We start from the raw sequence: 112,214 nt of genomic DNA on the forward strand, positions 1-112,214 counted from the left end.
CACCTGGACCTTGCCTTCGAGGATCCAGCTCACGCTGCACATGGCCGAAGCCGGAAAGTGGTTGAGCCGCTGGTTCGCGGGCAACGGCAGGCGACCGGTCGTGTCGCGGATGACGAACGCGCGCACGCAGGACGCGAGCGGCGTCGGCGGCGCGACGACGCGCGCGGTGGCGGCGAGAGTTTGATCGGCAGGCGGCATGGTGACGCCGGCATGGTAGCGCGCCGCCGGTGCCGGAATCGTTCAAGACGGGCCGAACGGGCCGAGGCACAGTGCTGTCACGGCTGCAAGGCGCAGCCGCAAGAAGAAGGGGAAATCATGGACAGATGGATTGGCAGATGGCTGGTCGGAGTGGGATTGATCCACATGCCGGTAGCCCTCATCGTTCACCGCGCCGCATGGCAGGACATTGCCGGTGCGGGATTTTTCAACGTCGTGCGCGGCCACGTGGACCGGGGCCAGGCCGCGTGGTTCATGATCGCCGGGCTGCTGCTCCTGTTGCTGGGCGCCGTGATCGACGCGCTGGAGAAGGCCCAGGCGCAGCTGCCGCTGGGCCTGGGCATCGCGATGTTGCTCACCGCCTGCTGTGTCCTGGTGCTGATGCCGAAGTCCGGCACCTGGCTGCTGCTGCCGCCGGCCTTCGCACTGATCGCGCGGGGTCTGCAGCCGCAGCCGTGGTGAGCAGCCCGGCCGCTCAGGAGCGCGCCGGATCGGGATAGATGAAGCTCTTCAGCCCGTACAGGCCGGTGCGCTCGAACGGGCGCCACGCGCCCTCGGGCTGGGCGAGCCGATCGGCCACCGCCCACCAAGCACTCGGGTTCAGGCCCAGCCCGATGTGGCTGGCAACCACCTCGATGTTCTCCGTCTCGTCGTGGTCGGGCTGCTGGATGCTGCCTTGCCAGGCCACGATACCGTCGCTGCGCGAGTAGATGCTGGTGGTGGGGACCGGTGGCGCCACCGGCAGGTTGAACTGCTCATGCTCGCGATCGATGCTGCGTCCGCTGGTGAGTTCGTACACGCGCCAAGCGTTGGTCGATTTGGGCGGGCCGGCAAACGGCGAGCCCAGCGTGATCACGCCTCGCACCAGGTCCGGCAATTCCTTGGCCAGCTCGCGTGCGTAGACGCCGCCGAGGCTCCAGCCGATCAGGCTGACCTTGCGCCCGCTGGCGTCGCACGCGTCGCGCAGATCGCGCTTGGCTTTTTCCAGCACACCGGCCCGCGGACCGAAGTTGAAGCCCTGGCTCCAGCCGGCCGTCTTGTAGCCCAGGGTGCCCAGGTAGCCGCGCAACGGAACGGTGGTTGCGTCGCTGGCCGACAGGCCCGGAAACACCAGAACGGTGTGCCCGTCGCTGGCCGGCGCTCGCGAAAGGGCGGGCCACGCGGGCAGCAAGGCACCGAACTCAAACGGGGCTCGACATTCGAGCGCTAGCAGCGCCAGGCTCGGAGGGGGAAGGTCGTGGTTGGGTCTCGGTCTGGAAGTTGCCATAAGCATGCGTTGAACTGCTTTCCTTGTTGTGCGAGCCGTCCTTGCCTCTGAACTCATGGCGGCCCGGATGCACCCTAGCAGTGTTTGCGCACGGCATCGCCGAGCAGTGCGTGCGATGGCAGCTCTTTAGAGTCGCTCACCCAGAAACGGCGTCGCGCACGCGACGTTTGCGCGCCGTCGCGCGGGTTTCCACGGTTGCGGCCGGCTTCTTGCGCGGCTCGGCGACCTTGATGGTCTTGGTCGTCTTGATGGCGGCAGGCTCGGGCTCCTGCGTCACGAACAGCGTCTTCGCTTCCTCGAAGGCTGCTTCGATCATGTCGGCCAGCGCCTGCACGTGCGGCACGGCCTTCTTGTCGGCGATGACGCCGAAGTCGACACTCCCGGCGTACGTCTGGATCGTGATGTTGAGCGCGAGGCCATGCATCACGATCGACAACGGATGGAACGTCCGCATGCGCGCGCCGGCCAGATACAGCGGCACCTGCGGCCCCGGCACGTTGCTGATGGCGACGTTGGCGATGGTGGGCAGCTTGTCGGCGATGCCGCTCTTGCCGTACGTCTTGAACAGCGCCTTGGCGGCGCCGCCCATCACCCACGGCGACAGCAGGGAAGGGTAGTCCGTCGGCAGCACGGACTTGAGGTTGACGAGCGCCTGCTTGACCTTGGCCGTCGAGGCCATGATGGCGTTCATGCGCTTCATCGGGTGGGCCAGGTGCGTGCCCAGGTCCACCACGGTGATGGATGCCTGGTTGTTCAGCTCCTTGTTGCTTTCTTCCCGCAGGCTGACGGGCATCGCGGCGACCAATGGCTTCTTGGGCACCGTCGCGTACTTCTCGAGGTAGTTGCGCAGAGCCGTGGAGCAGATCCACAGCACCATGTCGTTGAAGCTGCCACCGACCGCCTTGGCCATGGCCTTGGATTCGGCGAGCGGCACACTGGCTGTGGCGAACACACGGTGGCGCGTGATGCCGACGTTGAACACGGTCTTGGGCGCGAGGCTGATGGGGGACTTGGGGCGTAGGCTTGTGATGCCCTTGTCGCCGCCGGTGATGGACTGCCGGGCCACCGCCCCGCCCAATGACGTGGCTGCGCTGGGCAGCGAGCGGGCGAGCTTCGCGTACTGCGCGAGCGAATTGGAAAACACAGCGCCGATCATTTCGCCGATTTTCAAGTCGCCCTGCTTGCGGCCTTTGCGCGACGGGTCCGCCGGCGCGACCTCGCGCGGCGTGGCGCTCAGGTCCAGCACCGCGTTGGCCAACACGGTGCCACCCTTGCCATCGAGCGCCGCGTGGTGGATTTTGGAATAGAAGCCCACCAGCTTGCCTTCGACCCCCATGCCGGCAGGTGTCTTGATGTTGTCGAACACGTAGAACTCCCACAGCGGGTGTTCCCGGTCGATCAACTGCCCATGCAGCTTGGCCGCCATGCCCTCGGCCTGTTTCACGGTGAGCTGCCCACCCGCCACCTTGCGGATGTGGAAGTCCAGGTCGACCTGGTCGGCTTCGACCCAGATCGGGTGGCCCAGGTCGAAGGGCATGAAAGCGAGCCGGCGGCTGAAGATGGGCGCGAGGTGCAGGCGCTTCGCGATGTGCGCCTTGACGGCCTGGTGGAAGCTTCCCTTGAAGCCCTTGGGCAGCTCGTAGAGGTTGAGCGACCCCACGTGCATCGGCGTTTCGGGCGTTTCCAGGTACAGGAAGGTGGCATCCAGGCCGCTCAGGGATTTCATTGTGCTTGTCTCCTGCCGCCAGTTTAGCCCTGGCGGAATGGCGTTCTACGCTCCAGGTGCTCAAGGTAATTCCCTATGCCCTGGCCTTCGCGTTCCAGGAAGCGCTCCACCGCGTCGGCAAACGCGGGATGCGCAAGCCAGTGCGCGCTGGTTGTTTTCACCGGCAGCAGCGCGCGGGCCATCTTGTGTTCGCCCTGCGCGCCGCCTTCGAAGCGGTCGAAGCCGTGCTCGATGCACCACTGCAGCGGCTGGTAGTAGCAAGCCTCGAAGTGCAGGCAGTCGACGCGTTCCAGTGCGCCCCAGTAGCGGCCGTAGGCGATCTTTTCTCCGTGCGCTTCGCCGATGGCGATAAGGCTGGAGGCAATCGGATCGCCCCCACGCTCGGCGACGAACATCAGCCAGCTGGAAGGCATGTCCTGCGCCATCCGGCGGAAGAAATCGCGGCTGAGGTAGGGCGCGTTCCCGTGTTCGTAGTAGGTGCGTTCATAGCAGCGGTAGAAGAAGTCCCAATCGGCCGTGCAGATACCGGTGCCGAGCGACCAGCGGAACGTGACGCCGGCCTCGGCCACTTTGCGCCGCTCCTGGCGGATCTTCTTGCGCTTTTCTTGCGCAAGGCTCGCGAGAAAGCCGTCGAAATCGCGCCAGGACTGGTTCATCCAATGGAACTGGACGGTGTGGCGCAACATCATCCCCGCGTGTTCGCAGGCAACGACGTCTTCGTCCGCAAGAAAGAGCAGGTGCAATGACGAAAGCCCCTGTGCGCGGCACCACGCCAGCGCGGCTTCCAACAAGGCCCGACGCGCCGCGGCGTCATGCGCCAGCAGGCGCGCGCCAGGCACGGGCGTGAACGGTGGGGCGACAAGCGCTTTGGGGTAGTACGCCAAGCCGTGCTGCTCGTAGGCGTTGGCCCAGGCCCAGTCGAACACGTACTCGCCGTAGGAGTGATCCTTGAGGTACAGGGCGCAGGCGGCCTGAAGTTCACCACCGCGCCAAAGCGTGACGAAGCTGGGCGTCCAGCCGGTCTTGGGCGACGCGCTCTTGCTGCGTTCCATGGCGGCCAGGTACGCGTGGCGCATGAATGGGCTGGGCGCGCTTTGCCGGCCCAGCAACGTGTCCCATTGCGCCGGATCCACCTCGAGCACTGAACCCAGCACCCGGGTGACATAATCGTTCGAGCTATTTTTCACGTCGCCATGGCTCTCAAACTCTGTATTGCACAGCTCAACTTCATCGTGGCCGACACGGCCGGCAACGCCCAGAAAATCATCGACGCGGCGCGCACCGCGTACGCGCAGGGTGCACGCCTCGTGCTCACGCCCGAGCTGTCGATCTGCGGCTATGCGGCCGAGGACCTCTTCCTGCGCCCGGCCTTCATCGCTGCTTGCGATGATGCCGTGAAAACGGTGGCCCGCGAACTGGCCGGGTTAAAAGGGCTGCACGTCGTCGTGGGCCACCCGATGGGCGGCGACATCCGCAGCAAATCGGTGGCGGTGCAGCGGCGCTTCAACGCCGCGAGCGTCCTCTGCGAAGGCCGCGTGCTCGAGACGTATGCCAAGCGCGAGCTGCCCAACTACCAGGTGTTCGACGAGCGGCGCTATTTCACGCCGGGGCAGGGCACCTGCGTGTTGCGGGTCGAAGGCGTGAATGTGGGTCTGCTGATCTGCGAAGACGCCTGGTTCGACGAGCCCGGCCAGCTGGCCAAGGAAGCCGGCGCCGAGGTGCTCGCCGTCATCAACGCGTCGCCCTTTCACGTGGGCAAGGGCGGCGAGCGCGTGGCGCGGATGGCCGAGCGGGCCCAGGCGCTGGGCGTGCCGGTTATCTACGCCCATTTGGTGGGCGGCCAGGACGAAGTGGTGTTCGACGGCGCATCGTTTGCCGTGAATGCCGCGGGCGAACTGTGCGGGCGTGCGCCGGGTTTCCAGGAGGATCTGTTCTACATCGAGGCGAACCGGGTCAACGGCGGTGTGAAACTCAGCGCCAACATGACGCACGAGCGCACGCCGGAAGCCGACCTGTGGGACGCGCTGGTGCTGGGCGTGCGCGACTACATCGGCAAGAATGGGTTCCCCGGCGTGCTGCTCGGCCTGTCCGGCGGCATCGACTCGGCGCTCGTGCTGGCCGTGGCCGTCGACGCGCTGGGCCGCGACAAGGTTCGCGCGGTGATGATGCCGTCGCCCTACACGGCCGACATCTCGTGGATCGACGCGCGCGACATGGCCCACCGCCTGGGCGTGCGTTACGACGAGATCTCGATTTCGCCTGAGTTCGAAGCGTTCAAGGCCTCGCTCGCGAACGAGTTCAAGGGGCTGCCCGAAGACACGACCGAGGAAAACATCCAGGCGCGCATCCGCGGCGTGTTCCTGATGGCCTTGTCCAACAAGTTCGGCAGTATCGTCCTGACCACGGGCAACAAGAGCGAGATGGCCACCGGCTATTGCACGCTGTACGGCGACATGGCCGGCGGCTTCGCGGTGATCAAGGACTTGCTCAAGACCACGGTGTTCAGGCTGGCACGGTGGCGCAACATCCACGATCCGTACGGCGCCGGCATCAGCCCGATCCCCGAGCGAATCATCACCCGGCCGCCCAGCGCCGAATTGCGGCCCGACCAGACCGACCAGGACAGCCTGCCGCCCTACGAAGTGCTGGACGCCATCCTGGGGCGCTACATGGAGAACGACCAGGGCGTGGAAGAGATCATCGCCGCCGGCTTCGACCGCGCCGTGGTGGAGCGTGTCGCCCGCCTGATCCGCATCAACGAATACAAGCGCCGGCAGGCGCCGGTGGGGATTCGGGTGACCCATCGTAGCTTCGGCAAGGATTGGCGCTATCCTATAACCGGTAAATTCCGCGCTTAACCCTTTCCACCGGATTCCCAAGGCACGCCATGAAACAGATCACCGCCGTCGTCAAACCCTTCAAGCTCGAGGAAGTGCGTGAGGCGCTCGCCGATTGCGGCGTGACGGGCCTCACGGTGACCGAGGTCAAGGGGTTCGGCCGCCAGAAGGGCCATACCGAGCTGTATCGAGGCGCGGAGTACGTCGTCGACTTCCTGCCCAAGGTCAAGGTCGAAGTGGTGGTGAAGGACGACGACGTGGAGCGCTGCGTCGACGCTATCGTCAAGGCAGCGCGCACCGGCAAGATCGGCGACGGCAAGATTTTCATCACCACGGTGGAGCGCGTCGTGCGCATCCGCACCGGCGAAACGGACGAATCGGCGGTTTAAGTTAGTGTAGGGCGGGTGCCCTTCGCGTTGGTGCGTTCGGAGACCTCGCGGCAACGCCGTGCATGGCCGGGCCGCGGCGCGATGGCTACGGCGTCCGGCATCGCTTGCTCATCGCAAGCTCCTGCCGGAGTCCCCGCGCTGAACGGTCTTGCGGCCCGCGCGGCACAACTCGCCTCCGCTTCGCTGCGACTCAAACAAGTGCCGCGAGCATGAGACGGTCGCGTCGCAAGCGACGCTGGGCCGCAAGACCGTCCACCGCGGGCGCCTGAGCTTTATTCGCGCCGCAGCCCGGCCATGCACGGCGTTGCAGTGAGACGGTGGCGTGCCGGCGGTGGCGCGCCAATGTTGGGGCGAACAGGTGAAGCGTTGGCCGTCCACCGGCGGCGTGCCTCGATGGTTTGCGAAGCTGTGCGTGGGCGGGCTGCGGCGCGAATAAAGCCCAGGCGCTTGCGGCGGGTGACTCCGCGACCCAGCACGGCTCAAGCCGTGCGACCGTTTCATGCTCGCGGCACCTGTTTGAGCCCGGAGCGAAGCGCAGGCGAGTTGTGCCGCGCGGGTCGCGGGGTCACCCGGCGCAAGGAATTCGGCAGGAGGTGCGAAGCACTGAAGCCGAACGCCGTAGCCATCGCGCCGCAGCCCGCCCGCGCACAGCTTTGCTGCGAGGTCTCAGATCCCCACGTAGATGAGAGGCATCCATGAACTTGCGGCGAAAGGGACTAGGCCGGTTCGTCGCCCAGCGTGAAGTAGAAACTGGCGCCTTCGCCCGGCCGCGAGTGGGCCCAGATGCGGCCCGAGTGCCGCGAGATGATGCGCCGCACGTTGGCGAGCCCGATCCCCGAGCCCGGGAATTCCGTCTGGGGATGCAGGCGCTGGAAAGCACCGAACAGGTTTTGGGCATAGGCCATCTCGAACCCGACACCGTTGTCCCGCACGCAGAACACTGTTTCCCCCTCGGGCCCTTCGATGGCCTCGACGGCGATCTCGGTGCGTGCCGCCAGGGCCGTGAACTTCCAGGCATTCGACAGGAGATTGTCCAGCACCAGTTGCAGCAGCCGGGGATCGCCATGCGCAGCCATCCCTTCCTGGACGCAGAAATCCGTTTCCCGCGCGGCCGGGTGTTCACAACAGGTTTGCAGGGCCGTGCGGGCCATGGCGGACAAGTCGACGCGCTCCCAGCGAAGCTCGGCGCGCGAGAGCTGGGCCAGCGAGAGCAGGGCGTCGATCATTTCCGAGGTGCGGCTTGCCCCCTCGCGCATCCGGTTGAGGTAGTGCCGGGCCTTGTCGCTGGCCCCGGCGGGCATTTCCTTCTCCAGCGCATAGCCGAAGCCGCCGATCGCGGCGAGCGGCGCGCGCAGATCGTGGGCCACGGAATACGAGAAGGCCTGCAGTTCCTGGTTGGCCATTTCGAGCTGCGCGGTGCGCTGCCGCACGCGCAGCTCCAGCTCCGCGTTGAGCCGCAAGATTTCATCCTGCGCGGCGCGGCGTTCGCCCACGTCGCGAAAGTAGACGGTGAGGCCGCCCTGGCGCGACGGATAGGCGCGTATCTCCAACCAGGTGTCCAGCGGCGGATAGAACTCCTGCAGTTCGACCGTGCGGCCTTCCTGCAGCGCGAGGCTGTACGCCGCTTCGAACGACGTGCCGCGCCCTTGCGGGAATTCCTCCCACATGTTGGTTCCGAGCAATTCGGCCCGGCTGCGGCGCAGCACGCGCTCGGCTTCGTGGTTGACGTAGGTGAAGCGCCAGTCGGCGTCCACGGTCACCAGGGCGTCCGTGATGCTCTCCAGCGTGGTGGTCAGCCGCTCGGCGAGCTGGTGGATCTCGGCCTCGGCAATCTTGCGGTCGGTGGTGTCCTGGAACGCGCCTTGCACCCGGGCGATGGCGCCCGACGCGTCGCGGACCGCTTCGCCGATCGAGCGCACGCTCAAGCGGCGGCCGCGGACATCGACGATTTCCAGTTCCATGTCAAACGGCGTGCCGCGGCCGACGCACTCGTCGAACGCCGCCACGACGCCTTCGCGGTATTCCGCCGCGCAGAACGCCATGCCTTCCTCGACCGATGGCGAATAGCCGGGCGGCATGCCCACGATCACCGCGAGTTCATCGGACCAGGTGACGGTACGCGTGGGCAGGTCGACTTCCCAGGCCCCGATCCGTCCCAGCCGGCTCGCCATGGACAGCAGTGCCTGTTTGTGCTGCAGTTTTTCCAGCGATGCCCGTTGCTGGGTGATGTCGCGGGTCACATACAGCACGCTTTCCACGCTGCCGTCTTCGGCGCGCAGGGGCGCCGCGTGCGTGTCCATCCACAGCGTCTTGCCCTGGAGGCCGGTCGCGCGCACCTGCAGCCGGCCCGTGCCGCCGGCGGCGACGCGCCGGTGCAACTGGAGCCAGGCGTCCCGGTCGTCGGGGTGGATGAGGTCCGACACCATGCGGCCGGTCACCGCGCCGGCCGCAGGGGCCTCGATCATGTCCAGCCCGGCGCGGTTGATGTCGAGCAGGGTGCCATCCGTCGCGACCGACTTGACGCACTCGGGTTCGTTGTCGATGACCGCGCGCAGGCGGGCCTCGCTCGCGCGCAGCGCGTTTTCCACGCGGCGCCGTTGCGCGTCTTTCTCCCGCGACGCCATCGCAAACGAGAAGTTCTCGGCCAGCGAAGCAAGCAGGGTGATCTCGTCCTCGTCGAAGTACATCGGCTCGCCCGCGTAGACGAAGAACACGGCGACCGCCTGGCCGTCGAGCTTGAGCGGAAAGGCCGCGCAACTGCGGAATCCGCGCGCCAGCGCCTCCTTCCAGAACGCGAAGAACTCGTGGTCGGCCTGGATGTCGTTGCAAACGGACGGCGCCCCCGTGCGGAACGCCTTTCCGCCCGGCCCGAGGCCTTCGCGGTAAAGCGGATCGGTGCTGATGCGGATCGCATCGACGTAGCCGTCGTCGGCGCCCCAGCGCGCTACCGGCATCAGACGGGCCCGCGCCGGTTCGTCACGGCCGACCCAAGCCATGAGGAAGCCGCCACGCTCGACCGCGATGCGGCAGGCCTCTTCGTAGAGCTGGCGCTCGTCGGGCACGCGGACGATGGCCTCGTTGATGCCGCTGGACACGGCATAGAGGCGGTTCAGGCGCTTGATTTTTTCCGCGGGCGACATGATGTTTCCACCCTGGGGCCCCGCGTGCGCCCTCAGATCTGCGAAAGGCTGGTCTGCCGCGGCGCCATGCTGGCCGCTTCCACCAGGCTTTGCAGCAGTTCGGGTAGGTCCGCGCCGACGCGCACCAGATCCATCTGCCAGTCGGTCATGAAGCCATGCTTCACGCCCGACTGCAGGAAGGCGAGCAGCGCGTCGTAATAGCCATGGAGGTTGAGAAGGCCGACCGGCTTGTCGTGGTAGCCGAGCTGGCGCCACGTCCAGACCTCGAAAAATTCCTCGAAGGTGCCGATGCCGCCGGGCAGCGCCAGGAAGGCGTCGGCACGCTCGGCCATCAGGCGCTTGCGTTCATGCATGTTGTCGACCACGTGCAGTTCTGTGCAGTCGAGCTTGGCCCACTCTTTTTCCACCAGCGCATGCGGGATCACACCCACCACGCGCCCGCCGGCTGCGAGGGCTGCGTTGGCCATGACGCCCATCAGGCCGTTGTTGCCGCCGCCATAGACCAGCTGGCCGCCTTGCTCGCCGATCCAGCGGCCCACTGCCTGCGCGGCAAGCGAAAACTCCGGGGAGTTGCCCGTTCGCGCGCCGCAATAGACGCACAGCGAAAACGCCGGCAGGGTCATGAGAAGAACCTCTGGTGCAATGCCGCAACCCAGATGCCCGCGCACAGCACCAGACTGAGCAGCACGGCCGCGCTGCCCATGTCCTTGGCGCGCTTGGAGAGGTCGTGCCATTCGGGGCCGATGCGGTCGATCGCCGTCTCGATGGCCGTATTGAGCAGTTCCACCATCATCACGATGAGGACCGAGCCGGCCAGGAGCGCAATCTCCACCCAGCCGCGGCCGATCCAGAAGGCCAGGGGCAGCAGGAGGATGGACGCCAGCGCTTCCTGCCGGAAGGCGGTTTCGCCCCAGCCTGCGCGCAAACCGGCCAGCGAATAGCCGGCGGCATGCCACACCCGGTTCAGGCCGGTGCGGAACTTTTGCTGATTGGCGGGAGCGAGGGCTTCGGGAGGCGACGACATGGCCGCATTGTCACCCAATGGGATGACAAAACTCTAGCGGCTCAAGGGCGCCGAGTGAACGAGGCGGGTGCCCGCCAGGGCGTCGTGCCAGAACTGCCGCTGGGGATGGAACCGGCTGAGCACGGCCCAAACAGCGACCCAGCCGAGCACCAGCACGGCGATTTCCGGGGCGCGCAGTTTGAGCGGAGCCAGCACGACGAGCGGCGGCAGGAACCAGAGCCAGCAGCACAGGTAGCGCAACAGCGCGCGCAGTTGGCTGATGGGGTGGCCAGCCTTGTCGACCACCCGGATGTTCCAGGTTTTCATCGCCAGGGTTTGGCCACGGGCCCAGAACCAGGCGAAGTAGATTCCGAAAATCACGAACAGGAAAGCCTGCAGCAGCGGACGCCGCGCATCCATGGATTCGCGCATCTGCCCGAGCGTGCTGAACAGCCAGCCGGCGACGAACACCACGGCGAACAGCAGGATGCCTTCGTAGGTCCAGCAGGCCATGCGCCGCCGCAGGCTGGGAGCGGTGAGGTCCAGGACGAGGCCCTTCAGTTGACTTGGCCGCCCTGGGCCGGCTGCGGCAGCAGGGTGTTCTGGTCCACCTGGTGGGCGCCGGCGGCGATGCGGGGCGGCTTGACCACCTGCTTGGGCTGCGGCACCGTGGCGAGCTGTTGCGCCGGCACCGGCTTGACGGCGGCCGCCGTGGCCGGCGGTTTGGCGGCGCCTGCGGCGAGCTTGCGCTTCTCTTCGGGCGAGAGGGCCTGGTAGGCCTCCCACTTCGCTTTCTTGTCGTCGGGCGAAAGGTTCTGCGTTTCGCCGAAGTTCAGGCGGGCCTGGGTCCGCTGGGCCGGACTGAGCGCGGCCCACTCGGTCATCCGGCTGTGCAGCTTGGCCTGCTCGGCCCCCGACATCTTGGGATAGTTCTGGGAAAGGGCCAGCCACTTGCGCTTCTGCGCCTCGTTCACACCGTCCCATGCCGGCGCGAGCGGGGCCAGCGCCTGGCGCTGGGGCTCGGTCAGCTCGGTCCAAAGCGGTTTGGTGGCCGGCTTGGCGGCGGCCTTGATTGCCGAGGCGGCAGGCTTGGGCGCGACCGCTCGCTTGACCGGCGCACTGGCTGCTTGTGACGCGGGTTGAACGGGGGCGGGCGCAGGGGGCGGTGGCACTTGTGCCAAGGCGGCGACGGCAACCGCGCCCACGCTCAGGCAGGCCAGGGCGATGCGCCAGGACCTTTGCCGGGGCAAAGCGACGGAATCGGCCATCGCGGCCTTAATCCCTGCCGGATTTGAGGAACTGCACGAAGCCCGGATCGGCGTAGGCCGCGGGAGGCAGGTCGTCGGTGAGCAGCGCGGCGTCGACTTCGGCCACCTCGCTCGCACGGTTGTCATTCTGGATGGTATGGATCAGCACAAGCCCGGCAACCAGCGCCACCAGCGGCAGCGCGGAGGCGATGCGACCCCACAGGCCGATGCCCTGGTCGCCGAACGACAGGCTGGCGGCGCCGCCAGAAACCGACACGGCGCCGGCGAACACGGCCTCGGGCTTCCGCCGGGCCACGGCCTGCACGCGCGCGGCGCGCAGCCTTTCGGTAACGTCATAGGGGAGCTCGGCTGCTCCGGCAGCCAGGCGCGCGGCAACCTGCCGGCCGAAACGGTCCTGCAGTTGCTGGGTGAGTGGCGAATTCGTCATAGTTGTATTCCCTTTGCCTTCAGTGCCTTGCTGAGGGCCTGGACTGCGCGAGAGCAGTGTGTCTTGACACTGCCTTCCGAGCAGCCCATGGCCGCGGCGGTCTCTGCCACGTCCATGTCCTCCCAATAACGCATCAGGAAGGCTTCACGTTGACGGGCGGGTAACTCCTGGATTTCCGATTCGATTTGCCGCAAGGTTTGTGCCCGCCGCGTGGAATCTTCCGCACTTTCAGCCTGTTGTGAGCCTTCGGCAAAGGAATAAGTTTCAAGAAGATCGAAATCGCCGTCTTCCGACGCGGATTCGAAGTCGCTCATGTTCGAGAACAGGGCGTTTCGGGTCTTCTGGCGGCGAAACCAGTCGAGCGTGCAGTTCGACAGGATTCGCTGGAACAGCATCGGCAACTCGTTGGGAGGCTTGTCGCCATAGTGCTCGGCCAGCTTCATCATGCTGTCCTGCACGATGTCCAGCGCGGCCTCCTCGTCCCGCACGTGGTAGATCGAGCGCTTGAAGGCCCGTTTTTCCACGCTCTTGAGGAAGTCGGAAAGTTCTCGTTCGGTTGCCAAGGAGTGGGAGCCTGGTCGGCCGCGGGTCTCGTTTTTTTGGTATGTCCGGGACGCTTTGCGTACCGTTAGCCAGAAATTATGGCATTGCGATCCAGGTTTCTCGCGAGGGCGGCGTGTTGCAGTGCGATAATGCACACGCAAGTCAAAAGGCAAACGAGCCCTGATCCGGCGTTGCGATAAGCGCGTCCATGGTCTGTGGTTCTAAGTTCCGTACCGGCCTCACAAGGGCGCGCGAGGAGCACCCAAGGTTTTTCGTCAGAGAAAATCGCAAAGGTTGATCATGGAAATGTCCAAGGCGGAACTCAGTTCCGCGGCTGCCGCTACGGCCAGCCAAACTCTCGAACTCCGCGGCGCGGAAATCCTCGTCAAGACCCTGCAAGCCGAGAACGTCAAGTACGTCTGGGGCTATCCGGGCGGCGCGGTGTTGCACATTTACGACGCGTTCTACAAGCAGGACACCATCCAGCACGTTCTGGTGCGCCACGAACAGGCGGCCGTGCACGCTGCAGACGGCTATGCGCGCGCCACCGGTGACGTCGGCGTCGCGCTGGTCACGTCCGGTCCGGGCGTCACCAATGCCGTTACCGGCATCGCGACGGCCTACATGGACAGCATCCCGATGGTGATCATCACCGGCCAGGTGCCCAGCCATGCCATCGGCCTGGACGCCTTCCAGGAATGCGACACCGTGGGCATCACGCGCCCCATCGTCAAGCACAACTTCCTCGTCAAGGACGTGAAGACGCTGGCCGACGTCATGAAGAAGGCCTTCCACATCGCCCGCAGCGGGCGCCCCGGCCCGGTGGTGGTGGACATCCCGAAGGACATCTCCTTCAACAAGACCGCGTACACCGGCTATCCGACCAGCGTCGAGATGCGCTCGTACAACCCGGTGCGCAAAGGCCATGGCGGGCAGATCCGCAAGGCGCTGCAACTGCTGTTGGCTGCCAAGCGCCCGTACATCTACACCGGCGGCGGCGTGATCCTGGGCAACGCAACGGCCGAGCTGCGCCAGCTCGTGGACATGCTCGGCTACCCGGTCACCAACACGCTGATGGGCCTGGGCGCCTACCCGGCCAGCGACCGCAAATTCCTGGGCATGCTGGGCATGCACGGCACCATCGAAGCCAACAACGCGATGCAGAACTGCGACGTGCTGCTGGCCGTGGGCGCGCGCTTCGACGACCGCGTGATCGGCAACCCCAAGCACTTCGCGCAGAACGAACGCAAGATCGTCCACATCGACATCGACCCGTCCAGCATCTCCAAGCGCGTCAAGGTCGACATCCCGATCGTCGGCGACGTCAAGGATGTGCTCAGCGAGCTGATCGCGATGATCAAGGAGTCCAACACCAAGCCGGACGGCGACGCCCTCGGCGCCTGGTGGGACACGATCGAAGGCTGGCGCAAGAAGGACTGCCTGCGCTACGACCGCAAGAACACCGAAGTGATCAAGCCGCAGTACGTGGTCGAGACCTTGTGGAACATGACCAAGGACGCCGACGCGTACGTGACGTCGGATGTGGGCCAGCACCAGATGTGGGCCGCGCAGTACTACCGGTTCGACCAGCCGCGCCGCTGGATCAACTCCGGCGGCCTGGGCACCATGGGCGTGGGCATCCCCTACGCCATGGGCATCAAGCTGGCCAAGCCGCAAAGCGAGGTGTATTGCATCACCGGCGAAGGCTCGGTGCAGATGTGCATTCAGGAGCTTTCGACCTGCCTGCAGTACAACACGCCGATCAAGATCGTCTCCCTGAACAACCGCTACCTGGGCATGGTGCGCCAGTGGCAGGAACTCGATTACGAGGGCCGCTACAGCCACAGCTACATGGACGCGCTGCCCAACTTCGTGAAGCTCGCCGAGGCTTATGGCCACGTCGGGATGCTGATCGAGCACCCGAAGGACGTCGAGCCGGCCCTGCGCGAAGCGCGCAAGCTCAAGGACCGCACCGTGTTCATGGATTTTCGCACCGACCCGACGGAGAACGTGTTCCCCATGGTTCAGGCCGGCAAGGGCATCACCGAGATGCTGCTGGGCTCCGAAGATCTCTAAACCCGCATCCCAACCGTAAAGCGGCGAATCTATCGCTTGCCGAGCCCACCGGTTACCGCCGGTGGGGGAGGGCAGCGAAATGAGGAGCCGGAGGACAACATGAAACACATCATCGCAGTTCTGCTGGAGAACGAGCCCGGCGCTCTCTCCCGTGTCGTGGGCCTGTTCTCTGCCCGCGGCTACAACATCGAATCGCTCACCGTGGCGCCGACCGAAGACGCGACGCTGTCGCGCATGACGATCCAGACCAGCGGGTCGGATGACGTCATCGAGCAGATCACCAAGCACCTGAACCGGCTCATCGAAGTCGTGAAGGTGGTCGACCTCACCGAGGGCGCCTACACCGAGCGCGAGCTCATGATGGTGAAGGTGCGCGCCGTCGGCAAGGAGCGCGAGGAGATGAAGCGCATGGCCGACATTTTCCGCGGCCGCATCATCGACGTGACCGAGAAGAGCTACACCATCGAACTCACCGGCGACCAGGGCAAGAACGACGCCTTCCTGGAAGCCATCGACCGCAGCGCGATCCTGGAGACCGTGCGTACGGGTTCCAGCGGCATCGGCCGAGGCGAACGCATCTTGCGCGTCTGAACACACTTAACCAATTTCAACGGAGAGAAAGACCATGAAGGTTTATTACGACAAGGACTGTGACCTGAGCCTGATCAAGGGCAAGACCGTCGCGATCATCGGCTACGGCTCACAAGGCCACGCGCACGCGCAGAACCTGAACGACAGCGGCGTCAAGGTCATCGTCGGCCTGCGCAAGGGCGGCGCCTCCTGGCCCAAGGTCGAAAAGGCCGGCCTCAAGGTTGCTGAAGTCGCCGACGCGGTGAAGTCCGCCGACGTGGTCATGATCCTGCTGCCCGACGAGCAGATCGCCACCGTGTACAAGAACGACGTCGAGCCGAACATCAAGCAGGGTGCGTCCCTCGTGTTCGCCCACGGCTTCAACGTGCACTACGGCTTCGTCACGCCTCGCGCTGACCTCGACGTGTGGATGGTCGCCCCGAAGGCCCCCGGCCACACCGTGCGTGGCACCTACGCCCAGGGCGGCGGCGTGCCCCACCTGGTGGCGGTGCACCAGGACAAGTCGGGCAAGGCCCGCGACCTGGCGCTGTCGTACTCGATGGCCAATGGCGGCGGCAAGGCCGGCATCATCGAGACCAACTTCCGCGAAGAGACGGAGACCGACCTGTTCGGCGAGCAGGCCGTGCTGTGCGGCGGCACCGTCGAGCTGATCAAGGCCGGCTTCGAGACGCTGGTGGAAGCCGGCTACGCGCCCGAGATGGCGTACTTCGAGTGCCTGCACGAGCTCAAGCTGATCGTCGACATGATCTATGAAGGCGGCATCGCCAACATGAACTACTCGATCTCGAACAACGCGGAATACGGCGAGTACGTCACCGGCCCGCGCATCGTGACGGACGAGACCAAGAAGGTCATGAAGCAGGTCCTGAAGGACATCCAGTCGGGCGAATACGCCAAGAGCTTCATCCTGGAAAACCGCGCCGGCGCGCCGACGCTGATCTCCAAGCGCCGCATCATGGCCGAGCACCAGATTGAGACCGTGGGCGAGCAGCTGCGCGCGATGATGCCCTGGATCAAGAAGAACAAGCTGGTCGACCAGACCAGGAACTGAGCCCACCCCCGAAGCGGCCTTCGGCCGCCTCCCCCTCAAGGGGGCGCCGCGAGCGGCCCGGCAAAGCCGGTTCCGCCGCGGCCCCGCAGTTACACTCCTGCGGATGCACCATGGCAACGAAAACCACGACCTGACGCCCACCGAAGGGCTGGTGGTCCGCAAGCGCCGCAAGGGCATCTACATCCTGCCCAATCTGTTCACGCTGGCGGCGCTCTTCGGCGGCTTCTACGCGATCGTGATGGCCATGAACAACCGCTTCGACCTGGCGGCGGTGGGAATCTTCTGCGCCATGGTTCTCGACAGCCTGGATGGGCGGGTGGCGCGCATGACCAACACCCAGAGCGCATTCGGCGAGCAGATGGATTCGCTGTCCGATATGGTGTCCTTCGGCGCCGCCCCTGCATTGGTCGCGTACGAGTGGGCGCTGAGAGGCCTGGGACGCTGGGGTTGGTTCGCGGCATTCGTCTATTGCGCCTGCGCCGCGCTGCGGCTTGCACGTTTCAACGTCAACACCGCCGTGGTCGACAAGCGCTACTTCCAGGGCCTGCCGTCGCCGGCCGCGGCGGCGATCGTCGCGGGGTTCATCTGGCTTTTGAATGACATGGAGGTCAAGGGCTCGCAGGTTGAGTGGGTGATGTTCGTCGTCGCGCTCTATGCCGGGCTGACGATGGTCACCAACGTGCCGTTCTACAGCTTCAAGGACGTGCAGATGAAAAAGAGCGTGCCCTTCGTGGTGATCGTCGCCATTGCGCTGGGCATCGCCGTGATCAATGTGCACCCGCCCATCGTGTTGTTCGCGCTGTTCGTTGTCTATGGCCTGTCAGGCTACGTGCTCTATGGCTGGCGCAAGTTCAAGGGGCAGCAAACCAGCGTGATCAGCACTTCCACCGATGAGCCTGAGGAGAGCGGTCTCCATCGGTGATGAGGGGCATCGCGCGCCGCAAGGCCCACGCGCTAAAACTTGTGCTACATTGAATACATGAACCGAATTTCGCTGGCCCTACTGCTAATCCCCTCCGGGCGGAGACGGTAGCGCACGCGCAAAACCTCACTCGACGGCCCGTTTGCACCTGCAGCGGGCCGTTTTTCTTTGGGGCTGCCGGTTTTCTTGAACAGTTGGGGGCGGAGCTGAAGATCTGACCCGCAAATTTTCAAAACTCACGAGAGATGACCATGTTGAAGAATCCTGCCAGCAAATACCGAGCCTTCCCGGCGGTGCGCTTGACCGACCGCACGTGGCCCGATGCCGTGCTCACCCGGCCGCCTGTGTGGTGCAGCGTGGACCTGCGCGACGGCAACCAGGCGCTGATCGAGCCGATGGACATCCCGCGCAAGCTGCGCATGTTCGAGACGCTGGTGGAAATCGGCTTCAAGGAGATCGAGGTCGGCTTTCCTTCGGCGTCGCAGACCGAGTTCGACTTCATCCGCAAGCTGATCGACGACGGCCTCATTCCGGACGACGTGACGATCCAGGTGCTGACGCAGGCCCGCGAGCCGCTGATCCGCCGCACTTTCGAATCGCTGCAGGGCGCCAAGCGCGTCATCGTGCACCTGTACAACGCCACCGCGCCCGTGATGCGCAAGGTGGTTCTGGGATTGGACGAGGGAGGCATCGTCGAACTGGCCACAAGCCAGGCAAGACTCTTTGTGGAATTGGCTGCACAACAGCCGGCGACGCATTGGACCTTCCAGTATTCCCCTGAAATGTTTTCGGGCACCGAGCTCGCGTTCTCCAAGCGCGTGGTCGATGCGGTGACCGAGGTCTGGCAACCGACGCCCGAGCGAAAGTGCATCGTCAACCTGCCGTCGACGGTGGAGCATTCCACGCCGAACATCTTTGCCGACATGATCGAGTGGATGCACCGCAACCTGGCGCGGCGCGACGCCATCGTGCTGTCCGTCCACCCGCACAACGACCGCGGCACAGGCACCGCCGCCGGCGAATTCGCCGTGATGGCCGGTGCCGACCGCCTTGAAGGCTGCCTGTTCGGCAATGGCGAGCGCACCGGCAACCTCGACCTGGTGAACGTCGCGCTGAACCTCTATTCGCAAGGCGTGGACCCGGGCCTGGACTTCTCCGACATCGACGAGATCCGCCGCACTGCCGAGCACTGCACCCAACTGCCCGTCCACCCGCGCCACCCCTATGCGGGGGACCTGGTCTACACCTCGTTCTCGGGCTCGCACCAGGACGCGATCAAGAAGGCCTTCGCCGCGCGCAATGACGGCGACATCTGGGACATGCCTTACCTGCCACTCGACCCCAAAGACCTGGGCCGCAGCTACGAGGCCGTGATTCGCGTCAACAGCCAATCGGGCAAGGGCGGCATTTCATACCTTCTCGAAAGCGAATTCGGCCTGGAGTTGCCGCGCCGCCTGCAGATCGAGTTCAGCCAGGTCGTGCAGACCGTGATGGACGCCTCCGGCAAGGAGCTGACGGCGCAAGACCTCTTCGAGCTGTTCGAGCGCGAGTACGGTATTCGCAGCATCCCGTCGCCGCAGCACCAGGTACTGGAAGAGGCCAAGGGCATGGCCGGCAACCGGGTCCGGCTCGCGGCCGAGGTGGAAGTGTCGGGCAAGAAGGTCAGCATCCAGGGCGCCGGCAACGGCCCGATCGACGCTTTCGTGGAGGCGCTGGCTGCGGCTTGCGGCGAAACCATCCGCGTCCTCGACTACCATGAGCATGCGATCGGCTCGGGCGCCAATGCCCAGGCCGTGGCCTACCTCGAACTGCGCGTCGGCGACCGCACGCTGTTCGGCGTGGGCATGGATTCGAATATCGTGTCGGCTTCGCTCAAGGCCATCGTTTCGGGCTTGCAGCGGGCCCACTCCGAACACAAGAAGGAAATCTCGTGGCAGACAAACTGATCATTTTCGACACCACCTTGCGCGATGGCGAGCAATCGCCCGGCGCCTCCATGACCAAGGACGAGAAGCTGCGCATCGCGCGCCAGCTCGAGCGTCTGAAGGTGGACGTGATCGAGGCTGGCTTCGCCGCCAGTTCCAACGGTGACTTCGAAGCCGTGCAACTGATTGCCAATTCCATCCGGGAGTCGACCATCTGCTCGCTCTCGCGTGCCAACGACCGGGACATCTCTCGCGCCGCCGAAGCCCTCAAAGGCGCCGAGCGGGCCCGCATCCACACCTTCATCGCGACGTCGCCGCTGCACATGGAGAAAAAGCTGCGGATGACGCCCGACCAGGTGCTGGAACAGGCGAAGCAGTCGGTGCGATTCGCGCGCAACCTGTGCGGCGACATCGAGTTCTCGCCGGAGGATGGCTACCGCAGCGAGATGGACTTCTTGTGCAAGGTGCTGGAGGCCGTGATCGCCGAGGGCGCCACCACCATCAACGTGCCGGACACGGTGGGTTACGCGGTGCCGGAGCTGTACGGCCAGTTCATCAAGACCCTGCGTGAGCGCGTGCCGAACTCGGACAAGGCCATCTGGTCGGTGCATTGCCACAACGACCTGGGCATGGCGGTGGCCAACTCCCTGGCGGGCGTGAAGCTGGGCGGGGCACGCCAGGTCGAATGCACGATCAATGGCCTGGGCGAGCGTGCCGGCAACTGCTCGCTGGAAGAGATCGTGATGGCCGTGAAGACCCGCAAGGACTATTTCGGGCTGGAGTTGGGCATCGATGCCAAGCACATCGTCGCGGCGAGCCGCATGGTGAGCCAGACCACCGGCTTCGTGGTCCAGCCCAACAAGGCGGTGGTCGGCGCCAATGCCTTCGCGCACGCCAGCGGCATCCACCAGGACGGCGTGCTCAAGGCGCGAGACACCTACGAGATCATGCGGGCCGAGGACGTGGGCTGGAGCGCCAACAAGATCGTGCTGGGCAAGCTGTCGGGCCGCAATGCCTTCAAGGCGCGCCTGCAGGAGCTGGGCGTGCAGTTGGAGAGCGAGGCCGACGTCAACACGGCATTCAACCGCTTCAAGGAACTGGCCGACCGCAAGAGCGAGATCTTCGATGAGGACATCCTGGCCCTGGTCAGCGACGAAAGCGTGACCCACGAGCAGGAGCAATACCACTTCATTTCCCTCAAGCAGCACAGCGAAACCGGCGAGCGGCCCCACGCGTCCATCGTCTTTACGGTCGAAGGCAAGGAAGTGCGGGGCGAGTCGGACGGCAACGGCCCGGTGGACGCGTCCCTCAAGGCCATCGAAAGCCACGTGAAGAGCGGAGCCGAAATGGTGCTGTATTCGGTCAACGCCATCAGTGGGTCGACCGAAAGCCAGGGGGAGGTGACCGTGCGGCTCCAGAACTCGGGGCGGGTCGTCAACGGCGTGGGCGCCGACCCGGACATCGTGGTGGCGTCGGCGAAGGCTTATCTGAGCGCCCTGAACAAGTTACAGAGTAAAGCTGATCGGGTGGCCGCACAGGGCTGAGCCGTTTCCCTATAATTAGTGCAAGGAATTAGGAAAGTTACATAAGTCATTGATCTTGCGTAACTTTTTCTTCCGCCGTAAACTTCGAATCTGGTTGTAGCGTTTAAAGGGTCACTGATGCACGGCAAAGTCTTGTTGGCGATGAAAAAGACCACCCTGAACCGCATTTTTCATTCCGTGGCCCTGGCCGCCCTGGTCATCGGGCTGGCCCCCGTCGCCGCCGACGCCGCGCCGCGCAAGGGCACCACAGCCGCCAAGAAAAGCCAGACTGCCGGCAAGCGTGTCATGCGCTCCTTCGCCGCCGGCAAACGTGCTTCCGTGATCCGCGTCGCCCAGGTGCCGGCCCGCCCCTCTTACGGCCAGATCGCCGGCCTGCACTCGGTGCAAGACCAGCTCGACCTGAAGTCCAGCGTGGCCCTGGTGATCGACCAGGAAACCCGCGAAGTGCTGTTTTCCAAGAACGATTCGGCCGTGCTGCCGATCGCCTCGCTGACCAAGCTCATGACCGGCCTCCTGGTCAGCGAAGCCAAGCTGCCGATGGACGAGATGATCACCATCACGCAGGACGATGTCGACACCGAAAAGGGCAGCCGTTCGCGCCTGAAGGTCGGCTCCATGCTGACCCGCGGCGAATTGCTGCACCTCGCGCTGATGTCCAGCGAAAACCGCGCCGCTCACGCGCTCGGCCGCACCTACCCGGGCGGGATGGACGCTTTCGTGTCGCTGATGAATGCCAAGGCCAAGATGCTCGGCATGAAGGACACGCGCTACGTCGAACCTACCGGCCTGTCGAGCAAGAACCAGTCGAGCGCGCATGATCTGGCCACGCTGGTCGGCTCCGCCTACAACGATCCGGTCCTGCGCGAGTTTTCCACGTCGCCCGGCCACCAGGTGGCTGTCGGCAACCGCACTTTGCAGTTCAACAACACCAACCGCCTGGTGAAGAACGCCGGCTGGGACATTGGCCTGCAGAAGACCGGATACATCTCCGAAGCGGGCCAGTGCCTGGTGATGCAGGCCAAGATCTCCGGCCGCAAACTCATCATGGTGTTCCTGGACTCGGCCGGCAAGCTCAGCCGCCTGGGCGACGCCGAGCGCGTGCGCAAGTGGGTTGAGTCGAACCCCGTGACGGCGCCTGCGGGCAGCACGGTTGTTCGGCAGGTCAACGGGTAACCGCGTAACCGCTAAGCAACCGCTTCGCTCCAGACAAAACAAGGCCCCGTTGGGGCCTTGTCCTTTTTGGGTTTGGGTTATGCCGCGCGAAGCGTCGGCGTCTTATGCCCCAGCGCCGACGAAATCTCATTGGCCGTGGTCTGCAACTTGGTCAGCCAGCCTTCGTCCAGGCGATCGGCGGGGGCGGAGATCGACAGTCCCGCGATCAGCTTGCTCTGGTCGTCGTAGATGCCGGCGGCCATGCAGCGCACGCCCAGCTCCAGTTCCTCGTTGTCGCGGGCGATGCCGTACTGGCGGGCTTTCGCCAGTTCCCGCTCCAGCAATGGCAACTGCGTGATGCTGTTCTTCGTGTGTCCCGCCAGCCCGGTGCGGGTTGCATAGGCGCGAACGCGCTGCGGGTCGTCGGCGGCCAGGAAAAGCTTGCCGGTGGAAGTGAGGTGCAGCGGGGCGCGGCCGCCGATGGCACGCACCACCTGCATGCCTGAGCGTTCGCTGTAGGCGCGCTCGATGTACACGATCTCGTCGCCCTGGCGCATGCTGAGGTTGACGGGTTGCTGGATCAGCTTGTGCAGTTCGCGCATGGGCACCAGCGCTGCGTCACGCACATTCAGCCGGCCCTTGACCAGGTTGCCCAGTTCCAGGAGGCGCATGCCGAGCCGGTAGCTGCCGGCTTCCGGCCGATCAACGAATCGGCCGGTGGCCAGGTCATTGAGGATGCGGTGCGTCGTGGAAGGATGCAGGCCGGTCTTCTCGCTGATTTCCTTGAGCGAGACGGCATCCTCGCGCGAGGCCAGCACGTCGATCAGGGCGAACATGCGTTCGATCACCTGGATCGTCGGAGTGGCGGGCGCGCCAGTGTCGTTTTTTCTCATGGCACCTTACGGAATGGATTCACAGGATTTTATCATGTGAAATTTGCCCGGTGGGCAAAGAGGCAAGAGAGCGGACTTCTAGATGCCGTCCGCCGGAGGCGCGACCCACTGCCCATCGACCAGAACTTCGTGCGGCGTGAAGCGCGCCTTGTAGTTCATCTTGGGGCTTTGCCCGATCCAATAGCCCAGGTAGACGTGGGGCAGGCGCAGCCGCTTCGCCTGGTCGATCTGCCAGAGCACGCTGTAGGTGCCGTAACTGGCCGCCCCGTCGGGCTCGTAGAACGTGTACACGGCCGAGATGCCGTCATTGAGCACGTCCAGGATGGCCACCATGCGCAGCACGCCGGGCGAGCCGTTGGGGAGGGTCTCTCGGAACTCCACCAGTCGCGAATTGACGCGGCTTTGCAAGAGAAACTGCGTGTACTGGTCGATGCTGTCGTGGTCCATGCCGCCGCCCGCGTGGCGGCCAGTCTGATAGCGCAGGTACAGATGGTAGTGTTCGGGCACGAAGCACAGCTTGAGTACGCGCGCCTGCAAGTTGCCGTGCCTGGTCCAGGCGCGGCGTTGGCTGCGATCGGGCTGGAACGGGTCGGCCAGTACGCGCAGCGGAACACAGGCGCGGCAACCGTCGCAGTACGGCCGGTACGTGAACATGCCGCTGCGGCGGAAGCCGTTGGTGACCAGGTCGGAATACGCGTCGTTGTGGATCAGGTGGCTGGGCGTGGCCACTTGCGAGCGGGCCTGCCTGCCCGGCAGGTAGCTGCACGGGTACGGGGCCGTCGCATAGAACTGCAGGGTCTGTAGCGGAAGATCCTTGAGATGTGTCACGCTGGCGGCTTCGGCGGCAGGAGTCCGTTCCAGTATACGGGGTCGAACCGCCAGGGCGGTGCGGGTTTTTTTGCGTTCTGTGCGACTTGCGCCACAAATTCGGCCCTGGCGATCTCGCGCGCGCCGAGCGACGCCAGGTGCTGGGTGTTCTGCTGGCAATCGATCACGCCGATGCGATGGTGCCGGCAAAAGGCCACCAGCCCGGCCAGCGCGATCTTGGACGCATCCGGCACGCGCGTGAACATCGACTCCCCGAACACGGCCTGGCCGATACAGACGCAGTAGAGCCCGCCCACGAGCCGCCCGCCGACCCAGGCCTCGACGCTGTGCGCGTAGCCCGCGCGATGGAAAGCTTCGTACGCCTTGACCATCTGCGGCAGGATCCACGTGCCCGACTGGCCCTCCCGCGGAGACTGCGAACAGGCGCGGATCACGTCGTCGAAAGCGGAATCGACGCGCACCTCGCAACGCGGATCGGCCACGAACCGTGCGAGCGTCTTGCGCAGCGACCGGTGCAGCTTGAATTCATCGGTGAAGAGCACCATGCGCGGGTCGGTGCTCCACCACAGGATGGGTTGGCCCTCGCTGAACCAGGGAAAGATTCCGGCCGAGTACGCGCGGTGCAGGCTGTCGATGTCCAGCGCGCCGCCGGCCGCCAGCAGGCCCGGGGCAGGCTGGGCGGCATCCCACGCCCGCGCGGCATCGGGAAAAGAATCACCGGGGTCGAGCCAGGGCAGGTTCATGGCGCCGGGCAAATACTCTTGAGATCGCTGGTCACGCTGCTATTGTGGATGGAGAGTTCGTTCCTGTTGGAGGTCTCCATGATTCGTTACGCACTGGCTGCGGTGATCTGCGTCTTGGGACTCGCGGGGCTCGCGGGATGTGCGAGTGCGCCGGTCGCGCCGGCCCCACTGCCCTGGCAGGACCAGGCTTTCGAATACAGCCCGGCGCTGGTGACCGTCGGGAAGAACGAACTGTTCCGGGCCGACCCGGAACTCACGGCCCTCCTGGCCAGTCCCCGGGTCCAGGAGATGACCACACCGCAGCGGCTCAAGCACCTGCTGGCGCTGATCTTCGGCGAAGACCGGCAGCGCTTCGGCTACGCCGCCGGGCATTCGACCACCGCCGCGGAAACCTGGCGCAACGGGCGCGGTGACTGCCTGTCGCTCACCGTCATGACCTATTCGGCAGCGCGCGTGCTGGGCATGGCCGTGCAGACCCAGGAGGTGCGGGCACCGGCCGTGTTCGACCGGCGCGGCCAGCTCGACGTGGTGAATCAGCACGTCAACGTGATGTTCCTGCGAGCCCACCGCGACCTGAGGGACGCGGAGGCCCGCGACGTGGTGGTCGATTTCGACCCGGACTTCGCTTCGCGCCGTCCGGGTAGCCCGCTGACGGAAGACGGCCTGCTGGCGCGCTACTACAACAACGTCGCGGCTGAGCACCTCGGCAAGGGGCGGCGAGCCTTGGCCTATGCGCACTTCAAGGCCGCGATCGAGGCCGACCCCAGCTATGCGGCCCCTTACGGCAACCTGGCCGTGCTGTACCGCGACGCGGGCCTCTTGGCGCAAGCTGAGGAGTTGTTGCACCGCGCGATCGCGTTGGCGGACACCGCGGACGTCCCGCTTCATACCTTGCATCAACTGCTGATGGAACAGGGCCGCACTGCCGAGGCGCAGCGTTTTGCGCGCCGAATCGAAGCCGGGCGCGCGCGCGATCCCTATCACTGGATCGGCATGGGCCTGCGGCACCTGAACGACGGCGAGATCCGCCAGGCGATCGGCGCGCTGGAGACGGCGAAAGAACTGACCAGTGGCTTCGACGAAATCCACCGCTATCTGGCGCTGGCCTATGCCCGCAACGGCGAACCCACCAAAGCGCGGGACGAGCTGGCGCGGGTGGCTTCGATGACGGGCGACGCGCGGCTCGTGAGCAAACTCAAGCGCAAGCTCCGGGACATGCCCCAGTGACGACGGAACAATCATGTCTCGGGACGGGACTCGTGCCAGGTCACAGCCAGGCCCGCCGCCGTCTCATCGCCTCTTCTCCAACGGCATGAAGCGTATTGCGAACATGCCGAAGGCGCGCAAGCACGCGCTCACCGTTCGCCAGAGCGTTGAATCGGAGTGAGGAGTTCCCGCAGCCGAGGTCGGCAACCAGATCGACGGTTGCGCGGCGGCCGTCCCAGATCTGGGCCATGAACCCGCCGTTCGGTGAGCACGATTCGATCGCATCGATGCCATCCGTGGCGAATAGCTGCTCGGTCAGCCTGTCGACCAGCAGCGCTCCCGGTGAAAATTTCCCGTAGCCTGAGTCGAACGCGGTTTTCCAGGTGTAGGCCATGGCACCGCCGTAGAGCAGAACCTGGGCAGCGATGGCGCGACCGTTGACCTTGAGCAGGGCGACCGAGGCGCTGCGTTCGGCGGCAAGTGCAGCGATCAGCTGGCGCGCGAAGGCTGCATCGGCAACGTTGCACAGCAGTGCCGTTCCGCGAGCGCCCTTCCAGCTCGCTGCTTCCATGGCGAGGTAGACCTCGAAAGCATCCCGCGCCGCGGACTCGGAGCGATCATTCACGACCTCGACCTGGCCCAAAGTGCAAAGGCGATGCCAGTTGTGGCGCAGCTTCTTGCGCGTCGATCCGGACCTCTTCACACCGAATTCCCGTGTGACGAACGCCCGCTGGCGTTCACCCAGTTCCACGATCCGCGCGTTGCGTGCGACCAATGACTTCACGATGGCTGCGTACGAATCCGAAGACGCATCGAGGCAACGAAGGCGCAGTAGCTTGGGCAGATGCGGGTTCTGATCGATCGCATCGAGAAACGCCGCGGCGGCGTCATCCATGAAATCCGGATCGATCACAGGGTTCGAGAGGAAGGCGTAGTTGTAGGGCGGAGTCGCCAGGAACGCCGGCCCCAGTGGAGCGACGCGGACATCCTGAAGTGCCCAAAGTCCGACGAGGCGAGGCGCCTGCGCATCCCGCAGCCAGGCCAGCAGCACGTGCATGTTCGCGAAGTGTGTGGAACAAACAACCCTGAGCGCGATTGGATCCATGAACACGTTGCCGGCAGACCGCCCGCTGAGCGCGGCCCACTGCCCCGCCAGGTCCAATTCAGGTGTGCCGAAGTTGACGTCGATGCGATGCATGAGTCACCCGCGGTGGCGCGCCGATGCATTCCGCAGCGTGACGGCGATGCGACCCATCGCGCGGCGAGCCGATGACAGTCCCTCCATGTACACATGATGGATGCGCTCGTTTTGTTTCAGGCGAAGACGCAAAGCGATCGCGAACACCACGGCACGAATGGCAACGCGCGCCATCAGTCCACTGGGCAAGCCGACGACTTCGTGCAGCGGTTCGAAGCTGTCGGCCAACTCGACCTTGTATCGCTCGTTGCCGCCTAGGAACTCGACCCGCCGCACGCCCTCCGACGAGGCGTCTGCGATGGCTTGCAGCAGCGTGACCTGCCCCGGCGAAAATCGCGCCAGCTCGGGATCGAACGCGAGGCGATGAACGTACATGGTCTTGCCCATGACGAACCAATAGTGGAACGCGACCGGTCGCCCGTCGAGGCGAAGCGTCAGTATCCGGGCCGCGCCCTGCGCGGCCAGTGCGCGTGCGGCGTCGCGGTGGAAATTGTGCCGCTCGGCCAAGCCGAAGGTCGAGCCGTCGGGGCGGCCTTGCCAGCGCAGCGCGTGGATTTCGAACGCGTGCTCCAGTTCGGCCGCAACCTCGTCGGGCGTGCGCGCCGTCGTCCAGCCGACGACGCCGAGCGTCGCCAGCTGCCGCAACCGGCGGCGATGGAGATTGCGCTTCTTGGACGAGATGCGGGCGTCGTAGACCGCGGCCCAGCCGTTGGGCATCCGCAGCACCGGCGCGTCGACCCGCGGCAGGACCGTGAGATCACCTTGCGCCGCAAGCCGCGACAGCACGCCCCCACTCGGTGCCCCGAACACGTCCAGGTAGTCGAACGGCAGCCGTGAAACACGGTCCAGCAGTGCGCGGGCTATTGACCCATCATCGTCGCGCTCGACCAGGAAGTCGCCCAGCGCGCTCTCATGGCCGCCCAGCAGACGGCAGACCCGCAGGCCGCGGTGCCTGCGGATGAACATCGGCGCCACACCGACCATCGTGGACCCCCTTGTGGCGGTCACCACCGCCAGCGTGGCCCCTGCACCAAAGTGCCGCCACCATGCTGTTACCCATTCATGCAGCAGGAACGGGCTGGGACGCTTGGCCGCAAGCACAAGGCGGTTCCAGTTGGGTCCCAGAGCACCGAGGCCATCGGCGTCGGAGACGACGGCCAGCGTCAGGTCATCGTGCGTTCCGGCGGCCGCTGTTGCGCTTTTTTGTGGTTCTGCGCGGGTCGCACCCAGCCGGGGTCGGTGTGCCAGTGTTTTCCTGGCTGTACCGGCCGCCAGCCGGACGAGAAAGCGCGCCCATCGATTGGCGCGCCAGGGCAGGCCTTCATCGGTCGAAATCGAGCGGAGACTGAACGCCGCCTTGAAGGAACGGTGGTCGCAGGCGATCTTGACCGGATCGGAATAGAAGGACGCGAGCTTCCGGGTGCCCATGCCTTCCGACGCCATCCAGAGGGGGACGTGGACGTTGCACAGCCGCTCCACATCGGTCAGAACCTTGTCGGCGCCGGTGCCGGCGGCAGGGCAGGAAGTGGCGAATGCGTCGCCGACCAGCACGATGCCGGGCTGAAGAAACCCTTGCGTGACATAAAGGTCCGCGGGCCGAATCTTGACTGGGCCGGCAACTTGCGCGCGGCCAATGCATTTCCCCAGCCGCGGCATGACCGAGAGCAACGCCGGCAGGGGCTGTTCGCGCATGTCTCGCAGCCACGGATCGCCGATGTCCCGATAGACCATGAGATTGCCGTGCATGGCCGGACCGATCGGGAACAGGGTGAGGTACGCGAGGCGGTCCGCAGCACGTTCCGGGTAATAGGTGAGAGCGCGGAAGTCAAAGCTTGCCCGTCCCACTGGCGTCAAGTCGAATGCGAGCGTGATGGAATGGCACTTGCTGACGTCTACGCGCGTCATTCCGAGCGTCTGACGCAAGCCGCTGTTGAGGCCGTTCGCGATGATGACCAGCCGCGCGGAAATTGAATCGCCGCTCGCAAGGGTCACCAGTTGAAGGTCGGGACTGTTCGCGATCGCCTGGACTTTCCCGCAGATGAATGTCGTGCCTTTCGGGATGGTGGCACGTACCGTGTTGACCAGGGTGTCGTAGAGGATGCCGTGCTGGTCGCCGGGGCGTTTCTCGACAACGCGGCCGAAGCGCGCAACCCAGCATTCGCCGTCGAATGTCGCGGCCGGCAGAACCAGCTCGGCGAGGCCTGTCCGCCGCAAGATTGCGACCTGTCCCGCGTCAAGCTTCTCACAGCGAAGATCGGGTGGGTAGACCGCGTGCGGATCGACCAGGACGACATCGAATCCGGCCCGCCCCAGCATTGCCGTGGCCGTCGAGCCAGCAAGCCCGCCGCCGACGACCACGATGTCGGTGTTGCGCATGGCTTGCCCTAATGGCGAATTCCCGCCCCGGCACCCAAGGCGCCTGGACGTTTGCCGCGCCGATACAGCATCCGGGCAAAGGTTGCGGGAAGGTCGACGATGCCGGGAAGCGGGTCTGTCCAGCTGAGGCACGCAAATCTGCGAACGCGAGCCCATGTCGCTGCATAGCCGAGGATCGCCCTCGGGCGAAGCCGGCCGGATTGCGCGGCCGCGACCAGGTCGCGGGCCACGAAAATCCAGGCCACGCCTTCGCGTACATCCGCCTTCGGAACCGGCCGGTTGGACGCCACGCAGGAGATGGCCGCCCCAAAGTCGATGCCTGCCGCCCCGGCAAGCCCAAGCCAGTTCCAGGGCCGTGGGTTCACGTCCAGCAGCTTCAGGATGCCGTCGCGCGGGTCGTGCTTGAACTCCGCTTCGACAAGCCCGTGATGACGGATCGACCGCAGGAAGGTTTCGGCCGCGGCGGCAGCTTCCGGGAGATGGGCGGTCACCACGTACGTCGACGTGCTGCCGAATTCGACGGGGTACTGACGCAGGCGGCGGGCCGTGAGACTCACGACCGGCTCCCCGGAGTCCCACAGCCCCGCATAGGACTGCTGATGCTCCCCGTCGCCTGGAATCATCTGCTGCGCGATCACGTGTTCGGCACCAACGAGTTCACAGGCGGTCTTGTAGCGTTCCTTGAAGCCGTCGCGGTCGTCCACCCGCCAGCCCCTGTCCGCAGTGAGGCGGTTCTCGCGCAAGCGCATGCTGGGCTTCAGCACGAGGGGAAACTGCAGCTCCTTGAGGTTCGGGTCGTCAAACGAAGCGTGTGCGTAGACGCGCGGCACGCCCAGCCCGAGGTCCTTCGCGCGCTGGTACGCGAGCGCCTTGTCGCACGCCCAGCGCAGATGCTCCCAATCCGAAGTCATCACGACGAAGAGGGAGGAGAGACGCTCATGAGCCTGCGACACCAGTCGGACCTCAGGGTCGGCTGAGGGGATGAGAATGCTGCCGGCCAGAGCGTTCGCGCGTGCAATGCCTTCGAGCTCATCGATTGCCTGCGGGTGGTTGGCGCCGCCCCAATGGATGACCTTCTGCACAGCGCTGGAGAAAGATGCGCATCGGGTCTCGTCCGCGACCAGCCAAACCTGAAAGCCTGCGCGTTTGAGGGACCGCGCCAATGCCAACGTTCCATAAGCGCCGCCCAGCAATACGACTCGGCGTGCATCGACTGAGGTCCTGCGGTCCATGCGCCTATTTCAGCGCAGCGACGCGTGCGGCGCATGGGATAGGCGCACCACATCGCATAGCTGGAATGTCCTCTCATTGAGGCACGGCAGTCCGGCCACCGAGCTGCGACATGGGGGCGAACCTCATCCGTTACGTAACCTTTTGTGGCCCGCCATGCGCACGCGCGAACATTGCTGCTGAGGTACCTGTCACGGCTGTCGTGACTCAACAATAGTGAGCGTGGGTTTATGGATGCGTGTACAGCACCCCCCGTGCACTATTTAACGACGTAGCGTAACTCGACAGTAACGCGCCTTACTTGTGCGTGTGGATGAGCTATCCAATCCCGGTCACATTCGGGCCACTGCTGAGGTGGACGCAAATTCTTGTGGCATCGATGGCAGGGCAACCGATGGCTACCCACCGGACTCGCTGGGGTAGCTCCCCTCTCCACCACCTTTCAATCTACACTCAAATGCATAGAAGTACCTTGCTGATCTCTCTTCCCATCATTTGCGCGGCCGCTCTGAGCGGCTGCGGCGGCGGCGGCTCAGAGGAGTCGGTGGACGCCACGGCCGTCGCTGTCGAAACCGAGAGCGTCACAGCCGGCGTGCCGAGCAGCCCATCGGATGCAGAGAGTCCGATGAAAAGAAGAGTGGTCTGGCCAGCACCAGCACCAGCACCAGCACCAGCACCAGCACCAGCACCAGCACCAGCACCAGCACCAGCACCGGCACCGGCACCCGCACCCGCACCCGCCCCGGCGCCCGCGCCAGCAACCGTACCGGTCTATACGGACGGCACGGCACGCGTCAATGCGCTGCTCGCGGCCAGCCTGAATGCGACGATCCCTTCCGGCGTCTACATGATCAGCGGGGAGCTGGCCGTGCGCAACGGGCAGGTCATCGCGCCGGCAGCCGGTGCACAGGTCACCTTCAAGGCAGCCACGGCCTACACCGGCCGCTTCATCACCTCGGTGGACAAAAGCTTTACCGTGCGGGGGATCACCTTTGACGGCAACTATGCCAACCGGTTCAGCCTCGAGGGCAACGATGTCGCGAACTTGATGAACATTTCCGGCGGTACCAACGTCACGCTGGAGAACAACACGTTCCAGTACGCCCCGGCCCAGGCCATCTGGACCTACCGCAGCCCGTCGATTCAGATCCGCGGCAACACCTTCCTGGAGGCTTGGCAGCCCATCCGCATGGATGCGAACAACCTGACCGCCGGCGTGATCGAGAACAACACGTTCAAGAACACCACGGCGTACAAGTCGATCCAGCACATCACTGCCGTCAACGCGACGAACCTTGTCGTGCGCGGCAACACGATGGAGGGTGCCGGTGTCTTGCCCGCCTCGAGTCACGGCTACGAGGGTACATGGGGCAACGCCATCTACATCTTCAACAGCACGGGCTACGTGGTGGAGAACAACACGGTGGGGAGGAACTACTGGTCCTCCCTCGTGGTGGGCCAGAACAGCACCAACGTCACTGTTCGGAACAACTCGTTCACCGGGGGAACGTTGGGCAACGGGGGCCTGCAATCGGCCTGGATCGAGCAGGTTGGCGCCAACACGATCAACTTCACTGGCAACACGCTCATGGGCGGTCTGTCCGTGGGCGATACCGGTGGCGATTACCTGACTATCACCAACAACATCATCACGGTGCCGCCAGGTGGAACCGGAATCGACTGCAACTACGCCTTCAAGCACGGCACGATCAGCGGCAACACCATCAAGGCGTTGAACGCGACCAAGCCTGACATGGGCATCTACCTGTGGCAAAAGGACGACCCGAGCACGAACATCCAGCTGTTGAACAACGCCATCAGTGGCTTCAACAAGGGGGTCGCCGTGAACAACCTCGGAGGCGCTGGCACGGTGTACGGCATTCACCTCAGCGGCAATACCTTCGCCAGCAACAACGCCAACGTCTGGGTGCCCAGCACGATCAAGCTGAACACGCCGCTCGGCCAGTGATGTAACAGGACGCGGCGCTGCCTGGACCTTCCAGGTAGTGCCGCGCCAGGACAATTTGCCTATCCAGTTCGGTGCAGCACTCCCATGCGGGTGCTCGGGAGCCACGTCAATATGGACGGCGTGGACATTTGCGAGACTCGCATGCAACTCCCCCGACAGGCAGGCCTGGACAGGATCAGTTTCCCTTCAGGGGCTGGCGGCAGGGTGGGCACGTTCATGCTCAGCTTCGACTGCGAAGGCAAGTGGGGCCTGACCGACTGCCTCACCGAGCGCCACCAGCAGCTCTACACGACGTCCAACCTCGAAGCGATCTACTGGCGGCTCACGTCGCTTCTGCGGAAGTACGGCATCGATGCCACGTTCGCATTCACTGCGGCGTTTTCCCTGACCGCTGAGCGTTTCGACCGGCTGCGGCCGGAAATGGAGGAACTCAGGACTCGAGCGCAACCGTGGATCGGTCGTGCACTGGCCGCCATAGAAAAAGACAAGGGGCAAGGCTGGTTCGGGCCGTACTGTTTCGACATGGTGCGTGAGCCAGGTTGCCACGAGATCGCTTCTCATGGCTTTTCGCATCTGCCGTGGCGAGCTTCCTATGCCACCCGGGCCGCGCTGGATGCCGAGCTGGCCATGTGCCGCAGGGTCCCGGCCTTCAGCGACGGCTCCGTCAGCACATTCGTGTTCCCCCGCAACCAGGTTGCTCACCAGGACCTGCTGGCGGAACATGGATTTACCGCATACCGCGAAAAGCGAACCTTCAGCAGTCGGGCGGCCAATTTAGCCAGTGAGTTCAACCTGCTGTCGCCGAGCGAAGACTTCAACTGGAACGAAAACTGGAACGACAAGATTCCGATCGCGCTCCCAGCTGGCCGCTTCCTGAACTGGAGGCATGGGCTCAGGCGAAGCGTTCCGGCGGCCGTTACCGTTCGTCGCTGGCAAAACATGCTCCGGGACGCGGCGAGTGGCGGCGGCATCGTTCACGCGTGGACACACCCCGAAAACTTCGTCGACGGGCATGACATGTTCCAGATGCTCGAGGAGATTCTCCGTTTCGTCGCCGACGAGCGCGAGGCGGGGCGCCTGCACGTGCTGACGAACACGCAGTTCGTGGCGAGGACCGAACGGTTGCCGTCGCTGCAGCCTGTCTCCTTCAGCCCATCACCCGACCCATGCGTGGCCCATGCCTCGCATACCGAAGCACCTGCGCCTGTGACATCTGCGCCTGCGACACGTGCGCCCGTGAGCGCCGTCGCGCAATCAGCGCACTGGGAAGTCTCGGAGGTAGCGCTCAGCCAGACCATTTTCGCGGCGATGCAGGTCTATATCCCCTGGCTTGCGGCGTCGAAGGCGCCTCTGGCCGACCTCGCGACGCTCGCCCTGGCGCAATCGATCGTCTGGCCGCTCGCGATGATCGCGCAATTGCAGTTGCGCACCATCTATGTGGTCCAGGGCGAGAGGTCTCTGCTCCCGCTCTTCGTGCAGCTGCGGCTGGCCGGATGCGTGTTCCTCGTCGCTTGCGCAGCGATCGCCACCGGCATGCTCCACTCCGGTCCTCTTCTGCTCTCTCTGGCCGTGGCGCTGGCGCTCATCAAGTGCGTGGAAAACGTGGCAGACATCATGCACGGCGAACTGCAGCGAGCGATGGAGGTGAGCCGCGGTGCGCGATCCCAGACCTATCGGTGCGCGATCTTCATCAGCGTATACACCGTCGGCATGGTGTCCGGCGGGCAACTCTTGCTCTCGCTCGTCGCCGCCGCAGCGGCAATGGCCGCTTGGGTTGTGGTGGTCGACATGCGGCCCCGCAGGTTCTGGCGCGATCTCCTGACCCAGGGCGGCAATCTGGATCAGGTAGGCCCGACGCTCAAGGCCGGTCTTTCCCTCTCGACGGCCCTGGCGTTCTCGTCGCTTTCCGTGATGGTCGGGCGTTGGGCTGCCGTGCGGGCGGGTGACACGGAGGTGCTGGCGGCAACCGCCCTGGCCGGGACCATGGCAAGTATCGTCGCCGTCGTGCTGGTCGCGACGCAGCAGTATTCTTTCACGCCGGCGCGGGCGCAACTCGACGCCGGGGGCATGCCGGCCTTCCGGGCCTGGTGCAGGGCCGTCACGTGGCGGCTGCACGTGGCGTTCGCAGGCCTCACGCTGGCCTGGGTTGCTGCCGCTGTTCTGGTGTATTACTTCGGTCTGCCTGTGCCTGGCCATCACCTCGGCATCGGACTGCAACATACCGTTGTCGTGCTCGCAGGGTGTTTCCTGGCGGGGGGATGGCTGAGCGTGCTCTGCTTCGCGGACATATTGCTGCAGTACCTGATGCGGCGCCATGGAACCATCCTCTTCATTGCCATGATGCAGGTGGCTGCGGCCGCTGCGGCGAGCATGCTGCTGTACCCGTTGATGGGATGGATCGCCATCGGTATCGCCGAGCTTGTTCGCGGGCTCACGTTCATCGTCGCCGTCAGATACACCTCCCGGCTGCTGGAAGCCGATGGCGGAGCCAGCACCTAGCGGCGCGGACAGGCACTGGAGCTCAGATGCGCGTCGTTCTCGTCATCACCAAGGGTGAACTCGGAGGGGCCCAGACGCATGTCGCCGAACTTTGCGGGGCGCTTCGCCATCGCTGCGACTTCCTCGTGCTGATCGGCGGAGGCGGGCGGTCGCCCCTGGGTGATGCGCTGACCTCGATGAACATACGCGTCGAATCCATTCCGGGGCTCAGCAATGCGGTCTCGGTGCGTTCGCTGCTCGCCAGCGTGCACCAGATCGCGGACCATGCCAAGTCCTGGCGTGCCGACGTGATCCACGTCCACAGTGCCGTGGCAGCGGCCGTCGGCCGCATGGCCGGCTGGCTTGCAGCCATTCCTGTCGTCTACACGGTGCACGGTTTCGCGTTCAAGCCGCAGGTCCCACGGGTTCGCCGGCTTTGTGCTTTTACTGGAGAACGGGTCCTGGCACCCTTCAGCAGCCATGTCATCTGCGTCTCGCACGCCGAACGGGAGCTCGCAATGAAGCTGGGGATGCCAGAGGCGCGGGTCAGCGTGATCTCCAACGGTGTTTCCGACAGCGCCCTGCGTGCACAGCCGTCGAGCTTGCCGGCAACGCTGATCATGGTCGCCCGTATGGCCGCTCCGAAGCGACACGATCTGCTGTTGCAGGCCCTGAGTGTCCTGCAGGCACGCGGCATGGCCCCGCCCCAGACAGTGCTGGCCGGTGGTGGGCCGCTGCTGGCGAAATGGCGCGAAGCAGCCACGGCGTTCGGCCTGTCCTGCGTGAGCTTCTGCGGTGATATCTCCGATGTCGATGCCAGGCTCGCTCAATGCCAGGTGTTCGTCCTGCTGTCCGATCACGAGGGCCAACCGATTTCGGTGATCGAAGCCATGCGAGCCGGCCTGCCCATCGTCGCCAGTGACCTTCCGGGAATTCGCGCCCAGATCACGCCCGGGGTAGAGGGCCTCCTCACCAGCCATGAGCCTGAAGCGATCGCGGACGCCGTGGAGCGGATGGTCTCCGATCCGCTTCTGAGGGCGCGCCTGGGAGCCGCGGCACGGCGCAGGTTCGAAAGCGAGTTCAGTGCCGCCTGCATGGCAGAGCAGGTCGAACAGGTCTATGGCCGATCGGCGAGGAAGGCAAGTCTGCTGCTTCAGGGATGATGTTTGGCGAATCTCACGGGCGCGCGCGGGACCGGTGCGCGGCGCGGGCTATCGGGACTCGAGCGGCGGTTGAACGAAAACACACAGACAGCAAGGATGATCCAGAAGTGGCGCCAGTGCAGCGTGTCGACGACGGCTGCGTTCACCAGCGCGCCCGCCAGAAGCGCGAATGCGCATATGAAGGCTGGGTGCAACCGGCGTCCGCCCATGCATTCCTGCAGTGCGTGTGCAGCCAGCAGAAGCAGGAAGACCGAGAAAAGAGTCAGAGCGACGGGGCCGTTCTCGGCCCAGATGCGCACGTAGGTATTGTGCGGATCCCACCCCGCGAGATAGTGGACTACCTCTCCCGGTCCGACACCGGCGGGGTAGCGCAAGCCCAATTCGATGGCCTCTTGCGCATTTGCAAAGCGATAGGTGTCGTACTCCTGAAGCTGCATGCGGCTGCTGTAGAGGTCGAACGCATCCTGGTCATGGTCGATCAGCAGACCCGCGGCAGGGATTGCCACGGCTGCAGCGAGCAGTGCCGCGCACGCGAGCATTGCCTTTTGCCGTACGCTGGAGAAAGCCCCGTACATGGCCAGGACGATGGCCAGGTTGGCCCACGCCGCGCGAGAGGCGGTGGCGATGACCCCCGCCGCGCAAATGACGGCGAACAGGACGAACAGGACGGTTTTCGCGCCGCGTCGACGTCCGGCTGCTTCAAGAAAGATCACTATCGCCGGGATGAGGTACGGCCCGAAGACGTTCGGATCCTTGAAGAAGATCCTCGGCCTGCCTTCCGATTGCAGCATGTCCGCCATCGGGGCGATTGCAGGGTGCAGCATGATGATTGCGAGTGCAGCGCAGACCAGTGCGGCGCCGGCATAGCCCGCAAGGAAGGCGGAAAACCTGACATCTCCTTGCCCGTGGAGCTGGCCCAGGTGGAGGGCGATCATGATCAGCATCGTGGTCACTCCGGCATAGAAAGCCGAGCTGGCCGGGCTGCGCGCTTGCAGAGCGACAGGAACGAACTGCAGGATCAAGAACAGGCCCAACAGCACCAGCATCGTGGCTGTCATCGGGCCCGCCAGCCGCCACCATGGGTCTCTCATGTTCCTGGCGGCATGGACGAGCACGAGGAACAGCGCCAGAACCTCGAACGGGGCCGGCTCGATGAACGTAATGCACGAGCTTGCGCCCAGCAGGAGATACATCAAACGCATCATCCGCGGAACGGGCTTGCCGCCGCGCAGAGGCATCGCAGGCCTCGGACGAGAGGGCCGCGCCGGCCGTGCGCTGGCCTGAGGGCGATGGGGTGTCGGCGACATTGGCGACATGGTCGTTTCAGGTTGCGGCCAAGGCCGTGCCCGAGATTGCGACGGGAACGGCAACCAGCGGAACTTCGCAAGGCGAGTATAGACACGCGAATAGCCCAGAGCGGCGAGCGCAAGGCCCGTCACCAGCATGGGAGTGTCTTGGGGAAAGACGGCGGCCCACGCAGCTGTCGTGCCTGTGTACAGCCATGCGACGGGACTGGTCATCGAGTTCTGCAGGCGTTGCGGCCAGCCGGGCAGCCGGATTCTCACCAGCCTGCGGTAGACGAGCATGTGCATGTGCACCCGGTCGGGCTGGCCTGGGCTCGAGCCGGCCCGTCGGCTTTTCCGATAGAACGAGAAGGCCACTTCGAGTACCGGGTAGGCACAGGCGAGCAGCGGACTCCACGGGGAAACCTGTGGGTTTCGCACTGCGAGCATGACCGCGGCCCAACCGACGAGGAAGCCGAGCAGGTAGGCGCCGCCGTCCCCCAGGAATATCCTGCCCGAAGGCCAGTTCACGGCGAGGAAGCCCAGCACGGACGCGGCGATCAGATAGCACGCCCACGCGAGTTGGGTGTCACCGACCTGTGCCGCGATGAGACCCAACGCCGTCAGGATGATGACGACGACGCCGGCGGCCAGGCCGTTGAAGCCGTCAATGATGTTGATGGCGTTGGCCAGGCCGCCGACGCAGAATGCGGTGAACATCACCGCGAAGGGCGTGAATGCGAGCAGCGTGTCCAGCGCCGCGATGCCGGTGCGTTGCAACATCGCACCGGTGAGCAGGCAGGCCAGCACGCCACTGGAGAGGGTCGCCAGCAGGCGCTCCAGCACACCGACCTTCTTCGTCAGGTCTTCCATGAGTCCCACCGCGAAGGCGGGAATCGCCGATATGAGCATGAGTGCCAGCAGCGACGCCGTCGAACGCGGTGTGATCGCCGCGACAATCACCATTGCAACCAGGATGGCCGACCCACCGATGCGCGGTGTCGGTGCGGTGTGGTACTTCTGCAGGCCGATGGTGCTGTCCAGCGTCATCGATCCGTGCCAGCGCTGCGTGTTGACGAGCACCAGGCTCACGCACAGGCTCGAAGCGAAGCCGACAGCCGCCGCAAGTCCGAGAGTGGAAGGCATCGCGCGCTTTCCGGGTCATGGAGGGTCGGTCGGAGGGTGCGGTCAGTGCGCACTGAGGTATTCGGAACTGCCGTAGCTGTAGATGGCGTTGCGCCGCTTGGAGCCATCCACTCCCGTGTAGATCACCCCGTCCACTTCAATGCCGCGCTGTGAAAGGCGCTTTTCGGACTCGTGCAGTTCGCGCAGGCTGGTGACTTCCGCGCGGGCGATCAGGAACACGGCGCCTGCCCACTGGGCCAGGATCGCGGCCTCCGAGGTGGCCAGTACCGGGGGGGTGTCGAGAACGACATAGTCATAGGCCGCCGAAGCTTCGGCCAACAGGAGTTCGGCGGTACGGGTGGTCACCAGGTCCGCCGGAGTCGGCGTTGGGCTGCCTGCCGCAATGAAGTCGACGTTCGGAACCACGTTCCGGTGCACCGCATTGCCCAGACGCTTCAGGCCCATGAGCATGTCGCTCAGACCGGGAGCGGCCGGTACGCCGAAGGCGTCGTGCAAATGCCCCTTGCGCATGTCCGCATCGATGATCAGCACCCTGCGCCCGGAGGCGGCGAGCACCGCGGCCAGGTTCATGCTGGTGAACGACTTGCCGATCCCATGAGTCGGGCCGGTGATCAGCACGATGTTGGAGCGTGCGGTGGGCATCTTGCGCTGCAGTGCCGTGCGCATGCTGCGCAAGCTTTCCACGGCTGGATCCTGGGGCGCGTGAAGGGCCAGGACGCGCGCACCCCCGCGCGCGCCTTTTGCCGGGCGCGCGAGCAGCTTCTGGGCCTTGCTGAAAGGCACGGTGGTGAGCACGCTCATGGCCGAATGGCTCTCGATCCAGTCGGGCTCCTGCACGCCGCGGCGAACACTCTTGCGCAGCAGCGCGAACAGCACGCCGAGGACCATGCCGCCCGTTGTGCCGGCCGCAAGCAGCGCCGCAGGCATCGGGCCGGCCGGCTCCTGCGGCGGCCATGCGGGGTCGACGACGCGTATGTTGGCAACTTTCCCGTCCTTGGCCAGCTGGATCTGTTGCGCGCTGTTGAGCAAGCTCACGTACAGGTCGGACTTGACCTTCAGTTCGCGCGACATGCCCAGCGTTTCCTGCTCTTTTGGGGGCAGCACCCTGATGCGCCGGTTGACGCTTCCCAGCTCCGCGGTGGCTGCGGTGATCTGGGCGTCCAGCGCTTGCATCCTGGGATGTTCATTCCCCAGGGCGTTGGCGGCCAGTTCGCGGCGCCTGGTCTGGAGTTCGTGCAGCGTCGTTTCCGCCCGTACCGACTGGTCGAGCGCGAGCTTGCCCTTCGCGGTAATTTCGAAGCCCGTGTTCCGGCTGCGGAAGCGATTGAGTTTTGCCTCGGCCTGCGTGATCTCATTGCGCAGGTGTGGGAGCATGCCCTCGACGAATTCGAGCGCTCGTTCCGCTTCTGCGGTCTTGCGCTCCAGGTTTTGCCGCAGATAGGACTCGGCAATCTGGTTGACTGTCTTGGCGACCATCTCCGGGTCGCTGCCGGCCAGCCGCACGCGCAGCATGCCGGACTGCTTTCCCTGTTCCTCGATCTTGAGGCGCCGCTGCAGCTTCTCGATCACCGCGCTGCGCCCGAGCTTCTCCACCCTGAATTCGGCGCCGGAACGGCCGGCCACCGAAGCGACGAGTATCTGGCCCGTTCCCGTTCCCGTGCCGAAGTTTTCCAGCTTGCCGGGCGTGCCCTTGAGGACGAGCCGGTGAAGGGGGTCCCGCAGTTCGTAGCCGGTGGCCGTCAGGAGCACCGAGAACGGCTCTCCCTCGCGTTCGCGCGGCACGACGAATTTGGTGACCTGGATCGACTCATTGCCATGAACATAGCCGGTCGTCTCGAGAAAGCCGGGGCGGGAAGGCGCGGTCGCTCTGCGGCCCAGCCACTCGCCGATCACCGGCAGGTACCTCGGCCGTGCCGATATGTCCAGACCGAGGCGGTCCACCACGTCGAGCAGCAAGGGGCCCGAGCGCAGGATGCTGATCTCGGCCACGGCCGGCGAGCGATTCTCGAAGAGGCTGGCGGCCTCGGTGTAGGCACTGGCCATCCCCGCACTGGCGGCCTTGACTTCCTCGACCTGGACGAGGGCGGAAGCTTCGTAGGTGGGCGGCACGGCGACGATGTAGAGGAGCGCGGCGGCGATTCCGGCACACGTGATCGCCGCTATCGCCCACTTGCTGTCGCCCAAGGCGTCCATCACTTCGAGCAGGCTGCTTTCGCTTTGCCTCTCTACGTGCGCCGGTCTTACGTCCTGTTCGGAGAAATACATCTGAGCCTCCGCGCGGCCGCATGCGGGCCGCGTGCTCTTATTGGAACGTGCGGCGTCGCGCGCCGCATGGTAGGGGCATACCACTTCCGATAGGCGGAATGTCCTTTCAAGCTCCCATTTGGCGTGAGTGTCGAGGTGCGCGCCCATGCTTGAGCAGGCAAAGAAAAACGCCCTGGGCCTTTCGGCGCAGGGCGTTGATTCGATTTTATTGGCTCCTCGACCTGGGCTCGAACCAGGGACCTACGGATTAACAGTCCGGCGCTCTACCAACTGAGCTATCGAGGAACAGCCTCGAATTATAGCGTTATTTTTTGCCGATCCTAAAGTGCGGCCGTAACCGACACGCGAACCGTGCGCGCCGCGCCCGGATACAGGTAGATGTGGCCGAAACTGGTGGGGGATTCCTTCCAATAGCGCTTATCCGCGAGGTTGTCGATGCCAAGCGTCCACGTGGTCGCCGTGCTGCCGATCTGCCGCTCGTAGCGCAGGGCCGCGTCGAAGCGCGTCCATGCGGGCAGCATGACCGATTCGTCGGGGAGCACTGCGCGGCGGCCTTCGTGCGAGGCCTGGCCTTGCAGCGTGAGGCCCGGCACGGCGGCCACGCGATACGCGACAGCTGCGCGCAAGATCTGGCTCGGCACGTTGACCGGACGCTTGCCGTTGATCGCGGCATTGACGGTGCTGCCCTGGCGCTTGGCGTCGATCAGTGTCAACCCGCCGTCCAGGGTCCAGGGCCCGGTTTGCGTGCCCGCGGAAAGCTCCAGGCCGCGGTGGTGAGCATCGCCATCGGCTTGGCGAACGCAGGTGCCGGATTCCCCGCAAACACCGATGTCGCCGGCCACCGGCCGAACGATGTCGAACAGCGCGGCGTTCCAGCGCAGATGCTGTAGCTCACCCTTCAGCCCGATTTCCGTCTGGCGGCTCTTCAACGCAGGCAACGGACGGCCTGCGTTGCTGTACTTCAGATTGGCGGGTGCGACCTCCGACTCCATGCCTTGCCCGTGGCTCGCGTACGCGGTGACGGTGGGTGAGAGCTTGTAGCTGGCTGCAATCCACGGAGTGGTCAGGTGCTGATCGTAGGAGATGGGGTCGGCCCCATTGGTCAGCACGCTTTCACGGCGCAGGCGCGTATGCCGCACGCCGAGCCACGTGGTGAAGCGGTCATTCCAGTGGATGGCGTCTTGCGCCGAGAACTCGAGCGAACGCTCATCGCGGTTGGTGCTCGGGAACCCAGTCGGGTCTTCGCCCACGATCGCAGTGCCGTCGATGTTGCCGGTGCCCACCCAGTTGAAGGCTTGAGGCTGCACGCGGTTACGCACCTTGCTTGAAAGGAGGCCGAATGAAAGGTCGTGCGCCACTGAGCCGGTTGTGACCTTGCCCTTGAGGTTTAACAAAGCAGCACTTTGCCGACGCTTCTCGTTCTCGCTGCGGAAGTCGTAGAAGTCGAAGGTGCCGTCCGAACAATAGCGGTCGTAATTTCCCTCTGCGCCGCAGCCAAACGGGAACGCGGTGTAGTCGTCGTTCTTCAGGCGCTGCGTCCCAAGTTGCGCGGTCCAGCGCCAGTCGGCGCCCAAGCCCTGACTGAAGCGCAGCGTGCCGGTGAGTGCATCGAACACCGATGGCTTCACCCACGACTGGTTGTTGAGGTTCAGGCGCGGGTCCATGGGCGGAGGCAGTGCGTTGCCCAGTAAGCTGAGGCCCACCTGGCTGGCTTGGGTCTTGTGGCTCCATTCGACCTCTGCTTCCAGCACGGAGTCGCGGCTGATGCGCCAATCCGTCGCCAGCGCCATCAGGCTGCGTTCGCCGTCGATGTTTCGCACCAGCGGCCGCAGCCTCTCGTGCGCGACGTTCAGGCGGTAGCCGAACGCTCGGTCGGCACCAAAGCGTCCGCCCAGGTCCGCTGCGGCCAAGACACTGGACCGGCTGCTCAGCTCGAGCTTCACTTCACGCAGGTCCTGTTCCGTCGGGCGCTTCACCACGTAGTTGACCAGGCCGCCCGGCGCACTCGTGCCGGCCTGGATGCCGCTCGTGCCCTTGAGAATCTCGACGCGTTCCTTGTTGTCCAGCGGGATCGTCGTCTCGGCGCTGATGGGCAGCCCTTCGCGGCGGAAGTTGAAACGGTTGTCGAGTGTGAAGCCGCGGATGGAGATGAAATCCCAGTAGCCTGGCGCGTTGTAGGCGTCGGTGACGGACGCGTCGAACTGCGTGAGGTCGGCCAGGCGCCGGGCGCCGGAGGCCTCGATCTGCTTGCGGCCGATGATGGTCGCGGACACCGGGACATCCTTCAGAGGGACGTCACCGAAGCCCGTGATATCCGCGGCCGGTGCTTCGGAGCGGCCGGTGATGACGACCGGCTTGAGGCTGGTCTCCTGGGCCTGGGCCGCGGCGGCCAGCAACAGGGCGGTCACCGCAAGGGCGGTATTCGATTTCGAAAAGAGTGCCATGACGTTTTCCTTCAACGCAATGGCAGGTCGGCTTGCTTTGGCGTCGATGCGCCCGGAGAGAAGGAGAGGGCGCCGCCGGTGAGCTTGCTTCCCTGCGCGAGGATTACCTCAATCAGGTTCAAAGGGACTTTCTCAGTCAACGCCACTTGCGCAGCGCCGACACCCCTAGCGAAAGCGGATTTTAATCGAAGACCGGCGACTCGACGCCCAGCACCTTGTGCAGCTTCGGACTGGTCGTCGTGTACTGCAGGTGAATCTTGCCCTTCTCGGGAAAGATGATGGGCGCGGCGGCGAAGGCGGCCAGGGCGCACTCATGGAAGCCCGAGAGGATCAGCTTCTTCTTGCCCGGGTAGGTGTTGATGTCGCCCACGGCAAAGATGCCCGGGGTGTTGGTGGCGAACTTCTCCGTGTCCACCTTCACCTGCTTGCGTTCGATGTCCAGGCCCCATTCGGCGATCGGCCCGAGCTTGGGCGACAGACCGAAGAACACCAGCAGCACATCCAGCGGCACGACGCGCGTCACGGCGTCCGAGCCCGTGACCTTCACGCCGGTGAGCTTGCCGTCCTTCTCTTCATAGCCGGTGATCTGGCCGACGATGAACTGCATCTCGTACGCATCGCACAGCTCCTTCATCTTGGCCACCGAAGCGGGCGCGGCCTTGAAGCCGTCGCGGCGGTGGATCAGGATGACGCTCTCGGCCTTGTTCACGCCTTCAGCCGCGAAATTCAACGACCAGTCGAGCGCGGAATCGCCGCCACCGACGATGACCAGGTTCTTGCCGGCGAATTCGGCCGGGTTCTTGACGCGGTAGTGGAGCTGCGTGCCGTCGAACTTGTCCAGGCCATCGACCTTCAGCGTGCGCGGCTGGAAGGCGCCTACGCCGGCGGCGATGAAGATGGTCTTGGTGAGGAAACGCGTGCCCTTCGACGTCTCGACGTAAAAGCGCCCGTCGTCCTGCCGCTGCACGGTCGTCACTTCCTGGCCGAAGTGGAACGTGGCGCCGAACGGCTGGATCTGCTTCAGCAGGTTGTCCGTCAACTCCTGGCCGGTGCACACGGGCACGGCGGGAATGTCGTAGATCGGCTTGTCGGGGTACAGCTCCACGCACTGGCCGCCCGGATAGGCGAGCGAGTCGATCACGTGAGCCTTGATCTCCAGCAGGCCGAGTTCGAACACCTGGAACAGGCCGACCGGCCCAGCGCCGACGATCACCGCATCGGTTTCGATGGGGCCGTCGTGGGCGGCTGCGGTCTTGACCACTTCTTGATTGAGTTGCGGTTCCATCGCCCTTTAGCGGACCAGCTCTTTGAGCTTCTCCGTCTTGTCCTTCCATTCCTCGGCGTCTTCGAGCGCCGGCTTGCGCTTGGTGATGCTCTTCCAGCCGGCCTGCTGAGACAGCTCGACGTTGAGCTTGATGAAGTTCATCTGGTCCGGCGGCACATCCTCTTCGGCGTAGATGGCGTTGACCGGGCACTCGGGGATGCAGACCGCGCAGTCGATGCACTCGTCCGGGTCGATCACCAGCATATTCGGGCCTTCGCGGAAGCAATCGACGGGACAGACGTCCACGCAGTCGGTGTACTTGCAGCGGATACAGGATTCGGTGACGACGTGAGTCATTTTGGAATTGCTTAGCGAAAGAGGGGGAAACCCTGATTTTAGGGCTTCGCGGAAGAAGGCCCTGTCACCTGACCAGCACAGCCCCTGAGGTCTTGTGGCTGGCCGTGTCTACCAGCACCAGAGAACCGAGGATGCGCGAGCGCGCGTACGGCAGTGTGGCCAGCGGTTCCTGCAAGGCCAGGTCGATGTGGCCGATGGAGTTGGGCTCCAGTTGCGTCGCGTCGGCCTCGGCCAACGTGTTGACGTCGAGCTTGTGGACGATGCGCTTGACCTTGGCCTTGACCCAGCGATGGCCATGCAGCGCCCAATAGACGCGGCCCGCCACCAGCGGTTCATCGTCCATCCAGGCGATGGTTGCCGAGATGTCGCGCGACGGCTCCGCGGCGCCGGGCGCCAGGAGCCAGTCGCCGCGCGATACGTCGACTTCGCGGTCCAGCACGATGCCGGCGCTGTGGCCGGCGGGCACGTTCTTGGGCTCCCGCACGTGGTTCAGCACCTGGGCCACCGTGGCGGTCTGGCCGCTGGGCAGCACCTTGATCTGCTGGCCCGGCTCGATCGAACCGGTGGCGACGCGGCCCCAAAAAACGCGGCGTCCTTGACTTGTGTCAGAGGAAGACGAAAATTTTTCCACCCACTGGACCGGGAAGGCAAAGGCCTCATCGGTCTCGGCGGCCACTACGTCCAGCTTTTCGAGCAATTGCAGCAACGACAGGCCCTGATAGCCGCACCAGCCGGGCTGCGCCTCGACCACGTTGTGGCCCTTGAGCGCGGAGATCGGAACGATGGCGCGCGCGGCGATGCCGGCGGCTTCGGTGAACGCCTGCAGCGCGCCGCTGATGTTATTGAAGGCGACCGTCGGATCTTCCACGGCGTCGAGCTTGTTCACCGCGAACACGATGGACGGCACGCGCAGCAGGTTCACCAGCAGGGAATGGCGGCGCGTTTGCGGCAGCAGTTCCATCTTCGGGTCTTGCCATTGCAGCTTGGTCGCGTCGACCAGCACGACGGCGGCGTCGGCACTCGAAGCGGCCGTGACCATGTTGCGGGTGTATTGCTCATGCCCCGGCGCGTCGCCGATGATGAATTTGCGCGTCGGCGTGGCGAAGTAGCGGTAGGCGACGTCGATGGTGATGCCTTGCTCGCGCTCGGCGGACAGGCCGTCGGTGAGTAGCGCCAGGTCGGTCTCGCCGGAGCGTTGAACACCGGCCAGCTGGTCTTGCAGCACGGCCTTGCTGTCCACCAGCAGACGTCCGATCAACGTGCTCTTGCCGTCGTCCACCGACCCGCAGGTGATGAACTTCAGCGCGGAGACGTGGTCGTGCAATGTTGCCGTATCAGGAGTTGAAAGCGCACTCATCAGAAATACCCGTCCTTCTTGCGCTTCTCCATGGAAGCGTCGGATGTCTTGTCGTCCATGCGGGTGGCGCCGCGTTCGCTGACTTCGACCGTCAGCGTCTCGACCACCACTTCGGCGGCGTTGGCCGCCGGGCTGTCCACCGGGCAGGTGCAGGTGATGTCGCCCACGGTGCGGAAGCGCACGGTGCGGGTCACGACTTCTTCGCCTTCGCGCGGCGGGGTAAGTTCCGTCACCGGCACCAGCAGGCCCTTGCGTTCGATCACCTGACGCTGGTGCGCGTAGTAGATGGAGGGCAGGGCGATGTTCTCGCGCTCGATGTACTGCCACACGTCCAGCTCGGTCCAGTTGGAGATGGGGAACACGCGGAAGTGCTCGCCGGGCGCCAGGCGCGTGTTGAACAGCGTCCACAGTTCCGGGCGCTGCGCCTTGGGCTGCCATTGGCCGAAGCTGTCGCGATGCGAGAAGATGCGCTCCTTGGCGCGGGCCTTCTCTTCGTCGCGGCGCGCGCCGCCGATCAGCGCGTCGAAGCGGAACTCTTCGATGGCTTCCAGCAGCGTCACAGACTGGTGCACGTTGCGCGACTCGCCCGGGTGGGCCAGGCGCACCGTGCCGCGCTTCATCGAATCCTCGACGTTGCGCACGATCAGCTCGGCGCCCAGCTCCTTGGCGCGAAAGTCGCGGAAGTCGGTCACTTCCGGGAAGTTGTGGCCCGTGTCGATCATCAGCAGCGGATACGGGATCCGGCCTGCGCCGAAAGCTTTTTCTGCGCACTTGAGCAGGACGAGCGAGTCCTTGCCGCCGGAGAACAGCAGCGTCGGGCGCTCGAAAGTGGCGGCGACTTCGCGCAGGATGAAGATGGTCTCTTCTTCCAGGGCGTCAAGGTGCTTGTTGCTCAGCTTGCCGAGCAATTGGGGTTCGGTACGGGCGTTCATAGGTCAGTGCTCGATGTGCAATCCGCATTCGCGGTTGTCTTCAGCCTTGGTCGGGTCGAAGTAGTCGAAGTTGTTCGGCAGCCCATGTGCCTGGCAGTAGGCATGGAGATCCCTGGACGTCCAGTGGAGCAGCGGGGCGACCTTGATCAGGCCATCCGGATTGATGGACACGGGTTCCATCTGTGCCCGAACGGCGGTGTCCGTGGCGCGCAGCGCGGTGAACCAGACCTGCGGCGCCGTTTCCCGGAGGGCGCGCGCGAACGGCTCCAGCTTGACCTCTATCGTGAAGGCCTCGTGGCGCGGATCGTCGAGCGTCGGCATCGCGCCTTCGAGCGCTTCCCGGTGCGCGCGGGATCGCAGAGGCAGGTAGGTACGCAGGTTCAGCGACAGCTGCCGCGTCACCTCGTCCGCGAAGCGGTAGGTGGCCTCGGTGTTGTAGCCGTTGTCCATCCAGACCACAGGCACGTCAGGCTTCACCTGCGTGACCATGTGAAGGATGACGGCTTCGAACGGCCGGAAGTTCGTGGTGACGATCGCGGACTTGCCCAGGCCCAGGGCCCAAGCCACCAAGCCTTGTGCGTCGCGGCCGAGCTCGGCGTTGACTTTGGCGAGATCGATGTTCATGTCGAGGCTTTCAAGCATGGGCGAACCTCGGTGCGGTTTTCACGGCATCGCCTTGGTAGAACGCCGCGTAGCGCTCGAACTGGCGCTTGGCGTCGTTCATGTCCTGGTCCTCGCGCAGCACGGCGCTGGAAAAGCCCGTGCGTTCCAGCTGCACGAGCTGGTCAATCAACACCTCGCCTGTTGCGCGAATGTCGCCGGCAAAGCCCAAGCGGCGGCGCAGCAGGAAGGCCTGGCTGAAGGCACGGCCGTCAGCGAATTTCGGGAAGTTCAGTTCGATGCGCTCAACACCGTCCAGGGACAGCTCGCGCGGATCCGAGTCGTTGGCCAGCTGCAGGACCTTCGAGTCCACGGACACCAGCACTTGTTCGGCCGGGGAGATCAGGTTCAGTTTCATGGTTGTCAATTTCAAGCTGCCTGCTTTTCGGCGAAACGCGCGCTGTTGGCTGCGGCCTTGAACGGCTCGATGCCGACACGGCGCAGCGTGTCGATGAAGGTCTCGGCCTTGTCGCCGGTGGTCTGGCGCTGCTGGCGATACGTGTCCAGCACGGCTTCGATCACTTCCGGCACTTCGGCCGCGGAGAACGACGGGCCGACCACCTTGCCGGGCGTGGGCGCGCCGGACAGGAGCGAACCGTCCGAACCGCCGAGCGTGACCTGGTACCACTCCTTGCCGTCCTTGTCGACGCCCAGGATGCCGATGTGGCCGCTGTGGTGATGGCCGCAGGAGTTGATGCAACCGCTGATGTGCAGGTCGATCTCACCGATGTCGTGCAGCTCGTCCAGATCCTGGTAGCGCTGCGTGATCGCTTCGGCGATCGGCAGCGAGCGCGCATTGGCCAGGTCGCAGAAATCGCCGCCGGGGCAGGCGATCATGTCCGTCAGCAGGCGGATGTTGGCTTTGGCTAGGCCGGCTTTGCGGGCGGCGTGCCACAGCTCGGGCAGGTCGTCCTGGTGGACCCAGGGCAAAAGCAGATTCTGGTCGTGCGTGACACGGGATTCACCGGCCGAGAAGCGCTCGGCCAATTCGGCCGCGACGTCCAGTTGGGCGCCGGTCGCGTCGCCGGGGGCCTGGCCCAGGCGCTTGAACGACAGCGTCACGGCGCGCAGTTCCGGGTTCTTGTGTTCGGCCACGTTCTGCTGCAGCCAGCGGTCGTATTCCGGATCGGCCTCGGCGCCCGCACGCATGATGTCGTGCACCTTGGCTTCGGCGCCCTTGCGATCGCGCTTGAGTGCGGGCGGTACGAAGGAAGCCGCCACCCGGTCCAGCTCGGCCTGCGTGATCGTGTGCGGCGCGCCGTCCACTTCCACGATTTGCTTGTACTCGGCTTCCACCTCGTCGATGTAGCGCTGGCCTTCGGCCTTCACCAGGATCTTGATGCGCGCCTTGTACATGTTGTCGCGGCGGCCCCAGCGGTTGTACACGCGCACGACGGCTTCGAGGTAGTTGAGGATTTCGGCCCAGGGCAGGAACTCGCGGATCACCGTGGCGATGACCGGCGTGCGGCCCATACCGCCGCCGACCAGCACGCGGAAGCCCAGCTCGCCCGCTTCGTTCTTGACCAGGTGCAGGCCGACGTCATGCCAGAAGGTCGCGGCGCGGTCTTCGGCGGCGCCGGTGACGGCGATCTTGAACTTGCGCGGCAGGAAGGCGAACTCGGGATGCAGCGTGCTCCACTGGCGCATGATTTCGCAGTAAGGGCGCGGATCGGCGATCTCGTCCACCGCGATGCCGGCGCGCTCGTCGCTGGTGATGTTGCGGATGCAGTTGCCGCTGGTCTGGATGCCGTGCATGTTGACGCTGGCCAGCAGGTCCATCACATCGGCGCTCTTGACGAGGGGAATCCAGTTGAACTGGACGTTCTGGCGCGTGGTGAAGTGGCCGTAGCCCACCTTCAGTTGCGAGCGCACCGAGCCGCCGCCGTAGCTGGGGGGCAGGGCGACCGGCCCGAGCGTGTCCTGCTTTTCCTGGGCGTGCTGGAGGAGTTCGGCGGTGGGCTGGTCGTACTCGCGCGCGATGGTGGCCAACGCGCGCAGCTGCACGCTGGAGAGCTCACCATAGGGCACGGCGATGCGCAGCATCGGGGCATAACGCTGGATGTACCAGCCGTTCTGCAGGCGCAGCGGCTTGAACTCGTCGCCGCTCAGCTTGCCGGCCAGGTGGCGTTCCAGCTGGTCGCGGTACTGCGCGGCGCGGTTGTGGACGAACTGTTTGTCGAAATCGGTGTACTGGTACATGTTCTAGTTCTCTCTCTTCTTCAGATCGAAATCAGGCGGGCGCCGGCATAGGCCAGCAACAGCGACAGCAGGGAGCGGATCACCCGGTCCGGGGCATGGCGCACCAGGCGCGAACCGAGCCAGATGCCCGGCAGGGAGCCGATCAGCAGCGTGCCCAGCAGCGGCCAATTGACCGAACCGATGGACGCGTGGCCCAGGCCGGCGACCAGCGTCAGCGGCACGGCATAGGCAATGTCGGCCGCGATGATGCGCGGCAAGGGCAGCGCCGGATACAGCAGCATCAACACGGTGACGCCGATCGCACCGGCGCCCACCGAGGTCAGCGAGACCAGTGTGCCGATGGCAGCACCGAACAACACCGGCTGCACCCAGTGGCGTGGGCGGATGGCCTGCGCGATCTGCTCGGCGTCGATTTCGCGCGGGATGCTCTTGCCTTTGATTGCCTTGTAGAGTGTCGCGGCTGCTGTTAGCAGCAGTGCGGCGCCCAGCGTGGTGGTCATGACGGACTGCACAGCCGGGTTGGCCGGCCCCAGGCGGTGCAGGACGAAAATGGTGACGAGCGCCGCCGGAATGCTGCCGGCGGACAGCAGCGCTACCACGGGCCAGTCGATATGGCGCGAGCGTGCCAGGCCGACCGCGCCGCCGAATTTGGTCGCGGCAGCGAACAGCAGGTCGGTGCCGATGGCGAGGTACGGCTTGATGCCAAACCCGAAGATCAGGATGGGCGTCATCAGGGAACCGCCGCCGACCCCCGTGAGGCCGACGACCAGGCCTACGAAGAATCCGGCGAAGACAAAGGCGAAGTCGTGCATGGGCGCGACTCTAAGAGACAGCCTTATGGGAACAAACTATTTTTTAGTTCGCGCGATATGCGGATAAGCTTATGCGCCAGTGCTGGTGCGGCTTTTCGGGGGGATAAAAGCAAATTCCGGATAAGGGGGTTTGGGCCCGTGGGCGGCAGCCCGCCATAATGCGGTGCGTCCTGCCAGCTCATCTTGAAAAGCCAAATGGCCCAGAGGGTTTTCGTCAAAGTCATCGGGTTCACCGACGTGGAACGCCACGCGCTGAATACCGTGTTCCGGCTGTCGGAGCAGCGCGAAACCATCTATTCGCTGTGGTTGGCCGACAACCCCGAACCGCCCCAACTGGCGTTGATCGACGGCCAAAGCTTCGAGGCCCACGTCGAACTCGAAACGCCCAGGAACCACAAGCTCAAGCTGATCTGGGTCGGCGCGGTGGCGCCCGCCGAGGCGTGGCGCACCTTTCACCGGCCCATCTCCTGGCCCGAAGTCGTCAACGCCATGGACCAGCTCTTCGCGCCGTCCGACCCGCTGGACTTCGACCTCGGCCGCGACAGCGGGATGGCGGACACGTTGCCGCCCGACCTGCCGCCCGTCAAGCGCGCGCTGATCGCCAGCGCCGACCGTGACGTTCGCCTGTACATGCGCGCCCGGCTGTCGCTGGCCGACCTGACGCAGGCCGACGAAGCCGAAACAGGCGCGCAGGCGTTGGAGCTGACGCGCGCGCATGCGTACGCCGTGGCGCTGGTTGACCTGTCGCTCCCCGACGTGGACGGCTGGGCTTTCGTGAAAGAACTCGGCGAGGCCAAGCCCGGTATCGAGCACCTTATTCTGACCAAGGCGCAACCCTCATTTCCGGAGCAGATCCGCGCGTGGCTGCGCGGGGCCAAGGGGTTGTTCGGCACGCGGCCGGATCCGGGGAAGCTGCAGGCTCTGCTAGAGCGGGTTTAACGCCCCACGCATCGACTGTGCGGGGCTGGCTCAGGTCCCGACTTCACCAGCGACAGGCACAGGTTGTTCACCAACGGGCAGCACTGGTGAAAGTTCAAGCGTCTGCCCCGGCCACCAGCCCTGTTGAACACCGACCAACACTTGCCGCGTCAGACGCCCGGCCACGGGCAATGCGCACCCGGCGTTCATGAACATGTCGCGCAGCCACGGCAACAAGCGCAAGTCAGACTGGAACAACGGCGTCAACCAGCGGCTGGCCTGCCCGTAGAAGTGCAGGTGGCGCCGCCGCAGCTGGGTGTAGCGCTCCAGGGCTTGCGGCACCGAGTCGGCCCGGTCGACGCAATCGCGCAACGCCACCGCGTCCAGCAGCGCGAGGTTGGTACCCTGGCCGAGTTGCGGGCTGGTGGCGTGGGCGGCGTCGCCAACGACGACCGCGCGGTCCGTGTGATAGCTCGGCATCACGGTATCGTGGTAGCGGGCCCAGGTCAGTTGATCGAGCGAAGTGATCTGGTCCAACAGCGGGCCGCACGCCGGGTTCAGCGCCAGCAGCTCACGCTTGAACGCATCGAGCCCGGCCTCGCGCCACGCAGCGTAGCGGCTCGCGTGCAAGCTCCAGAACAGGCTGACGACGGGCACATCGCGCCCCGGCGCGACGCCCGTCGGCATGATGCCGAGCATCTGGTTTGCGCCTCGGTACCACTGCCAGAGGGTCGAACCGTGTTCCCGCTTGGGATCGTCCAGCACAGCCCACACTGCGCCCCAGGGATAGATGCGATCGCTGCAGGCCAGCCTGGTCTGCTGGCGCAGCGTCGATCGACTGCCATCGGCGATGACCACCAGGTCGTGCTTGTCCTGGAGTGCCTGCAGCTCGCGCACCTCGTGGCCTGTCACCACTTTCACGCCGCAGCTGTGGGCCAGCTTCCACAAGCTGTCGAACAGCACGCCGCGGTGCAAGCCCACGCCGAACGATCCGGGCTGCCATTTGTCGTAGCGCACGTTCACCACCGGCCAGCGCCTGCGCGTAACGCCGAACAGGTGATCGATGCGGTCGCCCCGGCGCAGCACCTCCTGGTCGATGCCCAGCATGCGCATGGCGGCCAGGCCGCTCGGCTGCACCAGGATGCCGGCGCCTATCGATTGCGGCGTCTCGAACTTTTCAAAGATGGTGACGCGGTGCCCGGACCGGGCCAGCAAGGCAGCTGCGGAAAGGCCGGCAAAGCCGGCGCCGGCAACCGCGACGTCAAGTGTTCGCAAGGGGCGGGACATCCGCCGATGCTAACAAGCCCGCGTCGGGCGCTGGTTCGCCCGCCGGCAGCAGTGGCAGCGGGTCGCGCCCCAGCCAACGGCGCACCTCGTTGCCTGCTTGCGGGACGGAGCCCGCCTGCAACATGCGCATGGTGTCGATGCTGAACACTTTCTGCGGAACGATGCGTGCCAGCCGCGCCGTGAGTTTCATCAGCCACCACGGCACAGGCATCCACAGGGGCGCGCCCTTGTTCTGCGCAGTGCGGTAGCTGGCGAGCATTTCGCGGTACGTCATTGCACGCGGGCCCGCCAGTTCGATAACACGCCGCAGCGCCTTTGGATGTTCGGCGATGCGCGCCACGCACTGCGCGACGTCCGTCGCCTGTATCGGCTGGACCCTACTTTCGCCGGGATGAAAGACGCCCGGCAGCGCGATCACCGGTTGGCGTGCCAGCCAGCGAAACAGGCGCGTGCTCGGACAGGCGGGGTCGACCAGCAGGCCCGGGCGCACGATCGCGAAGTCGACCGGACCGCTCTCGTAGGCCTGCTCGGCCGCCAACTTGCTGGCCATGTATTCGCCCGCGATGCCGGTGCCCGCGCCCAGGGCCGAGACGTGCACGATGCGTGCGACCCGCTCCGCGGCGCAGGCGGCCGCGAGCGCTTGGGCAGCCCGCCGGTGCACGACATCCCACGTGTTGCCGTCGCGCTCGATCAGGATGCCGACCGCGTTGACCACCACGTCCGCGCCGCGAACGACGGTGCGCAGATTCGCCGCGTCCAGGTCGAAGCGGAAGTCCACGGGCAGTTCGGCGTCCCTGCGCCCGGCGCGCAGAACCCGGTGACCGCGCGCGGCCAGCTCCTTCACGATGGCGCGGCCGAGCAGGCCGGTCGAACCGAAGACGACGACTTTCATGATGCTGTCCTTTCGTTGGTGGATTCGCAGACATCGCCGGCGCATGCGCCGGCTGTGCGCCGGGCCGCCTGCGCGGCGGCCATGCGTGCCAGCAAGGGCTGCAGCAGCGCCGAGACCTTGTAGCGATTGCGCGCGAACACTGCATAGGCACGTTCGGCAATCGAGCTCACCCCGGGCAAGGCCGTGGGTGCGAACAGCAAGCCCCATCCCACAGCGCCGTAAGCCAGCCGGAACACCTCGACACCGACGACCAGCGTGCCGTCGGGCCGCACCGCGTGAATCAGGCGTTGCATGTCCTCGACCTTCGCACCGTATTTCGCAGCGTCGAAGCCGGGGAGGGCGATGTCCACGAACGCCAGCCGCCGTAAACCATCCAGCTGTGCAAGCCGGTCCATCTCGAGCCGGCAAATGGGACACGCGCCGTCGTACAGCAAGGTGAGTGGGTAGTCGTTTCGGGATTGCTTCATGGCTATGATTAAATCGATAAGACAGTAATTTCAGTCAATACAGAAATGATCGAGCAAAAAAAGGGGCGTTACGGCCCGATCACCGCGCCCACCTCGTTCACGGGCGGCGCGTCGGTGCCGCCGGTCGTTTGACCGCGGATCAGTTTCTGGATCTTGGCGCCGAGTTTCAGCACCTTGGTGAGGGTTTCGGTGTCGAGCCGGAGCATCTCGTCGCTCCACGCCGACAACGACTCGAGCATCACGAGCATCTCCTTGATCCGTGCCGCTCGCTCCAAACCGTCCACCATCAGCTCCGGGCTGTTGAGAAGGTCCTTCAGCACGTCGATCGTCGGTTCGATCTCCCGCTCTTTCCGCTCGCGCACGATCGTGCGGGTGAGCTCCCAGATGTCCGTGCTGGCCTCGAAGTGGTCCCGCCTGTCGCCCAGCACATGCACCATCTTCACCAGGTTCCAGGCCTGGAGTTCGCGGATCGAATTGCTCACGTTGCTTCGCGCGACCGCCAGCGTTTCGGCAATCTCGTCGGCCGGCAGCGGCTTGCCGCTGAGATAGAGCAGGGCATGGATCTGCGCGACCGTGCGATTGACGCCCCATCGGGTGCCCATTTCGCCCCAGTGGAGGATGAATTTCTGGGAGGTGGCGCTGAGTTCCATGACCGAAGATTAGATCTGCCAGTTATTTCTGTCAAGACAGAATTATTGGTGCGCCCGTTTCACGTCCAGCGCCTGTCCGAGCTTGCGGTCCAGCGGCAATGGCTCATCGTGCAGTTGCGCAGCCAGCAGCTCCGCGCACAGCACCGAAAAGGTCAGCCCGCGCGACCCCATCGCTGTGCTGACCCACAGGCCGGGTTGCACTTCGCCGAGCAACGGACGCCGGTCGGCGGAGGCGCAACGCACGCCGGTCCAGGCGCGCAGTTCGGTGCTCGCGAATGTTGGTGCGAGTTCCTGCGCAGCGGCGGGCAACAGGTCGTGCAGGCGCTGCGAATTGGCCTGGTGATCTGCTTCGCGCACGGCAAGGTCCTGGTCATCGCGGTCAAAAGTTGAGCCGCAGAACCAGGCGGCCCGCCCGGCAATCGGCACGTGCGGAATGAAATGCCCGTTGCCGTTGACCGCAAACAGCGGCAGTGATTCGCCCGCTTCATGGGCCCACGACACTTGCCCGCGGATCGGTTGCAGCGGCAGCGGGATGGGCAGCAGTCTTGCGCCGGCGTGCGCCGCGGCGATCACGACCAGATCGGCTGACGCAATGCTCTCGCCTTGCGCACCCAGCACTTGCCAGCCTTCACCCGAGCGGACGACCTGTTCGACAGCTGTGCTCGCACGCCACCTGATGCCTGGCTGGGCCAGCCACGCGCGCACCAGCGCCGCCGGCTTGATCCAGCCCGCCTGCTCATGCCAGTAGGCGTGGGTCGAGGGGGCGAGTTTTGCGGCGGAAACTTGCACGCCATCGGCGTCTCGGGTCCACGGTTGCCATGCTTCCTGTGCATCGGCCGCAGGCGCATCCGCCCCCGGCCGATGCTCGAGCACGCCCGTCAGGCACCAATCCTCGCCGTCGCGCAGCAGGGCGCGCGCCTGCTGGAGCGTGGCGCGGACTCCGCATCGGGTGAGGCGCGACAACAGGCTGTCGTCCGGCGAAAAGTGCGGCGCGATCATCCCCACCGGCAGGCCCGAGGCGCCGGCTGCGGGCTCCGCGGCGCCGTCCAGAACCGTGACTTGCCAACCTCTTCGCGCGAGGCTCGCGGCGGCGGACGCACCCGCAAGGCCCGCACCGATGACGACGCAGTGCCCTGGCTCCACCACGTTGCGCGGCCGCTGGCCCTTGGGCTCCCATGCCGGCGCAAAGACGGCTTCGATGCCAAGCCGCTCAGGCAGCGTGCGTTCGGCCTGCTTCACCGAAAAGCCGCACTGCGCGAGATTGCGGAGCAAGTCGCCGTCTGCTCGTGAAGCCGCGAGCGCCGTGCCGCGCCGGCAGTGCCGGACGATGCCTTTGAGCGCGTGCAAGTCCAACGCCGCACCACTGTCCTTGGAGTCGGCACCACCCAGGAAAACGGAATCCGCGTGGAAAGGCTGCTGGCGCAGCCCGTCGCGCACGTCGCCGACAAACAGGGTGAGCAGCACGCGGCCTTGCTCGAAAACCAACCGATGCGTGCCCGGCGTCAAGCCGAACCACTGCGCGGCGAGTTCCTGGGCCATACCCACCAGGTCGGGATACAGCGCCGTTTCCCGTACGAGGTCGGCAGCGGGCACGGCCTGCACCCCGGCAGAGACGAAGTGCAGGATGCGCGGCCGCGCCGGATCGTCCTTCCACGCGCGCCATGCCGCCAGGAAATTCAGCCCCAGGCCGAAGCTGGTCTCCAGGATCCGCCAATGCGGCTGCCCCGCCCACGCTTGCGGCAAGCCGCAGCCGTGCAGGAACAGGTGGCGGGCTTGCTCGAGCCCGCCCGGCCCGGACATTACGGGGCGGGGGGCACGTAGCCCTGGGCCACGTCGGCGCCGCTGCCGAAGAAATGGTTTTCCATCTGCCGCGCGAGGTACTGCCGCGCCCGCGCATCGGCCAGGTTCAGCCGGTTTTCATTGACCAGCATGGTCTGCTGCTTGAGCCATGCGGCCCAGGCTTCCTTGCTGACGCTCTCATAAATGCGCTTGCCGAGTTCGCCGGGGTAGGGCGGCAAGTCGAGGCCTTCGGCTTCCTTGCCGAGCTTGATGCAATTGACGGTACGAGCCATGGGGACGCCTCTTTGGATGGTTTCGCGAATAAGCTTGTGCGAATAAACAAGTGAAAACTCAGTCGTTCCAGTTTCGGGACCGGGCTCCCAGAATCGGCTCTGTCGATTACCAGAACCCGAAAGAAACTGTCATGACCCTTCGCCGCGACTTTATCAAGATTCCCCTGGCCGCTGCCGTGGCCGGCGCGTTGTCCCTGGCCGCGCTGCCTTCATTGGCCCAGCAACCGGTGACGCTGCTCAACGTTTCCTACGACCCGACGCGCGAGTTGTACGTCGAGTTCAACAAGGCGTTTGCCACCCACTGGAAGGCCAAGACCGGACAGGACGTGGCCACCAAGCAGTCGCACGGCGGCTCGGGCAAGCAGGCCCGTTCGGTCATCGACGGCCTCGACGCCGATGTGGTGACGCTGGCGCTGGCCGGCGACATCGATGCGCTGGCCAACAACGGCGGCTGGCTGGCGAAGGACTGGCAGAAGCGCCTGCCGCACAACTCCTCCCCCTACACCTCGACCATCGTCCTCGTGGTGCGCCAGGGCAATCCGAAGGGCATCAAGGACTGGGACGACCTGGTCAAGCCCGGCATCAGCGTGATCACGCCGAACCCAAAGACCTCGGGCGGTGCGCGCTGGAATTATCTCGCGGCATGGGAATTCGCCAAGCGCAAGTACGGTGGAGAGGCAAAGGCCAAGGAATTCGTCGGCAAGCTCTACTCGAACGTGCCGGTGCTGGACACGGGTGCTCGCGGCTCGTCCATCACCTTTGCCCAGCGCAACCAGGGAGACGTGTTCATCTCCTGGGAGAACGAGGCCTACCTGCTGGAGAAGGAATTCGGCAGCAAGGTCGACGTGGTCTACCCGTCGATCTCCATCCTGGCGGAGCCGCCCGTCGCCGTGGTCGACAAGAACGTGGACCGCAAGGGCACGCGCGCCGCGGCCGAGGAGTACTTGAAGTTCCTCTACACCGAAGAGGGCCAGGACATCGCGGGCAAGAATTTCTATCGTCCCGCCGTTTCGGCGAAAGCACAGGCCAAGTACGCGAAGCAGTTTCCGAAGCTGAACCTGTTCACCATCGAGCAGGCGTTCGGCGGGTGGGGCAAGGCGGACAAGGAGCACTTCGCGGACGGCGGCAGCTTCGACCAGATTTACACCCGCAAATAGGAGATGCCATGCGCACGCCTTCGCTGCACGACCGCATTCTTGACGTATTGGGGCTCACGGCCGCGGCCTGGGGTGTCGAAATGCGTGAGGGTCAATGCATGCGCCAGGCGACCGCGACCAGCACGACAGCGCCGATCCAGGCCGTGGTGCCCAGCATCAGCGCGGCTTGGCGCCAGCCTGCCCGGGCGATTGCCGCGAATGAGGTCTTCATGCCCAGGGCCGCGACGCCCATCAACAGGCAGGCATTCGACAGGTCGTTCAAGGAGGACTGGACGCGTGGCGACAGGCCCACTGTCGACTGAAAGAGGGCCAGCAGCAGGAACAGGATGAGAAAGCTCGGCACAAGCGGCGGCAGCTCGCCGCTGCCTTGCGCTTCATCCCTGTCATGCTTGTTCCGGAAGGCACAGACCACACCCGCGACGACCGCGGCCAGCAAGGCGACGCGGGACAGCTTGACGATCGCGGCAGTGTTGCCGGCCTCCGGGCCCAAGGTGTAGCCCGCCACCACCACCTGCGCCACGTCATGGATGGTTGCGCCCAGGAACAGGCCGGCTGCCGTGGGGGACAGCCCCAGATGCTGGGCCACCAGCGGATACACCAGCATCGCCAAAGTGGAAAGCAGCGTCGCGAGAACGACCACGGCCAGTGTGTCGCGCTCGAGCGCTTTGTCTTTGGGCAGCACGGCCGCGATCGCCAGCGCCGCCGACGCGCCGCAGATCGCGGTGGCGCCGCCCGCCAGCACGCCCATCTGCGTGGAAAGGCCCAACCGTTTGGCCAGCGCGAGGCCGCACAGCAAGGTTGTCGCGACGGCGGTGATCACGATCAACGCACTCGGCCAGCCCAACGCCGCGATCTCCGCCGCCGTGATGCGCGCGCCCAGCAAGCCCACGCCCAGGCGCAGGACAACGCGCACGCAAAAGACTACGCCCGGTGCGGTGCGGATTTCCTCGCTCAGGTAGTGGAGCGCCGTGCCGACGAGCAGCGCACACAACATCGGCGGCGCGCCGGTCTGCGCGGCCGCGTAGCCGGCGGCCAGGGCGATCACCACGCAGGTGGTGAAGCCGGGAAGCGCCGCGATGAGCTGCTGCTGGCTCCAGCCGGCGCGCATGAAGCGCAGCATCAGGGCGCGCATGGCGTCGGCCTATTTGTCCACGAACGCGCGTTCGATGACGTAGTGGCCGGGGTGGCTCATGTTGCCCTCGGCGAGCCCGAGCTTGTCGAGCAGGGCACGCGTGTCCTTGAGCATGCCGGGGCTGCCGCACAGCATGAAGCGGTCGCGCGTGGCGTCCAGGGGCGGCAGGCCGAGGTCGTGGCACAGCTTGCCGGTCTCCAGCAGCGTGGGAATGCGCCCCTGGTGCCGGAACGATTCGCGTGTGACCGTCGGGTAGTACAGCAATTGCCTCGAGACCTGCTCGCCGAAGAATTCGTTCTTCGGCAGCTCGTGGGTGATGAGCTGGTCGTAAGCCAGTTCGCTCACCTGGCGGCAGCCGTGGACCAGCACCACTTTGTCGAAGCGCTCGTAGACCTCCGGGTCGCGGATCGCGCTCATGAAAGGGGCAAGTCCGGTGCCCGTGGCCAGGAGCCAGAGCGTGCCGCCCGGCAGCAGGTTCTGCAGCAGCAGCGTGCCCGAGGCCTTGCGCCCGACCACGACGGTGTCGCCGGGCCGCACGTGCTGCAGGCGCGAGGTGAGGGGCCCGTCCTGCACCTTGATGCTGAGGAATTCCAGCGTTTCCTCGTAGTGCGGGCTGACCATGCTGTAGGCGCGCAGGAGCGGACGCCCGTCGACCATCAGGCCGATCATGGTGAACTGCCCGCTCTGGTAGCGAAAGCCGGGGTCCCGCGTGGTGGTGAACGAGAAGAGGCGGTCGGTCCAGTGATGAACGGAAAGGACCCGCGCGTCGAACAGGTTGCTCATGGTGCGGAGAGTTCGTGCAGGTACGCCCACGGGTAGATGCCGCGGTCGTGCCCATCGTTGAAGATCAGCTGCAGCCCCATGTCGCCGACCGGGCGCAGCTGGGTCACCGCGGCGTCCGCGGCGGCCACGGGAGGACGGCCGGTGCGGCGCCCGTTCTCGCATGCCGCGCATTTGCATGCGGCGCGCAACTGGGCGCCGCCCAGGTGGCCGAGCAGGCCGTCGCTCCACAGCACGTCGAGACGGCCCGACGCCGCGTGCAGCGTCACGTCCAGGGGCCAGGCGGTAGTAGCGCTCATCACACGAGGTGGGCCACGCCTTGCGGCCCGACCTCGGTACTCAGGCCGCCCAGGCCACCGTCGCACAATTCCCCGCCCATGGCCGCAAGGCTTTCCTCACGGATCAGGGTCTTGATCGTGCGCACCAGCTGCACGAATTGCGGCGTCGCCGTCATCTCGGGTGTGCGCGGACGCGGCAACGGCACCACGATCTCGGACTTGATGCGGCCCGGCCGCGCCGTCATCACGTAGATGCGGTCGGACAGGAACACCGCCTCCTCGATGTCGTGCGTGATGAACAGCACCGAGATGCGCAGGCGCTGCCACATGTTGGTCAGGATCTCCTGCATCACCACGCGGGTCTGGGAATCGAGCGCGCCGAACGGTTCGTCCATCAGCAGCACCTGAGGGCTCGTCGCCAACGCGCGGACGATGCCCACGCGCTGCTTCATGCCGCCGGAGAGCTGGTCGGGGTAGTGGTTCTCGAACGAGAGCAAGCCAGCCAGTCCCAGCAGGGTGCGCGCCTGTGTCTCGCGTTCGCTGGCCGAGAAGCCCTTGAGCTTGAGGCCGAATTCGACGTTTTTGCGCACCGTCATCCAGGGGAACAGCGAGTACTGCTGGAACACCACGCCGCGGTCGGAGCCGGGGCCGCGGATCGTTTGCCCGTCCAGCATCGCCTGGCCCGAGGTCGGCTCGAGAAAGCCCGCGACGACGTTGAGCAGCGTCGACTTGCCGCAGCCCGAGGGGCCGATCAGCGAGACGAACTCGCCCGGCTGGACGTGGATCGACACGTCGTTCACGGCGTCAATGCTGCCGGCTTTGGTCTGGAACCGGATGCCCAGGTTGCGCACGTCGATCCGGCCGAGCGAGGCCGGAGGCGAAACGATGTTCATGTCCGTCCCCCGGTGGAGTACGCCTGCCAGGGCATGCAGATGCGCGCGACGAAGCGGATGGCGCCGCTGCACAACAGGCCTAGCACGCCGATGGTGATCATGCCCAGCGCGATCTCGGAATAGGTGATGAGCGAATACGCTTCCCAGGTGAAGTAGCCGATGCCGAACTGGCCGGAGATCATCTCGGCGGCGATCAGCGACACCCAGGCCACGCCCATGCCCACCGCGAGCCCAGTGAAGATGTGGGGCAGCGCGCCCGGCAGCACGACGTGCGCGAGCAGGCGCCGCTCCTTCGCGCCGAGCGAGCGCGCGGCCCGCAGCAGTACCGGGTCGATGGCTTCGACGCCATGCACGGTGTTCAGCAGAATCGGAAAGAACGCGCCGAGGAAAGTGATGAACACGATGCTGACCTCGTTGCTGGGCCACAGCATGATGGACATCGGTACCCACGCAATAGCGGGAATCGGCCTGAACACCTCCATCGCCGGCATCGCGAGCTGGCGCACCAGGCGATAACGGCCGATGAGGATGCCCAGGCCCACGCCGAGCACGGTGGCCACCGCGAAGCCGAACAGGATGCGCCGCACGCTGATGCCGATGCTGGTGATGAACTTGGCCGAACGGTTGACCTCGATCACCTTGTCGAACACCTGCGCCGGCGTGGGGATGTTGTTGAAGCGGATGTAGAAGTCCAACCGGTACAGCGTCGCCAGGTGCCACAGCAGCAGCACGCTGCCGATGGACACGCCTGCGAGCAGCCAGCCGGCGAGCCGGCCTTGCAGCCACTGGGTCGCGCGCCGGGGTTGCGAAGCAACTGAAGGCGGGGGCGATTCGTTGCGTGCCTCCAGTTGCGCGCCGACCGGCAGCAGCGAAACAGTCGCGGCCGGCGCGGGCGGGATGTCCCCGGCGAAATCGGCGTCGATCAGTTGGGCTGTGCGCATCGGTCAGCGTCCCGCGGTGGCAACCGCCATCTTCGCGCCGACCAGGTTCAGTGCGTCGGTGTAGGTGACGAACTTGCCGCCCGACTTGGCCGCATGGGCCTCGGCATCCTTCTTCAGCAGGAAGGGCGCGGCAACAGGACCTTTGGGCCCCGACTCAATCGCGTAGAAGGCCTTGTCGGCGAATACCTTGATGCCCAGTTCCTTGTCGAACACATAGGCCACCGCGACCTTCTTTTTCTCGCTCTCGTACTGGCGGATGCCGGCGAGCAGGCAGGTCGGCGAGCTCACGGGCACGATCTCACCGCCGGCCAGCCAGATCTCGCCGGCTTCCTTCGGCCGCGTCACGGCGGTCTTGCAGATCGGGTCCCTGCCGGCGATGTCGTAGTTGGCCAGCGTCTGCTTCTGCGAGTCGTAGTCCTGGCCGCGCTCCTTGAAGGCCTGGCGCACATAGCTCTCGTTGACCCAGGCGTTCATGTCGAACTCCTTCACGCGGCCCAGCTTGTTCAGCACGCCGTAGGCCGTCTTGATGGTGTCCAGCCAGCGCGGCTTGATGCTCGGGTCCAGCGTGTGGATGCCGCCCGGGCCGAGGAAGATGTAGACCACTTCCTTTTCGATCTTGGTCCACTCCTCGATCTTGGTGGCCGCGAGCTTCGGGTCCTTGCGCACCCAGTCGTTGGCTTCCATCAGTGCCTTGACGTAGGCGACCACGGCCTCCGGATACTTGTCGGCGAAGTCCTTGCGGACCACCACGCCGTGGAAGGTTGGGATCTTGGTCTGCGCCCCGTCGAAGATCTTGCGCGCGAAGCCGCGGTAGGGCAGCAGCTCGGCGAAGGGCACGAAGTCGCCGTGGCCGTCGATCTTCTTTTCCTGCAGGTTGGTGGTGCCGACTTCCGGGCTCTGGCTCACCAGGCTCCAGAAGTCGTCCTTCCAGCCGCGCTCCTGCATGGCCTGCAGCATCATGCCGTGGGCTGCCGAGCCGAAGGGCACGGAGACGTTCTTGCCTTTCAGGTCGGCCAGTTCGTAGTACGGGCTGTCCTTGTGCACCACCACGCCGTTGCCGGCGCCGAACGCGTTGTAGGCAATGATGGCGACGAGCTGCGTTTCATTGCCCTTGTTGCTCTGGCCGGTCGCGCCGTTCACCAGCAGCGGGTAGTCGCCCATCATGCCGATCTGCAGCTTGTTGGCGACCATGCCGTTGGTGACGGGCGGCCCGGAGGTGAAGTTCTGCCAGTCGAGCTTCCACTCGATGTTGGCGTACTTGCCGGTCTTGGGCAAGTGCTTCTCCAGCAGCTTGAGCTCCTTGATCACGATGCCGCCGGTGGCGGTGTTAGTGGTCGTGTTCTGCGTGCCGATGCCGATCGTCACGACCTGCTTGTCGGCTGCCTGCGCCAGGCCCGGCAGCAGGGCGAGGGCGAGGGCGAAGGCCAGGGGCGCTAACTTGGCTTGAATAAACGACGTCATCATGATCTCCAGGCTGGTTTCACAAATCTTCCGAAGGGCGATGCAAGTTCGGTACCACTTAAGCGTTCTCGCTGAGCAGGGCGCGCTTGTCCTGGCGCTGCGCCCAGGCGTCGGCGTCCGGCAGGGGCTCGCGCGATTGGCTGATCACCGGCCACCTGGCCGAGAGCTGCGCGTTGAGCGCGATGTACTCATGCTGATCGGCGGGCAGGTCCGCTTCTTCGAGGATGGCTTCGACCGGGCATTCCGGGATGCAGACGCCGCAGTCAATGCACACGGCCGGGTCGATCACCAGGAAGTTCGGGCCTTCGTGGAAGCAATCGACCGGACAGACGGCGACGCAGTCGGTGTACTTGCATGAGATGCAGGCTTGCGTGACGACGTGGGTCATACCGGCTCTCCGTTCATCTGCATGCTGGTGAGAGCGAGCTTGGCCAGCTTGCGCACGTCGGGGTCGCTGTCTTGCAGCGCGCGTTCCAGGTGCGTGATGGCGCGGGCGTCGGCGATCTCGCCCAAGGCGATGACAGCTTCCTTGCGCAAATTGCTGACGGGGTGTTGCAAAGCCTCGCACAGCGCGGGTACCGCGGGCCGGGCCTTGAGCTTGCCCAGGCTGCGCGCCGACTTGACGCGAACCTGCCAGTACTCGTCTTCCATCGCCTGCACCAGGTCCTGCACTCCGAGCGCCGAGCCGAGCTTGCCGAACGTGGTGGCCGCTTCCTCGCGGACCTGCCACGCCGGGTCGGCCAGGGCGTGGCTCAGGGCGAGATGGACGCTGACGTCGGCCGATTCCCCGGCAAACCCCAGGGCGCCGACCGCGACGCGGCGTACCTCGGCCTCTTCGTCATGCGCGGCGGCTTGCGTCAATGCGCCGATGGCTTGTGGGCGCTTGAGGTAGCCCAGCACGCCGACGGCTTCGCGGCGCACTGCCGCGTCCTTGTCTTGCAGTGCGGCCATCGCCGGCTCGAAGGCCTCGGGCACGCGCAAGGCCTTGACCGCTCGCAGTGCCGCGGCTTTCACGCCACTGTCGGCGTCGCTCAAATAGGGCAGAAGAGTGGCGGCCGAACCGGCGAGTTTCAACTCTCCCAAGGTCAGGGCGACGGCTTCGCGCACGGCGGCATCGCTGTCCTTGAGCAGCGGGACGAGCTCACGCAGCACTTCCGGCTCTTCGAATCCTTCCAGCGCCTTGGCGGCTTCCAGCCTCACTTGCGCATCGGGGTCGCGCAGGGCGGCTGTGAGCAGCGGCGCGACATCGTCTTCTTCATCGGTGTAGGGCAGGTCGATCACGGCGACACGGCGCACGCCGGCGTCGGGGCTGCGCAGCCGGTCGTGGATGGTGGCGGGGACGGCGATACTCATTTCGCCCTCACCGGACCAGGTACGGAATGTTCACGTGCACCGCGCCGGTGGGGCAGTCCTTTTCGCAGGGCATGCAGTACCAGCATTCGTCGAACTTCATGAAGGCCTTGTTCTTGACGAAGTCGATGGCGAGCACGTCGAGCGGGCAGACGTCCACGCAGACGGTGCAACCCTTGTCGGCGATGCACTTGTCCTCGTCGACCACGACAGGGGCCTGGGTTCGGGTGATGGCGATGGTCATGTGTTTTTCCTGGTTAGGCGGCGCGGGCGGGGGAGGCGACGCGCAGGCGCTGGTAGGCGGTCTTTTCCTGCTCGTTGAGCTCGACGACGTAAGGCTCGACGGCACGCTTGCGGAACACGGCGTTGCCGTTGGCGTCGCTGGTGACGTTGGTGTGGCAGAACCAGTTCTCGTCGTCCTTCTCGGGGTGGTCCACGCACAGGTGGTACAGGCCCCAGCGGCTCTCGGTGCGGAAGAGTGACGCGCGCGCGGCCAGCTCGGCGCAATCGCGGATCGTGTGGGCTTCCATCGCGCGCATCAGCTCGTGCGGATCCTCGGCGACCATCGACTCCAGGTCCTCGCGGATCTCGCCGAAGCGCTGCAGGCCGATCTCCATCTTGCGGGTGACCTTGGGCGGCTGCAGGTAGTCGTTGACGATGCGGCGGGTCTTGTATTCGACCTGGAAGGGTGTCAGGCCCTCGCTGCGCGACAGCGGCGCGGCGATGCGCTCGCGCTCGGCCTGCACCTTGTTCGCGTCGATGCGCGGCGCCTCGGTGCCCGACACATAGTCCGCCGCGTTCTCGCCGCAGAACTTGCCGTAGACAAACGCGCCCAGCATGTAGTTGTGCGGAATGCTGGCGCAGTCGCCGGCCGCGTACAGGCCCGGGATCGAGCACTCGCCCTTCTCGTTGGTCCAGATGCCCGAGGCGCTGTGGCCCGAGCAGAAGCCGATCTCCGAGATGTGCATCTCGATCATGCTCTTGCGGTAGTCGGTGCCACGGCCCTCGTGGAAGCGCCCGCGGCTGGGGCGCTCGTTGGTGTGCAGGATGTGCTCGATCTCGCTGATCGTCTCCTCGGCCAGGTGGTCCAGCTTGAGGAACACCGGGCCCTTGCCGCCTTCGAGTTCGTTGAAGAACTCCATCATCATCTGGCCGCTCCAGTAATCGCACTCGATAAAGCGCTGGCCGGCGTTGTTGGAGGTGTAGCCGCCGAACGGGCCAGTGACGTAGGCGCAGGCGGGGCCGTTGTAGTCCTTGATCAGCGGGTTGATCTGGAAGCATTCCAGGTTGGTGAGTTCGGCGCCCGCGTGATAGGCCATCACATGCCCCTCGCCGCAGTTGGTCGGGTTTTCGTAGGTGCCGAACAGGTAGCCCGAAGCCGGTAAGCCCAGGCGCCCGGCGGCACCGGTGCAGATGACGACGGCCTTTGCCTTGATGACGTAGAAGTCGGCGGTGCGGCAGTCGAAGCCCATCACGCCGGTGATTTCGCCCGACGGCCCGGTGAGCAGACGCGTGGCAACCACGCGATTGGTGATTTCGACGCGCGCGCGTTTGAGCTGGCGGTACAGCACGCGCTTCATGTGATGGCCTTCCGGCATGGGCAGCACGTAGCTGCCCAGGTGGTGCACCTTGCGCACCGCGTAGTCGCCGGTTTCGTCCTTCTCGAACTTCACGCCCCAGCGGTCCAGCTCTTCGATCATCCCGAAGCTGTTGCTGGCGTAGGCGTACACGCCCTTCTGGTCGACGATGCCGTCGTTGGCAACGGTGATCTCCTTGGTGTACTGCTCGGGGGTGGCGTGGCCGGGGATGACGGCGTTGTTCAGGCCGTCCATGCCCATCGAGATGGCGCCGCTTCTCTTGACGTTGGCCTTGTCCAGCAGCAGCACCCGCAGCTTCGGATTTTTCTCCTTGGCCTTCACCGCGGCCATGGGCCCGCCGGTGCCACCGCCGACGACGACGATGTCGTATTCGAGTTCGATCGTGTTCATGCCTGCCTTCCTGGGGTTCAAAGAGGTTGGACGGGCACGCGGTCGACTCTTACCTTGTACTGGAACGCGTCGCCGCGGTAGTACAGGTGCTCGTAGTCGATCGGCATGCCGTCCGATGTGTGGGTGGTGCGCTCGATCACGAGCACAGGCGAGCCTTCCTCGACCTTCAGTTGCGCCGCGAGGTTTTCGTCGGCCAGCGTCGAGCCGATCTGCAGGTCGGCGTGGCCGAGCGAGAGGCCGTAGTCGTTCTCGAGAATGGCAAACACGTCGCGCGAGGCCAGATCTTCCTTGGCGAGCTTCATGCCGACGTGCGTGGGCACATAGGTGATGTCGAGCGAGATCGGCTCCCTATTCAGGAAGCGCACGCGCTGCAGTTCGGTGACTTTGGCGCGCTTGGGCAGCTTCAATTTTTCCTGCACCTGGGGCGTGGGCTTGATGTGGCGGATGGAAACGACGCGCGCGAAGGTTTCGTAGCCCATCTGCCGCATGGCTTCGCCGAAGCCCTGCAGCCGACCCAAGTCCTGGAAAGCCTTGGGCTTGGAGACGAAGGTGCCCTTGCCGTGGATGCGGAAGATCAGGCCCTCGTTCTGCAGATCATTGAGCGCCTGGCGCACCGTGATGCGGCTGACGCCGAACGCAGCCATCATTTCGCTCTCCGAAGGCATCTGTTCGTGCGGCTGGTAAGTGCCGTCGAGCACGCGAGAGCGCAGCACTTCCTTGATCTGCTCGTACAGCGGCGCGGGGGCCAGGGCCTGCAGGTCCGTCGTCGGCGTGGACGCCTGTGCGTGGGTGGCGACGGCCCTCAGGCCGCCAAAAACTCGCTTGCTGGTCATGGCTGGGCTAACTCGTTATGACAAGTTATGCTGAGCAAGACGTGTGCCAGCCGAAACGAACGAGGACCGACGATTTGGACCTGGATCGGTGCGCTACTCAGCGCAGCTCGTGGATCGAATGGTGCGGGCTGAACGCTTGTGGTGCGAAGGCGCGTGAAATAGAAAGGGCGCTGCTGAATATCCAGCAGCGCCCTTGTTGTGTTCGCAGCAGAGCTGCTGCGTATCGGGCAGCCGCGGTCAGGCGTTCAGGCGACCAGGTCCTCTACCCGCAAACGAGCCGGAACACCGCGCACGGAGGGGAGGTCCGCCAGAGCGCTCACCGCGGCCGCCATGCGGCCTTCCTCGGTCGGGCGCGTGAGCAGCACCGCCTCGCTTGCGCTTGCCGTGTACTTCTCGACTTCAATGTCGTGGATGGCGAGTGCACGCAATATCTCAGGCGCGGCCGACGGCGTGGCCAGCGAAATCCGCAGGTAGTGGCGCAGGCGCAGCGACGCCATCGGGGCGATGCGCTGAGCCCCCGTCTGTTCATGGAATCCCAGCGGCGGCACGCAAGGCGGAAAACCTGAGTCGCGCGCACGCGCCAGGTCCACGAGATCGGCCACGACGGCCGATGCCGTTTCACGCGAGCCGGCGCCGGCGCCGTAGTGCATCGTCACGCCGGACGCATTGCCGTTGACGAGAATGGCGTTCATGCGGCCGTCGACATGCGCGAGCAGCGCATTCGACGGTATGAGAGCGGGATGCACGTACAGCTGCAGGCCACGGCTGCTCCTGCGGGCCACCGCCAGCAGCTTGATCGTGTAGCCCAGCCGTGCGGCGTGCTTGAAGTCGGCAGCCTGAACATGGCGGACGCCTTCCACGTGGATGTCGCCCAAGCGCGGCCCGCCGCCGAACGCGATGGCCGCGAGCAATGCCAGCTTGTGCGCGGCATCCCCGCCATCCACGTCCAGCGCCGGGTCGGCCTCGGCGTACCCCAGGGCCTGCGCGTCGGCCAGGGCTTCCTCGTAGCTGCGGCCCCGGTCGCGCATCTCCGTCAACACGTAGTTGGAAGTGCCGTTCACGATACCGGCGAGCCATTCGATCTCGTTCGCCGCCAGCCCTTCGCGCAGGGCCTTGACGATGGGGATGCTGACGGCGACCGCGCCTTCGAAATGGACCGATACGCCGCGTTCGCGCGCCGCCCCGAAGATCTCGTCGCCGTGCAGCGCGAGCAGCGCCTTGTTGGCCGTTACGACGTGCTTGCCGTGTGCGATTGCGGCCAGCACGTGTTCCCGGGCCGCTGTGGTGCCACCGATGGCCTCCACCACGACGTCGACCGCCGGGTGCTGCACCAGGTCCCGGGCGTCGGCCAGCACTTCAATTTCCGGACTCACCGCCTCACGTGCACGGGCCGGCGTGCGGGTGGCGATCATGGCCAGCTCGATGGCGCGTCCGGCGCGGGCCGCAATGGTGGCACGATTGCCCGTGAGGACCGAGTGGGTGCCCGAGCCGACGACGCCGAAGCCGAGCAGGCCGACGCGAAGCGCGTTGCGATGGGGGGAGGGAAGCTGCATTCTCGTTTTCTCCGTGGGTGGCCGTTGCGGCCCGGAGAAAACATCCAACCCCGGCCGTTCTGGCGGGGTGGGGTGGGATGCGCTAAGAGAGGAACGCGTTCACCACCACGCCCCAGAAGGGCATGGTAATCATCGTGATCGCGGAAAGATTCATGAAGCGCACGTGGGCAGTATAGCTGCCCACGGCGTCACTCATCATGCGGCCAGTTGCGCTTCGCCTTGGTTGGCGGCGACAGCGGTGTGGGTCTTGATCTCCACTTCGGCGCCGCCCAGCGCCTTGGCCTTGGCTTCATCGCCCATGGCGACGCCTTCGGCGCGCACGAAACGGATGTCGGTGATGCCCAGGAAACCGAACACCGTCTTCAGGTAGCTCTCCTGGTGGTCCAGGCCGGCCATCGCCGGGTTGGTGGAATACACGCCGCCGCGGGTCGACGCGATGATCACGGTCTTGCCCACAGCTAGACCCTTGGGGCCGGTGGCGGTGTAGGTAAACGTCCGGCCGGCTTGCGCGATGCGGTCGATCCAGGCCTTCAGCTGAGTCGGCACGGAGAAGTTGTACATGGGCGCGCCCACGACGATCACGTCGGCCGCCAGGAACTGCGTCACCAGCTTCTCGGAGATTTCGTTCTCACGGCGCTGCACGTCCGACAGGCCACCGGCATTGGGACCGGTGCGAAAGCCCAGCGAATCGATGTTCAGGTGGCTCGGCGCGTCCTTGGCCAGGTCGAGGTATTCGACCTTGGTATGGGGATGGGTGGCACGCCATTGGGCGACGGTGCGCTCGGTCAGTTGGCGGGAAACCGAGTTGCCGGCGAGGGGACTGGAATCGATGTGAAGCAGCTTCATGGACGTTTTCTCCTGTTGGGGGGCCGGGTTTGGCCTTAGGGATAATTGTGGAGATTGATCCAATGTTTGATAAGTCGGCAAATTTGCGATAGATTGTTCTTCAAATAGGACAATCGCCATGCAAGACCTCAACGACATGCTCTACTTTGCCGAGGTGGTGGACCGGGGTGGGTTCGCGGCGGCGGGCCGCTCCTTGGGCGTGCCCAAGTCCAAGCTGTCCCGGCGTGTCGCCGAGCTGGAAGCGCGGCTGGGCGTGCGCCTGCTGCAGCGGACCACACGCAAGCTGTCGTTGACGGAAGCCGGCGAAATCTTTCACCGCCACAGCACCGCAATGCGCGAAGAGGCAGATGCAGCCTCCGAAGCGGTTGCGCAAGTGCAGTCCGAACCGCGCGGCACGATCCGCGTCGTTTGTCCCGTCACGCTGGCGCAGACCACGGTGGGCCCGCTGATCCCGCTGTTCCTGGAGAAGCACCCGCAGGTGCGCGTCGAGATGGAGGTGAACAACCGAGTGGTCGACCTCGTGCAGGACGGCATTGACGTCGCGTTGCGCGTGCGGCCGACGGTTGAAGACAGCGGCAGCCTGATCGTGAAGAACCTGGGCATGACGCAGGGGCTGCTCGTGGCCAGCCCCGCACAGCTCCAGCGTGAAGGGCGGCCGCAAGGTCCCGAAGACTTGTCCCAGCTCAAGACACTGGCCATGTCCGCAACGGACGGCAAGGCCTTCTGGAAGCTGGCGGGCCCGAACGGGCGCGAGCATGACTTCCCGCACCGGCCGGTCTACACGGCGGACGATCTGATGACCCTCAAGCACGCTGTGCTCAGCGGATTGGGCATCACCGTGCTGCCCGACTACATGTGCCGGCGCGAGCTTCGGCTGGGGCAACTGGAGCAGGTGCTGCCAGGCTGGGCGCCTCGCCCGGGCGTGATCCACGCCGTGTTTCCTTCGCGCCGCGGGCTGTTGCCGGCGGTGCGGCGCTTCCTGGACTTCCTGGGTGAGCATGTCACCGGCGAGGGCCTGAACTGCCCGGAGTGAAAGACTTTCGGCCCCGCGGCGACCCACTCGCATGAAGCGACTTCTCATTCTCTCGTTGACGCACCTGCTGGTTCTGGCCGCAGGTGCCGCCCTGGGCATCTACCTGCTGCCGATCCTGGCTGCCCCGCCCGCGCCCGGCGCAGCGGAAGTCCAGGCGGCGTCCGCTGCGGCGAGCTTTCGCGGCGAATTCAAGCGCGAATTGAAGGGCAGCGACGCGCTGCATTGGGGGCAGGGCGCGCTCGCGGTGGGGCCGGCGAGCATCTCGCTGATGGGCCGCGTCGCACCCGGGCCGGCCTACAAGCTGTACCTGGTGCCCCAGTTCGTGGAGACGGCGGAGGACTTCAAGCGCCTCAAGGGCGCATCACTGGAGGTCGCGGACGTGAAGACCTTCGAGAACTTCATCGTGGCGCTGCCGCCGGGCACGGACCTCACGCGCTACACCACGGTGGTGATCTGGTGCGAAGCCTTTTCCCAGTTCATCACGTCGGCAAGGTACCGTTAGCGACATCGCGGGCCGCGTCAGCGGGCTCCTCATTGCCGCGGCTCGGCAGGTGCGGCGAGATCATCCACAGGGCGGTCTGCAATGTGCGTTCGTCGGTTTCGGACGATGCTGGGCCGCCCAGGGTCAACGCCGAGTCGAATCGGGCGGCCGGCAAGCCGCAGCGGACGATCTCCGTGGCTGTCATGGCGCACAGCGCGGATTCCGCGCGCGGGTTTGCAAGCAGGATTTGCGCGGCCTGGTAGCCGCCTTCCTGCGCAGCTGCGGCGAACTCGCCACCGATCCACACGCCGCCGGCCGACGAGAAGCCATGGCACCCGAGCTTGCGCGCCAACTCGCCCAGCGGACCGGCCGGCGAAGGATCCACCTCTGCGTTCAGCATCACCAGGTGGGCCGGGATGCGGCCATCGCCCCCCAACAGCGCGTCGACGATCCGGCCGGCGGTCAGGCGGTCGACTTGCGGCGCCGCGTTCACTTCGCAGATCAATGCGCCCGACTCGATCCAGGACCGCGCGGCGTCCTCGATCAACAGGTCGATCCCGGCCCAGTCCAGCCCGAGCAACTCCGCTGCGCGCACCGCCAGCCGATGGTTGTCCGGGTGGACGGAGTCCAGTTCGAGCAGCGTGGTCGAGCCCCCGGTCACCGCATTGTTGCGGCGCCGCAGGCTGACGAATTCGCCGTCGGCAATCACGCTGTCCGGCGACAGGCCCTGCTGCACCAGCATCCCGCGGGCCTCATCGTCCAGGACCAGCAACTCGTGCGGATTGGCGTGCTGCGGCGCTTCACGCGCCCGCTGCTGCACCAGTGCGACGAGCTCGGTGACCGTGCGTCCACCCTCGCCGACGACACCGCCGGGGAGCTTGCGGGTGGCCTTGACGACACGGCCGCCGTACACGGTGAACCGGTGGCCGACGCCGTCGAAATGCTTTTCGACGAGCACGGCCCGCGTATGGCGGCTGGCGGATTCGAAGGCCTGCCGCACGATCGCCTCGTCGCGCAAGTCGGCAAACACGCCGAGTCCGCCGTCGCGATCCGCGGGCTTCACCACCACCGGAAAGCCGAGCCGGTTGGCGATGCGCACGGCGTCATCCGCGCTAGCCGCCACCTCGTGAATGGGCGCGGGCATTCCCGCCTGGTGCAGGAGCACGGCGGTCGCTGCCTTGTTGCCTGCGATCTTGACGCCGATGGACGGCGTGCGGTCGGTGATGGAGCTGTCGAGCAGCCGTGCCGACCGGCCCGTGCCCAGGCGCCATACCCCTTCGAACACATGCCGCACCGGGATGCCCGTGTCGTAGGCGTGCTGCACGATGTACGGGCGATTCTGGCCCTTGGGGGCAATGTGGGAAAACGCGCGCGCGAGCGCTGGGAAATCGCTCATGTCCGGTCCGCCGCGTCCTTCGGCGGCTTGGGCCGCATGGCCGCCGCGGGCGAACCAGGCGATCGTCCGTTCGACCCAGCGTAGCGCCGCGGTGCTCGCGTCGACGTGCACGAAGGGCATCGCGACGAAGAACCGCGTTGCGGACGTCGAGCCACCGGCATCGGTGCTGTCCTTGAGGCGAAAGGTCGAAGACAGCGCCATTCCGTGATGGCGCTGCAAGGCGATGGACCAATGCACGGCCCGCCACGCCACCGCCCGGGCGTTGCCGCGCGGCGGCGCGCTGTCCGGCAACGGCGCACCGAGCGTGTGTTCCATCCACGCCTCCAGCGCATCGAGCGACGCGGCGTCCGCGCCGGTGGCCGTCACGGTGCCCCGCAGGACCGACTGAGGTATCCCGAAAGCGCAGCCCATGAGGCGCTCCCAGGCGGGCCCCGCGCTGAATACCGATGCTTGCGGTTGTGTCCCGATCGGCCGCGGCTGCGCCGGTAGAATGCCCTGCTTGTTCATGTTTGCATGGGACTTTTTCACAATGGATTCGGATTGGCTGGCGAGGATTCTAGGGCACGAAGAACTTCGCGGAATGGGGCACGGCCAGCGACTCGGCGACGCGAACATCGGCTTGGGCTGGCTCTATTACGCGCTCGTGCGCGTGGAGCGCCCGGCGCACGCGGTGTGCATCGGCTCTTGGCGCGGTTTCGTGCCGATCATCCTCGCACAGGCGCTGCGTGACAACGGCGAAGGCGGCCGGGTCACCTTCATCGATCCCTCCCTGGCCGACGACTTCTGGGCTGACCCCGAACGCACGCGCGCCTGGTTCGCCAGCTTCGGCCTCGACAACGTCGACCATCACAGGATGACCACGCAGCAGTACGCGGAGACGGTGGAGCATCGCAATGGCACATCGGTGTCGATGCTGTTCGTCGACGGTTTTCACTCCGCCGAACAGGCTCGCTTCGACCATGAGGCTTTCGCGTCGCGGCTCACTGAAGACGCTGTGGTGTTGTTCCACGACAGCATCCGGCGGAAGACCAGCCTGATTTATGGGGAAGACAAGCCCTACGTCCATACGGTGCATGAGTACATCGACGTGCTCAAGCAGCGCTCCGACCTTCAGGTGATGGACTTCGCGCTGGATTCCGGCGTCACGCTCGTTCGCCGGCGTGCGCGAGCTGCCCAGGGGGGCTGACACCGCGCTCAGGCCGAGGCCGAGGCCGTGACCAGGCCGTCTTCGTTGCGCTGCTCGAAGTAAGCGCGAATCTCGTCCGGCAGGCCAGAGGGAACGTCTGCCCATTCCCACACGCCGGAGGCGCTGCGTTTGAGGAAGCGGCGCGGATCGAAACCGTGCCGCTCAAGAATCGTGTACCGCTCGCGATACTTGCGGTCTGCGGGATCGCCGTGCCACAGGTGGAGCAATGTTCCAGGTACCCAGGCGAGGCGGCCGTCGATCGCACGTTCGAGAGGTGCTGCGCGTTGCAGGTAATGCGAGGCCTGCGCGGCGGCGAGGCCGCACATCCGGATTTGATCGGCCGACAGCCCTGCTGCCGCATACAGGTACGCGGCGTCGCCGCCGCCGAGCACCCAGGCATCGAACAGGGGATGGTCCTCCAGCAGGCTGCGGTGCGCGGCCCACGCATGGCCGTTGCTGCCCGGATAGGCGAACGATTGGCCCTCCGGCGGCACGCCCAACATGTCCATGTTGCCGGCTGACTTGGCATCGCAGTACAAGCGTGCGGTGCTCGTCCGCCGTTTCAGGACGCCGGCGCCGCGCCACGATGCGTCCTGCAAGAGGCGCTCGATCGGCGTAGGCATGATGTGCACCACATGCTCGAACAATTGCACCAGCCGGGCGTTTTCGAGCTGCGCCAAGGCCTGCTTGGGCCATGCCGTGTTCTCGAACACGACATCGCAATCGAGCCACGCCACCTTCGTGCATTCCGCCGGAAGCCGGGCGATGCCGATGTTGAGCAGACGCTCCTTTTGCCACATCACGTCGCCGCCATCGAGCTGGATGAGGATGTCGGCGTCGCCAGGCCCAAGTTCGAAGCGGCCGTCGTGTGACCATTCGACGGTCAGCAGGGGCAGTTGCAGGTGCTGGCGGAAGAGCCGATAGTTGGCCCTGCGACGCTGGTAGCCGGCGGGGTTGTAGTAACTCGTCACGGCCCAGAACGGGCCGGCGGGCCGGCCGGGGGATGTATACGGGGGAGTCATCGCCATCAACGGCAATTCAGGCCGAGGCCGTGACCAGGCCGTCTTCGTTGCGCTGCTCGAAGTAGGCGCGAATCTCGTCCGGCAGGCCATGGGGCACGTCTGCCCATTCCCACACTCCGGAGGCGCTGCGCTGCAGAAAACGGCGCGGATCGAACCCGTGGCGTGCGAGGATCGAATGGCGCGAGCGATAGCGGCGGTCGGCGAAATTGCCGTGCCACAGTGTGAAGGCGCGGCCGGCAACGTGTCCGATCCGGCCCCCGATCGCATTGGCGAGTTCGCGGGCGCGCGGCAGGTACTGGTCGCGATGCGGGCTCGCGAGTCCATGGTTTTCCACGACACGCTCGGGCGTGCCTGCCGCCGCATGAAAATGCGCACTGTCGCCGCCACCGACGACCCACTCGTCGAATAACGGATGACGCTCCAGGTGTTCGCGTCGCGCTGCCCATGCGAAACCTACACATGGCATCCGCTTGAAGTCGTCCGGATGCTCGGTGGCCACGGGAACGGCCGCCGCCGGCTGTCCGCTGCGCGCCGCGGCTGCATGGGCCGCAGCCGCGCCCTGGCGCTCGAATGTGACATCCGGCGCCGTGCGGCTTCCGAGCCGAGGCATCGCATCGAGCGGCGTACGGGCGAGGTAGGCGATACGGTCGAACAGCTGCACGAGCGGTGCCGCGTCGAGCGCGGCCAAGATCGCCTGGCCGAGGTCTTCCCGCTCGAAGATCAGGTCGCAGTCCACCCACGCGACATGGGTGCACTGCGGCGGCAGCTGCGTGACGCCGACGTTCAGCAGGCGCTCCTTTTGCCACATCACGTTGCCGCCCGTGAGCTGAATCAGGATGTCGGCGTCACCGGGGCGCAACTCGAACTTGCCGGTGGGAGACCATTCGACCGTCAGCAGCGGCAGCGGCAGGCGCTCGCGGAACAGGTGGTAGTTCGCCTTGCGGCGCTCAAAGCCGGCCGGGTTGTAGTAGCTCGTGACGGCCCATAGCGGCTGGGCTGCCCGGTTGGAGGTGGATTCAGGGTGGATCATCGTGACGCGGACAGTTCAGGCGAAGACGACGGGGTCGCGCCGTCTTCGTTGCGTTGGTCGAAGTACGCGCGGATCTCGTCGGGCAGGCCGTCGGGCACGTCCGCCCATTCCCAGACTCCGGACAGGCTTCGTTGCAGGAATCGATGCGGATCAAACCCGTATCGGGCGAGAATCGAGTGGCGCGAGCGGTAGCGCCGATCCTCGAGCTTCCCATGCCACAGCGTGAACACGCGGCCCGCAACGTGGTCGACCGGGCGCGTGACCGCGCCGGCAAGTTCGCGTGCGCGCACCAGGAACTGGTCTCGAAGCGGGCCGGCGAGCGCATACCTGTCCACGACCCGCTCGGGCAAGCCTGCCGCCGCATGGAAATACGCACTGTCGCCCCCGCCGACAACCCACTCGTCGAAAAGAGGATGGCGTTCGAGGAATTCGCGGCGTGCCGCCCATGCGAAGCCGACGCTTGGTTTAGGTCTCAGGGGGTCGTTGTCTTCGATGTCCGTCGGATCGGGCGGCGGCAAGCCGGCACGCTCGGCCACCCCATGCGCGGACGCGGCGCCTTCACGCTCGAACGTGATGCACCCGTTGGCGCAGTTTCCAAGCCGTTCGAGCGCATCGAGGGACGTGGGCGCGAGGTAGGCGACACGGTCGAAGAGCTGCACCAAGGATGACGCTTCGAGCGCGGCCAGAATCGCGTCGCTGAGGTCCTGGCGTTCGAAGACCAGATCGCAGTCGACCCAGGCGACGCGCGTGCACTGCGGCGGCAGGTGGCCGACCCCGATGTTCAGCAGGCGTTCTTTCTGCCACATCACGTCGCCGCCGCTGAGCTGGACCAGCATATCGGCGTCACCGCGGCGCAGCTCGAAATCCCCGGTGGGCGACCACTCGACCGTCAGCAGCGGCAACGGGAGGCGCTCACGAAACAGCTGGTAATTGGCCTTGCGGCGCTGGTATCCGGCGGGGTTGTAGTAGCTGGTGACAGCCCAGAGCGGCTGCTCAGTGTGGGCCAACGTGGGTTCAGGGTGCGTCATCGCGAGCGAGTCATCGGGGCTCGGCGGATTCCAGGCTGACACCCGGGATCGGGCCATCTTCCTTGCGCTGATGAAAATAGTCACGGATTTCGTCAGGCAGGCCGTGAGGTGCGCCCGACCACTCCCAGACGTCGGACGCACTACGCTGTAAAAAGCGTTGAGGATCGAACGCGTGTTTGGCCAGGATCGAATAGCGCGAACGGTAGCGGCGATCTTCGAGCTTGCCGTGCCACAGCGCGTAGAGGCGGCCCGGAACGTGGCCGATCCGCCCCGCTATTGCATTGGCCAGCGCGCGCGCGCGGGGCAGGAAATCGTCGCGATGCGTATCGGCGAGCACGTGATTCCTGATGACCTGCTCAGGCATGCCGGCGGCCGCGTAAAAGTACGCGCTGTCGCCGCCACCGATCACCCATTCGTCGAAAAGCGGGTGGCGCTCGAGCAATTGCCGGCGCGCCGCCCATGCGAAGCCAACGCTGGGTTTGGTGCCCAAGTGGTCGTGATCCTGGAACGTGACGGACAGTGGCGACGGGCGGCAGGCGCGCGCAGCGGCCCCATGCGCCGACGCCGCACCTTCGCGCTCGAACAATACGGGGCCGGTCGTGCAGTTCGCGGGCCGCGTGAGCGCATCAAGCGGCGTGGGAGCGAGGTGGGCGACTCGGTCGTAGAGCTGCACCAGCGGCGCCGTTTCGAGCGCGGCGAGGACCGCATCACCGAGATCTTCGCGCTCGAAGACCAGGTCGCAGTCCACCCAGGCGACATGCGTGCACTGCGGCGGCAGCCGGCCGACCCCGATGTTCAGCAGGCGTTCCTTCTGCCACATCACGTCGCCGCCACTGAGTTGGACCAGCATGTCGGCGTCACCCGGGCGCAGCTCGAACTCGCCGGTGGGAGACCACTCGACGGTCAGCAGCGGCAATGGGAGGCGCTCGCGAAACAGGCGGTAATTGGCCTTGCGGCGCTGATACCCAGCCGGGTTGTAGTAACTGGTGACAGCCCAGAGCGGACCGTTCATTGCGCGGCTTCAGCGGCTCCTGAGCCGGTCTCGTGTGATTTCATGGAACGCGCTTCTCAAGGTGCGTGGAGTTCACCCATTTTACCCAGCGCTCCTGCTGCGGCTGAGCAGAAAGCGCTCCGACGCCTGTGGGAAAATCCGCGATCCGCGCGGCGGCATCGCCGCGACAGCCCAAGCAAGAAAACCCGCAATGCGCATCGATATCGTCACCCCGTCCCGCAGCCAGCCGCGCCAGAGCGAGTATCTGGCGCGCATGATCTCGTCCGTGGCCCAGCAGAAGGCCAACCGGCCCATCGAGTTCCGGATCCTGGTCGGGCTGGACCCCGGCGCGGCGGAGCCCGAGCTCCCCGGCGGTGCGAGTCCCATCGCGTTGCGCTTCGCGCGCGGAGGGATGGCCAGCCAGGCTGCGGCATTGAACGCGGCGTTGGCACTGGCGGACAGCGACTACATCGCCTTCCTGGAAGACGACGATAGCTGGAGCGAAGGCTTCTGCCAGTCCGCGCTGGATGCCATGGCGCGGGTCGACGCCGACATGCACAGTTCCAACCAGGTGGTCCGCGACCAGGAGGGCAAGTACCTGGGCATCTCCGACTTTCCGACGCCGTCGAGCTGGCTCATCAAAGCCGAGGCCTGCCGCCGGGTCGGGCCGATGGACGTGGAGTACCGGTACCACCTCGATCACGATTGGCTGGGGCGGGCCAGGGAACAGGGCCTGCGCCGCGTGCACGTGATGGAACAGACCGCGCCGCGCTCGCCGGCCCTGTTGCGGGACTTCCGACCGATTCTTGCCATCATCGCGCGGCAGGGCACTCCGCTGGTCCCGATCGACAAGCCCCTGCCGCTGGTCCATCGCATCGAGCACGAATATTCCGGGATGATGGCGATCAGCAAGGGCGGGGCGGCGGAAGAGCGATCGCGCCTGGAAAAAACGGCTCTGAAAGCCAAGTACGGCAGATTGCCCTTTTAACCGCGATCGCCGGCGCCGGCGGCCCTTTGCCCTCAAACCCCGAGATACTGCTCCAGGAGCTGCGGCTTGCTGCGCAGTTCGTCGGAAGTCCCGGCAAACACGACTTCCCCTTTTACCAGGATGACGTTGCGGTCCGTGATCTGCGTGACGTGCTTCCAGTTCTTGTCGACGATCACGCTTGAAATGCCGGATTCGCGGATCACGCCGCAGATGCGCCAGATCTCGCGCGCGATCAGCGGGGCCAGGCCTTCCGTCGCTTCGTCGAGGATCAGCACGTCGGGGTTGGTCATCAGCGCGCGGCCGATGGTGAGCATCTGCTGTTCGCCGCCGGAAAGCTGCTGGCCGCCGTGGCCCAGGCGCTCCGTGAGGCGGGGGAAGGTCTCCAGCACGCGCTCGTATGTCCAGTCGCGCTGACCCTTCGTTCCGGGCCGCGCCGCCATCTTGAGGTTTTCCACCACGCTCAGGTTGCCGAAGATGCCGCGGCCTTCGGGCACGTAGGCGATGCCGAGCTGCGCGATCTCATAGGGCGGGCGTCCTGTCATGTCACGGCCCATGATGGAGACGGTGCCGCCACGCGGCTTGACCAGCCCCATCAGGCTCTTGAGCAGTGTGCTCTTGCCCATGCCGTTGCGGCCCATCAGCCCGATGGTTTCGCCGCGCGCGACGTTGAAGTCAACGCCGCGCAGGATGTGGCTGGCGCCGTAATAGGTCTGCAGGCCTTTGGCTTCGATGAGCATCGCGGCCATCAGTGTTCTTCCCCGAGGTAAGCGGATTGCACGTTCGCGTCGGCGCGCACTTCGGCCGGCGTGCCGCTGGCGATCACCTGGCCGTTGACCATCACGGTGAGCCGGTCGGCCAACGCGAATACGGCATCCATGTCGTGTTCCACCAGCATGATGGCGTGCAGCGGCTTGATGCGCAGCAAGAGCTGCACCATGCGCTCGGCCTCGACCGTGCCCATGCCGGCCAGCGGTTCGTCGAGCAGCAGCACATTGGGATTCGTGGCCAGCGTCATCGCGATTTCCAGCTGGCGCTGCTCGCCGTGGCTGATGGTGCCCGCGATGGCGTTCTTTCGGTTCTGCAACCCTGCCAGTTCGATGGCCTCGTTTGCGCGCTCGTTGCTTTCCTTGAAGTCCGTCGCGCGCCGCAGCCAGGCCGCTGGATGCGGAGTGCGCGATTGCGCGGCCAGGCGCACGTTTTCCCACACCGTGAAGGGCAGGAAAATGTTGGTCTTCTGGTAGCTGCGGCCCAGCCCGCCACGGGAGATCTTCTCGGGCTTCCAGCCGGTCACATCGTGGCCGCCGAGGGTGACGCGGCCTGATGTCGGTGCAATGTCGCCCGAAAGCAGATTGGTCAGCGTGGACTTGCCTGCGCCATTGGGGCCGATCACGCCATGGATGTGGCCCCGCCACAGGTCGACCGACACGTCGTTGACGGCCGCGAGGCCGCCGAACCGCTTGGTGAGATTCTGGGCGGAAAGCAGCGTTTCACTCACCGGCGCCATCCTTGCGGCGCGACAGCCGCTCCACGACACCCAGCAGGCCGCGCGGCGCGAACAGCACCACCAGCACGATGAAGATGCCCATCCACAGCTGCCAGTGCTTGCCCAGGTTCACCGAACCGATGGTGGGCAGATCCTTGAAGACATGCAGCAGGTATTCGAAGGCAAAAGCGCCGACGATCGCGCCTGCGAAATTGCCCATGCCGCCCAGGATGACCATCATGATCGCGTGCGCGCTCATGTGGAAACCCATCAGCTCCGGGTTGACGTAGCCGGTCTGCGCGGCCCACAGGTAGCCCGCGAGACCGGCGAGCGCGCCGGCCAGCGTGAACGCGGCGAGCTTGTAGCCGAAGGTGCCGTAGCCCATGGCGCGCATCCGGTGCTCGTTGACGCGGATACCGGCCAGCACCCGGCCGAACGGGCTCCAGAGCAGGCGGCGCAGGAAGACGTAGGCAGCCAGCAGCACGGCCAGCGTGAAGTAGTAGAAGACCCGTTTGTTCTCCAGGTCGAACACGCCCGCGTCGGGCTTGAAGTTGACGTAGATGCCGTCCGAGCCGCCCAGCACCTTGTTGTCGAAGAACAGGTAGAAGACCATCTGCGCGAACGCCATGGTCACCATGATGAAGTAGATGCCATGTGTTCGGACGACGAAGAACCCGATCACCAAAGCGCCCAATCCGGAGGCGAGCACCGCCACCGGCAGCGTCCACCACAGGCTGACCGCTTCGCCGGCGGGCGTCAGGAAGGCCAGCGCATAGCCGGCGAGGCCGAAGTACGCGGCGTGGCCCAGCGACACCAGGCCCGTCACGCCCTGAAGCAGATCCAGGCTCATCGCGAAGATGGCGAGGATCATCATGCGCGCGACCATCTGCGCATAGAAGTCGGTGGAGACGAAAGGGAAGGCGAGCAGGGCGACCAGCCCCAAGCCGAGCACGATTTGCAGGCTGCGCGGCAGCACTTCGAGGTGGGCTTTGGCCGCGCTCATTGCTTGAACAATCCTTCAGGTTTCCAGAGCAAGACGGCAGCCATCAGCATGTAGACCAGCATGCCCGCTACCTGCGGCAGCAGCACCTTGCCAAACGTGTCGACCAGGCCGACCAGCAAGGCCGAGATCAACGCCCCGCGGACAGAGCCGATACCGCCAATCACCACGACCACGAAGCACATGATCAACACCTGCGAGCCCATGTTCGGGTAGACGCTGGAGATCGGCGAAGCGATCATGCCGGCGACGGTGGCCAGGGCGACCCCGATGGCGAACACGATGGTGTGGATCAGCTTGATGTTGATGCCCAGCGATTCCGTCATGTCGCGGTTGAACGCGCCGGCGCGAATCTTCATGCCCAGGCGGGTCTTGGAAATCAGCAGGTACAGGCCGATCGCCAGCGCGATGCACACGCCCGACATGAACAACCGGTAGACGGGGTACGACATGTTGTCGGTGAGCGGGATCGACGCCGACAGCAGTTCGGGAATCTTCACCCCGTGCACGTCATCGCCCCAGAGGATGGAACGCATTTCCTCGAAGATGTAGATCAGGCCGAAGGTCAGCAGCACCTGGTCGAGGTGGTCGCGCTGATAGAAGTGGCGGAATAGCAGCCGCTCCAGCGCCAGGCCGAAGACAACGGACAGCACGGCGCCGCCGATGATGGCCAGCGTAAAGCTGCCCGTCATGCTGGAGAGCGACCATGCAAGGTATGCGCCCAGCATGTAGAAACTGCCGTGAGCCAGGTTGACCACGCCCATGATGCCGAAGATCAGCGTCAGGCCGGCGGCCAGCATGAACAGCAGCAGCCCGTATTGGACGCTGTTGAGAAGCTGGATCAGGAAGTTGGCGAGATCCATCAGGCAGAGCGGCGCGTCAGGAGCAGCAAGCCGCCCATCAAGGTGAACATCCCGCCGCAGACGCGGTTGATCCAGCGCACCGGGCCGCTGGACTTGAGCAGCGGCATCAATCGCGCCACGCCCAGCGCGCACATCGTGAGCACGGTGAATTCAAACGCCATGAAGGTGAGGGCGAGCAATGCGAATTGCGGAACGATGGGCGCGGCGGGGTTGAGGAACTGCGGGAAGAACGCGGCGAAGAACAGCACCGCCTTGGGGTTGCTGGCGCCGACCAGGAAGCCTTGCAGGTAGAACGAGCGGCCCGAGGAGCCTGCAGTGTCGCGGCCCGGTGTGAGCACCGTGGTGCTGCGGAACGTCTTGATGCCCAGCCAGATCAGGTAAGCGGCGCCCACCACCTTGGCGGTTGTGAACGCAGCCTCCGAAGTCGCGAGCAGTGCGCCCAGGCCCATCGCCGACAGCGCCATCACGCACAGGACGGCCGTGACGGCACCGCCCACCGAAGTCATCGCCCGCCGCGGGCCGTGATTGATCGAATTGGTCATGCACATCAGCATGGTCGGGCCCGGTGTGACGATCAGCAGGGCGACGGCGGCGACGTAGAGGAGGTAAGTGGAGAGGGTCATGGGCGTGTGGAGTTGTCATGCCGGGCTTGACCCGGCATCCATCGTGGCGTGCGTCTATGGGTGCCGGATCAGGTCCGGCATGACAGTCTAAGGTGAACCCGGCTTCAGCCCATCTTGCAACCGGCGCCGGAATCGGCCAGCCCCTTGGCGGCCACGCCGAGCACCTTGTTTTCCTTGTTCTCGACGACGCGCAGGTACATGTCCTGCACCGGGTTGTGCGACTTGCTCATGGTCCACTTGCCGCGCGGGCTGTCGATCACGGCGCTTTCCATGGCCTTGTACAGCGCGGGCTTGCTGTTCAAGTCGCCCTTCACGGCGGCGGCGCCCTGCACCAGCAGCTGGCCCGTGTCGTAGCCTTGCACGGCATACACATCGGGCTGCAGCTTGAAGCGGGTCGCGTAGGCCGTGCGGAACTGCTTGTTGCGCGGCGTGTCGAGCGAATCGCTGTAGTGCATGGTGGTGATGATGCCGTCCGCTGCCGGGCCGGCTGCGTCCAGAACGCCTTCGGTGAGGAAACCCGAGCCGTACAGCGGGATCTTGCCCTTGAGGCCCGCCGCCGCGTAGTCGCGGATGAACTTGGCCGCGCCGCCGCCGGCGAAGAAGCAGGCTACCGCGTCGGGCTTGAGCGAAGCAATTTCGGTGAGCAGCGCCTGGAATTCGACGTTGGGGAAGGGCAGGCCCAGCTCCTTGATGATGGTGCCGCCGGCCTTGGTGTAGCTTTCCTTGAAGCCTTCGAAGGCCTCGTCGCCGGCCGCGTACTTCCACGTGATCCACACGGCTTTCTTGTGGCCCTTGGCCATCATGGCGTGGCCCAGCGCCAGCGTGGGCTGCGAATTGGTGAAGGAGGTGCGGAACACGTTGGGCGCGCACAAGGCGCGAGTCGCGGCATGCACGCCGGCGTTGGGGATGAGGCTCAGCACGCCGCTGTCGCGCACCACTTTCTGAATGCCCATCTGCACGCCGGAGTGCACCGTGCCGATCAGCACATCGACCTTGTCGCGCTGCACGAGCTTGCTGGCGTTTTCGACGCCCTTGGACGGGTCCGACTCATCGTCGACCTTGAACCACTCGATGTCTCGGCCGCCCAGCTTGCCGCCTTTTTCGTCGATGGCCATGCGCACGCCGTTTTCGATGGCGACGCCCAGTTGGGCAAAGGTGCCGGTGTACGGCAGCATCAGGCCGACGCGCACCTTGCTGCCTTGCGCGCGGGCGATCTGGGGCAGCAGCAGGCCGGTGGACGCGGCGCCGACGAGGGCGGCGCTGCGGGTGAGGACGAGGCGGCGGGTGGTCATGGGCGTTCCTTCGGCAGTTATGGTTTCTGGGGAATCTGGCGGCGCTATTTAATTTAAGCTTAAAGCATTTTTACCGCATGACGCGAGCGCGCATATGCTGGCTTACCCGGATTTCGCGGCCACGCGTTCAAGCGGCCGGCGCTGCGCTGCGCAGCTTGAAACGCTGGATCTTGCCCGTCGCGGTCTTCGGCAGCTCGGGGACGAACTGCACCCAGCGGGGGTATTTGTACGGCGCGAGCAGGCCCTTCACGTGCGCCTGCAGCTCCTCGGCCGTCACGGCCTGGCCCTGCTTGAGGACGACGTATGCCTTGGGCTTGACGAGCTCGTCCGTGTCGGCGACGCCGATCACGGCGGCTTCGAGCACACTGGCGTGGGACATCAGGCAGGCCTCCACCTCGAACGGCGACACGTAGATGCCGCCGACCTTGAGCATGTCGTCGCTGCGCCCGCCGTAGGTGTAGTAGCCGTCGGCGTCGACCGTGTACTTGTCGCCGCTGCGCGTCCATTCCCCGGCAAACGTCGCCTTGGTCTTGGCGCGGTTGTTCCAGTACATCAGGGCCGCGCTCGGGCCGCTGATCTGGAGTTCGCCGATTTCGCCCACGCCGCATTCATGCCCGTCGTCGGCCACGATCTTGAGCTCGTAGCCCGGCACGGCCTTGCCGGTGGTGCCATAGCGCACCTCGCCCGGCCGGTTCGAAAGGAAGATGTGCAGCATCTCGGTGGAGCCGATGCCGTCGAGGATTTCGCAGCCGTAGGCTTCGGTCCAGCGCTTGCCGATCTCGGCGGGCAGCGCCTCGCCGGCGCTGGTGCACACGCGCAGCGCCAGCTCGGCACGCTGGGGCCGCACCGGGTCTGCCAGCAACGCGGCATAGAGCGTGGGCACGCCGTAGAAGATCGTCGGCTTGAACCTCTTCAGCGTACCGAAGACGTCCGCAGGTGTCGGCCGGGAAGGCAACAGCACAGACGTGGCGCCCACGCTCATGGGAAAGGTGAGCGAGTTGCCCAGGCCATAGGCGAAGAACAGCTTGGCCGCCGAAAACACGATGTCATTTTCGCGGATGCCGAGAACGCCGCGCCCATACAGCTCGGCCGTCTGGACGAGGTGGCTGTGCAGGTGCACGGTGCCCTTGGGCGTGCCGGTGGAGCCGCTGGAATAGAGCCAGAAGCAGGCGTCATCGGCGCGCGTGTCGGTCACATGCAACGCGGTGGCGCCGGACTTGATCAATGCCGCGACCGATTCGCTTCCACCGTCCCCGGCGACGAATACATTCTTCAGCGTGTGGATGGCAGCGATCAGCGGCTCGAAAACCGGCAACAGCGCCTTCGACACGAAGAGCGCCTGCGCGCGCGAATCGCGCAGCATGAACTCGAAGTCTTTGGCAGTGAGCAGCGTGTTGGCGGCGATGGGCACCACGCCCGCCAGGATGCAGCCCAGGAACACGACGGGCCATTCGAGTGTGTCGTGCATCGCCACCATGACGCGGCTTTCAGGTGCGTAGCCGTGCGCGCGCAGCGCATTGGCAAAGCGATGGGCCTGGTCCGTGAGCTCACCGTAAGTGATCTGGGCGCCCGTCGCGGCGTCGACAAAGGCGACTTTCTCGGAGCGGGCGGCATTGCGTGCCAGCAGGTCGTGCGCGGCGTTGTAGTCGCTCGGGATGTCGACCCGGGGCGGGCTGGAGCTGTGGTCGGCGCGGCTGAGGTGCATGGCGAGGGTAATGACGGGGCAATCAGGCGTCGGCTTGCACGGTGGCCAGCGCTTGGGTGAGCCATTCGCGGCACCAGACGGTGCCCACTTCCTCGGGCAGGGTGCCGGCGCTGGCGTCGTGGCACCAGACTTCGCCGATGCGCTGCGCGCCCAGGCCCTGCAGGCGCTCGTCGAATTTCTTGCCGCCGAAGGCGAAGGTGTTGAGGTAGGTGCGGTCGCCCAAGGCGATCACGCCATAGCGCACGTGGCCCAGGTACTTGGGTTGCGCATCCAGCGAGTCATAGAGGTGGCGGGCGTTGTCCGGCACGTCACCTGAACCGTATGTCGACGAGCAGATGAGATAAAGTGCATCTTCATCGAATGCGCTGATGTCCAGGCCGTCCATCAACACCACTTCGATCTGGTCCACCAGGTCGGCGCAGTCCATCTGGATCGCTTGCGCTACATAGTCAGCGGTGCTGGTCATGGTTCCGACAAGGATTTTCAACTTCATCGTGTCTCCGATCTGGGGCCCGGGGCCTGCACGTGCAATAAACTGCTTGACGGTGCGGCTTCAGGAAGTATACTGCAATCTTGATCTAACGCAAGCTTTGTTCCAAAAAAATCCACCTCCATGGAATTGATGACCGACCACGATGCCAAGGCCACGCTGTCTGAGTTGGGCGCCCGCGTTCGGGCTTGGCGTGCCCGGCGCGGCATGACGCGCAAGCAACTGGCCACCGATTCGGGCCTGTCCGAGCGTTTCCTCGCGGACGTGGAAACAGGCAAGGGCAATGTTTCCATCAACTCGCTGGAAGCGGCGGCCCGGGCGCTGAACATCACCATCCTCGAGCTGCTGCAGGACGCGCCCCGGCCGGCGTTGGGCCGCGTGCATGGCTTGCTGTCGCGGCTGGACGATGCGCAACTGGACCAGGCCTACACGTTGCTCGCCGGCAGCTTCGGCCTGGGCGATGAGCAGGGCCGCGAGAAGCGTGTCGCGCTGATCGGCCTGCGCGGCGCCGGCAAGTCGACGCTGGGCGCGCAACTTGCCGCGCAGCGCGGCGTGCCCTTCGTGGAACTCGACCGCGAGATCGAGCGCGAGGCCGGCACCAGCATGAATGAAATCCTGCTGCTGCACGGACAGGCCGGATACCGCCGCTATGAGCGCCGTGCGCTGTTCCGCATCGCCGAAGACCACGCCGACGGCGTCGTCATGACCACCGGCGGCAGCATCGTGAGCGAGCGCGAAACGTTCGACCTGCTGCAAAGCCGCTTCTATTGCGTGTGGCTCAAGGCCAACCCCGAAGAACACATGAGCCGTGTCGTCGCGCAGGGCGACATGCGGCCCTTCGACACGACTCGCGGCGCGAGCGCGGAAGCGATGGAAGACCTCCGCCGCATCCTGGCGAGCCGCGAAGCCCTCTATGCGCGTGCAGATGCCGTGGTGGACACGGCTGCGCGCAGCGTCAAACAATCACTCAAAGACTTGGAAAGAGCCGTGCCATGAACGCAATTGCAGAGCCCCTTTTGTTCCGCCAGGGCGAGCGCGAACTGGTGAGCTTCGCCACCCATCCTTCCCGCTACCGGCACTGGACGCTGGCGGTGGAGGGCGACGTGGCGCGACTGAAACTCGACATCGACGAGGACGGCGGCATCAAGCCGGGTTACAAGCTCAAACTCAACAGCTACGACCTGGGTGTGGACATCGAACTGCACGATGCGCTGAACCGCATCCGCTTCGAGCACCCGGCCGTGAAGGTGGTGGTGTTCGAAAGCGCCAAGGAAAAGATCTGGTGCTCCGGCGCCAACATCTACATGCTGGGCCTGTCGACGCACGCCTGGAAGGTGAACTTCTGCAAGTTCACCAACGAAACGCGCAACGGGCTCGAAGATTCTTCGCGCAACGAGGGGCTGAAGTCGCTGGCCTCGGTTACGGGTGCCTGCGCCGGCGGCGGCTACGAACTCGCACTCGCCTGCGACCGCATCGCGATGGTCGACGACCGCGCCTCCACAGTGAGCCTGCCGGAAGTACCGCTGCTGGGTGTGCTGCCCGGCACCGGCGGCCTGACCCGCGTCACCGACAAGCGCAAGGTGCGCCGCGACCTGGCCGACATCTTCTGCACCACGAGCGAGGGCGTGCGTGCCGATCGCGCGAAAGACTGGAAGCTGATCGACTCGAACGCCAAGCCGCAGCAATTCACCCAGCTGATCGACAGCGAGATCGCCGCGCTGCGCGCGCAATCGACGCGCGCGGGCGGCAAGGGCATCGAGCTGACACCCGTCACCGTGACCATCGACGAAACCGGCTATCACTACGCCACCGTCGATGCGCAAGTCGACCGCGCGACGCGCATTGCGACCATCACCGTCAACGCGCCCAAGGCCGCCATCGAGTCCACGCCGGAGGCGATCGAAGCCGCCGGCGCCAACTGGTGGCCGCTGCAGTTCGCCCGCGAACTGGACGACGCCATCCTCAACCTGCGCACCAACGAACTGGAAGTCGGCACCTGGGTGATCAAGACCCGCGGCGACGCCAACCTGGTGATGCGAGCCGACGCCGTGCTCGAGCAGCACAAGAGCCACTGGCTGGTGCGCGAGGCCCTGGGCGCACTGCGCCGTACACTGGCGCGCATCGACGTGACCAGCCGCTCGCTGATCGCATTGGTCGATGCGGGTTCCTGCTTTGCCGGCACTTTCTTCGAGTTGGCGCTGGCCTGCGACCGCATCTACATGCTGGACCTGCCGGATTCGCCCGACGCCGCCCCCGCGCTGCAGCTGAATGGCGCCAACTTCGGCCGCTATCCAGAAGTCAACGGCCTCACGCGCCTCGCGACGCGTTTCTACGAGGACGAACAGACGCTCGCCCAATTGCAAGGCCTGCAGGACAGCCAGCTACGCGCGGACCAGGCCTTGGCCCTGGGCCTGGTAACGCTGACGCCCGACGACATCGACTGGGACGACGAGATCCGAATCATGCTGGAAGAGCGTGCCTCGCTCTCGCCCGATGCACTCACCGGCATGGAAGCTTCGTTGCGCTTCCCCGGTAAGGAGACGATGGAAACACGCGTGTTCGGCCGCCTCTCGGCATGGCAGAACTGGATATTCATCCGCCCCAATGCGGTGGGCGAAGACGGCGCGCTGAAACTCTTCGGCACCGGCAAGAAAGCCAAGTTCGACTGGAAGCGAATCTGAAAGACATCATGAGCAACATCGACCTCCAAGCCCTCATCCCCAACAACGTCCAGCTCGGCGAAAACCGCCAGCTGCAGCGCGCCCTCGAGCACTGGCAGCCCGCCTTCCTGAGTTGGTGGGACGAAATGGGCCCGAGCGACTTCAAGGCCAAGGAGGTGTACCTGCGCACCGCCGTCGGCGTGGACGCGCAAGGCTGGGCCAGCTACGGCTACACCCCCATGCCCGAGTACCGCTGGGGCATCTTCCTGGCGGACAAGGAAGAGAACCGCAAGATCGGTTTCGGCGACTTCATGGGCCAGGACGTCTGGCAAGACGTCCCCGGCGAATACCGCTCGACCTTCCGCCGCCTGATCGTGACGCAGGGCGACACCGAGCCCGCTTCCGTCGAACAGCAGCGCCTGCTCGGCCACACCGCGCCTTCGCTCTACGACCTGCGCAACCTGTTCCAGGTGAACGTGGAAGAGGGCCGCCACCTGTGGGCCATGGTCTACCTGTTGCACGCGCACTTCGGCCGTGACGGTCGCGAAGAAGCGGAAGAACTCCTCGAGCGCCACAGCGGTGACCCGAACAAGCCGCGCATCCTGGGCACTTTCAACGAGCCGATGGACAACTGGCTGTCGTTCTTCATGTTCACGTACTTCACCGACCGTGACGGCAAGTTCCAGCTCAAGTCGTTCGCCGAAAGCGCGTTCGACCCGCTGGCGCGCACCACGCGTTTCATGCTGACCGAGGAAGCGCACCACATGTTCGTGGGCGAGACCGGCGTCGGCCGCGTCATCAAGCGGACGCTCGAAGTGATGAAGGAGCTGGATACCGACGACGTCGCCACGCTGCGCAAGGCCGGCGTGATCGACCTGCCGACGATCCAGCGGTTCATGAATTTCTGGTTCACCAGTTCGCTCGACTTGTTCGGCTCCGAAGCTTCCTCGAATGCCGCGAACTACTTCAGCAACGGCATCAAGGGCCGGCCGGACGAAGCGAAGTTCGCGGACCACGTCGAAGCTGAAACCGAAATGACCATCCAGGTGCCGGACGGCAAGGGCGGCTTGAAGGCGGAAACGATTTCAACCCGCAACGGCATGAACGAGATCACGCGCCTGGAGTACGTGAAGGACTGCAACGTCGGCATCACGCGCTGGAACATGGGCATCAAGCGCGCGGGCATCAACTTCGAGTTGAAGCTGCCTTCCACGCGGTTCCGCCGCCAGGTCGGCGCCTGGTCGGGAATCCCGACCAACCCGGAAGGCCAGCCCATCACCCAAGCCGAATTCGACGCGAAGAAGGACAGCTGGCTGCCGACGGATGCCGACATAGCTTTCGTCAAGAGCCTGATGCAGCGCGTGGTCGAGCCCGGCAAGATGGCAGCGTGGATCGCCCCGCCGGACCGCGGAATCAACGCGCAGCCGGTGGAATATCAGTACGTCAAGCTGTGAAGCCCCGCCGCCCAGCTAGAATAGCGGCTTCGGAGCGTAGCGCAGTCTGGTAGCGCATCGCGTTTGGGACGCGAGGGTCGTAGGTTCGAATCCTATCGCTCCGACCAGAAATCTTGTCCGTCGAGCGACGACGGGCCGCCCCTAGCCGCGAGGGCCCCCTCGGGGGGCAGTGCACTACACGAAGTGAGAAACGTGGGGCCACACACCTGCCCGTAGCTCAGTTGGATAGAGCACCTGCCTTCTAAGCAGGTTGTCGGGGGTTCGATTCCCTCCGGGCAGGCCATACGGCCCCAATCCCATCCCGAGCCGCCCCAAGTGACAACACCCGCGTAGCGGAGCACAATCGCAGTTACACCTTCGCCTAGCGATTGGAGCCCACTGGTGGCTGCGAAACAAAGTCAGGAAGCGCTGCCGCGCGCACCGGGCCCGCAGAGCGCACAGACGAGCGAACCGGCGCGTGCCTTGGCCAGGACGCCAGACGCCACCGCCGAGCACAGGCGCACCGAGCTTGAACTCGAGCTCGAACAGCACTGGCGCGCCACCTTCGAAGCCAACCCGACGATGTACTTCATCGTCGACAACGCCGGCACCATCGTTTCCGTGAATCCATTCGGGGCCCAGCAGCTCGGCTACGCCGTGAGCGAACTGGTCGGGCAGCCGGTGCTGAACGTGTTCCACGCGGGCGATCGGGCCTTCGTGCAGAAGCAGGCGGAGACATGCTTTGCCAACCTCGGCCGCCCGTTGCGCTGGGAGGCTCGCAAGCTGCGCAGGGACGGCTCGATGCTCTGGGTGCGCGAGATCGCGAACGCCGTCATGCTGCGCAGCCATCCGGTCCTGCTGGTGGCCTGCGAGGACGTGACCGAGCAGAAGCGCACCGAAGCAGCGCTGAGGGAGAGCGAAGAGCGTTTTCGCACCCTCGTGCAATTCTCTTTCGACGTGTATTGGGAATCCGATGCGCAGCATCGTTTCGTGCGGCAGGAGTTCGACCTTGCGGTTCCCACGGAGTGGCCCGTCCCCGGCTCGGAGCTCGGCAAGACGCGCTGGGAAGTCCCGTACCTGGAGCCGGACGAAGAGGCCTGGCGCAAACACCGTGAAGCGCTGGACGCCCATTTGCCTTTCCGGGATTTCGAGCTGGCACGCCCAACGGCCGAGGGCGGCAAGCGCTATGTGGCGGTGTCCGGCCTGCCGGTGTTCGACGACGCCGGCGCCTTCGTCGGCTATCGGGGTGTGGGCCGGAACATCACGGAACGCAAGCGCGCAGAGGAGATGCTGCGCCAGCGCGAGCAGGAGGTTCGCGACATCATCGAAACCATGCCGGCCATGGCCTTCGTGACCGATGCCTCCGGCCGCAATGCAATGGGGAACCGGCGTTGGCACGAGTACACCGGGCTTGGACCGGCTGCCGCCAATTCGAAGGAAGCGGTGCACCCCGACGACGCCGGCCGCTACAGGGCAGCGCGGCGCCACAGCATCGCCACCGGCGAGCCGTTCGAGCAGGAGGTGCGCCTGCGCCGCCACGACGGCGAATATCGCTGGTTCCTGGGCCGCGCCGTGCCGCTGCGCGACGAGCAGGGGAACGTGCTCAAGTGGTACGGCGTCCACACGGACATTCACGACCGCAAGGTGGCGGAAGAGGAGCGGGCCGCCCACCTCTGGCTCCTGGAGAGCCTGGATCGCATCAACCGCGCCATGCAGGGGACGAACGACCTCGAGCGGATGATGAGCGACGTGCTCGACGCCGTGCTGGAGGTCTTTGCGTGCGACCGCGCCTGGCTCGTCTACCCGTGCGATCCGGACGCCGAGTGCTGGCGCGCCGTGATGGAACATACGCAGCCGCAATACGCGGGCGCGTTCGCCCTGGACGCCGATGTGCCGGTCGACGCGGAGATGGCCGATGTGTTTCGCAGGGCTGGTGCTGTCGACGGTGCCGTGCTGTTCGGCCCGGGCTGCGGGGTGCCCGTGCCCGCGCCGGTGTCCGAGCGCTTCGGCGTTCGTTCGCAGATGGTGATGGCGGTACGGCCCAAGGTCCGCAGCGCCTACCTCTTCGGCCTGCACCAGTGCTCACATGCGCGGGTGTGGAGCGAGCAGGAAAGGCGCCTGTTCGAAGAAGTTGGCCGTCGCCTGGACGACGCGCTCACGAGCCTGCTTATTTTTCGCAGTTTGCGCGAAAGCGAACAGAAGCTGGAAGAGGCACAGCGCATCGGCCACATGGGCTACTTCGAGCTGGACGTGCGCAACCAGCGCATGAGGCTTTCGGATGAAGCCTGCCGCATCCACGGCCTCGACCAGAATGCGCTCGCGCCTTGGCAGGGGCGGGTCATCGACCTGGTGCACCCGGGCGACCGGGTGAGGCTGGCCCAGACCTTCGCGGCAGCGGGGAACGGCGATGGACGATTCGACCTCGAATTCCGCGCGCTTCGTGTGAACGGCGAAGTCCGGATCGTCCACAGCCGGGGCGAGGCCACGCGAGACCCGGCCGGCGGCGCCCTGCGAGCCTTTGGCACGCTGCAAGACGTCACGGAACTGCGGCGGGCCCAGGAGGAGCTGAGCGCGAGCGAGCAGCTGAACCGGCACATCTTCGAGAGCGCTCCCGACGCCATGGCCGTGATCGGCAGGGACTACCGCTATCGGCGCCTCAACCCGGTCTACGAGCGCAACTGGAAAATGCCTGCCGAGAAGATCGTCGGCCTCCACGTGCGGGATCTCCACGGCACCGAGGTCTTCGAACAAATCCTCAAGCCCGGAATGGACCGTTGCTTCGCGGGCGAGCAGGTGTCGCTCACCGAATGGTTCACGACTGCGAGCGGCAGGTTCTACTACTCGGTGATCTACACGCCGCTGCGGCTGGATTCCGAGCACGTGGAGGCGGCCCTGGCCATCACGCGCGACCTGACGGCCCACAAGCTCGCCGCCGAGGCCCTTCGCGACGCCGAGGCGGCGGTTGCGCGTGTCAACCGCGTGGCGACGCTCGGGGTGCTCGCTGCTTCCATCGCGCACGAGGTGAACCAGCCGCTGGGTGCCATCACCGCAAGCGCCGCCGCGTGCACACGCTGGCTCGCGGCCCAGCCGCCCGAAATGGAGAAAGCCCGGTCCGCGCTGCAGCGCATCGTGGCCGACGGCAGGCGCGCGGGCCAGGTCGTCGACCGCATTCGGGCGCTCGTCAATCGCCAGGCGCCCCGCACGGATCGCGTGGACGTGAACGCGGCCATCCTCGAAGTGATCGCGCTGATGCGCGACGAGGTGCGCCGCAACGCCATTTCACTGGACACGTCGCTCGCGCTCGACCTGCCGCCGATCGAGGGTGACCGGGTTCAGCTCCAGCAGGTGGTGTTGAACCTGCTTGTCAATGCGATCGACGCGATGAGGGCCAACGGCGCGAAGCGCCGTGAGATTGCGATTGCTTCCATTCGCGACGACGCGAACACGGTGACGGTGGAAGTGCGCGACTCGGGGCCTGGTGTCGATCCCGCGCAAATGGAGCGACTTTTCGAGGCCTTCTACTCGACCAAGGAAGGCGGGATCGGGATGGGGCTGTCGATCAGCCGCTCCATCATCGAAGCCCATGGCGGGCGGCTGTGGGTGGCGCCCAACGGGCCGCGCGGCGCCGCATTCCGGTTTTCGTTGCCGGCACTGCACCAGGTGGCGTAAATGGCAGAGCAACGCCCCATTGTGTTCGTCGTCGACGACGACGCCTCGATGCGCGCGGCCGTGCAGGACCTCATCGAGTCCGTCGGGCTGGCGGCTCGCGCGTTTGCTTCGCCCCGGGAATTTCTCGACGCTGACCGTCCCGACGCACCCGCCTGCCTCGTCCTCGACGTCAGGTTACCGGGAGCGAGCGGCCTCACGTTTCAGCAGGAGCTCGCACAGGCGGGCATCGTCATACCGGTGATCTTCATCACCGGCCACGGCGACGTCCCCATGTCGGTCCGGGCGATCAAGGCCGGCGCGGTGGAGTTCCTCATCAAGCCCTTTCGCGACCAGGACCTGCTGGATGCGATCAACGCCGGCATCGAACGCAACCGCGCGCAACGCAGCGACGCCATCGTCATGGACGACCTTCGAGAACGGTATGCATCGCTCACCGCTCGCGAACGCGAGATCATGGCGCTGGTGATCCTCGGGCGGATGAACAAGCAGATCGCCGGCGAACTCGGCGTGAGCGAGGTGACGGTCAAGGTCCATCGCGGCCAGATCATGCGCAAGATGCGGGCGCGGTCACTGCCCGAGCTCGTCCGGATGGGAGACCTCCTGGGTCATGCCGCTTCGGCTCGGCCGGTGGGTTGAAGTCAGCGCCGCTTCCACGGCATCGATCGGGACGGGCTTGACCAGGTGCGCGGAGAATCCCAGGTCGGCGGTGCGCCTGCGGGACTCGGCGTCGTCCTGGGCGCTACAGGCAATCAGCAAGGGCGCCGGCTCGAGCTGCCGGAGGAGGGCGGCTGCTTCGAACCCGTCCATGTGCGGCATGGACAGATCGAGCACCACCGCGTCGTACCGCGCCCGTGTTGCCGCCACGACCGCATCCAGGCCGTTGTGGGCCGTCGCCGTCTGGTGCCCATTGAGCTCCAGCAATGCCGACAGCATGTCGGCGGCGTCGCGGTTGTCGTCAACCACCAGGATGCGCAACTGGCGTCGGTTTGCGTTGGCTTCATGCATGGCGCGCTCCCTGCATGGCGGCGAGTGATGGCCCGGCATCGCTGATCCGTGCACGCCAGTCCAGCCAGGACCTGGCGACGATGACGCTCTTCATGTGCAGTACGTGGAGTCTCACGTAGAGCTGCTCTAGCAGCCGGATCGTTTGAAGTTCGGGAAACCACGCGACAAGCGTCTGGAGCTCGTTCAGCACGGCGTCCCAGTCGACAGGTTGCTTCGTCTGGTGGCACGCGAGCACGGCGCGGCAATGTTCGAGCAACTCCCAGGCCGATCCGCCATGCTGCATGGCCATCATGTCGCGCAAATCGTATTTCCAGCGCGCCTGCTCGATGGCCCGGTCGCACGAAAGAAAACCGGATTCCGTGAATGCCGTGACGAACTTGGGGTCCCATTGCGGCATCAGGACCAGGGACCGCAGCGCCCCGGTCGTCGACAGGATGCCCGGGGAGACAAGCTGGACCCGCTTGAGAAGTTGCGGAAGCGCTGGTGCCATCTCCAGGGTGATGGGCAGGCGGGCAGCCGATGCTGCGATGTTCATGCGCACGTGCCGCAGCTCCTCGGGGCAAGGCCGCTCGCCGGACAGGAGCGATTCGAGTCGATTGGGCCCGTCCTTTCGGTCGCAGGCCAAAGCGCCGATGGCGATGCGAGAGAACGCCTGGCGCAGATAGGCTTCGTTCCGCCCGAATTGCGAGAACATGCTGTCGCCAGCGCTGTCCATTGAAGCGGCCATTTCAACGACTCCTTTCGCGCACTGCGGCGCCGATGCAGCCGAGCAGCTCCGCGTCGGTGAACGGCTTGGTGAGGTAGGCAACCACGCCTGTTTCGAGCGCCCGTGCGCGGGCGCGCTCGTCCGGATAGGCTGTCATGAGGATGATGGGAACCGGCGTGCCGGCTGCCAGCAGGTGCTCGTGCAGTGCCAACCCGTTCATGCCGGACATGCGCATGTCGGCGACTGCGCATGAAAGGTCCGGCAGCGGCGCCGAACCCAGGAAGTCTTCCGCGGAAGCGAACGTCGCGACATCCAGGCCCGCGGATTCGAGCAGGTCCTTCGTGGTTTCGCGAATGGATTCGTTGTCGTCCACGATCGCGACAAGCGGTTTTCTCTGCATCTGTGATCTCCATCGGCTTTGATGGAGAGTAGGCGCGCCCGGCTTGTGCCGCCATTGCACATGCGTACGTTCCGCTCGGACCGAGGGATGGAAAACCCACCAGGGGGATGAGCGGTCTACGACCTTGGTATAGGTAGCCGGGCTACGCACCGGCCGCGAGCCTGCCCGCCCTCGAACTCAGCGCCGCTCGTACTGCGTCTTGCCGAACAGGATGTCGCGCGCCTTGTCGTCCGTGATCGGCTTGCGCAAGCCGGCCAGCACCTCAACACCGCGCTTCACCGCCGGACGCGCGGCGATCCCATCGAACCAGGCTTGCAGGTGCGGGTAGTCCGACAGCGCGATGCCCTGGTTCTTCCAGTTGCGCAGCCACGGGAAGGTCGCGATGTCGGCGATCGAGTAGTCCGCACCGCCCAGGTAGCGGTTTTGCGCGAGGCGCCGGTCGATCACGCCATACAGTCGCTTTGCCTCGTTGGTGTAGCGGTCGATCGCGTACGGGAGCTTTTCCGGCGCGTAGAGGCGAAAGTGGTGGTTCTGCCCGAGCATCGGCCCGACCCCGCCCATCTGGAACATCAGCCATTCGAACACCTGGTACTTCTCGCGGTCGGCCTTGGGCATGAACTTGCCCGTCTTGGCGGCCAGGTACACCAGGATCGCGCCCGATTCGAACAGCGAGATCGGCTCCCCGTCCGGGCCCTGCGGGTCGACGATCGCCGGGATCTTGTTGTTCGGGCTGATCTTGAGGAAGTCCGGCTGAAACTGGTCGCCGGTGCCGATGTTGACCGGAATGGCGCGGTACGGCAGCCCGCACTCCTCCAGCATGATGTGTATCTTGTGGCCGTTGGGCGTCGCCCAGGAGTAGACGTCGATCATTGAATGTGCGTGTGGGCCGGGTTTCAACTAATAATGCGACTTTAGGTGAAACGCCCGGACCATGTTCGATCGCATCAAGAAGGCCTTTTCAAGGGAGCGAAAGGAGGCGCCGCAGGAAGAGTCGGCGCTGCACTTGACGCACGGGCCGGTATCCGAATGGGCGGGCACCCAGGGTTTTGCTTTTTCGGTGGACGGCGCGAGCCAGAACATTGCGCTGGACGGCAAGGTCGGTGGCAAGCCCTGGCGGCTGCAATTGGGCCGGCCCACACGCAACTACATCCTGGGCCAGGAGCTGCGCGCCCGTTGTGAGCTTGGCATCAGCAACGACACTGCCGTCCTGGTGATCAACCGTCCGCTCAAGGAAGCACTCGAAAAGCGTGCGTACCAGATCTATACCGACGACCTGCAGACGTCGGTGGACAGCACCCTGCCGGAAGAAATGCGCTGGCTGGCCATGTACGACGAGGTGGGGTGGGACGGCCTTCCTCGCGAGTTCTGGGATCGCTGCTGCGTCCTGACCGACAAGCGAGAGAACGCCCAGACCTGGGTGGACGCGCCGCTTGCCGACCTCATTCTGAATTGGCCCAAGCCGGCGCCTTCGGCCGAGGTGCCGTTCATGATCCTGCTGCTCAATGGCAAGGCTTACCTGCGCATGGAATACACGCCGGCAAGCCTCACGACGCTGCAGCACGCCGCGCAGATCTTCACGGCGGCGTGCGAGTCGGCGCTTCAGTTGCAGCCGCCGAAGCCGCCGCGCCGTTGATCAGCCGCCGCGCGTGATCGCCGGCTGCGTGTCGCGGCCGTACGCACCGTACTTGCCCAGTTCCCACTTGGCGATGGCATTGCGGTGCACTTCGTCCGGGCCGTCGGCAAAGCGCAAGGTGCGCGCACCGGCATAGGCCGCTGCCAGCGGGAAGTCCCCGCTGACGCCGCCGCCGCCGTGAACCTGCATCGCCCAATCGATCACCTCGCAGGCCATCGTGGGCGCGACCACCTTGATCATCGCGATTTCGTTCTTGGCAACCTTGTTGCCGGCCACGTCCATCAGCCACGCCGCCTTGAGCGTGAGCAGGCGCGCCATGTCGATCTTGCAGCGCGCTTCGGCGATGCGCTCCTGCGTCACGCTTTGCTGCGCCACGGTCTTGCCGAACGCCACGCGCGAGAGGGCGCGCTTGCACATGAGCTCCAGCGCGCGCTCGGCCAGGCCGATCAGGCGCATGCAGTGGTGGATGCGCCCGGGGCCCAGGCGGCCTTGCGCGATCTCGAAGCCGCGGCCTTCGCCCAGCAGGATGTTGTCGGCCGGGACGCGCACATTCTCGAAATACATCTCGACGTGGCCGTGCGGCGCGTCGTCGTAGCCGAACACCGACAGCGGCCGCACGATGCGGATGCCCTTGGCGTCGGCCGGCACGATGATCATGCTTTGCTGCGAATGGCGGGGCGCTTCCGGGTCGGTTTTGCCCATGGTGATGAAGACGGCGCAGCGCGGATCGGCCGCGCCGGAGATCCACCACTTGTGGCCGTTGATGACGTACTCGTCACCCTGGCGCTCGATGCGGGTGCAGATGTTGGTGGCGTCGGACGAGGCCACCTCGGGCTCGGTCATCGCGAAGGCCGAGCGGATCTGGCCTTCCAGCAGCGGCTTCAGCCAGCGCTCCTTGATCTTTTCCGAGCCGTAGCGGGCGATGGTTTCCATGTTGCCGGTATCGGGCGCGGAGCAGTTGAAGGCTTCGCTCGACCATGGCACGCGGCCCATGATCTCGGCGAGCGGCGCGTATTCCTGGTTGGTCAGGCCGGCGCCTTCATAGCCGGACGCCGAGGCGCTGTCGACCGGCAGGAACAGGTTCCACAGGCCGGCGGCGCGCGCCTTGACCTTGAGGTTCTCGACGGTTTTCAGCGCGGTCCAGCGCTTGCCGGTTTGCGTGTTGGCCTCGAGTTCCTTTTCGTACTCCGCCTCGGCGGGGTAGATGTGGTCGTCCATGAACTTCAGCAGCTTGGCCTGCAGTTCCTTTGTCTTGGGCGAGTATTCGAAATCCATGGTGCGTCCTTCGGGGGGTAATACGGTGAGGTGCGGGTCAGGCCTGCTGCGCGAATTTCCAGGCCAGTTCGGCCATGGGCCGCGCGCCGGCGCCGGATGCGGCCGCCTGGGCGCTGGAGGCCGTGCCGGCCTCCGCGCGCTTGGCGATGCCTTGCAGGATCGCTGCAATTCGGAACAGGTTGTAGGCCATGTAGAAATTCCAGTCGGCCTTCAACTCGTCGACGGTGGCCAAGCCTGTGCGCTCGCAATAGCGGCGCATGTATTCGTCTTCGCCCGGGATGCCCAGAGACTGAAGATCAAGGCCGCCAATGCCACGCGACGCGGCGTGGGGGATGTGCCACGACATGCAGTGGTAGCTGAAATCGGCCAGCGGGTGGCCCAGCGTGGACAGCTCCCAGTCGAGCACCGCGATGACGCGCGGCTCGGTCGAGTGAAACATCAGGTTGTCGAGGCGGTAGTCGCCATGGACGATCGACACCTTGCTCTCGTCGCGGGCCGCGGCCGGGATGCGGGCGGGCAGCCATTCCACCAGCCGTTCCATCTCGGGGATGGGTTGCGACATCGGCCCTGCGCCGTCGGCCGAAGCCTTGTATTGCTTGCTCCAGCGGCCGATCTGGCGGTCGAAGTAGTTCCCCGGCTTGCCGTAGCCGGCCAGGCCACGGTCGGCGAACTTGACGGTGTGCAGCGCCGCGATCACTCGGTTCATCTCGTCATAGATTTCGCGGCGGCCGGCGGGCGTCATCTCCGGCAGGGCCTGGTCCCACAGCACACGCCCCTGCATGAACTCCATCACGTAGAAGGCGCGGCCGATGATGGATTCGTCTTCGCACAGGCAGTGCATGCGGGGCACCGGCACGTCCGTGCCGCCCAGGCCGCTCATCACCGCGAACTCACGCTCGATGGCGTGGGCCGACGGCAGCAGCTTGGCCACGGGGCCCGGCTTGGCGCGCATCACGTAGCTTTGGCTTGGCGTGACCAGCTTGTAGGTGGGATTGGACTGGCCGCCCTTGAACATCAGGGCGGTGAGTGGCCCCGCGAAACCCTCGAGGTTCTTCTCGAGCCAGGCGGTGAGGGCCGCGATGTCGAAGGCGTGCTTGTCGGAGACGGGGCGCGTGCCGATGAAATGGTCGAATTCGCTCAAGGTGTATCCATGTTCATGTGCGGAGGTTCAGGCGTCCGCGTCGATGATGCGCATCAGCGCCTCGCGATTTCGCACCACGAGGCCGCCCGGCTCGATGCGGATCACTTCCTCGCGCTCCATCGCTTTGAGCTCCTGGTTCACGCGCTGGCGCGACGCGCCCAGCAACTGCGCCAACTCTTCCTGGGCGAGCTGCAGGCCGATGCGCACTTCGCGCCCGTCCGCGAGAGAAGGCACGCCATAACTGCGCACCAGGTGCGTGAGTTGCTTGGCCAGCCGCGCGCGCAAGGGCAGCGTGTTCAGGTCTTCCACCAGGCCGAACAACTGGCGAATGCGCCGGGCGTGCAACCGCAGCATCGCCTCGTACAGCTCGGTGTGCTGGCTCAAAATCTTGCGTAAGTCGCCACGCGCCACGCAGAGAATCGTCGTGTCGCCATGCGCATAGCCATCGTGCGTGCGCCGGTCCCCATCGAAGATCGCGACGTCGCCGAACCAGATGCCCGGCTCCACGTAGGTCAGCGTCACCTGCTTGCCCGAGATCGCCGTCGAACTGACGCGCACGGCGCCCTTCGCGCAGGCGATCCATTGCTCGGGCGGATCGCCGCGCGCGCAGATCAGCTCGCCGTCCTTGTAGCGTTTGACGTAGGCGCATCGGAGGATGTCGTGCCGAAGTGAGGGTGACAGGGAAGAAAACCAGCGACCGGAATTGATCGCCTCGCGTTCTTCAATGGTAAGAATGGGGTCGTCCATGGTCTGTCTTTTGAGTGACTGGTGCTGGGCCCATTGTCGCCCGCGGGACCGGCCGAAAACAACGGGGTTGTCCCCCGCAAGACTCCCGGGCTCGCGCTACTCGTAGCGCGGAGTCTGCTTCGCAAGGAAGGCGGCGATGCCGATGCCGGCGTTGGCATGGTGCAGGTTGCGAACGAAATGGTCGCGCTCGTCGGCCAGGTGGCGGCTCAGCGTGGCGCCCGCGGCGTCGTTGAGGAGTTCCTTGATGCTCGCCAGCGCATTCGGTGCGCGCTCGTTGAGCCGCTCGGCCAGCGCAAGGCTTTCTTCCAGCGCCGCACCGGGCGCCGTGACACGGTTGACGACGCCCAGCTCATGCAGGCGCTGCGAGCTCAGGCGCTCGCCGGTCAGCAACAGCTCGCTGGCAAGCTGGCGGGGCAGGGCGCGCGACAAGCTCCAGGTGGCGCCGCCGTCGGGCGACAGCGCGATGTTGCTGTAAGCCATCACGAACACCGCGTTGTCGGCCGCGACGATCAGGTCGCAGGCGAGCGCGAGCGAGAAACCGGCCCCGGCTGCCGCACCCTCGACCGCTGCGATGACGGGTTTGGGAAAGGTGCGGATGGCCTCGATCCACGCGTGCAGGCCCTCGATGCTCTGGGCCTGGAATTCGGGCGGTTGCTCGCGATTGGCCTGCAGCCGTTGCAAATTGCCGCCCGCCGAAAAGAGGCTGCCTTCACCGGTGATCACCACGGTACGAACTTCCGGGCTGCTTTCGGCGACGCTGAGCGCCTCGACACCCGCCGCGTACATCTCCGGCCCGAGTGCATTGCGGTGCTCGGGGTTGCTGATGGCGAGGACCATGGTGCGGCCCCGGCTGGTGCTCTTGAGTTCAGCGGGCATGGATCAGTCCTCGACGTGCGACAGGGAAAGGCCGATCGCGCCGCGCCTGCGCAGCCAGGGGCTCGGACGATAGCGCGGATCGCCATAGACGGTCTGCATGTTGAAGAGCACTTCCAGCACGTTGGTGGGGCCCCAGCGGTCGCCCATCGCGAGCGGGCCCAGAGGGTAGCCCAGGCCCAGCGTCACGGCGGTTTCCAGGTCCTTCGGGCTGCAGATGCGCTGCTGGCAGATGTCGGCGGCGATGTTGACGATGGTCGCGACGACGCGCTGGGTGACGAAGCCGCCCGAGTCGCGGATCACGCTCACGGCTTTGCCGTCACGCGCGAACAAGGCATGTGCGGCATCGCGCATGTCTGCGCGCGTGGCGGGGTTGGTTGCCAGAACGCGCCGCTTCGTAGCCGCGTCGTCGATCAGCATGTCGATGCCGATGGTGCGCGCCGGATCGAGCCGCTCGACGACTGCCACCGTGGTCACGTCGAAACCGAGGGGCGCCACGATGGTCAGCGCCTGAGGGGAGGGCGACTGGCCGGTTTCGACCTTTGCGCCCAGGTCCTTCAGCAACTGGTACAACTCGGCGCGCCGCGCGGCGCGGGTGGAAACCCACACAGGCGGCATCTCGTCTACTTGCGGCACCGGCTGCTCAGGTGCGACCTGCGCCTTGCCGTCTACATAGCGGTAGAAACCTTCGCCGACCTTCTTGCCGACGACACCGCCGGCCAGGCGCTGGGCGGTGATCACGCTCGGGCGGTAGCGCGGTTCGTCGTAGTACTGCTGGTAGATCGACTCCATCACCGGATGCGAAACGTCCAGCGCGGTGAGATCCATCAGCTCGAACGGGCCAAGCTTGAAGCCGACCTGGTCTTTGAGGATGCGGTCCACCGTCGCGAAATCGGTGATCCCCTCGCTGATCACGCGCAGCGCTTCCGTGCCGTAGCCCCGGCCCGCGTGGTTGACGATGAAGCCGGGCGTGTCTTGCGCCTGCACGGGTGTGTGGCCCATTTGCTTCGCATAGGCGGCCAGCCCTTCGCAGACGGCAGCGTCGGTCTTGAGCCCGGCGATCACTTCCACCACCTTCATCAGCGGCACGGGGTTGAAGAAGTGATAGCCGGCAAAGCGCTGGGGCCGCTCCATGCCGGCCGCGATGGCGGTGACCGACAACGACGAGGTGTTGGAGACCAGCACGGCGCTGGGCGCGACGATGGCTTCGAGCTGCGCGAGCAGTGATTTCTTGACGTCGAGGCGCTCGACGATCGCTTCCACCACCAGCTTGCAGTCGGCCAGGTCTGCGAGCGCGCCGGCAGCTTGCAGGCGCTGCTTGCAGGCCTGTACGGCCGCCGCATCCATGCGGCCTTTCTCCAACTGGCGATCCCACTGGCTGAAGATTTCGTCGCGGGCTTTCGCGACGGCCGGGGCCTGTGTGTCGTAAAGCCTGACGGTGCTGCCCGCCTGCGCGGCAATCTGCGCGATGCCGCGGCCCATGGCGCCCGCGCCGACCACGCCCACGGTGTCGTAGAGAAGAGTCATGCGGCTGATTATCGTGTAGCCGCCCAGCCGCTTCAGGCGCGGTGCGTGCCCTGGTAGCGCGTGGCCAGGGCACTCACGGCCATCGCCAGCACCAGGCCCGCGAAGCCCGCCCAATGCAACGTGTCCATGCCGGCCTGGACGATGAGCCACCCGCCGCTGGCCGCACCGATGGCCTGGCCGGCGTACATGGCGGAGGAATTGAGCGCAATGGACGCGGCAGCGAGCGCCGGCGCAATCGCCACCAGCCGGGCTTGTTGCGCCGAGTTCGACGAGAAGCACCCCAATGCCCAGGGGATGGAGATCAGCGCCGCCATGACGAGATTGGTGCCCAACGGCCAGAAGAGCAGGCTGACCGCCATCAGGCCGATCGCCAGCATGATCGCGCGCGAGGCGCCGAAGTGGTCGATGTGGCGCGACATGAGCATGTTGCCGATCAAGCCGAACGCGCCGAACCACAGGAACAGCAAGCTGAGCTCGCCGGGCGTGATACCGATCTTCTGCTTGTAGTACGGGGCGAAATACGAGAAGAGAACGAACTGGCCGGCCGCATAGAGCACGGTGACCAGCACGCAGAGCATCAGGGCGCGCGAACGCAGGGTCTCAAGCCAGGCCGCAGCGGTGAGCGCGGGCGGCTTCACGCCGTCAGGCATCGCGCGCCAGACCCAGACCGCGCTGACGAGGCTGAGCAAACCGACCAGGCCGAACGCGCTCTGCCAACCCAGCGTGCCGCCGACGTAAGCGCCCAGCGGCATGCCCAGCACGGAGGCCACCGACCAGCCCAGGAAGATGAATGTGATCGCGCGGCCGCGCTGCTCGGCGGGCACCAGCAAGCCGACGCAGGCTGCCGCCTGGGGTGTGAAGATCGCCGGTGCCAGCATGGCGGCCACGCGCAGCGGCAGCAACGCAGTGAAGCTCGACGCCGCGATGCACGCAAGGTGCAGGGCCGCGTACCAGACCATGGAGATCGCGAGCAGGCGGCGCCGGTCCCAGCCCGCGGCCAAGGCCGCCAGCAGAGGGGCGCCCAGGCACATGAGCACCGCGCCCGCCGAAATCAACTGGCCGGCCGTTGCCACCGAGACGTCGAGCGACGTGCTGATCTCGTTGAGTGTCCCCGGCACCACCATCACGCCGGTACCGATCACGAAATTGCCGAACAGCAGGGGCCAGAGGACCGCAGGCAGCCCCGTTCGAACGGCCGGGGTTTCAAGTGCGGTGGTGGATGACAAATGACTTCGCTTCGCGTTGATGACAGATGACAAAGGCTAGCGTGGAGGCCTGCCCATTCTTGTCATTTGTCATACCCGGCGGCAGCCGGGGGTCATTTGTCATTGGCCGGACGGCCGCTAGCGCCGCATCTGCAGCGCGCCCGGGTTCACGATGTTGCTGGGCGTGCCCTTGACGAAATTCACCACGTTATCGAAAGCGGCGCCGAAATACAGCTCGTAGCTGTCCAGTTCCACATAGCCGATGTGCGGCGTGCAGATGCAGTTTTCCAGGCGTAGCAGGGCGTGGCCCTGCAGGATCGGCTCGCTTTCGAAGACGTCGACCGCCGCCAAGCCCGGTCGGCCGCGGTTGAGGGCCGCAATCAATGCATCGGGCTCAACCAGTTCGGCGCGAGAGGTGTTCACAAGCAGGGCCGTGGGTTTCATGCGGCCGAGGTCTTCCAGCGTCACGATGCCGGATGTTTCGTCCGAGAGCCGCAGGTGCAAGCTCAGCACGTCGCTTTCGGCAAACAATTCCTCGCGGGTGGCGGCTGCTTCGTAGCCGTCCATTGCCGCTTTCTCGCGCGCGGACTGGCTGCCCCAGACCATGACGTGCATGCCGAAGGCCTTGCCGTAGCCCGCCACCAGCTGCCCGATCTTGCCGTAGCCCCAGATGCCGAGCGTGCGGCCGCGCAGGACGACGCCGAGCCCGAAGTTGGCCGGCATCGACGCGGACTTCATGCCCGACTGCTGCCAGCCGCCGTGCTTGAGCGTGCTGATGTACTGAGGCAGGCGCCGCGTGGCGGCCATGACCAGTGCCCAGGTCAATTCGGCCGGTGCGACCGGTGAGCCCACGCCTTCAGCAACGGCTATTCCGCGCTCGGTGCAAGCCTGTACGTCAATGTGCGAGCCGACTCGGCCGGTCTGCGCGATCATGCGCAGACGCGGCAGTTTCTCGACGAGCTGGCGCGTCATGTGGGTGCGCTCGCGGATGAGCACGATGACGTCGGCGTCACGCAGGCGCACCGACAGCTGGCCGATGCCCTTGACGGTGTTGGTATAGACCTTGGCCGGATACGCCTCCAGCTTGGAGGCGCAGCGAAGTTTGCGCACCGCGTCCTGGTAGTCGTCGAGGATCACAATGTTCATGCATGGATTGTGCCTCGCCCCCAAGCCCTGATTCACCGCGGCCAGCAAATCCTGTGGCTTGGCGTTAGAGTCGGCGCTTTCGTTCTGTTACCAGGAGCTCACACCATGACGATTTCCATGTCTTCCGCCAGCCTGCCCGTCTTCAAGGCCATGCTCGGCAACCTGAGCCACATCCTCGACCGCGGCGCTGCTCATGCGGAGGCCCGGAAATTCGACCCCACGGCTCTGCTGCAATTCCGCCTTGCGCCGGACATGCTTCCCTTTACACGCCAAGTGCAAATCGCGTGCGACGCGGCGAAGAATGGCGTGGCCCGCATTTCCGGCGTCGAGGCCCCGAAATTCGAAGATACGGAAGCGACCTTTGCCGACCTGAAGGCCCGCATCCAGAAAACAGTGGACTACCTGAACAGCGTGCCCAACGACCGCATGGACGGTACGGAAGACAAGGACATCACGTTTCCCGTCGGCAAGGACAAGACCCGCACCATGAGCGGCGAGGCTTACCTCAAGCACTGGGCGATGGCCAATTTCCACTTCCACATCACCATGGCCTACGCGATCCTTCGCAACAACGGCGTAGAGCTGGGCAAGGCCGACTTCCTGGCCGGCGCTGCAGCCCGCGCCTGAGGTAGCTCGCTCCTTAGCCGGCCGCGGCCTCCAGAGCCGCCAGTCGGTCCAGCTCGGCGCAGACGTCGGCCATGCGCCCGGACATGAACATGCGCCCGGCGCTGGCCGAAGCACCCATGCCTTCGACCACGCGCACAACCCGCAATGGCCGCTTGGACTTTTCACAGGGCCTGGCGACAACGGCCGGGTGCGCGGTGCGCAGCCGGGTGGCGGGCGACGGCCCGACGCCAGACCGGCTGCCACGCGGCAACGGCACGGCACGCGATGCGCGCGGTGCCAACCAGCCCAGCAACCCTTGCAACGGGCCCAACAACCCGCCGAACGTGGACAACGTGATTCCCATGCGACTCTCCTTGAACTTCAGAGTTTGAACACAGGCAGGATTGGGAACAGGAGGGGTCGCCGCAGGGTGATGGCTCCAACGCCATACGCCCGCCACCTGCGGCGCCCCATCCAAACGTTACATCAGCATCGTGTTGCGGATCAGGCCGACGGCCAGGCCTTCGATCTCGAAGGGCTCGCCGGGCTCGACCACGATGGTGGGGTAATCGGGGTTTTCGGCGTGCAGCTCGATCAGGTGCTTGTTGCGGCGAAAGCGCTTGACGGTGACGTCGTCGCCCAGGCGCGCGACGATGATCTGCCCGTTCTTCGCGTCCTTGGTGGCCTGCACGGCGAGCAGGTCGCCGTCCATGATGCCGGCGTCGCGCATGGACATGCCGCGCACCTTGAGCAGGTAGTCGGGCCGGCGCTGGAACAGGCTGTTCTCGACGTAATACGTCTGGTCGACGTGCTCCTGCGCGAGAATCGGCGAGCCTGCCGCAACGCGGCCAATGAGGGGCAAGGCCAGCTGGGCCAAGCCCTGCAATGGCAGGGAGAACTGCTTGTTTCGGGATTCATTGATCGACCTCAGGGCCTCGCTTTGCAGGCGGATCCCGCGCGAGGTGCCGCTGACCAGCTCGATCACGCCTTTGCGGGCGAGCGCCTGCAAATGCTCTTCGGCCGCGTTAGCTGACTTGAAGCCCAGCTCGGAGGCGATTTCGGCGCGCGTGGGCGGTGCGCCGGTGCGCGCGATGGCGCTCTGGATCAGGTCCAGAATCTGTTGCTGGCGGGCGGTAAGTTTGGGCGAATCGAGCATGCTGATTTCTCCTACTTGATATCTCACTGTTTTGATATCCAGTAGCTGTATTTTTAAACAGTTTTTGAAAGTGCGCAAGTGACGGGCAAAAAAATTGCGGTTCTGGCGACCGGCGGCACCCTGGCAGGCAAGGCCGCAAGCGCACACGACAACGTCGGCTACACGGCGGCCCAGGTGGGCGTGGATGAGCTGCTGGCATCGATTCCTGCGCTCCAGGGCTTTTCGCTCGTGACCGAACAGGTGGCGCAGGTCGACAGCAAGGACATGACGTTCGACATCTGGCGCAAGCTTGCCGTTCGATGCGCCCACTGGCTGGCACAGGACGACATCCGCGGCGTGGTGATCACGCACGGCACCGACACGCTGGAGGAGACGGCCTTTTTCCTCCACTGTGTCTTGGCGCCGGTGAAACCGGTGGTGCTGACCTGCGCCATGCGGCCGGCAACGGCGCTGGTGCCCGACGGCCCGCAGAACATCGTCGATGCAATGTCGGTGGCACTGGCCGAGGGCGCCCGGGGCGTGGTGGCGGTCTGCGCGGGCACCATCCACGGCGCCGTGGACGTTGCCAAGCAGCACACCTATCGGCTGGACGCTTTCACCTCCGGCGATGCGGGGGCGGTTGGTTACGTCGAAGAGCGCCAGTTGCGCCTGCTGCGCGACTGGCCGGCGGCGGATGCGGGCGCAACGGCGGTGATGCAGAAGGTCATTTCGGCAGGCCGTTGGCCGCGCGTGGAGATCGTCATGAACCACGCGGGCGCCGGTGGCGCGATGGTGGAGGCGCTGGTCGCGCAAGGGGTCGATGGCCTGGTCGTGGCCGGCACGGGCAACGGCACGGTCAGTGCCGACCTGATGGCGGCGCTGCAGGCCGCCGCGGCGAAGGGCGTGCGTGTCGTGCGGGCGACGCGCTGCGCGGAGGGCCAGGTGATTGCGCATGCCGGCGATCGGCTACCGGCCAGCGCGGTTGCGCCGGTGAAAGCCCGCGTCGAATTGATGCTTTCGCTGCTGGCCTGATGTTCGCGGCACTCGTGTCCCATCCGTGGGCATATCCGGCGCTGGAGATCGCGCATATCTTCGGCATTGCCTTGCTGGTTGGCAATCTGGTGCTGCTGGAGATGCGCGTTTTCGGGCGTGGCGCGGCGCTGCCGGTGGCTCCGTTGGCCCGGCTGAGCCTGGGACTGGCCCTTGCCGGCGTCTCGCTGGCAGCGGCTTCGGGCCTCCTCATGTTTGCCACCCGGCCCGGGGAACTGCTGGCCAACCGCGCCTTCACCCTCAAGATGCTGCTGTTACTGGCCGCCGCGTGCAACGCGGCAATGTTCCATGCACGCGGATCGCTCGTTTTGCTCGACGGCATTGCCCGCGCCCAGATGGTGCTCTCCACTGTGATCTGGCTGGCCGTCATCACGTGCGGCCGCTGGATCGCGTATCTTTGAGGTTTGCAAAATGGGAGATCGCCATGGAACGCCGTCCCTTCATCCTTGCGTCGCTGTGGCTGCCTGGGCTCGCCTGGGCCCATCATGGGTGGAGCAGCTTCGACCAGGACAGGCCGATTTACCTTGAAGGCAAGGTGGTCAGCGCCAAGTGGCAGAACCCCCACGCGGAGCTCATCCTGGAAGTACCGGCGGACCTGAAACTGCCCGCCGATCTGGCCCAGCGTGCCTTGCCCGCGCAAACCGCGCCCGTGGACGGCAAGGCATTGCTAGCCAAGGCGGCGTTGCCGAAGCGCCGCGACCGCCGATGGGAAATCGAGCTTGCGCCGCTCACGCGGCTCGAATTGTGGAAAGTGGCCGAGATCAAGCCGGGCGCTTCGATGTCGGTGCTCGGCTTCACGTTGAAGGACGAGAAGGGCGAGGCGGTGCTGCGCGCCGAATACCTGTTCGTGGACGGCAGGACCTACGGCTTGCGCTCCAGCCCGGCCTGAATACTTGGAGCCCCCACGGGCTTCGCCCTGCCCCCTCAGGGGGCGCAACCGGCTAGAGGCGGCTCGTCGCCGGCGCTCAGCCTTCCAGCGCCTTGAGGGCGCGTGCCGTGATCTCTTCGACGGTGCCCGTGCCCTGGATCGCGCGGTACTTGGGCGCGTTGGCCGGGTCCGAGTTGGCCCACTTCGAGTAGTAGTCGACCAGCGGGCGTGTCTGGGCCGCGTAAACCTCCAGGCGCTTCATCACGGTCTCTTCCTTGTCGTCGTCGCGCTGGATCAGCGGTTCGCCCGTCACGTCGTCCTTGCCTTCGGCCTTCGGCGGGTTGAACTTGACGTGGTAGGTGCGGCCGGACGCCGGGTGCGAGCGGCGGCCGCTCATGCGTTCGATGATCGCGTCGAACGGCACGTCGATCTCCAGCACGAAGTCGAGCTTCACGCCGGCCGCCTTCATGGCATCGGCTTGCGGAATGGTGCGAGGGAAACCGTCGAACAGGAAGCCCTTGGCGCAGTCGGGCTGGGCGATGCGCTCCTTGACCAGGCCGATGATGATGTCGTCGCTCACCAGCGCGCCGGAATCCATGACCTTCTTGGCGGCCAGGCCCAGCGGCGTGCCGGCCTTGACGGCCGCGCGCAGCATGTCGCCGGTGGAGATTTGCGGGATGCCGTACTTCTGGCAGAGGAAGGTCGCTTGCGTGCCTTTGCCTGCGCCGGGCGCGCCCAACAGAATCAGTCTCATGGAAGTCCTCGGAATGTTAGAAATCGGCGGGCGCTGCGGGTCACGCAAAGGGCGGGCGGCCGTCGCGCATCATTGGTGCAAAGGATAGCATGCGTGCCCCTTGCGGAGCCTTACGTGCCGGCCGCTGCCCAGAGGGCACGCACCCGCGCGAGGTCGTCCGGCGTGTCGACGCCGATGCCGGGCGCACTGTCCGACACATGCACCGCGATGCGGTGCCCGTGCCACATCGCACGCAGCTGTTCCAGGGCCTCGGCCTGCTCCATCGGCGCGGGGGAAAGGCGCGGAAACAGGCGCAGGAACCCGGCGCGGTAGCCATAGATGCCGACATGGCGCAGCGGCGCGGGATCGGGCAGGGCTTGGCTGCCGGCCGCGAAACCGTCGCGCCACCACGGGATCGGCGCGCGGCTGAAATACTGTGCGAAGCCTTGCGCATCCAGAACAGCCTTCACGACATTGGGATTGGTGAACTCTTCGAAGCTGGCGATGGCGTGCGCTGCCGTGCTCATGCTGGCCTCGCTGCGCGCTTCGAGGGCGGCGGCGACGGCGTCGATCAGCGCCGGGTCGATCAGCGGTTCATCGCCCTGGACGTTGACCACCACGGCGGCGTCGGCCAGGCCAAGGAGTTCGCAGGCTTCCGCCAGGCGGTCGCTCCCGGACGCATGGTCGGTGCGCGTGAGCAGCGCTTCGACGCCGTGCGCCCGGCAGGCTTGCACGATAAGCGGGCTGTCGGCAGCGACCACGACGCGTTCTGCCGCCGAGCCGCGCGCGCGTTCGGCGACGCGAACCACCATCGGTTTGCCGGCGATGTCGGCCAGCGGCTTGTCGGGCAGGCGTGTCGATGCGAGCCGCGCGGGGATGAGAACCAGGAAGCCCATGCTGGCCGGTGCTCAGACCAGCGGCGTGCGCGCGGGCAGCCGCTCCAGCTCTTCGTCGCTCAAGGTCCGGGCTTCTTCTTCCAGCAGCACCGGAATGCCGTCACGGACCGGGTAGGCCAGCCGCGCGGCACGCGACAGCAGTTCCTGACGTTCGCGGTCGTAATCGAGGTGCCCCTTGGTGACGGGGCACACCAGCAGCTCAAGCAGTTTGGGGTCCATGCGCTGATGATAGCTTTGCATCGACGAGGCCATCCAGCGCGCGCCAGAATTCGGCGTCAATCTCCATCGCCAGCGGCACGGCCCAGGCGTCGGGCCGCAGGCGCCACAACTTGACGGCGTCTTTTTCGGTGCAGAGCAAGTCACCTGTGTGGCCTTCGGCGGGGTCTTCGGCGAAGTCGTGATGGTCGGGCAGGGCCAGCGTGCGGGCCAGTTGCAGGCCCTGCTCGCGCAGCATGGCAAAGAAGGCCTCCGGCTTGGCGATCCCGGCGACGGCCGTCAACGGGCGCCCGGCGAGATC

General features: G+C 65.5%; 108 protein-coding genes, 3 tRNA genes and 1 riboswitch (2 of these 112 running past the window's edge). Of the genes, 32 read left to right on the forward strand and 79 right to left on the reverse strand.

All coding sequences use genetic code 11. The features are described 5' to 3' along the window. Positions 1-198, reverse strand: partial view of a DUF6597 domain-containing transcriptional factor gene (locus EEB15_RS10760; RefSeq protein ID WP_141509842.1) — the start only. The gene continues 654 nt to the left of window position 1, outside the view; only the first 198 of its 852 coding nucleotides appear in the window; the start codon lies at positions 196-198; its stop codon lies beyond the left edge, outside the window. Positions 199-315: 117 nt separating this feature from the next. On the opposite strand from EEB15_RS10760, the gene EEB15_RS10765 reads away from it, so the two are divergent. Next, positions 316-678 (forward strand): DUF6463 family protein, encoded by a 363-nt coding sequence (locus tag EEB15_RS10765; RefSeq protein ID WP_141509843.1) that lies wholly within the window; start codon positions 316-318, stop codon positions 676-678. Between the two features lie 13 nt (positions 679-691). On the opposite strand, the gene EEB15_RS10770 is transcribed toward EEB15_RS10765, so the two are convergent. The 3 genes from EEB15_RS10770 to EEB15_RS10780 form a co-directional block, all read right to left on the reverse strand. Beyond that, the gene (locus EEB15_RS10770; RefSeq protein WP_370283504.1) at positions 692-1,489 is read right to left on the reverse strand and encodes an alpha/beta hydrolase; all 798 of its coding nucleotides are present in this window, start codon (positions 1,487-1,489) and stop codon (positions 692-694) included. Positions 1,490-1,619: 130 nt separating this feature from the next. Next, positions 1,620-3,209 carry a wax ester/triacylglycerol synthase family O-acyltransferase gene (locus EEB15_RS10775; RefSeq protein ID WP_141509845.1) on the reverse strand — a complete coding sequence of 530 codons (1,590 nt, stop codon included), beginning with the start codon at positions 3,207-3,209 and terminating at the stop codon, positions 1,620-1,622. A gap of 23 nt (positions 3,210-3,232) precedes the next feature. Continuing rightward, on the reverse strand, positions 3,233-4,396 hold the full coding sequence (locus tag EEB15_RS10780; RefSeq protein ID WP_141509846.1) for a GNAT family N-acetyltransferase: 1,164 nt from the start codon (positions 4,394-4,396) through the stop codon (positions 3,233-3,235). A gap of 6 nt (positions 4,397-4,402) precedes the next feature. On the opposite strand from EEB15_RS10780, the gene EEB15_RS10785 reads away from it, so the two are divergent. Together EEB15_RS10785 and EEB15_RS10790 are read left to right on the forward strand one after the other, a co-directional pair. After that, positions 4,403-6,067, forward strand: a complete 1,665-nt coding sequence (locus tag EEB15_RS10785; RefSeq protein WP_141509847.1) for an NAD+ synthase — start codon at positions 4,403-4,405, stop codon at positions 6,065-6,067. A 29-nt stretch (positions 6,068-6,096) separates the two neighbouring features. After that, positions 6,097-6,435, forward strand: coding sequence for a P-II family nitrogen regulator (locus EEB15_RS10790; protein WP_141509848.1), 339 nt, complete (start codon positions 6,097-6,099; stop codon positions 6,433-6,435). 716 nt (positions 6,436-7,151) lie between these two features. Here the strand turns inward: EEB15_RS10790 and EEB15_RS10795 are convergent. The 7 genes from EEB15_RS10795 to EEB15_RS10825 are packed head-to-tail and all read right to left on the reverse strand — an operon-like array spanning position 7,152 to position 12,836. Then, positions 7,152-9,575 carry a PAS domain-containing protein gene (locus EEB15_RS10795; protein WP_141509849.1) on the reverse strand — a complete coding sequence of 808 codons (2,424 nt, stop codon included), beginning with the start codon at positions 9,573-9,575 and terminating at the stop codon, positions 7,152-7,154. A 32-nt stretch (positions 9,576-9,607) separates the two neighbouring features. Beyond that, the gene (locus EEB15_RS10800; RefSeq protein WP_141509850.1) at positions 9,608-10,198 is read right to left on the reverse strand and encodes a TIGR00730 family Rossman fold protein; all 591 of its coding nucleotides are present in this window, start codon (positions 10,196-10,198) and stop codon (positions 9,608-9,610) included. Beyond that, the gene (locus EEB15_RS10805) at positions 10,195-10,599 is read right to left on the reverse strand and encodes a diacylglycerol kinase (RefSeq protein ID WP_141509851.1); all 405 of its coding nucleotides are present in this window, start codon (positions 10,597-10,599) and stop codon (positions 10,195-10,197) included. The genes EEB15_RS10800 and EEB15_RS10805 overlap by 4 nt, the downstream gene beginning before the upstream one ends. 33 nt (positions 10,600-10,632) lie before the next feature. Further along, positions 10,633-11,139 carry an RDD family protein gene (locus EEB15_RS10810; protein ID WP_255466313.1) on the reverse strand — a complete coding sequence of 169 codons (507 nt, stop codon included), beginning with the start codon at positions 11,137-11,139 and terminating at the stop codon, positions 10,633-10,635. Then, the gene (locus tag EEB15_RS10815) at positions 11,136-11,846 is read right to left on the reverse strand and encodes a DUF3106 domain-containing protein (protein ID WP_141509853.1); all 711 of its coding nucleotides are present in this window, start codon (positions 11,844-11,846) and stop codon (positions 11,136-11,138) included. The genes EEB15_RS10810 and EEB15_RS10815 overlap by 4 nt, the downstream gene beginning before the upstream one ends. 7 nt (positions 11,847-11,853) lie before the next feature. After that, positions 11,854-12,273 (reverse strand): DUF3619 family protein, encoded by a 420-nt coding sequence (locus tag EEB15_RS10820; RefSeq protein ID WP_141509854.1) that lies wholly within the window; start codon positions 12,271-12,273, stop codon positions 11,854-11,856. Next, positions 12,270-12,836: an RNA polymerase sigma factor gene (locus tag EEB15_RS10825; RefSeq protein WP_141509855.1), complete on the reverse strand. Its 567-nt coding sequence runs from the start codon at positions 12,834-12,836 to the stop codon at positions 12,270-12,272. Before EEB15_RS10825 ends, EEB15_RS10820 begins: the two co-directional genes overlap by 4 nt. Before the next feature lie 280 nt (positions 12,837-13,116). On the opposite strand from EEB15_RS10825, the gene EEB15_RS10830 reads away from it, so the two are divergent. The 7 genes from EEB15_RS10830 (at position 13,117) to pbpG (ending at position 22,098) form a co-directional block, all read left to right on the forward strand. Further along, a complete protein-coding gene (locus EEB15_RS10830; RefSeq protein ID WP_141509856.1) occupies positions 13,117-14,892 on the forward strand; it encodes an acetolactate synthase 3 catalytic subunit in 1,776 nt (591 codons plus the stop codon). 99 nt (positions 14,893-14,991) lie between these two features. Beyond that, entirely contained in the window at positions 14,992-15,483 is a 492-nt protein-coding gene (ilvN, locus tag EEB15_RS10835) for an acetolactate synthase small subunit (protein ID WP_141509857.1), read from the forward strand. A 34-nt stretch (positions 15,484-15,517) separates the two neighbouring features. Continuing rightward, a complete protein-coding gene (gene ilvC / locus EEB15_RS10840) occupies positions 15,518-16,534 on the forward strand; it encodes a ketol-acid reductoisomerase (protein WP_141509858.1) in 1,017 nt (338 codons plus the stop codon). Positions 16,535-16,637: 103 nt separating this feature from the next. Continuing rightward, the gene (gene pssA / locus EEB15_RS10845; RefSeq protein WP_141509859.1) at positions 16,638-17,456 is read left to right on the forward strand and encodes a CDP-diacylglycerol--serine O-phosphatidyltransferase; all 819 of its coding nucleotides are present in this window, start codon (positions 16,638-16,640) and stop codon (positions 17,454-17,456) included. A 251-nt stretch (positions 17,457-17,707) separates the two neighbouring features. Then, positions 17,708-19,402 carry a 2-isopropylmalate synthase gene (gene leuA / locus EEB15_RS10850; RefSeq protein ID WP_141509860.1) on the forward strand — a complete coding sequence of 565 codons (1,695 nt, stop codon included), beginning with the start codon at positions 17,708-17,710 and terminating at the stop codon, positions 19,400-19,402. Then, positions 19,387-20,925, forward strand: a complete 1,539-nt coding sequence (locus EEB15_RS10855; RefSeq protein ID WP_141509861.1) for a 2-isopropylmalate synthase — start codon at positions 19,387-19,389, stop codon at positions 20,923-20,925. The genes leuA and EEB15_RS10855 overlap by 16 nt, the downstream gene beginning before the upstream one ends. 141 nt (positions 20,926-21,066) lie before the next feature. Further along, positions 21,067-22,098 carry a D-alanyl-D-alanine endopeptidase gene (gene pbpG, locus EEB15_RS10860; protein WP_141509963.1) on the forward strand — a complete coding sequence of 344 codons (1,032 nt, stop codon included), beginning with the start codon at positions 21,067-21,069 and terminating at the stop codon, positions 22,096-22,098. 77 nt (positions 22,099-22,175) lie between these two features. Here pbpG and EEB15_RS10865 read toward each other — a convergent pair whose 3' ends face one another. The 3 genes from EEB15_RS10865 to aat all read right to left on the reverse strand — a co-directional run bounded on the left by EEB15_RS10865 (position 22,176) and on the right by aat (position 24,541). Next, positions 22,176-22,970: an IclR family transcriptional regulator gene (locus tag EEB15_RS10865; protein ID WP_141509862.1), complete on the reverse strand. Its 795-nt coding sequence runs from the start codon at positions 22,968-22,970 to the stop codon at positions 22,176-22,178. A 78-nt stretch (positions 22,971-23,048) separates the two neighbouring features. Then, positions 23,049-23,798 carry an arginyltransferase gene (locus EEB15_RS10870; protein ID WP_141509863.1) on the reverse strand — a complete coding sequence of 250 codons (750 nt, stop codon included), beginning with the start codon at positions 23,796-23,798 and terminating at the stop codon, positions 23,049-23,051. Continuing rightward, positions 23,795-24,541, reverse strand: coding sequence for a leucyl/phenylalanyl-tRNA--protein transferase (gene aat, locus EEB15_RS10875; RefSeq protein WP_141509864.1), 747 nt, complete (start codon positions 24,539-24,541; stop codon positions 23,795-23,797). Before aat ends, EEB15_RS10870 begins: the two co-directional genes overlap by 4 nt. A gap of 78 nt (positions 24,542-24,619) precedes the next feature. On the opposite strand from aat, the gene EEB15_RS10880 reads away from it, so the two are divergent. Then, positions 24,620-25,768 (forward strand): tetratricopeptide repeat protein, encoded by a 1,149-nt coding sequence (locus tag EEB15_RS10880; RefSeq protein WP_158290065.1) that lies wholly within the window; start codon positions 24,620-24,622, stop codon positions 25,766-25,768. A gap of 40 nt (positions 25,769-25,808) precedes the next feature. Here EEB15_RS10880 and EEB15_RS10885 read toward each other — a convergent pair whose 3' ends face one another. From EEB15_RS10885 to EEB15_RS33625, 4 genes are all read right to left on the reverse strand, one after another. After that, entirely contained in the window at positions 25,809-26,945 is a 1,137-nt protein-coding gene (locus EEB15_RS10885; protein WP_141509866.1) for a GNAT family N-acetyltransferase, read from the reverse strand. A 3-nt stretch (positions 26,946-26,948) separates the two neighbouring features. After that, positions 26,949-29,321 (reverse strand): GNAT family N-acetyltransferase, encoded by a 2,373-nt coding sequence (locus tag EEB15_RS10890; RefSeq protein WP_141509867.1) that lies wholly within the window; start codon positions 29,319-29,321, stop codon positions 26,949-26,951. Positions 29,322-29,329: 8 nt separating this feature from the next. After that, entirely contained in the window at positions 29,330-30,553 is a 1,224-nt protein-coding gene (locus tag EEB15_RS10895) for an ATP-grasp domain-containing protein (protein WP_141509868.1), read from the reverse strand. 579 nt (positions 30,554-31,132) lie between these two features. Next, on the reverse strand, positions 31,133-31,342 hold the full coding sequence (locus EEB15_RS33625; RefSeq protein ID WP_158290066.1) for a hypothetical protein: 210 nt from the start codon (positions 31,340-31,342) through the stop codon (positions 31,133-31,135). Between the two features lie 56 nt (positions 31,343-31,398). Here EEB15_RS33625 and EEB15_RS10900 point away from each other — a divergent pair, with 56 nt between their 5' ends. From EEB15_RS10900 to EEB15_RS10910, 3 genes are all read left to right on the forward strand, one after another. Beyond that, on the forward strand, positions 31,399-32,520 hold the full coding sequence (locus tag EEB15_RS10900) for a right-handed parallel beta-helix repeat-containing protein (protein ID WP_158290067.1): 1,122 nt from the start codon (positions 31,399-31,401) through the stop codon (positions 32,518-32,520). 216 nt (positions 32,521-32,736) lie between these two features. After that, entirely contained in the window at positions 32,737-35,019 is a 2,283-nt protein-coding gene (locus tag EEB15_RS10905) for a polysaccharide deacetylase family protein (protein WP_141509870.1), read from the forward strand. A gap of 26 nt (positions 35,020-35,045) precedes the next feature. After that, entirely contained in the window at positions 35,046-36,161 is a 1,116-nt protein-coding gene (locus EEB15_RS10910) for a glycosyltransferase (RefSeq protein WP_141509871.1), read from the forward strand. Here the strand turns inward: EEB15_RS10910 and EEB15_RS10915 are convergent. The 12 genes from EEB15_RS10915 to EEB15_RS10970 form a co-directional block, all read right to left on the reverse strand. Next, positions 36,152-38,590: an O-antigen ligase family protein gene (locus EEB15_RS10915; RefSeq protein ID WP_141509872.1), complete on the reverse strand. Its 2,439-nt coding sequence runs from the start codon at positions 38,588-38,590 to the stop codon at positions 36,152-36,154. The two genes, EEB15_RS10910 and EEB15_RS10915, sit on opposite strands and share 10 nt — an antisense overlap. A 42-nt stretch (positions 38,591-38,632) precedes the next feature. After that, positions 38,633-40,855, reverse strand: a complete 2,223-nt coding sequence (locus EEB15_RS10920; RefSeq protein WP_158290068.1) for a polysaccharide biosynthesis tyrosine autokinase — start codon at positions 40,853-40,855, stop codon at positions 38,633-38,635. 209 nt (positions 40,856-41,064) lie between these two features. After that, positions 41,065-41,140, reverse strand: a tRNA-Asn gene (locus tag EEB15_RS10925). A 35-nt stretch (positions 41,141-41,175) separates the two neighbouring features. Continuing rightward, the gene (locus tag EEB15_RS10930) at positions 41,176-43,299 is read right to left on the reverse strand and encodes a TonB-dependent siderophore receptor (protein WP_141509874.1); all 2,124 of its coding nucleotides are present in this window, start codon (positions 43,297-43,299) and stop codon (positions 41,176-41,178) included. A gap of 72 nt (positions 43,300-43,371) precedes the next feature. Next, a riboswitch (TPP riboswitch) is annotated at positions 43,372-43,476 on the reverse strand. A 4-nt stretch (positions 43,477-43,480) separates the two neighbouring features. Next, entirely contained in the window at positions 43,481-44,584 is a 1,104-nt protein-coding gene (locus EEB15_RS10935) for an NAD(P)/FAD-dependent oxidoreductase (protein ID WP_141509875.1), read from the reverse strand. A gap of 6 nt (positions 44,585-44,590) precedes the next feature. Further along, positions 44,591-44,920, reverse strand: coding sequence for a ferredoxin FdxA (gene fdxA / locus EEB15_RS10940; RefSeq protein ID WP_141509876.1), 330 nt, complete (start codon positions 44,918-44,920; stop codon positions 44,591-44,593). 64 nt (positions 44,921-44,984) lie between these two features. After that, a complete protein-coding gene (locus tag EEB15_RS10945; protein ID WP_141509877.1) occupies positions 44,985-46,277 on the reverse strand; it encodes a sulfate adenylyltransferase subunit 1 in 1,293 nt (430 codons plus the stop codon). Next, complete coding sequence (cysD, locus tag EEB15_RS10950) at positions 46,277-47,209, reverse strand: sulfate adenylyltransferase subunit CysD (RefSeq protein ID WP_141509878.1); 933 nt, start codon at positions 47,207-47,209, stop codon at positions 46,277-46,279. Before cysD ends, EEB15_RS10945 begins: the two co-directional genes overlap by 1 nt. Positions 47,210-47,212: 3 nt before the next feature. Further along, positions 47,213-47,833 (reverse strand): phosphoadenosine phosphosulfate reductase family protein, encoded by a 621-nt coding sequence (locus EEB15_RS10955; RefSeq protein WP_141509964.1) that lies wholly within the window; start codon positions 47,831-47,833, stop codon positions 47,213-47,215. Positions 47,834-47,843: 10 nt separating this feature from the next. Continuing rightward, a complete protein-coding gene (locus tag EEB15_RS10960; protein ID WP_141509879.1) occupies positions 47,844-48,227 on the reverse strand; it encodes a DUF934 domain-containing protein in 384 nt (127 codons plus the stop codon). Between the two features lie 11 nt (positions 48,228-48,238). Then, positions 48,239-50,068 (reverse strand): nitrite/sulfite reductase, encoded by a 1,830-nt coding sequence (locus EEB15_RS10965; RefSeq protein WP_141509880.1) that lies wholly within the window; start codon positions 50,066-50,068, stop codon positions 48,239-48,241. A 20-nt stretch (positions 50,069-50,088) separates the two neighbouring features. Next, the gene (locus EEB15_RS10970; protein WP_141509881.1) at positions 50,089-50,880 is read right to left on the reverse strand and encodes a sulfite exporter TauE/SafE family protein; all 792 of its coding nucleotides are present in this window, start codon (positions 50,878-50,880) and stop codon (positions 50,089-50,091) included. Positions 50,881-51,075: 195 nt separating this feature from the next. Here EEB15_RS10970 and EEB15_RS10975 point away from each other — a divergent pair, with 195 nt between their 5' ends. After that, positions 51,076-51,819: a response regulator gene (locus EEB15_RS10975; protein WP_141509882.1), complete on the forward strand. Its 744-nt coding sequence runs from the start codon at positions 51,076-51,078 to the stop codon at positions 51,817-51,819. 30 nt (positions 51,820-51,849) lie between these two features. On the opposite strand, the gene EEB15_RS10980 is transcribed toward EEB15_RS10975, so the two are convergent. The 6 genes from EEB15_RS10980 to EEB15_RS11005 all read right to left on the reverse strand — a co-directional run bounded on the left by EEB15_RS10980 (position 51,850) and on the right by EEB15_RS11005 (position 57,166). Beyond that, complete coding sequence (locus tag EEB15_RS10980) at positions 51,850-53,085, reverse strand: NAD(P)/FAD-dependent oxidoreductase (protein WP_141509883.1); 1,236 nt, start codon at positions 53,083-53,085, stop codon at positions 51,850-51,852. Continuing rightward, the gene (locus EEB15_RS10985; protein ID WP_158290069.1) at positions 53,060-53,977 is read right to left on the reverse strand and encodes an NAD(P)H-binding protein; all 918 of its coding nucleotides are present in this window, start codon (positions 53,975-53,977) and stop codon (positions 53,060-53,062) included. Before EEB15_RS10985 ends, EEB15_RS10980 begins: the two co-directional genes overlap by 26 nt. Continuing rightward, complete coding sequence (locus EEB15_RS10990; RefSeq protein WP_141509885.1) at positions 53,974-54,444, reverse strand: thiol-disulfide oxidoreductase DCC family protein; 471 nt, start codon at positions 54,442-54,444, stop codon at positions 53,974-53,976. Before EEB15_RS10990 ends, EEB15_RS10985 begins: the two co-directional genes overlap by 4 nt. A gap of 68 nt (positions 54,445-54,512) precedes the next feature. Beyond that, entirely contained in the window at positions 54,513-55,094 is a 582-nt protein-coding gene (locus EEB15_RS10995; protein ID WP_141509886.1) for a GbsR/MarR family transcriptional regulator, read from the reverse strand. A 42-nt stretch (positions 55,095-55,136) separates the two neighbouring features. Beyond that, the gene (mnmC, locus tag EEB15_RS11000) at positions 55,137-56,894 is read right to left on the reverse strand and encodes an FAD-dependent 5-carboxymethylaminomethyl-2-thiouridine(34) oxidoreductase MnmC (RefSeq protein WP_141509887.1); all 1,758 of its coding nucleotides are present in this window, start codon (positions 56,892-56,894) and stop codon (positions 55,137-55,139) included. Further along, positions 56,894-57,166 (reverse strand): oxidative damage protection protein, encoded by a 273-nt coding sequence (locus EEB15_RS11005; RefSeq protein WP_141509888.1) that lies wholly within the window; start codon positions 57,164-57,166, stop codon positions 56,894-56,896. Before EEB15_RS11005 ends, mnmC begins: the two co-directional genes overlap by 1 nt. Positions 57,167-57,297: 131 nt before the next feature. Here EEB15_RS11005 and EEB15_RS11010 point away from each other — a divergent pair, with 131 nt between their 5' ends. After that, on the forward strand, positions 57,298-58,323 hold the full coding sequence (locus tag EEB15_RS11010) for a sulfate ABC transporter substrate-binding protein (protein ID WP_141509889.1): 1,026 nt from the start codon (positions 57,298-57,300) through the stop codon (positions 58,321-58,323). A 91-nt stretch (positions 58,324-58,414) separates the two neighbouring features. Here the strand turns inward: EEB15_RS11010 and EEB15_RS11015 are convergent, their stop codons facing one another. From EEB15_RS11015 to EEB15_RS11075, 13 genes are all read right to left on the reverse strand, one after another. Beyond that, the gene (locus EEB15_RS11015) at positions 58,415-59,455 is read right to left on the reverse strand and encodes a YeiH family protein (RefSeq protein ID WP_141509890.1); all 1,041 of its coding nucleotides are present in this window, start codon (positions 59,453-59,455) and stop codon (positions 58,415-58,417) included. Positions 59,456-59,464: 9 nt separating this feature from the next. Beyond that, the gene (locus tag EEB15_RS11020; protein ID WP_141509891.1) at positions 59,465-60,238 is read right to left on the reverse strand and encodes a ferredoxin--NADP reductase; all 774 of its coding nucleotides are present in this window, start codon (positions 60,236-60,238) and stop codon (positions 59,465-59,467) included. Next, on the reverse strand, positions 60,235-60,534 hold the full coding sequence (locus tag EEB15_RS11025; RefSeq protein WP_141509892.1) for a gamma-butyrobetaine hydroxylase-like domain-containing protein: 300 nt from the start codon (positions 60,532-60,534) through the stop codon (positions 60,235-60,237). Before EEB15_RS11025 ends, EEB15_RS11020 begins: the two co-directional genes overlap by 4 nt. Then, the gene (locus EEB15_RS11030) at positions 60,534-61,406 is read right to left on the reverse strand and encodes an ABC transporter ATP-binding protein (protein WP_141509893.1); all 873 of its coding nucleotides are present in this window, start codon (positions 61,404-61,406) and stop codon (positions 60,534-60,536) included. Before EEB15_RS11030 ends, EEB15_RS11025 begins: the two co-directional genes overlap by 1 nt. Next, complete coding sequence (locus EEB15_RS11035) at positions 61,403-62,347, reverse strand: ABC transporter permease (protein WP_141509894.1); 945 nt, start codon at positions 62,345-62,347, stop codon at positions 61,403-61,405. The genes EEB15_RS11030 and EEB15_RS11035 overlap by 4 nt, the downstream gene beginning before the upstream one ends. A 3-nt stretch (positions 62,348-62,350) precedes the next feature. Continuing rightward, entirely contained in the window at positions 62,351-63,811 is a 1,461-nt protein-coding gene (locus EEB15_RS11040; RefSeq protein ID WP_199236505.1) for an ABC transporter substrate-binding protein, read from the reverse strand. A 55-nt stretch (positions 63,812-63,866) separates the two neighbouring features. After that, positions 63,867-64,196: a ferredoxin FdxA gene (fdxA, locus tag EEB15_RS11045; protein WP_141509896.1), complete on the reverse strand. Its 330-nt coding sequence runs from the start codon at positions 64,194-64,196 to the stop codon at positions 63,867-63,869. Then, complete coding sequence (locus EEB15_RS11050) at positions 64,193-65,161, reverse strand: HEAT repeat domain-containing protein (protein WP_141509897.1); 969 nt, start codon at positions 65,159-65,161, stop codon at positions 64,193-64,195. Before EEB15_RS11050 ends, fdxA (EEB15_RS11045) begins: the two co-directional genes overlap by 4 nt. Before the next feature lie 7 nt (positions 65,162-65,168). Further along, positions 65,169-65,402, reverse strand: a complete 234-nt coding sequence (locus EEB15_RS11055) for a ferredoxin family protein (RefSeq protein WP_141509898.1) — start codon at positions 65,400-65,402, stop codon at positions 65,169-65,171. 13 nt (positions 65,403-65,415) lie between these two features. Beyond that, the gene (locus EEB15_RS11060) at positions 65,416-67,146 is read right to left on the reverse strand and encodes a fumarate reductase/succinate dehydrogenase flavoprotein subunit (RefSeq protein WP_141509899.1); all 1,731 of its coding nucleotides are present in this window, start codon (positions 67,144-67,146) and stop codon (positions 65,416-65,418) included. A 17-nt stretch (positions 67,147-67,163) separates the two neighbouring features. Beyond that, complete coding sequence (locus EEB15_RS11065) at positions 67,164-67,979, reverse strand: GntR family transcriptional regulator (protein WP_141509900.1); 816 nt, start codon at positions 67,977-67,979, stop codon at positions 67,164-67,166. Between the two features lie 245 nt (positions 67,980-68,224). Continuing rightward, positions 68,225-69,532, reverse strand: a complete 1,308-nt coding sequence (locus EEB15_RS11070; protein ID WP_141509901.1) for a homoserine dehydrogenase — start codon at positions 69,530-69,532, stop codon at positions 68,225-68,227. 195 nt (positions 69,533-69,727) lie between these two features. Then, positions 69,728-70,378, reverse strand: coding sequence for an FMN-dependent NADH-azoreductase (locus EEB15_RS11075; protein WP_141509902.1), 651 nt, complete (start codon positions 70,376-70,378; stop codon positions 69,728-69,730). A 118-nt stretch (positions 70,379-70,496) separates the two neighbouring features. Between EEB15_RS11075 and EEB15_RS11080 the strand changes: the two genes are divergently transcribed. Both EEB15_RS11080 and EEB15_RS11085 read left to right on the forward strand, forming a co-directional pair. Continuing rightward, the gene (locus EEB15_RS11080; RefSeq protein ID WP_141509903.1) at positions 70,497-71,411 is read left to right on the forward strand and encodes a LysR substrate-binding domain-containing protein; all 915 of its coding nucleotides are present in this window, start codon (positions 70,497-70,499) and stop codon (positions 71,409-71,411) included. Positions 71,412-71,442: 31 nt separating this feature from the next. After that, positions 71,443-71,913 carry a DM13 domain-containing protein gene (locus tag EEB15_RS11085; protein WP_141509904.1) on the forward strand — a complete coding sequence of 157 codons (471 nt, stop codon included), beginning with the start codon at positions 71,443-71,445 and terminating at the stop codon, positions 71,911-71,913. Here EEB15_RS11085 and EEB15_RS11090 read toward each other — a convergent pair. Continuing rightward, complete coding sequence (locus tag EEB15_RS11090; RefSeq protein ID WP_141509905.1) at positions 71,891-73,795, reverse strand: acetate--CoA ligase family protein; 1,905 nt, start codon at positions 73,793-73,795, stop codon at positions 71,891-71,893. The genes EEB15_RS11085 and EEB15_RS11090 overlap by 23 nt on opposite strands. Before the next feature lie 73 nt (positions 73,796-73,868). Here EEB15_RS11090 and EEB15_RS11095 point away from each other — a divergent pair, with 73 nt between their 5' ends. Beyond that, a complete protein-coding gene (locus EEB15_RS11095; protein ID WP_199236506.1) occupies positions 73,869-74,474 on the forward strand; it encodes a class I SAM-dependent methyltransferase in 606 nt (201 codons plus the stop codon). An 8-nt stretch (positions 74,475-74,482) separates the two neighbouring features. Here the strand turns inward: EEB15_RS11095 and EEB15_RS11100 are convergent, their stop codons facing one another. From EEB15_RS11100 to EEB15_RS11115, 4 genes are read right to left on the reverse strand one after another with little or no spacing between them, the layout of a single operon-like run. After that, on the reverse strand, positions 74,483-75,502 hold the full coding sequence (locus EEB15_RS11100) for a hypothetical protein (RefSeq protein WP_141509907.1): 1,020 nt from the start codon (positions 75,500-75,502) through the stop codon (positions 74,483-74,485). A 10-nt stretch (positions 75,503-75,512) separates the two neighbouring features. Continuing rightward, positions 75,513-76,526, reverse strand: coding sequence for a hypothetical protein (locus EEB15_RS11105; protein ID WP_141509908.1), 1,014 nt, complete (start codon positions 76,524-76,526; stop codon positions 75,513-75,515). Beyond that, entirely contained in the window at positions 76,523-77,554 is a 1,032-nt protein-coding gene (locus EEB15_RS11110; protein WP_141509909.1) for a hypothetical protein, read from the reverse strand. The genes EEB15_RS11105 and EEB15_RS11110 overlap by 4 nt, the downstream gene beginning before the upstream one ends. Positions 77,555-77,564: 10 nt before the next feature. Then, positions 77,565-78,566, reverse strand: coding sequence for a hypothetical protein (locus tag EEB15_RS11115; protein ID WP_141509910.1), 1,002 nt, complete (start codon positions 78,564-78,566; stop codon positions 77,565-77,567). 190 nt (positions 78,567-78,756) lie between these two features. On the opposite strand from EEB15_RS11115, the gene EEB15_RS11120 reads away from it, so the two are divergent. After that, the gene (locus EEB15_RS11120; RefSeq protein ID WP_141509911.1) at positions 78,757-79,533 is read left to right on the forward strand and encodes a glycosyltransferase family 2 protein; all 777 of its coding nucleotides are present in this window, start codon (positions 78,757-78,759) and stop codon (positions 79,531-79,533) included. Between the two features lie 32 nt (positions 79,534-79,565). On the opposite strand, the gene EEB15_RS11125 is transcribed toward EEB15_RS11120, so the two are convergent. The 8 genes from EEB15_RS11125 to EEB15_RS11160 form a co-directional block, all read right to left on the reverse strand. After that, the gene (locus EEB15_RS11125; RefSeq protein WP_141509912.1) at positions 79,566-80,279 is read right to left on the reverse strand and encodes an ABC transporter ATP-binding protein; all 714 of its coding nucleotides are present in this window, start codon (positions 80,277-80,279) and stop codon (positions 79,566-79,568) included. Beyond that, on the reverse strand, positions 80,279-81,028 hold the full coding sequence (locus EEB15_RS11130; RefSeq protein WP_141509913.1) for an ABC transporter ATP-binding protein: 750 nt from the start codon (positions 81,026-81,028) through the stop codon (positions 80,279-80,281). The genes EEB15_RS11125 and EEB15_RS11130 overlap by 1 nt, the downstream gene beginning before the upstream one ends. Then, complete coding sequence (locus EEB15_RS11135) at positions 81,021-82,019, reverse strand: branched-chain amino acid ABC transporter permease (RefSeq protein ID WP_141509914.1); 999 nt, start codon at positions 82,017-82,019, stop codon at positions 81,021-81,023. Before EEB15_RS11135 ends, EEB15_RS11130 begins: the two co-directional genes overlap by 8 nt. Beyond that, complete coding sequence (locus EEB15_RS11140) at positions 82,016-82,879, reverse strand: branched-chain amino acid ABC transporter permease (protein ID WP_141509915.1); 864 nt, start codon at positions 82,877-82,879, stop codon at positions 82,016-82,018. The genes EEB15_RS11135 and EEB15_RS11140 overlap by 4 nt, the downstream gene beginning before the upstream one ends. After that, on the reverse strand, positions 82,879-83,502 hold the full coding sequence (locus EEB15_RS11145; protein ID WP_141509916.1) for a LysE family translocator: 624 nt from the start codon (positions 83,500-83,502) through the stop codon (positions 82,879-82,881). Before EEB15_RS11145 ends, EEB15_RS11140 begins: the two co-directional genes overlap by 1 nt. A 104-nt stretch (positions 83,503-83,606) precedes the next feature. Then, positions 83,607-84,794, reverse strand: a complete 1,188-nt coding sequence (locus EEB15_RS11150; protein ID WP_141509917.1) for an ABC transporter substrate-binding protein — start codon at positions 84,792-84,794, stop codon at positions 83,607-83,609. 127 nt (positions 84,795-84,921) lie between these two features. Then, positions 84,922-86,499 (reverse strand): benzoate-CoA ligase family protein, encoded by a 1,578-nt coding sequence (locus tag EEB15_RS11155; RefSeq protein WP_141509918.1) that lies wholly within the window; start codon positions 86,497-86,499, stop codon positions 84,922-84,924. A gap of 22 nt (positions 86,500-86,521) precedes the next feature. Continuing rightward, on the reverse strand, positions 86,522-86,992 hold the full coding sequence (locus EEB15_RS11160) for a flavodoxin domain-containing protein (RefSeq protein ID WP_141509919.1): 471 nt from the start codon (positions 86,990-86,992) through the stop codon (positions 86,522-86,524). 120 nt (positions 86,993-87,112) lie between these two features. On the opposite strand from EEB15_RS11160, the gene EEB15_RS11165 reads away from it, so the two are divergent. The 7 genes from EEB15_RS11165 to EEB15_RS11195 all read left to right on the forward strand — a co-directional run bounded on the left by EEB15_RS11165 (position 87,113) and on the right by EEB15_RS11195 (position 95,387). After that, the gene (locus EEB15_RS11165) at positions 87,113-87,985 is read left to right on the forward strand and encodes a helix-turn-helix transcriptional regulator (RefSeq protein WP_141509920.1); all 873 of its coding nucleotides are present in this window, start codon (positions 87,113-87,115) and stop codon (positions 87,983-87,985) included. Further along, positions 87,982-89,670, forward strand: coding sequence for a 2,3-epoxybenzoyl-CoA dihydrolase (gene boxC, locus EEB15_RS11170; protein WP_141509921.1), 1,689 nt, complete (start codon positions 87,982-87,984; stop codon positions 89,668-89,670). Before EEB15_RS11165 ends, boxC begins: the two co-directional genes overlap by 4 nt. Positions 89,671-89,678: 8 nt before the next feature. After that, positions 89,679-91,103 carry a benzoyl-CoA 2,3-epoxidase subunit BoxB gene (gene boxB, locus EEB15_RS11175; RefSeq protein ID WP_141509922.1) on the forward strand — a complete coding sequence of 475 codons (1,425 nt, stop codon included), beginning with the start codon at positions 89,679-89,681 and terminating at the stop codon, positions 91,101-91,103. Between the two features lie 30 nt (positions 91,104-91,133). Beyond that, a tRNA-Pro gene (locus EEB15_RS11180) sits at positions 91,134-91,210 on the forward strand. A 99-nt stretch (positions 91,211-91,309) separates the two neighbouring features. Further along, positions 91,310-91,386 (forward strand) — tRNA-Arg (locus EEB15_RS11185). Positions 91,387-91,484: 98 nt separating this feature from the next. Then, on the forward strand, positions 91,485-94,751 hold the full coding sequence (locus tag EEB15_RS11190; protein WP_141509923.1) for a PAS domain S-box protein: 3,267 nt from the start codon (positions 91,485-91,487) through the stop codon (positions 94,749-94,751). Continuing rightward, positions 94,752-95,387 carry a response regulator transcription factor gene (locus tag EEB15_RS11195; protein WP_141509924.1) on the forward strand — a complete coding sequence of 212 codons (636 nt, stop codon included), beginning with the start codon at positions 94,752-94,754 and terminating at the stop codon, positions 95,385-95,387. It begins immediately after the preceding gene. Here the strand turns inward: EEB15_RS11195 and EEB15_RS11200 are convergent. From EEB15_RS11200 to EEB15_RS11215, 4 genes are all read right to left on the reverse strand, one after another. After that, a complete protein-coding gene (locus EEB15_RS11200; protein WP_158290070.1) occupies positions 95,319-95,756 on the reverse strand; it encodes a response regulator in 438 nt (145 codons plus the stop codon). The genes EEB15_RS11195 and EEB15_RS11200 overlap by 69 nt on opposite strands. Further along, the gene (locus tag EEB15_RS11205; RefSeq protein WP_141509926.1) at positions 95,749-96,483 is read right to left on the reverse strand and encodes a hypothetical protein; all 735 of its coding nucleotides are present in this window, start codon (positions 96,481-96,483) and stop codon (positions 95,749-95,751) included. Before EEB15_RS11205 ends, EEB15_RS11200 begins: the two co-directional genes overlap by 8 nt. Position 96,484: 1 nt before the next feature. Continuing rightward, complete coding sequence (locus EEB15_RS11210; protein ID WP_141509927.1) at positions 96,485-96,862, reverse strand: response regulator transcription factor; 378 nt, start codon at positions 96,860-96,862, stop codon at positions 96,485-96,487. Positions 96,863-97,039: 177 nt separating this feature from the next. Continuing rightward, positions 97,040-97,732, reverse strand: a complete 693-nt coding sequence (locus EEB15_RS11215) for a glutathione binding-like protein (protein ID WP_141509928.1) — start codon at positions 97,730-97,732, stop codon at positions 97,040-97,042. A gap of 61 nt (positions 97,733-97,793) precedes the next feature. Here EEB15_RS11215 and EEB15_RS11220 point away from each other — a divergent pair, with 61 nt between their 5' ends. Further along, on the forward strand, positions 97,794-98,495 hold the full coding sequence (locus EEB15_RS11220) for a hypothetical protein (protein WP_233259452.1): 702 nt from the start codon (positions 97,794-97,796) through the stop codon (positions 98,493-98,495). On the opposite strand, the gene EEB15_RS11225 is transcribed toward EEB15_RS11220, so the two are convergent. The 7 genes from EEB15_RS11225 to EEB15_RS11255 all read right to left on the reverse strand — a co-directional run bounded on the left by EEB15_RS11225 (position 98,496) and on the right by EEB15_RS11255 (position 106,409). Further along, on the reverse strand, positions 98,496-99,770 hold the full coding sequence (locus EEB15_RS11225; protein WP_141509929.1) for an acyl-CoA dehydrogenase family protein: 1,275 nt from the start codon (positions 99,768-99,770) through the stop codon (positions 98,496-98,498). A 37-nt stretch (positions 99,771-99,807) separates the two neighbouring features. Then, a complete protein-coding gene (locus EEB15_RS11230) occupies positions 99,808-100,911 on the reverse strand; it encodes a phosphotransferase (protein WP_141509930.1) in 1,104 nt (367 codons plus the stop codon). A 27-nt stretch (positions 100,912-100,938) separates the two neighbouring features. Next, positions 100,939-101,658, reverse strand: coding sequence for a Crp/Fnr family transcriptional regulator (locus EEB15_RS11235; protein ID WP_141509931.1), 720 nt, complete (start codon positions 101,656-101,658; stop codon positions 100,939-100,941). A 96-nt stretch (positions 101,659-101,754) separates the two neighbouring features. Continuing rightward, positions 101,755-102,534: an oxepin-CoA hydrolase, alternative type gene (locus tag EEB15_RS11240; RefSeq protein ID WP_141509932.1), complete on the reverse strand. Its 780-nt coding sequence runs from the start codon at positions 102,532-102,534 to the stop codon at positions 101,755-101,757. A gap of 3 nt (positions 102,535-102,537) precedes the next feature. Continuing rightward, positions 102,538-104,058 (reverse strand): 3-hydroxyacyl-CoA dehydrogenase, encoded by a 1,521-nt coding sequence (locus EEB15_RS11245; RefSeq protein ID WP_141509933.1) that lies wholly within the window; start codon positions 104,056-104,058, stop codon positions 102,538-102,540. Positions 104,059-104,090: 32 nt separating this feature from the next. After that, entirely contained in the window at positions 104,091-105,284 is a 1,194-nt protein-coding gene (locus EEB15_RS11250; RefSeq protein WP_233259453.1) for an MFS transporter, read from the reverse strand. A gap of 117 nt (positions 105,285-105,401) precedes the next feature. Further along, positions 105,402-106,409: a D-2-hydroxyacid dehydrogenase family protein gene (locus EEB15_RS11255; RefSeq protein ID WP_141509934.1), complete on the reverse strand. Its 1,008-nt coding sequence runs from the start codon at positions 106,407-106,409 to the stop codon at positions 105,402-105,404. Between the two features lie 105 nt (positions 106,410-106,514). Here EEB15_RS11255 and EEB15_RS11260 point away from each other — a divergent pair, with 105 nt between their 5' ends. Beyond that, the gene (locus EEB15_RS11260; protein WP_141509935.1) at positions 106,515-107,036 is read left to right on the forward strand and encodes a DUF1993 family protein; all 522 of its coding nucleotides are present in this window, start codon (positions 106,515-106,517) and stop codon (positions 107,034-107,036) included. Between the two features lie 13 nt (positions 107,037-107,049). On the opposite strand, the gene EEB15_RS11265 is transcribed toward EEB15_RS11260, so the two are convergent. Then, positions 107,050-107,379, reverse strand: a complete 330-nt coding sequence (locus EEB15_RS11265; protein ID WP_233259454.1) for a hypothetical protein — start codon at positions 107,377-107,379, stop codon at positions 107,050-107,052. A gap of 117 nt (positions 107,380-107,496) precedes the next feature. Next, entirely contained in the window at positions 107,497-108,171 is a 675-nt protein-coding gene (lexA, locus tag EEB15_RS11270) for a transcriptional repressor LexA (protein WP_141509936.1), read from the reverse strand. A gap of 78 nt (positions 108,172-108,249) precedes the next feature. Between lexA and EEB15_RS11275 the strand changes: the two genes are divergently transcribed. From EEB15_RS11275 to EEB15_RS11285, 3 genes are read left to right on the forward strand one after another with little or no spacing between them, the layout of a single operon-like run. Further along, positions 108,250-109,182 carry an asparaginase gene (locus EEB15_RS11275; RefSeq protein WP_141509937.1) on the forward strand — a complete coding sequence of 311 codons (933 nt, stop codon included), beginning with the start codon at positions 108,250-108,252 and terminating at the stop codon, positions 109,180-109,182. Beyond that, positions 109,182-109,601, forward strand: coding sequence for a hypothetical protein (locus EEB15_RS11280; RefSeq protein WP_141509938.1), 420 nt, complete (start codon positions 109,182-109,184; stop codon positions 109,599-109,601). Before EEB15_RS11275 ends, EEB15_RS11280 begins: the two co-directional genes overlap by 1 nt. 23 nt (positions 109,602-109,624) lie before the next feature. Further along, entirely contained in the window at positions 109,625-110,089 is a 465-nt protein-coding gene (locus tag EEB15_RS11285; RefSeq protein ID WP_141509939.1) for a DUF6152 family protein, read from the forward strand. Between the two features lie 76 nt (positions 110,090-110,165). Here the strand turns inward: EEB15_RS11285 and adk are convergent, their stop codons facing one another. From adk to lpxK, 4 genes are all read right to left on the reverse strand, one after another. After that, entirely contained in the window at positions 110,166-110,822 is a 657-nt protein-coding gene (gene adk, locus EEB15_RS11290) for an adenylate kinase (protein ID WP_141509940.1), read from the reverse strand. Between the two features lie 110 nt (positions 110,823-110,932). After that, positions 110,933-111,697: a 3-deoxy-manno-octulosonate cytidylyltransferase gene (gene kdsB / locus EEB15_RS11295; protein ID WP_141509941.1), complete on the reverse strand. Its 765-nt coding sequence runs from the start codon at positions 111,695-111,697 to the stop codon at positions 110,933-110,935. 12 nt (positions 111,698-111,709) lie between these two features. Beyond that, entirely contained in the window at positions 111,710-111,916 is a 207-nt protein-coding gene (locus EEB15_RS11300; protein WP_141509942.1) for a Trm112 family protein, read from the reverse strand. Further along, a protein-coding gene (lpxK, locus tag EEB15_RS11305) for a tetraacyldisaccharide 4'-kinase (RefSeq protein WP_370283519.1) crosses the window boundary here: on the reverse strand, positions 111,897-112,214 show its 3' portion. It continues 708 nt past the right edge of the window; 318 of the gene's 1,026 nt are visible here — the last part of the coding sequence; the start codon falls outside the window, past its right edge; the stop codon is at positions 111,897-111,899. The genes EEB15_RS11300 and lpxK overlap by 20 nt, the downstream gene beginning before the upstream one ends.

The organism is Ramlibacter sp. WS9 (genome assembly GCF_003797765.1).
GTDB lineage: Bacteria > Pseudomonadota > Gammaproteobacteria > Burkholderiales > Burkholderiaceae_C > Ramlibacter.

Coding starts and splice junctions, on each gene's coding strand:
- EEB15_RS10765 (WP_141509843.1), top strand. CDS start 316: ATGGACAGATGGATTGGCAGATGGCTGGTCGGAGTGGGATTGATCCAC.
- EEB15_RS10770 (WP_370283504.1), bottom strand. CDS start 1,489: ATGCTTATGGCAACTTCCAGACCGAGACCCAACCACGACCTTCCCCCT.
- EEB15_RS10775 (WP_141509845.1), bottom strand. CDS start 3,209: ATGAAATCCCTGAGCGGCCTGGATGCCACCTTCCTGTACCTGGAAACG.
- EEB15_RS10785 (WP_141509847.1), top strand. CDS start 4,403: ATGGCTCTCAAACTCTGTATTGCACAGCTCAACTTCATCGTGGCCGAC.
- EEB15_RS10790 (WP_141509848.1), top strand. CDS start 6,097: ATGAAACAGATCACCGCCGTCGTCAAACCCTTCAAGCTCGAGGAAGTG.
- EEB15_RS10795 (WP_141509849.1), bottom strand. CDS start 9,575: ATGTCGCCCGCGGAAAAAATCAAGCGCCTGAACCGCCTCTATGCCGTG.
- EEB15_RS10800 (WP_141509850.1), bottom strand. CDS start 10,198: ATGACCCTGCCGGCGTTTTCGCTGTGCGTCTATTGCGGCGCGCGAACG.
- EEB15_RS10805 (WP_141509851.1), bottom strand. CDS start 10,599: ATGTCGTCGCCTCCCGAAGCCCTCGCTCCCGCCAATCAGCAAAAGTTC.
- EEB15_RS10815 (WP_141509853.1), bottom strand. CDS start 11,846: ATGGCCGATTCCGTCGCTTTGCCCCGGCAAAGGTCCTGGCGCATCGCC.
- EEB15_RS10820 (WP_141509854.1), bottom strand. CDS start 12,273: ATGACGAATTCGCCACTCACCCAGCAACTGCAGGACCGTTTCGGCCGG.
- EEB15_RS10830 (WP_141509856.1), top strand. CDS start 13,117: ATGGAAATGTCCAAGGCGGAACTCAGTTCCGCGGCTGCCGCTACGGCC.
- ilvN (WP_141509857.1), top strand. CDS start 14,992: ATGAAACACATCATCGCAGTTCTGCTGGAGAACGAGCCCGGCGCTCTC.
- ilvC (WP_141509858.1), top strand. CDS start 15,518: ATGAAGGTTTATTACGACAAGGACTGTGACCTGAGCCTGATCAAGGGC.
- pssA (WP_141509859.1), top strand. CDS start 16,638: ATGCACCATGGCAACGAAAACCACGACCTGACGCCCACCGAAGGGCTG.
- leuA (WP_141509860.1), top strand. CDS start 17,708: ATGTTGAAGAATCCTGCCAGCAAATACCGAGCCTTCCCGGCGGTGCGC.
- pbpG (WP_141509963.1), top strand. CDS start 21,067: ATGAAAAAGACCACCCTGAACCGCATTTTTCATTCCGTGGCCCTGGCC.
- EEB15_RS10865 (WP_141509862.1), bottom strand. CDS start 22,970: ATGAGAAAAAACGACACTGGCGCGCCCGCCACTCCGACGATCCAGGTG.
- aat (WP_141509864.1), bottom strand. CDS start 24,541: ATGAACCTGCCCTGGCTCGACCCCGGTGATTCTTTTCCCGATGCCGCG.
- EEB15_RS10880 (WP_158290065.1), top strand. CDS start 24,620: ATGATTCGTTACGCACTGGCTGCGGTGATCTGCGTCTTGGGACTCGCG.
- EEB15_RS10885 (WP_141509866.1), bottom strand. CDS start 26,945: ATGCATCGCATCGACGTCAACTTCGGCACACCTGAATTGGACCTGGCG.
- EEB15_RS10890 (WP_141509867.1), bottom strand. CDS start 29,321: ATGCGCAACACCGACATCGTGGTCGTCGGCGGCGGGCTTGCTGGCTCG.
- EEB15_RS10895 (WP_141509868.1), bottom strand. CDS start 30,553: ATGGACCGCAGGACCTCAGTCGATGCACGCCGAGTCGTATTGCTGGGC.
- EEB15_RS10900 (WP_158290067.1), top strand. CDS start 31,399: ATGATCAGCGGGGAGCTGGCCGTGCGCAACGGGCAGGTCATCGCGCCG.
- EEB15_RS10905 (WP_141509870.1), top strand. CDS start 32,737: ATGCTCAGCTTCGACTGCGAAGGCAAGTGGGGCCTGACCGACTGCCTC.
- EEB15_RS10910 (WP_141509871.1), top strand. CDS start 35,046: ATGCGCGTCGTTCTCGTCATCACCAAGGGTGAACTCGGAGGGGCCCAG.
- EEB15_RS10915 (WP_141509872.1), bottom strand. CDS start 38,590: ATGCCTTCCACTCTCGGACTTGCGGCGGCTGTCGGCTTCGCTTCGAGC.
- EEB15_RS10920 (WP_158290068.1), bottom strand. CDS start 40,855: ATGTATTTCTCCGAACAGGACGTAAGACCGGCGCACGTAGAGAGGCAA.
- EEB15_RS10930 (WP_141509874.1), bottom strand. CDS start 43,299: ATGGCACTCTTTTCGAAATCGAATACCGCCCTTGCGGTGACCGCCCTG.
- EEB15_RS10935 (WP_141509875.1), bottom strand. CDS start 44,584: ATGGAACCGCAACTCAATCAAGAAGTGGTCAAGACCGCAGCCGCCCAC.
- fdxA (WP_141509876.1), bottom strand. CDS start 44,920: ATGACTCACGTCGTCACCGAATCCTGTATCCGCTGCAAGTACACCGAC.
- EEB15_RS10945 (WP_141509877.1), bottom strand. CDS start 46,277: ATGAGTGCGCTTTCAACTCCTGATACGGCAACATTGCACGACCACGTC.
- cysD (WP_141509878.1), bottom strand. CDS start 47,209: ATGAACGCCCGTACCGAACCCCAATTGCTCGGCAAGCTGAGCAACAAG.
- EEB15_RS10955 (WP_141509964.1), bottom strand. CDS start 47,833: ATGAACATCGATCTCGCCAAAGTCAACGCCGAGCTCGGCCGCGACGCA.
- EEB15_RS10960 (WP_141509879.1), bottom strand. CDS start 48,227: ATGAAACTGAACCTGATCTCCCCGGCCGAACAAGTGCTGGTGTCCGTG.
- EEB15_RS10965 (WP_141509880.1), bottom strand. CDS start 50,068: ATGTACCAGTACACCGATTTCGACAAACAGTTCGTCCACAACCGCGCC.
- EEB15_RS10970 (WP_141509881.1), bottom strand. CDS start 50,880: ATGCACGACTTCGCCTTTGTCTTCGCCGGATTCTTCGTAGGCCTGGTC.
- EEB15_RS10975 (WP_141509882.1), top strand. CDS start 51,076: ATGGCCCAGAGGGTTTTCGTCAAAGTCATCGGGTTCACCGACGTGGAA.
- EEB15_RS10980 (WP_141509883.1), bottom strand. CDS start 53,085: ATGTCCCGCCCCTTGCGAACACTTGACGTCGCGGTTGCCGGCGCCGGC.
- EEB15_RS10985 (WP_158290069.1), bottom strand. CDS start 53,977: ATGAAAGTCGTCGTCTTCGGTTCGACCGGCCTGCTCGGCCGCGCCATC.
- EEB15_RS10990 (WP_141509885.1), bottom strand. CDS start 54,444: ATGAAGCAATCCCGAAACGACTACCCACTCACCTTGCTGTACGACGGC.
- EEB15_RS10995 (WP_141509886.1), bottom strand. CDS start 55,094: ATGGAACTCAGCGCCACCTCCCAGAAATTCATCCTCCACTGGGGCGAA.
- mnmC (WP_141509887.1), bottom strand. CDS start 56,894: ATGTCCGGGCCGGGCGGGCTCGAGCAAGCCCGCCACCTGTTCCTGCAC.
- EEB15_RS11005 (WP_141509888.1), bottom strand. CDS start 57,166: ATGGCTCGTACCGTCAATTGCATCAAGCTCGGCAAGGAAGCCGAAGGC.
- EEB15_RS11010 (WP_141509889.1), top strand. CDS start 57,298: ATGACCCTTCGCCGCGACTTTATCAAGATTCCCCTGGCCGCTGCCGTG.
- EEB15_RS11015 (WP_141509890.1), bottom strand. CDS start 59,455: ATGCGCGCCCTGATGCTGCGCTTCATGCGCGCCGGCTGGAGCCAGCAG.
- EEB15_RS11020 (WP_141509891.1), bottom strand. CDS start 60,238: ATGAGCAACCTGTTCGACGCGCGGGTCCTTTCCGTTCATCACTGGACC.
- EEB15_RS11025 (WP_141509892.1), bottom strand. CDS start 60,534: ATGAGCGCTACTACCGCCTGGCCCCTGGACGTGACGCTGCACGCGGCG.
- EEB15_RS11030 (WP_141509893.1), bottom strand. CDS start 61,406: ATGAACATCGTTTCGCCTCCGGCCTCGCTCGGCCGGATCGACGTGCGC.
- EEB15_RS11035 (WP_141509894.1), bottom strand. CDS start 62,347: ATGCGCACAGCCCAACTGATCGACGCCGATTTCGCCGGGGACATCCCG.
- EEB15_RS11040 (WP_199236505.1), bottom strand. CDS start 63,811: ATGATGACGTCGTTTATTCAAGCCAAGTTAGCGCCCCTGGCCTTCGCC.
- fdxA (WP_141509896.1), bottom strand. CDS start 64,196: ATGACCCACGTCGTCACGCAAGCCTGCATCTCATGCAAGTACACCGAC.
- EEB15_RS11050 (WP_141509897.1), bottom strand. CDS start 65,161: ATGAGTATCGCCGTCCCCGCCACCATCCACGACCGGCTGCGCAGCCCC.
- EEB15_RS11055 (WP_141509898.1), bottom strand. CDS start 65,402: ATGACCATCGCCATCACCCGAACCCAGGCCCCTGTCGTGGTCGACGAG.
- EEB15_RS11060 (WP_141509899.1), bottom strand. CDS start 67,146: ATGAACACGATCGAACTCGAATACGACATCGTCGTCGTCGGCGGTGGC.
- EEB15_RS11065 (WP_141509900.1), bottom strand. CDS start 67,979: ATGACCAGCAAGCGAGTTTTTGGCGGCCTGAGGGCCGTCGCCACCCAC.
- EEB15_RS11070 (WP_141509901.1), bottom strand. CDS start 69,532: ATGCAGCTTCCCTCCCCCCATCGCAACGCGCTTCGCGTCGGCCTGCTC.
- EEB15_RS11075 (WP_141509902.1), bottom strand. CDS start 70,378: ATGAAGCTGCTTCACATCGATTCCAGTCCCCTCGCCGGCAACTCGGTT.
- EEB15_RS11080 (WP_141509903.1), top strand. CDS start 70,497: ATGCAAGACCTCAACGACATGCTCTACTTTGCCGAGGTGGTGGACCGG.
- EEB15_RS11085 (WP_141509904.1), top strand. CDS start 71,443: ATGAAGCGACTTCTCATTCTCTCGTTGACGCACCTGCTGGTTCTGGCC.
- EEB15_RS11090 (WP_141509905.1), bottom strand. CDS start 73,795: ATGAACAAGCAGGGCATTCTACCGGCGCAGCCGCGGCCGATCGGGACA.
- EEB15_RS11095 (WP_199236506.1), top strand. CDS start 73,869: ATGGGGCACGGCCAGCGACTCGGCGACGCGAACATCGGCTTGGGCTGG.
- EEB15_RS11100 (WP_141509907.1), bottom strand. CDS start 75,502: ATGGCGATGACTCCCCCGTATACATCCCCCGGCCGGCCCGCCGGCCCG.
- EEB15_RS11105 (WP_141509908.1), bottom strand. CDS start 76,526: ATGATCCACCCTGAATCCACCTCCAACCGGGCAGCCCAGCCGCTATGG.
- EEB15_RS11110 (WP_141509909.1), bottom strand. CDS start 77,554: ATGACGCACCCTGAACCCACGTTGGCCCACACTGAGCAGCCGCTCTGG.
- EEB15_RS11115 (WP_141509910.1), bottom strand. CDS start 78,566: ATGAACGGTCCGCTCTGGGCTGTCACCAGTTACTACAACCCGGCTGGG.
- EEB15_RS11120 (WP_141509911.1), top strand. CDS start 78,757: ATGCGCATCGATATCGTCACCCCGTCCCGCAGCCAGCCGCGCCAGAGC.
- EEB15_RS11125 (WP_141509912.1), bottom strand. CDS start 80,279: ATGGCCGCGATGCTCATCGAAGCCAAAGGCCTGCAGACCTATTACGGC.
- EEB15_RS11135 (WP_141509914.1), bottom strand. CDS start 82,019: ATGAGCGCGGCCAAAGCCCACCTCGAAGTGCTGCCGCGCAGCCTGCAA.
- EEB15_RS11140 (WP_141509915.1), bottom strand. CDS start 82,879: ATGGATCTCGCCAACTTCCTGATCCAGCTTCTCAACAGCGTCCAATAC.
- EEB15_RS11145 (WP_141509916.1), bottom strand. CDS start 83,502: ATGACCCTCTCCACTTACCTCCTCTACGTCGCCGCCGTCGCCCTGCTG.
- EEB15_RS11150 (WP_141509917.1), bottom strand. CDS start 84,794: ATGACCACCCGCCGCCTCGTCCTCACCCGCAGCGCCGCCCTCGTCGGC.
- EEB15_RS11155 (WP_141509918.1), bottom strand. CDS start 86,499: ATGCACCTCAGCCGCGCCGACCACAGCTCCAGCCCGCCCCGGGTCGAC.
- EEB15_RS11160 (WP_141509919.1), bottom strand. CDS start 86,992: ATGAAGTTGAAAATCCTTGTCGGAACCATGACCAGCACCGCTGACTAT.
- EEB15_RS11165 (WP_141509920.1), top strand. CDS start 87,113: ATGGAATTGATGACCGACCACGATGCCAAGGCCACGCTGTCTGAGTTG.
- boxC (WP_141509921.1), top strand. CDS start 87,982: ATGAACGCAATTGCAGAGCCCCTTTTGTTCCGCCAGGGCGAGCGCGAA.
- boxB (WP_141509922.1), top strand. CDS start 89,679: ATGAGCAACATCGACCTCCAAGCCCTCATCCCCAACAACGTCCAGCTC.
- EEB15_RS11195 (WP_141509924.1), top strand. CDS start 94,752: ATGGCAGAGCAACGCCCCATTGTGTTCGTCGTCGACGACGACGCCTCG.
- EEB15_RS11200 (WP_158290070.1), bottom strand. CDS start 95,756: ATGCATGAAGCCAACGCAAACCGACGCCAGTTGCGCATCCTGGTGGTT.
- EEB15_RS11205 (WP_141509926.1), bottom strand. CDS start 96,483: ATGGCCGCTTCAATGGACAGCGCTGGCGACAGCATGTTCTCGCAATTC.
- EEB15_RS11210 (WP_141509927.1), bottom strand. CDS start 96,862: ATGCAGAGAAAACCGCTTGTCGCGATCGTGGACGACAACGAATCCATT.
- EEB15_RS11215 (WP_141509928.1), bottom strand. CDS start 97,732: ATGATCGACGTCTACTCCTGGGCGACGCCCAACGGCCACAAGATACAC.
- EEB15_RS11220 (WP_233259452.1), top strand. CDS start 97,794: ATGTTCGATCGCATCAAGAAGGCCTTTTCAAGGGAGCGAAAGGAGGCG.
- EEB15_RS11225 (WP_141509929.1), bottom strand. CDS start 99,770: ATGGATTTCGAATACTCGCCCAAGACAAAGGAACTGCAGGCCAAGCTG.
- EEB15_RS11235 (WP_141509931.1), bottom strand. CDS start 101,658: ATGGACGACCCCATTCTTACCATTGAAGAACGCGAGGCGATCAATTCC.
- EEB15_RS11240 (WP_141509932.1), bottom strand. CDS start 102,534: ATGCCCGCTGAACTCAAGAGCACCAGCCGGGGCCGCACCATGGTCCTC.
- EEB15_RS11245 (WP_141509933.1), bottom strand. CDS start 104,058: ATGACTCTTCTCTACGACACCGTGGGCGTGGTCGGCGCGGGCGCCATG.
- EEB15_RS11255 (WP_141509934.1), bottom strand. CDS start 106,409: ATGAACATTGTGATCCTCGACGACTACCAGGACGCGGTGCGCAAACTT.
- EEB15_RS11260 (WP_141509935.1), top strand. CDS start 106,515: ATGACGATTTCCATGTCTTCCGCCAGCCTGCCCGTCTTCAAGGCCATG.
- EEB15_RS11265 (WP_233259454.1), bottom strand. CDS start 107,379: ATGGGAATCACGTTGTCCACGTTCGGCGGGTTGTTGGGCCCGTTGCAA.
- lexA (WP_141509936.1), bottom strand. CDS start 108,171: ATGCTCGATTCGCCCAAACTTACCGCCCGCCAGCAACAGATTCTGGAC.
- EEB15_RS11280 (WP_141509938.1), top strand. CDS start 109,182: ATGTTCGCGGCACTCGTGTCCCATCCGTGGGCATATCCGGCGCTGGAG.
- EEB15_RS11285 (WP_141509939.1), top strand. CDS start 109,625: ATGGAACGCCGTCCCTTCATCCTTGCGTCGCTGTGGCTGCCTGGGCTC.
- adk (WP_141509940.1), bottom strand. CDS start 110,822: ATGAGACTGATTCTGTTGGGCGCGCCCGGCGCAGGCAAAGGCACGCAA.
- kdsB (WP_141509941.1), bottom strand. CDS start 111,697: ATGGGCTTCCTGGTTCTCATCCCCGCGCGGCTCGCATCGACACGCCTG.
- EEB15_RS11300 (WP_141509942.1), bottom strand. CDS start 111,916: ATGGACCCCAAACTGCTTGAGCTGCTGGTGTGCCCCGTCACCAAGGGG.